We start from the raw sequence: 114,842 nt of genomic DNA, 5'->3' as shown, positions 1-114,842 counted from the left end.
GGTCGGAATAACCCTGCTCCAGAGCCTCCTTCCAGGCTCGTGCGAAGTCCGGGTCACGCCCCTTGAGCGCATAGGCGGTGCATCGGTGCATAGAGGCCGCCTGCGCTGCTGCACTGACATTGGATGTCTCGGCGAGCACCGCAAGAAACTGGCGGCGGCGCTGGATCGTCCAGCGCGGGCGCCGGGGACGCGACATGCGCGGTCGCGGCGCACCGATCGGGCGTTGCGTCATGAACATCATCCTGTTGAGAGAGGTCTTCGCAACGCGTCGTATGACGAGGGGGCCGGTTCCATCAAGGCGGCCCGTCCAAGCGATTCGAATTGCGATGATGCCTTCTTCTAACCAGAGAGCGTCACGATGTCAACAGTAAATAACCTAAATGGTTATTTTCACTTCCGCCGATATCGGAAGTACCAGACCTCATGTCCTTGCCTGCGGGCTTTGGCCTCATAGCGGGTTTCCGGCCAGCCGCCCGGACGGTTGAGGAAATCGCGCGGGCTGTCGCACAGCCAGTCGAAGTCCTCGCGGTCCCGCATCACCATCAGCGCCCAGCGCAGGTAGATCGGATGATCGGTCCCGAACCGGAATTCGCCGCCCGGTTTCAGCTTGGCGGCGATCATGTCGACCGGCCCCTTGTTCATCATCCGCCGCTTGGCATGGCGCGCCTTTGGCCATGGGTCCGGGTGGAGCAGATATACAAAGCTGAGCGCCCCATCGGGGATGCGCGCCAGCGCTTCGAGGGCATTGCCCATATGCAGCCGGACATTGCCCAGATGCTGGTCCCGCACATGCCCCAAGGCGCCGACCACGCCATTAAGGAAAGGCTCGCAGCCGATGAAGCCATGGTCCGGCAGCATATCGGCGCGGTAGGCCAGATGCTCGCCGCTGCCGAAACCGATCTCGAAATGCAGCGGTCGCTCGCCAAAGGCGGTCGGGCCGAACAAGCGCTCGGCGGTGATCTCGCCCTCTTCGGGCACGCTGATCGCCGGCAGCAGCTCGTCGACAAGGGCCTGCTGCCCCTGCCGCAGCTTATGGCCGGATTGGCGGCCATAGAGACGGTTGAGCGTGGTGGGATCGCCTGATTTATGCGCTGTCATGCGCGTGCGCCTAGATCATTTTGTCGCTGGAGGAAACGGGGGACGGCGCGCGCGGTGCCTGCTTTCATCCGCCCGCGCAGCACCTACGAAAAGCGGCGCGAAGCAAGCCTCGCGCCGTTCCCTATCTCTTAAAACGCAAAGAAGCGGAGCGCTCAGCCCAGCGCGGCCTTGAGGTCCTCGACCAGATCGGTCTTTTCCCAGGGGAAGAAGTCGCCTTCCGCCTTGCGGCCGAAATGGCCGTAAGCTGCGGTCTTGCGATAGATCGGCTTGTTAAGCCCCAGATGCGTGCGGATGCCGCGCGGAGTCAGGCCGCCCAGCTTCTCGATTTTGCCGATCGCCGCCTCGATCTTGTCGTCGCCCACCGTGCCGGTGCCGTGCGTATCGACATAGAGCGAGAGCGGCTTGGACACGCCGATGGCATAAGCCAGCTGGATCGTGCACTTGCTGGCCAGGCCCGCCGCCACGATGTTCTTGGCCAGATAACGCGTGATGTACGCCGCCGAACGGTCAACCTTCGTCGGGTCCTTGCCGGAGAACGCGCCGCCGCCATGCGGAGCCGCGCCACCATAGGTGTCCACGATGATCTTGCGGCCGGTCAGACCTGCGTCGCCGTCCGGCCCGCCGATCTCGAAGCTGCCGGTCGGGTTGATGTGATACTCGGTCTCGTCGCTCAGCAGCGCGGCGGGCAACACGTCGGCGACCACCTTCTTCACATAGGCCTTGAGCTCGGCTTCCTTTTCGCCGGCATCATAGCCCTTGGCATGCTGGGTGGAGACGACGATGGCAGTGCAGGCGACCGGCTTGCCATTCTCGAAGCGCAGCGTGACCTGACTCTTGGTGTCCGGCTCCAGGAAAGGCGCCGCACCCGAGTGGCGGTCGGCGGCCATGCGCTCGAGGATCTTGTGGCTGTAATCCAGCGTCGCCGGCATCAGGTCGGGCGTCTCGTTGCAGGCATAGCCGAACATAATGCCTTGGTCGCCAGCGCCTTCATCCTTGTTGCCGCTCGCGTCCACGCCCTGCGCGATGTGCTCGCTCTGGCCGTGGAGATTATTCTCGAAGCGCAGCGTCTCCCAGTGGAAGCCCTCCTGCTCATAGCCGATATCCTTGACCGTCTGGCGGACCGTGCGCTCGATTTCCTCCAGCGCGCCCGGCGCCCACTGGCCGTTCTCATACACGCCCTTGCAGCGGATTTCGCCGGCCAGCACCACCAGCTGCGTCGTCGTCAGCGTCTCGCAGGCGATACGCGCTTCGGGGTCTTTGGAAAGGAACAGGTCGACGATCGAATCGCTGATCTGGTCGGAAACCTTGTCCGGGTGCCCCTCGGAAACGGATTCAGACGTGAAGAGATAGCTGGAACGCATGGGAGATCGTGACCTTTCTTCTAGCGGCTCTCGTGGCGGAAGTTCGGGGCCGCAGTTCATATAAAGAAATGTTTATGTTGCGCGCTCCTTAGCGAGTGCGCCGTGCGATAGCAACGCCGCTGACGAGCAGCAGCACGGCCAGGCCGACCGGCAGCAGGTTGCCCAGCCGCGCAAACAAGGTGGGCGGAAGCGGCGCCGGCAGGGGGGCCTCGAATGCACCCGCCTGCTGGAAGGGTATGGACCGCACGACACGCCCGGCTGGGTCGACCAGCGCCGAAATGCCGGTGGGGGTCGAGCGGATCACGGACAGCCCCTCCTCGATGGCCCGCAGCCGCGCCTGCGCCAGATGCTGCGGCGGGCCCCAGCTACCGAACCACGCATCATTGGACGGGTTGAACAGGAAATCGGGACGATTGGCCCGGTCGACCACCTGCCCGGAGAAGATGATCTCGTAGCAGATCTGCACCGCCATCCGCAGCTTGCCGCGCGCCTGCCCGCCATCCGGCGTCGCAGGCAGATCGAGCGTGCGCGGCCCCGGCCCGGGCCAGAAGTCGACGCTGCCCGGCACGAGCCGTGAGAGACCGATCGTCTCCAGCACCGGGCGCATGGGAAGATATTCGCCATAAGGAACGAGGTGCGCCTTGTCGTAGCGGCCCTTAAGGTCTCCGCGCGCGTCCAGCACCCACAGGCTGTTATTGGCGCCCTCCAGAACCTGCGTATCCACCACGCCGCCCTGCTCGTGGAAATGATATTTGTCGCCGCCGAGCATCAGCAGATCGTCCATCCCCAGCAGCGAGGCGATCCGCCCGCGCCAGCGTGGTTCCATATCCAGCACCGCTGGTACGGCTGCCTCCGGCCAGAAGATCAACGCAGGCTTGCCGGACCGCAGCATGGTCAGCTCCGCCAGACGGCGGAAGTTCAGGATTTCAAGATTGGCGTCGTACTTCTCGTTCTGATTGATATTGGGCTGCACCACATGGATGTTGGCAAGGGCGCCAGACTGGTCCTTTGCACCGATATAGCTCGCCCGCAGCTGCCCCAGCCCAGCCACCAGCGCGAGACCGACGATCATGATACCTGCCGGCCGCCATTGCCGGTGCGCCAGCCACCACAAGGCGGCCGCTGCCAGCATGGCGACCAGACCAAGACCATAAGTGCCGATGGCGATGGCAGTCTGCTCCACGCCCGTGCCCAGCCAGATCACCCCGAGCGGGTTCCAGGCAAAGCCGGTGAACAAACTCGCGCGCAGATATTCAGTCAGCAACCAGGCCGTGGCGAGAAATAGGGCGAAGACCTGCGGCCGGCCCCGCCCGAGCGTCCAGCCGATCATGGCGGCCATCGCCGGATAAACCGCCAGATACACCGAGAGCAGGCCCACCGCTGGATAGCCCAGCCAGGCCGGCATCGAATCCTGAAAGGTGAAGGCATGGGCAATCCAGTTGAGCCCGAGCATGAAATGCCCGAGGCCGAACAGATAGCCGATCCGTCCTGCGCTCTTGCGGTCCGGCGCCGCCCAGATCAGTTGCATCACCAGCGCGAGCATGATGAGCGTCACCGGCCACAGCCCGAGCGGCGCGAAGCCAGTGGCGGAGAGCAGCCCGGCAAGCAGGGCCGTCACCCCCGGCCTGCGCGCAACGAAGGCCGCAGCGATCCGGTAAGGCGCGGGGGAGATTGTCACGCCATCACACCAGATACTTGACCAGCACGAACCCGCCGACGCCCAACGCGCCGACAATCGCCGTGATCAGCCCGAAGTGCCGGTCGATAAAGGCCTTCATCGGCTCTCCGAACTTCCACAGCAAACCTGCGACCAGGAAGAAGCGCGCAGCCCGCGAAATGATGCTCGCGATCACCAGCACATAAAGGGGCATCCCGGTAGCGCCCGCCGCAATGGTGATCACCTTGAAGGGCAACGGCGTGAAGCCGGCCAGCAGCACGATCAACCAGCCTTGCTCGTTGAAGCGTTGTGCGAAATGCTCGAATTCCGCCGTCATGCCGTAGAAATCGAGAATCGCCCGCCCGATCGTATCGAACAGGAACATGCCGATGACATAACCGAGCAATGCGCCCAGCACGGACGCCACGGTGCAGATCAACGCGTATTGAAAGGCCTTGTGGGGCTTGGAAAGGCACATCGGCCCCAGCAGCACGTCCGGCGGAATCGGGAAGAAACTGCTTTCCATGAAGCTGATGCCGAACAGCCAGCGCGGCGCGGTGCGATGCCCGGCCTTCTCGAGAGTCCATTCATAGATGCGACGCAGCATTGGCGCTCCCCGGCGGTGTCAGGCTGCCTGCGCCTGCCCGCCCCCGCTGCGTTCGTCAAGCACTGCCCACCGCAAGGCAGGCGGCGAACATCAGCAAACCGGCGAAGCGGTTGGAGCGAAACTTGATGAGCGGGTCCTTGCCATCCTCGCGCAAGGTTCCGACCTGCCACCCGAACTGTACCGCCAGAGGCATCAAGGCCATGAGGGAGAGCCAGCTCGGCACCACCTGCCAGAGCGCGCCGCCCCACAGGAGCAGCGACAGGACAAAGCAAAGTCCCACGCCCGCCCGCACATGCCGACCCATCGCCAGGGCGCTGGAGCGGATGCCCACCAGCGCGTCATCCTCCTTGTCCTGCAGGGCATAAATGGTGTCATAGGCGATCACCCAGAAGAAGGCGCCGCCATAGAGCAGCAGCCCCGCAGCGTTCATGCCCCCGCTGATCTCCACCCAGCCCACCAGGGCGGCCCAGGTGAACACCAGCCCCAGCCAAGCCTGCGGCCACCAGGTAATGCGCTTCATGAACGGATAGGCCGCGACCAGCGCAAGGCTCGCCAGCGCCACGACCTGCGCCTGCCAGCGCAATTGCAGCAGCACGATCAACCCGATGAAGCACAGGATGAGCAACCACGCCCAAGCCGCCTTCAGCGACACAGCGCCGCTGGCGATGGGCCGGTTGGCGGTCCGCGCCACCTTCGCGTCGAGGTCGCGGTCTACGATATCATTGTAGACGCACCCCGCCCCCCGCATCGCGATGCTGCCGAGCAGGAACCAGAGCAGCATCGTCCAGCGCTCCGGCACCCCGCCGGCGAGCGCAATCGCCCAAGCGCCGGGCCAAAATAGGAGCCACCAGCCGATCGGCCGATCGAACCGCGCCAGCATCGCGTAGGGCCGTGCCGCAGCGGGGAGCAGGCGTAAGAGACCCTGTACTTCGGTATCCGGCACATATTGCGGCTCGCTGCGCTCCATCGCCTTGCTAGTCCCTGTTGCCTTGATGGTCGCCCCACCCCTGCGCCAGGAGCGACCATCCGATCAACCCCTCGTCGAGCCGGACCTCCTCTTCCGCCACCTCCTGACGGCCTCTGCCCGTGTGCCTTGAGCGGCCACCGTTCGTGTCGAGCGAAGTCGAGACACGCCCCTCGACCTTACGCCATGCTGTCGAGTGTCTCGACTTCGCTCGACAAGAACGGAATTGAGGCGTTGCCGATTCAACGGACGATGCACTAGGGCAATGCCCATGCCCGCCACCCCTGCCTGGCCGCCCAAGTCCACGCCGCGCCTGTTCGTCGAAACAGAGCTTGGCGATCACATCGCCGTGCCGGTCGAGGGCAACAGCGCTCATTATCTGATTTCGGTGATGCGCATCCGCGAGGGCGACACCGTCCTTCTCTTCGATGGCCACTCGGGCGAATGGAGCGCCACGGCCGAGCAGGTCCGCAAGCGCGATCTCGTCCTGCGCTGCGCGGCGCAGACGCGGTCGCCGGAGAGCGTGCCGGACTTCTGGCTCTGTGTCGCCCCGATCAAGAAGGGCCGGATCGATCTGGTCGCCGAAAAGGCCTGCGAACTGGGCGTCGCGCGTCTCGTCCCGGTACGCACCGAGCGCAGCATCGTCGACAAGGTCAACGGCGAGCGGTTGCACGCCCATCTCGTTGAGGCCGCAGAGCAATGCGGCCGCACCGCCTTGCCGCACCTGGCCGACCTCACCACCCTCCCCGCCCTGCTCGCCGACTGGGCGGCTGACCGCGCCCTGTTCTTCGCCGACGAGACGGGCGGCGAGCCGATGACGACGAGCTTTGCGGCAAACACCGGCCCGGCCGCCCTGCTCATCGGGCCGGAAGGCGGCTTTACCGAGAAGGAGCGCGCTCTCATCCGCGCGCATGCGGCCGCCCGCCCCATCTCCCTTGGCCCGCGAATCCTCCGCGCCGAGACAGCCGCCATCGCCGGCACGGCCTGCTGGATGGCGCTCAACGGCGACTGGACAAGTTTCGAATCGAAATGAATTTGCGCGGGCGCGGCAAACCTCTTATGGGCGCGCCGATGCAGGGCGAGGACCGGATCAGGCAATGAGTACACGCAAGGAAACGGCGGGCGAAGATCCGATCATCGAGTCTCGCAGCCAGCTCATCAGCCTGTTCCAGGATGGCGAAAAGCCTGCGGATCGCTGGAAAATCGGCACCGAGCACGAGAAGTTCGTCTACCGCCTCGCAGACCACCGCGCCCCCTCTTATGATGAGCCCGGCGGCATTCGCGATCTGCTCGATGGCCTGCGCAAGTTCGGTTGGGAACCGGTCGAGGAAGGCGGCAAGGTCATTGCGCTGTCAGGCAGCGATGGCACGATCAGCCTTGAGCCTGCCGGCCAGCTCGAACTCTCCGGCGCCCCGCTCGACAATCTCCACCAGACCTGCGCCGAAACCGGGCGGCATCTGGAACAGGTCAAGGCCGTCGGCGACAAGCTCGGCCTCGGCTTCCTCGGCCTTGGCATGTGGCCGGACAAGACGCGCGCTGAACTGCCGATCATGCCCAAGGGCCGCTATGGCATCATGCTGCAGCACATGCCGCGCGTCGGCAGCATGGGTTTGGACATGATGCTGCGCACCTGCACGATTCAGGTCAATCTGGATTATTCCAGCGAAGCGCGCATGGTGAAGATGTTTCGCACCAGCCTCGCGCTCCAGCCACTGGCGACGGCCCTGTTCGCCAATTCGCCGTTCACGGAGGGCAAGCCCAACGGCTACCTCTCCTATCGCAGCCACATCTGGTCGGACACCGATCCGCACCGCACCGGCATGCTGCCCTTCGTGTTTGAGGATGGCTTCGGTTACGAGCGCTACGCCGACTACGCACTCGACGTGCCGATGTACTTTGTGTTCCGCGACGGCAAATATATCGACGCCGCCGGCCAGAGCTTCCGCGACTTCCTCGATGGCAAGCTGCCCGCCCTCCCCGGCGAGCGCCCGACCATTGGCGACTGGGAGGATCACCTCTCCACCGCCTTCCCGGAAGTGCGCATGAAGAGCTTCCTCGAAATGCGCGGCGCCGATGGCGGCCCGTGGAACCGCATCTGCGCCCTGCCCGCCCTGTGGGTCGGCCTGCTTTATGACGATGGCGCGCTCGACGCGGCCTGGGATCTGGTGAAGGACTGGACGATGGAGGAGCGCGAAACCCTCCGCACCGAAGTCCCCCGCCTCGCCCTTGGCGCGCCCGTCCCCGGCGGCCGCACCCTGCAGGACATCGCCGCCGACGTCCTCGCCATCGCCCGCGCCGGCCTCACCGCCCGCGCCCGCCTCAACAGCATCGGCGAAAATGAAGGCGGTTACCTCTCCGCGCTGGACGAAGTCGTCGCCACCGGCCGCACCCACGCCGAACGCCTGCTGGATCGCTATAACGGCGCATGGGCGGGCGATATCTCGAAGGTGTATGGCGAAGAGAGTTTTTGAGGGCGAACCGCCTAAACGCGAAGTTTGTGCCCCTACCTCGTCATTCCCGCGAACGCGGGAATCCAGATGCGGCGTGGGATCTGAGCGGTAGCGATCAACTGGATTCCCGCGTGCGCGGGAATGACGAAATCAAAACCGAACCCTCACCCCTCCCGCGGCATCCTGTTCCACGCATCCAGCGCCGCAATCTTGTAGGCCTCCGCCAGCGTCGGATAGTTGAAGGTATTCTCGATAAAATAATCGATCGTGCCTTTGAGGTTCAGCACCGCCTGGCCGATGTGGATCAGCTCCGTTGCGCCCTCGCCGATGATGTGCACGCCAAGCAGCCGCCGCGTCTTGAGCGAGAAGATCATCTTCATCAGCCCTGAGTCCAGCCCCATGATGTGCCCGCGCGAGGTTTCGCGAAAGCGCGCGATCCCGCATTCATAGGGAATCTTCTTAGCCTTCACGTCCTGCTCGCTCATGCCGACCGTGGAAATCTCCGGCACCGCATAGATCCCATAGGGGAAATAGGCTGGCGCCGGCGGCATCGGCAGATCAAAGGCATGGCACGCCGCGATCCGCCCCTGCTCCATCGACGTCGAGGCAAGGCTGGGAAAGCCGATCACGTCGCCCGCCGCGTAAATGTGCGGCACCTCGGTCTGGAAGGTCTTGGGATCCACCTTCAGCCGGCCGCGATTGTCCACCGCCAGTCCGCAATGCTCCAGCCCGAGCGTATGCGTCGCGCCCACCCGGCCGGCCGCGAACAGCATCATCTCGGAGCGGATCGCGCGCCCGTCCTCCAGCGTCGTGACGACGGCTCCGCTCGCATCCTTCGCCACATTGGTGACCTTGGCGCCCAGCCGGATGGTCATGCCCCGGTCGCGCAGCTGATGGATGAATTCCTCGATGATCTCGCGATCAATGAAGTCCAAAAATGTCTCGCGCGGCTCGATAAGCGTCACCGCTACATCCAGCGCAGAGAAGATCGTCGCATATTCGATGCCGATGACGCCCGCGCCGATGACCACCAGCGAGCGCGGCACGCGCGGCGCCTCGATCAGCACGTCACTGTCCAGCACGATATCGTCGTCGAAGGGTATATTATCCGGCCGGAACGGCGCAGTGCCGACCGCAATCAGGATGCGCTCACCACGCACCCGCAATTCGCTTTCGTCCGGCGCGGTGACCAGTAAGGTGTGCGGATCGGTAAAACGAGCAAACCCCTCCAGCGTGCGCACGCCATTGCGCTGGAACTGGTGCTCCAGCACGTCCACCTCATGCTCCAGCGTTTTGTCGATCCGATGATCGAGATCGCTGCCGCCAATGTCCTTCTTCACCCGGTAGGAGCGGCCGTAGAAGCCGCGCTCGCGCCAGCCGGTCAGATTGAGCACGGTCTCCCGCAGGGTCTTGGAGGGAATGGTGCCGGTGTGCACGGACACGCCGCCGACACGCTTGCGCCCTTCCACCACCAGCACCGATTTACCGAGCTTTGCGGCCTGCACCGCTGCCCGGCGCCCGGCCGGCCCACTGCCGATCACGACGAGATCATAAACATCCATAATGGCGCCCCCCGCTGCCTGACAGGCTGCCTGCCTGTCCAACCGCCTTCCAAGGGACATCCTCTCGAAGCGATGATGGTGGTGCATTTCCGGCGCCTTTGCAATGTTCTCTCCAAGGCGGCAGGGCCTAGCCTCAAATGGCTTAGATTTGATTTACCATCACTCCGTCTCCGGCGTCTCCTCGTGAGCACCGTGGCCGCGCAGTGCAATCCACGTCGTCCTGACCTCCGGGGACTTACTTCTCCGCCCCATGCCCCCTATACTGAAGACCGGCCTTGAACCGGCGGTGTTATATCGCAATATTACACCCCAAGGAGACCCAGATGGCGACCAGCGCGACGACGACCCAGGACAAGCTTGATCTCACCCCACCCGAGGTGGTGCCCAATGTGACGGCTGAACGCGCTGCCGGCCTCGTGCCGCTGGAAGACGAGAAGAAGAGCAAGCTCGAAGAAAAGGTCGAAGCCTTTGTCGAGGAACTGGCCGCGCTCGACGCCAATTCCCCCGAGTTCGGCGCCAAGGTCGATCAGATCACCAATATGGGCCGCAAGGAGATTGCGGAAGCTGCCGGCCACTCCAACCGCTTCCTCGATCGCCCGGTGCGCGCCATGGACGCGGACAGCAATGTCGGCACCGACCTTGCCGAGTTGCGCCGTGTCATCGAGGATCTCGATCCCGGCAAGCGCGGCAATCTGCTCGCGCCGCGCAAGCTCTTCGGCATCATCCCGTTCGGCAACAAGATGCGCAACTATTTCGACAGCTACAAGTCGAGCCAGACGCACATCAACTCGATCCTTGGCAGCCTCGCCAGCGGCAAGGACACGCTGATCAAGGACAATGCCGCCATCGATGTCGAGCGGCAGAACATGTGGGCGACCATGGGGCGGCTGGAGCAGATGATCCACATCGCCAAGGCTATGGACGCGCGGCTCGAACAAAAAGCCTTCGAGCTGGAGGCGACTGATCCGGCCAAGAGCAAGGCCATTAAGGAGAGCGCGCTGTTCTACGTGCGCCAGCGCACCCAGGACCTGCTGACGCAAATGGCAGTCACCGTGCAAGGCTATCTGGCCCTGGATCTGGTCAAGAAGAACAATGTCGAGCTGGTGAAGGGGGTGGACCGTGCGAGCACGACCACCGTCTCTGCCTTGCGCACGGCGGTCACCGTAGCGCAGGCGCTGGCCGGGCAGAAGCTGGTCCTCGATCAGATCACCGCGCTTAACACGACCACGGCCAACCTCATCGATTCGACGGGCGAACTGCTCAAGACCCAGTCGGCGCAAATCCATGAGCAGGCGGCCAGCAGCACGATTCCGCTGGAGACGCTGCAGCGCGCCTTCCAGAACATCTACGACACCATGGACAATATCGACACCTTCAAGCTGAAAGCGCTGGAGAATATGAAGACGACGGTGAACACGCTGAGCACCGAGGTCGAGAAGTCGAAAGGCTATATCGCGCGCGCCGAGGGTCAGGCCCGCGCGCAGGCAGCGGTGACCAGCGGCCAGTCTCCGCTGACGGCAATCGAGTAACAGGGCCGCCATGCCCAGCGAAGTCGACGAGATCGTCCAGCGCGCCAATGAGCTGATTGCGCGGACCAGCGAGCGCTACCGCCATACCGGTCGCAAGATCGCCCGGATGCAGCGCGACTGGACGCGGCGGCTCAAGCGCATGATCCTCGCGGTCGCTGCCGTGCTGGTTGGCGCAGCGATTGCCGGGTTCGTGCTGGGCGGCATCGGCACCACCGGCGTTCTGCTGGTCATGGGGCTGCTCATCGCCTGCCTCGCTTTCGCGTTCATCTCCACCGAGCCCCGCGTCATGGAGCCGGAACGGCTCGCGCAGGCGGACCTCAAGACGCTTCCGCAAAAGACCGAGATCTGGCTCGACAATCAGCGTCGCGCGCTGCCGGCGCCCGCCATTCCCATCGTCAACGCCATCGGCAACCGCTTGGAAACGCTGGCACCGCAGCTCGCCAAGCTCGACCCCCGCGAGCCCGCCGCCGTCGAGGTCCGCCGCCTGCTCAGCGACCATCTGCCGGAGCTGGTTACCGGCTATCAGTCGATTCCCGAACCGCTCCGTCATGTCCCTCGCAACGGCCGCGTGCCGGATGCACAGCTGGTTGAGGGCCTCTCCGTCATCGAGCAGGAAATCGCGCACATGACGGCCCAGCTTGCCGACGGCGACCTGGACAAGCTCGCGGTTCATAACCGCTATCTTGAGCTCAAATATCAGGAAGCCCGCCAGCTCGGCGAATAACGCCGGTCGCTCCGCGCCACGCCCGCTATGAGGCGGTTTTTGCGACAGAAAAAGCCTGATCAGGCTTGAACAGCTGTCTCGGCTCGCTACATTGGATGTGCGGGCCGGGCCCCTCTGGCGAGCAACGACGTTCCCCCTGCGTCAGCTCGTGATGTCGGACCGCATCGGGTGACACCGGTGCGACGTCTGGCACCCCCATGCAGACAAGATCATCGCCCGGTTGTCACCCGAGTTTTGGAAACCTTCCAACGGAGTGGCATATGTCCAAGCATATCTTCAGTCTCCTCGATCGGCACCAGAAGCTTGATGAAGCCCTGCGCTTTGAACAGCGGCAGCGCGCGCCGGATTTCGGAAAGCTGCAGCGACTCAAGCGCCTCAAGCTGGCGGTCAAGGACCGGCTGGCCTTGATGGCGCGCCGGCGCCACCTCGTGCCGAGCGACTGATCTCCCTCGATTGTCGCGAAATGCAGTCGCGGCGCCCGGCGTTTATGCGCGTCGGGCGTCCTTTTTTTGAGCCAGCGGCACGCGCTGGCTCTGGCCGAGCCACAGCTTCACGGTCAACTCACCGCCCGCCAGCGTATCCACCTGCTCCAGCGCCACGCCCGCTGCGGCAAACCACGCCCTGATCTGCTCGTCGGAAAAGCCCAGCCGGCTATGGGCATCGCGCGTTCGCAATTCCTCCCGCTCATGCGGCGCGAAATCGACGATCAGCAGCCGCCCGCCGGGTCGCAAGGTGCGCGCGATCTCGGCAATGACCCGCTCGGGCGCCTGCGCATAATGCAGCACCTGATGTAAAATCGCCGTGTCGGCCGATCCATCCTCGATGGGCAAGGCACTGAAATCGCCGGCCAGAAAATGCACCCGGTCGGCGATGTCGCGCGGCAGCTTCCCGCGCGCCAGCCGCAGCATTTCGGCACTGCGATCGATCGCCAGCACCTGCTCGGACTGCGCGGCGAACAGCGTCGCGATCCGCCCCGTCCCCGTTCCCACATCAAGCAAGCGGCCAAGCTTGTGCGTCTTGAGCATCGCCAGCATGGCCGCTTCCACATCGGCCTCCGGCACATAGAGCGAGCGCTGGGCGTCCCATTCCTCGGCATGGCTGGCGAAATAATCCTCGGCGGCGCGCGCCCGCTCCGCCCGAACGGCCGTAAGGCGGGCCTGGTCCGCCTCGATCCACAGCCGCTCGCTTGCCGAGGGTGCCGCCGCGTCAAGCAGGGCCAGCAATGCCGGCGTCTCCTGTCCCCCGCACAGACGCAGGAACACCCAACTGCCTTCCTTCCGGCGTTCCGCCAGCCCGGCCTCCACCAATATGCGGACATGCCGGGAGACGCGGGGCTGGCTCTGCCCGACGACGAGCGCGACTTCGCCCACCGCCAGTTCCATCTCACGCAGAAGATGCACGATCCGCAGCCTCGTGGGATCGGCAAGAGCGCGGAAAAGATCGAGTTGTCCCAGCATCGCCCGGCTGTCTGCGGCATCCGTGGAGGCAGTTCAAGCCATAGCTTTCACCGCTGGTTAATGGGCATCATTACCAAGGGATTGCGCTGGCGCTCACAAATCGATACGAATCGCTTCGCAGGCAAAGGGGGGGGACCCCTTCCACAGCTTCTGCTCGGTTTGAATTCATCAAGGGGTTTGCCCATGACCAAGACTATTGCCATCTCGCTTGTTCTGGCTGCTTCGCTCGGCCTCGCCGCGTGCTCCAAGTCCGAGACCAACGAAGCCGTCAACAACACCGTGAACATGTCGAACGACGTGGAAAACGCTGCCGACAACACCATGAACGCCGCGGGCAACGCGATGGACAACATGGCGAACGGTGCCAGCAACGTCGCCAACAACGCGATGTAATCCACGGCTTTGCCGTAAGAATTCGAAAAGGGCTGCCGGCGATCCGGCGGCCCTTTTTTATTGCGCGCTCGCCTTAGCGGAACACCCATTGGCGGTTGAGCGTGAAGACCAGCACCGGCGTGATCACGCCCATCAAGGGAATCGGTGACCAGAGCGGCAGCATCAGCCGTTCCACGCACAGCCAGACCCAGAAGGCGTTGAGCGCCAGACTGAGCAGCGAAACGATCCCAAAGCGCACCGCCTGCGCCACCGGACGATCGCGGCTGCCATGTCCCCGAAACGTAAATCGGCCATGCAGCACATAGCCCGTAACTACCGCCACCAGATAGCCGCAGACATTCGCGAGTTGCGGGTGGACGCCCAGCAGTTGCGCCAGAACCCAGTAGACGCCAGCCTGCAGCGCCGTGACGAAGCCGCCGGTCAGCGCATAGCGCACGAGTTGTCCACCGATCATCAGTTCCACGCCTCTACGGTCGACCGGCGTTTCGATTCGCCCATGTGTGATTTGCCCCGTTGCGCTTTTGATGCACATGGCTAAGCCCTAGGCCGTGAACTCGGCAGCGGCAATGGTCGCGGTTCCCCATTGGGTGAGACCGCAGGCGTATCGGGACGACGAGGCCGCCCTGCCTGTTCCTGCACATATGGCTATCGGGCGCTGAACCATGCGGATTGACAGTTCTGCCACTCAAAGCGGGTGGACATCGCGCGCGAGCCGGCTGTGGCGCGCCATAGATGGGTTCGCGCAGCGTGAATGGCGCTGGCTGATCGTCATCGCTTGGCTGATCATCGCGGCCTATTTCCTGAATCGCTCCGCAGATGCCATTCGCTTCCTCTCCCTTGGCGATACCGACGATAATATGCGGTATCTGCAGGTCAGGGACTGGCTCGCCGGGCAAAGTTGGTGGGATTTGCGGCAGCACCGCATGGCCCCGCCCGATGGCGCCAATATCCACTGGAGCCGGCTGGTCGATCTGCCCATCGCCGCCCTCATCCTCTTCTTCAGCCTGTTCACCGATCGCGCGCGCGCCGAGGAACTGGCGGTTGGCGTCGAGCCACTGCTCCCATTGCTGCTCCTGATGCTCGCCCTCGCCTTCATCGCCCGGCGCTTGTCGGATCGTGGCCAGGGCCAAGGCTGGTTCATCGCGATGCTGCTGCCGCTGGGCGCGGGCATGGGCCTCTCCATGTTCATGCCGCTGCGCATCGATCATCATGGCTGGCAGTTGGCGCTGACCGCGACCGCGCTGGCTGGCCTTGTCGATCGCAAGTGGACGCGCGGCGGTGTCGTCACCGGCGTCGCCAGCGCCCTCTCCGTGGTCATCGGCATGGAAATGCTGGTGTATCTCGTCGGGGCCGGCGCGCTCATTGCCTTGCGGTGGATTTTCAAGGAAGGCGCTGCCCGCCGCGTCCGCCCCTATGCGCTTGGCCTCGGCGGCACGACGGCGCTCGGCTACGCGCTGTTCGCCAGCAACGCCAATCGCGCGCCGGTATGCGATGCCATCTCACCGGTCTGGGCCAGCGTACTCGTGCTGACGGCGGGCGTGCTTTACGGCCTCACTCTCCTGCCGCTCCGCGGCTGGTTGCAGCGCCTGGGGGCCGCGGCCCTTGGGGGAGCGGCCGTTCTCGCTTTTGCATGGCTGAGCTGGCCCAATTGCGTGACGGACCTCTACGGCATCTCGCCTGAGCTCCAGAAAAGCTGGCTAGTCTACATCCGCGAGGCCAAGCCGATCTATGTGCAAGCACAATCGAGCTGGGTGCCGATGATCAGCCTGCCGATCACCGGTCTGCTCTGTGGCCTGATCGGTTGCTGGGCCGCCCGCCGCGATTCGGAGCGGATGTGGGCCTGGGCCACGGTCACGCTGATGATCGCCTTCGCCATCGCGCTCACCTTCTGGCAGATCCGCGCTGGCCCTGCCGCTCAGCTTCTGGCCATCCCCCCGGTCGCCTGGGCCGGCTGGGCGATCATCGTGACCCTGATCACCGGCTCATGGGCGCGGCGACTGCTCGCCGTGCCGGCCGCGCTCGTCCTCGTCTGGGCGAGCAGCGTCTATTTCCTCTATCCCATCGTTTCGAAGGCCTTTGCCCAAACGCCCAAGCCCGAAAACCGGACAAACGCTGCACCCTCGACGCGCAACCAAGCGTCCCCCTCGGCGAAGAACGCCTCAGCCAACAGCGCCAACGCGGCACCGGCGTCCAACCTGTCCGCGATCTCAAAGCCCGTGGCAAAGCCGCTCACCGGCGCGCATCGACCGGAAGTGCGCTGCCGCACCCAGCCTGCGCTGCAACCGCTCGACCAGATCGCGCCGGCGACGATCTTCACCCTCGTCGATCTGGGGCCGCGCCTCATCGCCATCACGCATCACACGGTCATTGCCGGTCCCTATCACCGCAATCAGGAAGCCATTCTCGACGTGCACCATGCCTTCGATGGGTCGCCCGAGACATTCCGCAAGATCGCGCAGAAGCGCGGCGCGACCTATCTGCTCTACTGTCCCGGCTTCCCGGAAGGGACAATTTACCAGCGCCGCAGCCCCAAGGGCTTCTATGCGCGGCTGGCGCGTGGCGAGACATTCCCCTTTCTGACGCCTGTCACCGTCAAGGCGCAGAGCGAGCTGCCCTACCGGCTTTACCGGATCACGCCGCTGGAGGCGCAGGCGTCTTCCCCACCCGCGTCACCGGCGCGCGGCGAAAAAGTCCCGCAAAAGGCGCGCTGAGCTATCCTCGCCGATGCCGGGAAAAATCTCCGGGCGGTGATGGCATTGCGGCTGCGCAAAAACCCGCGCGCCATGTTCGACGCCCCCGCCCTTGGGATCGGCCGCGCCATAATAAAGCCGGGCGATCCGGGCATGGGCAATGGCGCCTGCGCACATTGGGCAGGGTTCGAGCGTCACCCACAGGTCGCAATCGCCCAGCCGGTCCTGCCCGAGATGTGCGCAGGCAGCGCGGATCGCGACGATCTCGGCATGCGCCGTGGGATCGCGATCGCGCCGGTTGCGATTCTCGCCCTGCGCGATCACCGCGCCATTCCGCGTCACCACAGCGCCGATTGGCACTTCCCCGGCTTCCGCAGCGCGGCGCGCGCAGCCCAGCGCCAGACGCATCGGCTCGGGCAGGGGAAAAGCGCTCGACATGATCGCAGCTAGTGGCTCATCCGCCCTTCCCTGTCGAGGCCAGTCCTGCTAGGCCGCGCGCAAGGACAGGGTCGTTTTGCGGGAAACCGCCTTGACGATTCGTCCCCCGCCTTGTATCGGCGCCGCTTTCCGAACGACCAAGTATCAGGATCGATTGACATGTCGCGCATCTGCGAACTGACCGGCCGGGGCCGCCAAGTGGGCCACAATGTGTCCCACGCCAATAACAAGACCAAGCGCGTGTTTCTGCCCAACCTGCAGAATGTGACGCTCATCTCCGACACGCTGGAGCGTGGCGTGAAGCTGCGGGTTTCGACCCACGGCCTGCGCTCGGTCGAGCATAACGGTGGTCTGGACAACTGGCTGCTCAAGACCTCTGACGAAAAGCTCTCGCTGCGCGTGCGTCGCCTGAAGCGTGAGATCGTCAAGAAGGTAGCCGTCAAGGCTGCCTGAACGCGCTGGCCGATTCATTCGGCCAGACACAGAGATTGAAAGGGGCGGCCTCAGCGGGCCGCCTTTTTCTGTGCCTGTAATTCACGGTTGCAGCCCGTCCCCGATCCAGTCGGCCGGCAAGGCGAAGCGCAGCAGCAAGGTGCGCTGCAGGGCAAAGCGGTTATTGTCGGAAACGACCCACAGGATCGGCTGACCCGCCTCCCAGCCCAGCGCCAGCCCCTCGAAATTATCCGCTAACCCGGGCGGCTCCAGCCGGGCCACGACCGTGCCGGAAAGCTCGGCGCCATCCTTGAACACCGGCAATCGCACAAGGCTCAACCGGGCCGTAAAGCCATGTGCCAGCGTCAGCCGCCGATTGAGGACCAGCAGCCGGTCTCCGCCCAGCCACAGCGCATCCGTCGGCCGGTAACCGGCGGGCGCGTGATAGCGAAGCTGCAGCGGCGGTGGTGTCTCCCGCGCGACCGGATCGCCCTGCCACAGCAGCGCTTCGAACGCACCGGAGCGGTCCTGCGCCATTTCGGCAATGGCGAGAAACCGCCCATCGCCAAACCGCACCAGCGATTCGATGCTGCCCGTCGATGGCCAATGTCTGATTTCCGCTGGGGCCACGCAGGCTTCGGCACGGCGGAACTGGGGTGCATAGCGGCAGATTCGCTGAAGATGTTCGAACCCCACCCAGGAGCGCCCCGACACCGGGTCATGCGCGAGGCTCTCCGAATCCATCTTCCACCGCGGCCAGTCCTGCTCGACGGCCCAGCGCGGCAGGGACTGGACCTTGCCAACGCCCGGCCGCCCCGGCCGCATGATCTCGAACAGCTCCCCCGAATCGCTCAGCCCGGTCAGATTGCCGTCAGCGCGCACCATCAGCGCGGAAATGCCGCCGAAGACCTCACGCGGGCTGGTCAGGGACCAGGCGCCCGTCAGGCGGAGCGGCCCGGAGGCCGTGGCGTCGGCTGCGGCCGACCTTAGCGCCAGTGGCTCGGCCTTGATGAGCAGCGACCCGCTCTCAAGACCCGGAGAAAGCGCCGGGTGGCGGCCATTCATCAACAGAATGAAGAGGGTGAGAATGAGCAGGATGCGCCGCATGGCCTTGCTCCTAGCGCCCCATCGGGCAGCGCGCCAGCCAAGCGACGTCAGGTCGGCAAAGCTGAACCTTGGCTAAAATGTCCATTCAGCTTTGGCTCAACGGATGGGGTCTAAACAGAGATCATGACGGACAAGGCGTGGCCACCGTGCCGCAAGATGCCCGCCAAAGGATTTCAAGGAGCAAGACCATGACTGCACGCAAGTTCCTCAGCATCACGGCGGCCGCCACCATGGTCGCAACGTCCTTCGGCGTCACGGCTCCGGCCATGGCCCGTGACCATTATCGCGACTATCGCGGCGATTATGGCCGTGACTATCGCTACAACGACCGCGACTATCGTGATTACCGCGATGCCCGTTATTCTGACCGCCGCAACTATCGCTACGATAACCGCTGCCGGGACAATGGCACGGGCGGCACGATCATCGGCGCCCTTGCCGGTGGCCTGCTCGGCCATGAGGTCGCCGGTCGCCGTGGCGACAAGACCGCAGGCGTGATCATCGGCGGCGCCGTCGGCGCGATTGCCGGCCGCGCGATCGACAAGGCCGACAGCCGCTGCTGAGCAGCCTGACAGCCACGCTTCTGCCTCCCAGGCAAATGGAAAGGCCGGCCCCGCGAGGGACCGGCCTTTCTTTTCAGTCGCGTCACCTGAGCGGTGGCGCTCTTAGTGCACGAAGCGCGCGACCACGTCGCGATAGGAGCGGCTCACCTTCACCTGGCTGCCGGATTCAAGGATCAGGAAGCACTCGCCGTTGGTATGCGGCTTGACCTGACGAACCTGCGACAGGTTGACGATGGTCGAGCGATGAATCCGCTGGAAATTGCGCGGATCGAGGCGCTTTTCGAGGTCCTTCATCGTCTCCCGAAGGATTAGCGAGTTATCCGCCGTGTAGATGCACATATAATCGCCGGCCGCGTCGATCCGCTCAATGGTATCGACATCGATGCGGAAGATCTGCCCGCGATCCTTGATGTTGATGAGCTTCTCATAGCGGCTCGATGAGGGCGCCTCATTGTCCGCAGGCATTTCGGACACCGCGTCCGGAGCCACCTCGGCTAGCACCTCGCGCAGGCGGCCGGCTTCCTCAACCTGCTTCTTCTCATGCAGGCGGGTGCGGGCACGGTCGAGCGCATCGGCAAGGCGCTGCTCTTCCACCGGCTTCATCAAATAATCGATCGCCTTGGCCTCGAAGGCTCGCAGCGCGTGATCGGAATAAGCCGTCACGAAAATGAAGAGCGGTGGCTCAACCTCCATCACCCCCTGGACCACGGAGAAGCCGTCAAAGCCGGGCATTTGGATATCGAGAAAGACGAGATCGGGCTTGTGTGTCTTGATCGCGCGGATCGCTTCGCGACCGTTGGTGCACGTCTCCACGATCTCAACGTCGGGATGAGCCTCCAGGCGGAGCTTCAGCCCCTGAATGGCGAGGCTTTCATCGTCGACGAGAATGGTGCGTATGGTCATGCGGCTACCCTTGATGGTTCGGCGGTAATGAACGGCATCTCGATGATGACGCTGTAGCCCCCCTCGGGTGGTGAACGCGTTTCCATATTCTGGCGTTCCCCGAACGCCTGAACCAATCGGTCACGAATGTTGGCAAGGCCCACACCCGTACCCTTCGTCATGCGCTGATCGCTCCCGTTCAAGCCGGGACCGGTGTCCGAAACGACGATCCGCACGTTTTCGCCGACAGGCTGCGCTGTGACCACGATATCCGCGCCCTCCTCCTGGGGGGTTACGGCATATTTAATGGCGTTCTCGACCAAAGGTTGCAGCAGCAGCGAAGGAAGTCGCGCGGAGGCGACCGCCGGATGAATGTCGAAAATCGGGCGCAGGCGATCCTCGAAGCGCATTTTCTCGATTTCCAGATACAGCTTGAGCGTCTCCACCTCCTGCTCAAGCGTCACCTGCGCCGTCGGCTCGTTGATGAGCGTGTAGCGCAGGAAGGCCGACAGGCGGGAGAGCATCGCATTGGCCCGCTCGGTCTGCTTGAGCAGCACGAGCGTGGAAATGCTGTTGAGCGTGTTGAACAGGAAATGCGGATTGAGCTGGTAGCGCAGCATGGCAAGCTGGGCGCTGCTCGCCTGGCTCTCCAGCAACTGCAACTGGTCGGCCTGCTCTTCCACGGTGATGTAGAAATTGATCGCGTAATAAAGCGCCGACCACGCCCCCAGCAGCGTGAAATTGAGGTAAAAGGCTCCCAGGAACAGCTTGAGGCTGGAGCCGTCGCCCGACTGGTTGAGCGTCGTGAACACCCAGGCATCGATAAAGGCCGATGTCCCGCCCGCGACGATCGCGATGACGATGGAGGCCGTCCAGGTGACGATCGGGGTCTGCCTGAGCAGGAAGCGGTAGCCCACCGCCATCAGCAGCGTCAGCGAATATCCGGTGATCGTCGAGATCAGCACCGGCACGAGGAAAGACATCGGCTGGCCATTGGCGATGCCAGAAACGGCGCGCAGCAGGAACGCGCCGGTCCATCCGACCGCCTGCAAGGTCCAGAACGCCTTGTTCTTATCCTCAAAAAACGGCCGACGGCGGATGACGAGCACCGAGGTCATCGGCGGGCTCAACGCGCGGCGCCCATCGCGCGCAGGGGCGCGGCTGTGCAGTCCGGCTCCTCGTCGGCCGCGGCCGGCGCCTCGATCCAGCACAGATCCTGATAGTCGAGCAGCCGGCCATCGGCTGCCTGCAAGCGCACCTCGCGGACCGGCTGCCGGTCGCGGCTGTCCGCCAGAATACGCCGTGCGGGCTGCACTGGCTCCCAGCGCTCTCCCCACTGGCGCAGCGCAATCATCACCGGCATCAAGGCTTTGCCTTTCTCGGTAAGGCCGTAAGCGACACGGCGCTTGTCATTGGCGACCGGCTCACGGGTGAGGATGCCCCTCGTAACCAGCTTACCCAACCGATTGGACAAGATGTTGCGGGCGATGCCGAGCGCACATTGGAAATCCTCGAAATAAACGATGCCGCTGAAGCAGGCGCGCAGGATCATGAACGACCACCGCTCGCCCATCGTTTCGAGCGCGGCCGGCAGGGCGCAGCCCTCAAATGCATCAAGACCCTTGCGTTCAGCCATGGCCAGCGACGCTAGCGCATTCGGCGCGCCGCGCCAAATGGCGAGTGCGCTCGACTGTGCCTTCGTCGCACGGATCGGGCGGAGCGTGGCGTTGAGGGGACAACTTCCCGCCTGCGGACCGCTGCAGCGCGAGTTTTTTGTTGCGCTGCACGGGGTCCGCCCACCATGTTGCGCGACGATGTTGCGTCAATATGAACTGGTCGAGAGGGTCAAAGGCTATGACCCGGATGCCGATGAGGCCCTGATCAACCGCGCCTATGTGTTTTCGGTCGCCAAGCATGGCACGCAAAAACGCGCCAGTGGCGATCCCTATTTCAGTCATCCGATTGAAGTGGCAGGCATTCTGACCGATCTGTTCCTGGACGATAAGACCATCGTCACCGCCCTGCTGCACGATACGATCGAGGATACGCTCACCACCACGGCGGAGATTGAGCGCCTGTTCGGGCAGGACGTCGCCCGGCTGGTCGATGGCGTGACCAAGCTCAGCAAGATCGAGGCGCAGAGCGAGAGCCAGCGGGCCGCCGAGAATCTACGCAAGTTTCTGCTCGCCATGTCGGACGATATTCGCGTGCTGCTCGTCAAGCTGGCCGACCGGCTGCACAATATGCGCACGCTGCACTTCATCAAGAACGAGGAAAAGCGCCGCCGCATCGCCCGCGAGACGATGGATATCTACGCGCCGCTCGCCGAGCGCATTGGCATGTACGAGTTCATGCGCGAGATGCAGCTCCTTGCCTTTCAGCAGCTTGAGCCCGATGCTTATGATAGCGTCACCAAGCGCCTTGCCCTGCTCAAGGAAGGCGGCGAGAGCAAGGTTGCCCGCATCTCCACGCAGCTGCAAAATATGCTCACCTCAGCGGGCATGCACGTCACGGTCTCCGGCCGGGAAAAGCATCCCTACTCGATCTGGCGAAAGACGCAGGAGCGCCACATCAGTTTCGAGCAGCTGACGGACATCATGGCGTTCCGGGTCGTCACCGACAGCACGGACGATTGCTATCGCGCCCTGGGCCTCATCCACCAGCGCTTCAAGATGGTGCCCGGGCGGTTCAAGGATTACATCTCGACGCCCAAGCGCAACGGCTATCAGTCGCTGCATACCACCGTGATCCACGAGGAGAATGCCCGCATCGAGGTACAGATTCGCTCGGAGCGGATGCATCAGGATAGCGAGTTCGGCCTTGCCGCCCACTGGGCCTACAAGCAGTCCGGCGCGCGACCTGACGGGCAAGCCGGCTGGCTGCGTGATCTCGTGGAAATCCTCGAGCAGAGCCATGATGCCGAGGAGTTGCTCGAGCACACCCGCATGGCGATGTATCAGGATCGGATCTTCGCCTTCACCCCCAAGGGAGAGCTGCAACAGCTCCCCAAGGGATCGACGCCGGTCGATTTTGCCTATGCCGTCCACACCACGCTCGGCAACCAGACCGTCGGCGCGAAGATCAATGGGCGCGTCATGCCGCTGCGCACGCAGCTTGAGAATGGCGACCAGGTCGAGATCCTCAAATCCGATGCGCAGGAGCCGCAGCCCGGCTGGCTCAGCTTCGCAATCACCGGCAAGGCGCGCGCAGCGATCCGCCGGTTCATCCGCCAGAAGCAGCGCACCGAGACGATCGCACTGGGCGAGAAGCTCTACGAGGAAATCGTGCTGCGCCTGCCGGTGGAGATTGGCGACAAGGCGGAGAAAGCGGCGATCAAGCGGCTCAAGCTGGAAGACAAGGCCGCGCTGATGATCGCCATCGCCACCAACCGCATCTCGGACGAGGAGGTGATGAACGCCCTGGTGCCCGGCAGTGCGGAGGACGCACCCGGCGCGGCCCGGCGGCGCAAGAAGCAGGCGCAGGCCGTTTCGATCATCGGCCTGACGCCCGGCATCGCCTTCACCCTATCAGAATGCTGTCATCCCGTTCCGGGCGACCGCATCGTCGGCCTGCGGCGGCCGGGCGAACCGATCGAGGTGCATACCATCGATTGCCTCGTGCTGGAGACCGGTCAGGATGCCGACTGGGTGGACCTCAGCTGGGACAGCGAAGCCAAGGGCGGCACGGCGCGCCTTTCGGTCATCCTGAAGAACCAGCCCGGCGCTCTGGCGACGGTTGCCAACATCTTCGCGGTCAACAAGGCCAATATCCTCAACCTGCAACTGGTGAACCGCGAAGGCCCGTTCCACACCGATCTCATCGATCTTGAGGTGGAAGATGCGAGCCACGTCGCCCGAATTCTCTCGGCGTTGCGGGCCGTGGACGCCGTGGTGCAGGCGGATCGGATCTAGCGGCGGCGGGCGGCAGCGCCTTGCAAACGATCATCCCGCTTTTCCACGCGCGTTAATCCTTGCTGCAAAACAGTGCCAATGTCGGACAGCGCCCGGAAGGGCCAGGAAACTATCCTTAACGACCTCGCCCCTTTTTGCCGCGGGCTCTACATGCTCGGTCATCAGGAAGCCTCCGTTGGAACGAAGGCAGGCCTGCCAAAGGAAACGAGCCGAGAACGCTCAGTCGGGAAGTTCGATACATGCGTAAGATCCTCATCGCATCGCTGGTGACCTGTGCTGCTTTTGCCGTTCAGCCGGCTCAGGCTGCGCTTGTCAGCTCTGCCGCAAGCTGCTCCGCATCGGACATTGGCCTCACCGCGAGTTCGAGCTTCAGCTGCGTCGGCTTCTACAATGGTAATCTGGCCAGTCAGGCCACCACGGGAGATCAGACGTCCGCACTGGCCCTGCTCGGTCTGACGCTCCCCAACGCCTTTTCCAGCGCCGTGGAGAAGGTCTCCGGTTCGCCCTGGATCTCGACCACCACCCTCAACTTCGACACGATGATGTACGGCACGACCTATATCGGCGTGCACTTCGGCAACATTCCCAATCCGTCGGGCAAGGGTCAGCCGCTCGCCAACAACATCACCGCATTCTACAAGTTCGATGCGGGCACCGACGGCATCGACCTGCTCAATCTCCAGTTCGCCAGCGGCTCGAACGCGACCATCTACAAGACGGGCGCAGCGCCGGTCCCGGCTCCCGTGCCGGAGCCCGCCACCTGGGCACTGATGGTCGCCGGTCTCGGCCTGGCAGGCATGCTGATGCGCCGCCGCGCCGCGAAGGTTCAGTTCGCCTGATCAACCTGACCGCCAGAATTGCATAAGGACAGGGCGTCGGGTTTCCGGCGCCCTTTCTTTTACCTCAAGGCGCAGGGCGTCCGCAGCGCACCAGACCACTCCCGACCTGGCGCACGGTACAGGCAGGGCGCCCCTCCACCACCGCGCTGCCGGTTCCCACCAGCATCACTTTGGCGGTTCGCTCGGCAAAGGTTTCGGCCGTCGCGGCGCCATCCACCGCGAGGTCAAGGTCCACGACCCGCAGGTCGCTCGCATCGAGCGTGCCGCTGCCGGAGAGACCGATCTGCACCTTGCGCGCTCGCCCGGACAGGAGCGTGCTGCCCGCACCGCCCTGCACGAGCTTGAGATCGTCGATCTCGATCCCCCTCACCTCGATGCGACCGCTGCCCACGAGGTTTACATCGGCAGCTGCCTTGTTGAGGCCCTTCACGCGCAGCAAACCGGAGCCCACAAGTTGCACGCGGCGCAAGCTCGGCACTGTGAGAGCGAGCCGCGCCGTGCCCCGGTCGCTCCGCGCCCCTGAAGCGCCGGCCACGGGCGCGCGGAGGCGCACCGTCAGCGTGCGCGCGGACACCGTCAGTTGCAGGGCATCCAGCGTGGCACGATCTCCCTCGCCCCGCGCGGACGCCCCGCGCCCGGTTTCAAGGGAGACTTCCAATGGTCCCTCGACACGGATGCTATCAAAGTCGGTCACGATATAGGTGCGGTTCGCTGCATGGGCCGCTGACAGTCCGCCAGCGGCAGCCCCGAGCATCAACAGCCGGATCGTCCGGCGCGCGGCACCTGATGTCATGACGGTCATCCCCCGAAGCTGTTCATGAGCGCGAGCATAGCAGATGTGCCGCCCCAAGTCGCCAACACGAGGCCCCATCCTGACGAGGTGGCTATGGACGATGCCCCTGCCGTGGACGCGCCCCAACAAAAAACGGCGCCCACAAGGGGCGCCGTCTCTTGGTCTCTAAGGAAGAAGCCTCGATTACTCGACGCGTTCCTTGGCATATTTCGGGGCAGCCTCGTTGAGGATCTGGAGGATCTTCTTGAGAGCCGTCGCCTCGTCCACCTCTTCCATCGCCGCGAGTTCACGCGCCAGACGGCTCGAGGCGGCTTCGAAGATCTGACGCTCGGAATAGCTCTGCTCGGGCTGATCATCCGCCCGGAACAGGTCGCGCGTCACTTCCGCGATCGACACCAGATCACCGGAATTGATCTTCGCTTCATATTCCTGTGCGCGGCGCGACCACATCGTCCGCTTCACCTTCGGCTTGCCCTTGAGGGTTTCGAGTGCCTCGCCCAGTGTCTTGTCCGAGGAGAGCTTGCGCATCCCCACGCTTTCGGCCTTGTTCGTCGGGACGCGGAGGGTCATCCGCTCCTTCTCGAAACGCAGCACATAAAGCTCGAGGTCGATCCCGGCGATCTTCTGGCTTTGCAGCTCGATCACCCGGCCGACGCCGTGCTTCGGATAGACAACATAGTCGCCGACATCAAAAGACAGCGCTTTTGCAGCCATTCTTGCGAACCTTTCTTCTATCTGTTTGTATTCTTGGCTGAGTTACGCGGCACGTTGAGAATGCAGATTTGCGAGAATGCAGATGTGCAGGTGCCAGCCACAGGCCATGCGCGAATACTCCTGAGTGACGAGGGGTGTCACTTCCCGACGGGTTTAACAGATTCGCAACAAAATTACCAGCCTAACCGGAGGTAATCTGATATTTTGCGGCATATCGCACGCCGACACACTATGGATGGCGTGTCGCGCTGGTCTGGAGAGTTCATCTGGCCCAACCGTAGCGGGCTCGCTCCGAACCCGCCCTTAGTCCTTCGCGAGCCAATAGGTCGGCATCGCGAGGGACCACATCCGCCCGCAATTGCAGGCGAATACAGTCAGTTGTGCGTAAGGCTCAGCCGCCTTCGCCCGGCTCGGGCGAGAAATATTTGTCGAACTTGCCGTCCTCACCCTTATGCTCTTCGGCATCCGCGGGGGGTTCGCGCTTGGTCGTGATATTCGGCCACTCGGCGGAATATTTGGTGTTCACCTCAAGCCACTGCTCAAGACCGCTCTCGGTATCGGGCAGGATCGCCTCAGCCGGGCATTCCGGCTCGCACACGCCGCAGTCGATGCACTCGTTGGGATTGATGACGAGCATGTTCTCGCCTTCGTAGAAGCAATCCACCGGGCATACTTCCACGCAGTCCATATATTTGCAGCGAATGCACGCGTCGGTCACGACATAGGTCATGGCTGGCTTTCCTAGCTTGGTTTTCGCTGATCGCGATATGCGCGCACCGCCACAGGGTCAACAGGCAAGGGCAAGGATTGCGCGTAGCTTAACTTTATCGGGGCATCACCGTCGTATCCGGGTCGGCACCGGGCGTAATCGCGCTGTAGCAAAGCTGGGCCTCTGGGGCCGGTCCGCGCCGCTCCGGCAGATGTTCCACGCGGATCACGCGAATGACATTGCCCTGCGGCAAGGTGAGCAGGTCACCCACACGCACCGGCGCATGCGCCCGCTCGATCCGGCGGCCATTGATGCGCACGATGCCCCGCTCCGCGAGCACCTGCGCGCTAGAACGACTGGGGGACAGGCGCACGAACCAGAGGAATTTGTCGAGGCGCAAACTCGGTCCATGACCGGTCGATGCGCCCTCATCCCGCTGCCTTGCCAGAAAGTCAGTCCTCTCGGCCGAACAGGGCGCCAAGGCCGGCCAAGGCCTTGCCCGTGGCCACGATCGGCCGCTCCCGACCACCGCCGTCACGGTCCGGTCGGGGACCACGATCCGGCCGTGGGCCGCGATCAGGACGATTGTCGCGATCCGGGCGCTTGTCCCGTTCACGCCGCAGGCCACCCTCAGCCGCCTTGCCGCGCCGATCCGGGCGGTTGCGCGGGCCATCGCCGGCCGCTTGGGACTGGCCATCCTGGTCCTGCCGCCCCTGCTGGGCCGGACGACGATTGCCGCCGCGATTGCGCGGACCCTCGAATTTCGGACGCGGCTTGGGCCGGCCACGGAACTGCCAGTTGGGCGCGCCTTCCGCCGCATCGGGCACCGGGCGGAAACCCGCCTGCCGCATCAGCTCCAGGAAGCTCGCTTCATTGAGGCCAATGGAGACGATCGTTGGATCATCAGCGCCATAGGGCTTGCCGGCCGCAATCGCCTCATGCGCCCCGCGTGCAAGCCGTTCGGCCATATCGATGCGCAGCCAGGCCTCGCCCAGCTTGCGGAACCCGGCAATACGCGCGCCAATCTCGTCGATCGGCACGACAGGCTTGGCGACCTTGGCAGGTGCGGGCGCCTCAGCAACTGCCGGCGTTTCGGACGCGGGAGCCTCAACGGTCACCGTAGCCTCCGCGGTCACTTCGACTTCGGCCTCAACCGGTGCTGCGACGTCGCTGGCTTCCACCGGCTCGCTCGGCGCACTCGCCTTGCGTTCTTCGCCGCCACCGCTCTGCAGCAGCACCGCGCCCGGCGCGGGCAGCGCCACCAGCGGTTTGCCGGCCTTGAGCGAGAGCAGCACCATGCGCCATTGCGCCGCCGCCGGCTTCATCAGGCCGGGATGATACAAATCCATGACGCCGATCACGACCCCGGCCTTGCGCAAATGGGTGCGGTCTTCCTTGGCGACCTGCCCGAGCGCTTCATCCAGCGTGTTGCGCGGCACGATGCCGCCCGCGTCCGCCAGTTGCGCGAGCACCGCGCGCACGGTCGCGGGCAGTTCGGCCTCCGTGGAGCCGGCCTCCATCTTCAGCAGCGCCGGAAAGTGGCGCTCGAATTGATTCTTGAGCCAGAGCGCCAGCCGATCGCGCACGCCCTGCTGAATTTCCGGCACAAGGCTGGAGAGCCCCGCATCCAGCGTCATTTCAGGCGCGAGCAGACGCTGCCCTGCCTTCAATGTCGCGACCGGGTGCCCGTTCCAGATGATCTGCGCATCACCGCCGGGAGGGCTGGCGAGAGTGAACGCTTTATCGTCCACCGCCAGCAATGCCTGAGCCATCTCGTTCAAATGCGCACCCAGTCTCCGTTCGGCAGCGGCCAGCAGCAGCCGCTTCTCATTCGCTCTCGCCAGCGGATCGACGATGAAGCGGAAGCCCCGCATCGTGCCGATCCTGTGACCATCGACTGTTACATTGCCTGCGCCGTCGACGTCCACTGACAAAAACGCCTTGGCATCACCGCCCCGCCGAAGCAAGGCGGAGGCGCGCCGATCAACGAAACGCTGCCGTAACGCGCCGTGCAATGCGTCGGAAAGCCGCTCTTCCAGCACCCGTGCGCGTGCGGCCATCTCGACCGGTTGCGCCAGCCAATCGTCCCGCTGCGCGACATAGGCCCAGATTCGCACGGCGCCGATCCGCCCCGCCAGCGCGTCGACATCGCCCTGCACATTGTCCAGCCGGGCAAGTTGCGCCGCGAACCAATCCTGCGGGATATGGCCGTTGCCTTGGCTCAGCCACGTCCACAGGCGGTGGATGGTCCGCGCATGATGCTCGATGCCGAGCTTCTGGAAATCTGGCACGGAGCATGCAGCCCAGAGCCGTGCGACCTGCCCCCGGCCCCGCACCCGTGCGCGCACGTCTGGCAGGTCGGCGAGATATTGCAGCACCGCCAGGTCGATCGCTTCGGGCGCCGCGCGCAAGCCCGCGCGCTCCGGACGATCCAGCAGCGCCTCGATCAGCGTGTCGATGTCATCCATCGGCAGGTCCGCTTCCCGCCAAAAAATCTGCTCGATGGGGTCGAAGCGATGCTCCTCGATCCGCTCCACCTCCTCGGCGGAAAAAGCCGGCTCGCCATCCGCCGCGCCGACATCGCCGAATGTCCCGTCCCGCTGGTGACGCCCGGCGCGCCCGGCAATCTGCGCCATTTCAGACACGGTCAGGCGGCGTGTCCGCCGCCCGTCGAACTTGCGGAGCGACGCGAAGGCGACGTGATCGACGTTAAGATTGAGCCCCATGCCGATGGCATCGGTGGCGACCAGATAATCGACCTCTCCGGCCTCGAACATCGCGACCTGCGCATTGCGCGTCGCAGGGCTGAGCGCCCCCATCACGATCGCCGCGCCCCCGCGATGCCGGCGCAGCATTTCAGCGACGCGGTACACCTCCTCGACGGAGAAAGCGACGACGGCGCAGCGGCGCGGCAGGCGGGAGAGTTTTTGCGGCCCGCTGTAGCGCAGGGTGGAGAAGCGCGGCCGCGTCACGATTTCCGCCTTGGGCAGCAGCGTGCGCACCAAGGGCGCCATGCTCGCAGAGCCGAGCAGCATCGTCTCCTCGCGCCCACGAGCGTTCAGCATCCGGTCGGTGAAGATGTGGCCGCGCTCAGGGTCAGCGGCGAGCTGGATCTCATCCACCGCCACGAACGCGAAATCGGAGAAGGCGCCGAAGCCGCCGCGAACCGGCATCGCCTCGGCAGTCGCCAGCACATAACGGGCGCCGGGCGGCGCGATTCGCTCCTCGCCGGTCAGCAGCGCGACTTGGTCGGCGCCCTTGATTCGCACCACGCGCTCGTAAACCTCACGCGCAAGCAAACGGAGCGGAAACCCCATGAGCCCGCTCGAATGGCCGCACATCCGCTCAATCGCCAGATGGGTCTTGCCCGTGTTGGTCGGTCCCAGGACCGCCTTGAGAGCTGCAGGCTCGTAGCTCGACATGATTGGCTGACACATGGAGCGCGGCGTGCCTCACGGCAAGGCTCAATCCAGACGGCGCATGAATTAGGGATGGTTCCGCAATCAGCCGACGATTGCGCACAACTCGCCGCAAGCTATGGGCCGATATTGTGTCTTTATTTGACTTTAACCCCCTGCCTTTACAAACAAAGCACGACGTTTGGCAGTCGCGACAGCGTGGCAGAAGCCGTCAGGGGCGCATCAATTCGTGTTTCAGAAGATCGAGCTTAGCCCCACGCAGGGCGCCGGCACCGGTACGCTTTGGCTCAACAGCCCGGCGAAGGTGCTCGCACCGCTCCGTTCTGGCGACTGGCGCGAGCGGGTTCAGGACTGGGCGCATCGCGTCGATCTCGCGCCCGATCTTGGCCAGAACATCGGCAGCCGGACCTGGTGGCGCGGCTTCATTACGTGCTTTTCGCTGTGCGGCATCATGGTCATGTCCGCGCCCGGCGTCCTGACCGTCCCCGGCGCACAACCCGCTCCGCTGTCGACCGAGCAGCTGGACCAGTATCGCTCGCAGATGATCAGCGCCTCGGCGCTCGGGGGCGATACAGGCAAGCGCATGGGGCCGACCGATCTGGTCGCGCCGCTGCGCGAGACGCCCGAGCGCCCGCAGATCGAACTGGATGCCGCCGTCGGCACTGGCGACAGCTTCGCCCACACCCTCTCCCGCGCCGGCATCAGCAGCAATGACGCCAGCGCGGCGATGGCGCTGATCCGGCAGGCCGTCGATCCTGCTACGATCGCGCCCGGCACCCGCGTGCGCATCGTGCTCGGCCGGCGCGCCAATCGCAATGTCGCACGCCCGCTGGATCATCTGTCCCTCCGCGCGAAGCTCGAGCTGGCGCTGGAGATCACCCGGCAGGATGGCGCGCTGACGCTGCGCCGCATTCCCATCATCGTGGACAACACGCCGCTGCGCATTCGCGGCCAGGTGGGTGACAGCCTCTACCGCTCCGCCCGCGCAGCCGGCGCCGATCCGTCGACGATCCAGGCCTATCTCAAGGTGCTGTCGGCGCAGGTCAATGTCGGCAACGGCCTGCGGGCTGGCGATACGTTCGATATCATCGTCGCCCATCGCCGCGCCGCGACCGGTGAAAGCGAGACCGGAGAGCTGCTGTTCGCAGGGCTGCAGCGGCAGCGCGGCAAGGACATCAACCTGCTGCGCTGGACGCAGGCCGGCCGCGCGCAGTGGTTCGAGGCATCCGGCGTGGGTGAGCGGCGCGGCGTTCTCGCCCGTCCGGTAAGCGGACGGCAGAGTTCCGGCTATGGGATGCGCAGACATCCGATCCTCGGCTATAGCCGGATGCACGCCGGCCTCGACTTCGCCGCCAGCACCGGCACACCCATTTATGCGGTGAGCGACGGCCGGGTGACCTATTCCGGCTGGCACGGCGGCCACGGCAAGTACGTCAAGATCGAGCATGGTGGCAGTCTTGGGTCTGGCTACGGCCATATGAGTCGCATCGCCGTCGCCGCCGGCCAGCGCGTCAAGCGCGGGCAGGTCATCGGCTATGTCGGCTCGACGGGCCTCTCCACCGGGCCGCACCTGCACTACGAAATCTACCGCAATGGCCGCACGATCAATCCCGCGAGCGTGAAGTTCACTGAGACGGCCCAACTGGCGGGCGCCGAACTGCGCGCCTTCAAGGGCCGCCTTGCCGAACTCAAGCGCCTGCGCGCCGGCCTTCCTGAGCCTGCGAAGACGGAGCCGACGGAAATGGCAGCAAGCAATGCCTCAAGCGCTGCTGCGTCCGCTCAGTCGGCAGGCGGCGGGTCCAGCCGCACGCGATAAGAGCGTCCGCTCGGTCGGGAGCGACGCCGGTTCCCCTCGGATGCCACGCCTTCCGCGCGCCTGATGCGCCCCGCCCTGCTGCCGCGTCAAAATTTGCACGAAGCGAACGCCGAACGATATTTCGCTTGCGCAGCATTTTTCCACTCGTTACGTTATATCATATGAAAAGCAATTTCCGTCCGCGCCTCGCGCATACCGCCGCCCTCTCCGCCCTTCTCTCCAGCGCCGCGCTGTTCGCAGCCCCTGCTCTGGCGCAGCGCCAGCCGCCGCCGGATACCGGCGAAGCGCATGGCCATGACGATCGGCCGGAAAACATCGTCGTCACCGCGATCATCCCGCGCTCGCATATCGATGTGCTTGGTGGCACATCCGTCCTCACCGGCGAGGAACTGGCCCGCGACATCCGCCCGAGCCTGGGCGAAACGCTGGCCCGGCAGCCGGGCGTTTCTTCCACGTCCTTCGGCCCCGGCGCCTCCCGCCCGATCCTGCGCGGCTTCTCCGGCGACCGCATCCGCCTGCTCACCGATGGGATCGGCAGCTTCGACGCGTCCGCCACCTCGGTGGACCATGCCGTCGCAATCAATCCGCTGCTCGCCGACCGGATCGAGGTGCTGCACGGCCCTGCGGCATTGCTCTATGGCTCTTCCGCGGTCGGCGGCGTCGTCAATGTCATCGACACGCGCATTCCCACGCATCTGCCCGAAGGCGGCTTCGATCTGGCCGCCACCGGTACCTTCGGCAGCGCCGCCCGCGAGAAATCGCTCGCCGGCAAGACCGACATTGCACTAGGCGGCGGCTTCGTCTTTCATGCCGATGGCAGCTGGATCGAAACCGGCGATCTGCGCAGCGGCGGCTATGTGTTGGGCGCCGAGCCCCGCGCCGAAGCGCTGGAAAGCGACGAAGCCGACATTCGCGACCTTGCCGGGCTGCGCGGGCGCATCCCCAATTCGGCCATCGAAGGCTGGAGCTACACCGGCGGCCTCAACTACATCGATTCCGGCGGGTCCCTCGGCTTCTCGGTCGGCCGCTCGCAATTCACCTATGGCCTGCCGATCCGCTACGTGACGCACGAGGATCATGAGGACGAAGGCGCGATCGAGGGCGAAGAAGGCGAGCACGAGCACGGCGCCGAGGAAGTCAAAATCCAGATGAAGCAGACCCGTGCCGATCTGCGCGCGCAAGTAAATGTGGGTGGCGGATTGCTCGACCAGATCCGCTTGCGCGCCGGCTGGGCCGATTACGAACATGCCGAAATGTCGCTCGACGGGCAGGACATTCACACCCGCTTCTTCACGCAAGGCCTCGAAACTCGGCTCGATCTCGTGCAGGCGCGGCGTGGCGGATGGGAAGGTGCGATCGGTGGCCAGATGCTGCTGCGCAAGAGCCACATCGAAGGCGAGGAGAAGTTTCTGCCGGCGATCGACAGCGAGACCTGGGGCCTGTTCACCCTGCAGGCGCTCGATCTTGGCAAGGTGCGGCTGGAGGCCGGCGCGCGCTTCGAGCACAACCGCATCGAGGCGGCGCAGGACAGCGACCTTGGCTCGCCGGACTATCGCCGCAACTTCGACACGGTGTCGGGATCGCTCGGCGCCAGCTATGCCATCGCGACTGACTGGCGGGTCGGCGTCAACCTCTCCCGGGTCGAGCGGGCGCCCACGGCGGATGAACTCTTCGCGCGCGGCAACCATGCCGGCACGCAGGCTTTTGAGCTTGGCAATCCGAACTTCGGCACCGAGCGCGGCTGGGGCGTCGAGGGCACCCTGCACGGGCGGGGCCAGGACTTCCACCTCACCGTCTCGGGCTTCTACAACAAGTTCGACCGGTTCATTTACGATTCCATCGTCGATGACAGCGCCTGTCTGGCGGCCAGCGGCGCGACCTCGCTCGAATTCCCCTGCTTTGCCTATCTGCAATCCGGCGCGGAATATTATGGCGCGGAGATCCAGGCGGATTGGACGGCAGCGACATTCGGTCGCACCGAGCTGCGTCTGGATGGTCTGGCCGATTTCACGCGCGCAACGCTCGACAGCGGCGAGCCGGTCCCGCGCATCCCGCCGATGCGGCTGCTTGGCGGTGCCACGCTCGATGCCGGCGAATGGTCTGTGCGCGGCGAGATTGAGCATGCCTTCAAGCAGGATCGGGTAAGCGCGCGCGAGACTGTCACGCCGGCCTACACCTTCGTCAACGCCGGGCTGACCTGGAAGCCCGCCATCGCGAACCAGCAGGTTTCCTTCTCCCTGCAAGCCAATAACATCTTCGATGTCGAGGCGCGGCGCCACGCCAGCCTGCTCAAGGATTACGCCCCGCTCGCCGGGCGCGACATACGCCTCACGGTTTCCCTCGCCCTGTGAGTGCGGGGCGGGGCGCCCCTCTCCGCGCCCCGCCCTTTTTTCTCAGGCACTTGACAGCTCAGCCGCATCCGGTGTCTGGTCGCCCGCGCAATAGCCGGGGGACCATTGCCAATGAACGACCAGACCGACCGTGCATTCGGTTTTGAAGGAAGCTGGCGGGAATACGCCCCGATTGCCTTCACCAATCTGCTGCTGACCATCGTGACTCTTGGTGTCTATCGCTTCTGGGCGACGACGCGGACGCGCCGTTATCTGTGGAGCCGCACCCGTTTCATCGACGAGCGGCTGGAATGGACCGGCACCGGCGTTGAACTGCTCATCGGCTTCCTCATCGTGCTGGTGCTTTTCGGCATTCCTTTCCTGTTTCTCAACTTCGGCATGCAGGCGATGGTGTTGCGTGGACAGGCACCGCTCGCCGGCGCGCTGGGCCTCGCGTCGTTCGTGGTGATCTTCTATCTCGCCGGCGTCGCGCGCATGCGGATGCTGCGCTATCGCCTCAGCCGCACCTGGTGGCACGGCATTCGCGGCGGCAGCAATGACAAAGGTTGGGCCTATGGCTGGTCCTACGTCTGGCGCAACATCGTCGCGTGGATGGTGATCGGCCTGCTCATTCCCTGGTCGATGACCTCGCTGTGGAACGACCGCTGGAACGCGATGAGCTTTGGCCCCCATCCCTTCCGCGCGGCGGCAATGCCTGGCCAGATCTTCCGCCGATTCCTGCTGTTCTACCTGCTGCCGTTCATCATCTTTGCCGTCATGGCCGTACTCATCTTTGCAGGTGGCGGCGCTGCGATGCGTGGCGGTTTCGATCCCGAGACGCAGGCCCAACCCGGCCTCGCCTTCGTGCTCGCGATGATCCTGATGGTGCTGCTGATCTATACGATCATCGGCTTTTTTGCGCTGGCCTATTACGCCAAATTCTTCCGCGTGGCCGTGAGCAGCCTGTCACTTTCGACACTCGATTTCCACTTCTCGGCCCGCACCAAGGACTGGTTCAAGCTCATCCTCGGCGACATCGCGCTGGTGGTGCTGACGCTCGGCGTCGGCCTCGTCTTCCTCTCCTATCGGCACTGGAAGTTCTTCATCGTCCATCTCGATGCCAGCGGCGAGATCAGCCTCTCCTCTCTCACCCAGTCGAGCACGAATGCGCCGGGTCAGGGCGAGGGCCTTGCCGATGCGTTCGACATCGGCGCCATCTAGCTCCATAGCGCGCGCATGACCCAGGCCGGCCCGGACGAGACCATCTGGCATTATGATGGCACCAGCGCAACGCGCCATCATCCGGTTCTGGAATGGACAGCGGAGACGTTCACGCTCCGCTGGGGTCTGAACAAAAGCGGCCCGCACCGCTGGGGCGATCTGGTGCCGGTCGATGGCAGCGGCGGGCGCTCCATTTATGGCCTACGCGGGCAGCATGGCTGGCGGCTCGGCTTCACCGGCGCGCCACCGCAGGACTTCGCGATCTACCTGCCCCTCCCCGCACGTTATGGCCGCTGGATCGACCGGGTCGGTCTGTGGCGGGCGCTGGCGCTCTTCGCCGTGATCGCGGCGGGCGTCGTCTACGCCGTCCTCCGCGCGCCCGACTGGATCGCGCCGCATGTTCCGCTCAGCTGGGAGCAACGGCTCGGCGATGCCATGATCGGCGATTTCGGCGGTCGCCTGTGCCAGACGCCCCAAAGCCGCGCCGCGCTCGACAAGCTCCAGCGCAAGCTCGGCGAGGATGTGCCCATTCGCCGCATCGGCATTGCCAATGTGAAGATGGTCAATGCGGTCGCCCTGCCCGGCGGCCACATCCTGCTGTTCGACCAACTCATTCAGGATGCCCAGTCGCCCGATGAAGTGGCTGGCATCCTCGCCCATGAGATCGGCCATGTCCGCAACCGCGACACGATGACAGCGCTGATCCGCCAGTTTGGCCTCAGCATCGTGCTGGGCGGGTTCGGCGGTGACCTCGGCAACACCGCCAACGGCCTGCTGTCCCTGAGTTATGGTCGCGATGCCGAGCGGGCGGCGGACAGCTACTCCATCCGCGCCTTGCAGAAGGCCGACATATCGCCCCTGCCCACCGCCGCTTTCTTCAAGCGCCTCGGGGGAGGCGACGGCGAGGAGCAGATCGAGCGCGCCGCCAATCTCATGGCGTCGCACCCCATCTCTACCGAACGGCGCAAGGCGTTCGAGGCCTCGGCGCGCAAGGGCCACCGCTATGAGGCCGCACTGACCCCGGCAGAATGGCGCGCCATCGTGAATGCCTGCAAGGATGACAAGGACGTCGCACCTGCCAGCCGCTTCCCTTTCTGATAAGGGCAGGGTCATGACTGACGACACCACCAGCGCACCGCCCGCCTTCCTGCCTATCGCCGCGGGCCTGCGCCTCGCCTACCGCCACCGGCCCGGCACAGGGCCGACGATCGTCTTCCTCCCCGGCTACATGTCGGACATGATGGGCAGCAAGGCGCTTGCGCTGGATGACTGGGCCGCCGCCCAAGGCCGCGCCATGCTCCGTCTGGATTATGCCGGCTGCGGCGAAAGTGCAGGCCGGTTCGAGGACGGCACGCTCGCCAGCTGGCGCGACGATGCCCGCGTCGTGATCGATCATTGCGTCCCCGCCGGGCCGATCATCCTCGTCGGCTCATCCATGGGCGGCTGGCTGGCCCTGCTGCTCGCCCGCGATTTGGGCGCGCGCGTTACCGGCCTCGTCGGCATCGCCGCCGCGCCGGATTTTACCGATTGGGGCTTTGATGCCGCGCAAAAAGCAACCCTGCAGCGCGAGGGCAAGTTAGTCGAGCCCACCCCTTATGGCGATCAGCCCTATGTCACCACACGCGCCTTCTGGGAGTCGGGTGAGGCGCTGGGGCTGCTCGATGGAGAGATCGCGATCGATGGCCCGGTGCGGCTGCTGCAGGGCCAGGCCGATACCGACGTCCCGTGGGAGATCGCTGTGCGGATCGCCCAGCAGGTTCGTTCAGCCGATGTGCAGACGCTGCTCGTCAAGGATGGCGATCATCGCCTCTCGCGCCCGCAGGACATTGCCCTGCTGATCGCGACTGTCGCGCGCCTCGTGGAGTCCTGACCCTGCCTATGCTCGTTGCCGCCGCGCTTTCCCTCGCCCAACTCGCTCAGGCGAGCGTGCCCCAGCATGATCCCGAAATCGAGGCCCTGCTGCGGCGACGAGACGAGATGCGCCGCGCCGAGGCCGAGCAGCGAGAGCAGCGCCCCTGGATCGAGCAGGTGCCCACGGAACGCGCCGGTAATGACAGCACGGAACTGGCCGCCGTCGTCCCGCCCGCCATTGCGCCCCGCCTCGCCACCTGTCTGGAGCGCGCCAACGCAAACCCCTCCGAGGGCATTGCCGCTGCGGACGCCTGGGCAAAGGCCGATGGCGGCGCTTATGCCGCGCAGTGCCGGGGCTATGCGCTCGGGCAGGCCGGGCGCTGGAGCGACGCGGCAAAGGCTTTCGAGGATGGCGCGGCCTTCAAGGGCCTCGACGCGGTAACGCAGGCGCGATTATGGTCGCAGGCCGGCAATGCCGCGCTGATCGCGGGCGAAACGCCGCGCGCGCTGCGGGCGCTGGACGCGGCGCTCTTGCGCCCCCTGCCCAAGACGCTCGCGACCGGAGAAATCTATCTGGATCGCGCACGCGCCCGCGTGGGTGCCAACGATCTGCCCGGCGCCCGTACCGACCTCGATCAGGCGATCGTGCTGGGCGCCGCCGATCCGCTCGCATGGCTCCTCTCGGCCACGCTGGCCCGGCGCATGGACGACCTGCCCTTGGCTCGCCTGCATATCGAGGAAGCCGCCAGCCGCGCCCGCAACGATGCCGCCATTGCGCTGGAACAGGGCATCATTCTGGCGCTCTCAGGCAATGACGCCGGCGCCCGCGCTGCCTTCAGCCGCAGCAAGGAACTGGCTGCGCGCGATAGCGATATTGCCCGACAGGCCACCGATTATCTCGCCCAGCTGAACGGCGATCCGGCCCCCGCCGCTGCTACGACAGGGGCCGAAACCGGGCGATGAAGCGTGCGTGCGGCCGACCTCAATCGAGGTAGAAGTCCACCGTCGTCACGACCCGGACCTTCTTGAACGGCGTGTCGGCCGCGCCATAACCGCCGGACGTCTCGCCATCACGCGGCTCAATCGAGAAATAGCCCTGCGTCGCGCTCTTGATGCCGCCCACGCCGGTGCCGCTATCCTTGGCGAACTGTTCGGCAGAGGAGCGCGCATCCCTGGTCGCGGCGGCGACCATCTGGGGCTTGATATCGTTGAGCTTGGTGAAGCTGTAGCTCATCGCCGATCCTTCCTGCAGCGTCACGCCGCGCCGCACGAGATCGAACTGATTGGCTACCGCCTTTTGCGCCCGCTCGATGTCGGTCGTGCGCAACTGCATCCGCTGGGTGATCGTGATGTTAGGCACGCCATTGTTGATGAACTGATTGACCCCGGCACCGGTCGCGGTCAGCGCATTGTCCGGGAAGCCGAGGCTCTTGAAGTAGCCCCGCAGTTCGGCCGTATTGCCCTCGATATCGGCCCGCACGCTGGCAAGGTCGGTGCCGGTCGCGGCATAGGCGATGGTCCAGGTCGCAAGATCGGCGGTCACATTGCGCTCGGCAAGGCCCCGCACCGTCACGGATCGGTCAGCTGTGTGGGCACGCCGCAGGCCATCCCCAAGCAGGTAGCCACCGGTGATCATGCCGCCCGCAAGCACCACAGCACCTGCCAAAGCGACCCTATTCATGTCCTGCAGCCAAACCATTGTGCGCATTCCTCTCTTTTCCCGCGACCGCGAGACGCCTATTTGAGAGGTGACCAATCTCACTCTTGTGCTGAACCGTTGCTGACGCGGGACCAAAGGAAAGAGCTGCACCATGCCGAAATATCTCCACACCATGATCCGCGTGACGGACATCGACGCAACCTTGCGTTTCTTCGAGTTGCTCGGCCTCAAGGAAGTCCGTCGCTTCGATAATGACAAGGGCCGCTTCACGCTCGTCTTCGTCGCCGCACCGGGCGATGAGGATGCGCAGGTGGAACTGACCTACAACTGGCCGCCGGAAGACGGCAGCGCCGGCGAAAGCTATGGTGGCGGGCGCAATTTCGGCCACTTGGCTTACCGGGTCGAGAATATCTACGAGACCTGCCAGCGCCTCATGGACAATGGCGTGACCATCAACCGTCCGCCCCGGGACGGCCATATGGCATTCGTGCGCACGCCCGATGGCATTTCCATCGAGCTGCTGCAGGATGGCCATCTCGAGCCGGCCGAACCTTGGGCGTCGATGCCGAACACGGGTGAATGGTGAGCGCGCTCGAAATCCTTCGCGTTCCGGTTCTGTCGGACAATTATGTCTGGCTGGTTCATGACAAGCCGAGCGGGGAGACGCTGGTCGTCGACCCCTCAGTGGCCGAGCCGGTGCTGGCCGCTGCGCAGGCGCGCAGCTGGTCCATCACCCAGATCTGGAACACGCACTGGCATGGCGATCATATCGGCGGGAATGCGGGCATCGTGGCGGCGACCGGCGCCACCGTCACGGCGCCCGCCGCCGAACTCGCGAAAATCCCCAATGTCGATCTCCCGGCCCGCGAAGGCGACCGGGTACGGCTGGGCGATCACGAAGCGGTGGTGATGGAGGTGCCCGCACACACCGCCGGCCACATCGCCTATCACTTTGCCGACGACGCCATGATCTTCGTGGGGGATACGATGTTCGCCATGGGCTGCGGCCGGCTCTTCGAGGGCACGCCTGCGCAGATGTACGCCAATATGCGACGCTTCGAGGCCCTGCCCGACGACACCCAGGTCTATTGCGCGCACGAATATACGCTCTCCAACGGCAAGTTCGCCCTTCAGGCAGAACCGCAGAATGCGGCCATCGCGGATCGCCTCGCGCAGGTCGAAGCTGCCCGTGCGCGCCACGAGGCCACCGTTCCCACAACGATCGCGCTGGAACGCGCCACCAACCCCTTCATGCGCGCCCAAAGCGTGGAGGAACTGGCCGGCCGGCGCGCGGCCAAGGACAGGGGCTAGGCAATAGAGGCCACGCCGCTCCTTCCCTGCTTCCGCAACCAAGGGCCCGCACATTCGTATCCGTCATATAAGATGCGAGACAGCCGGAAATCTGCTAGTTTCGCGAGACAGACGGACGCGAGAGGAGCGGAGATGATGAACAGATTGTGTCTCTCATTGGCGGTCCTGCCGCTGGCCGCCTGCGCGACTGCGGGCCCTACTCCCGAACCAAGGCTCAGCGAACGCGAAACGCAGGAGCTGGAGCGCCTGCTGGAGGGCAAGACGGCGGGCGAGCCCGTCTCCTGCGTCACCTCGTTCGACAGCAGCCGCCTGCGGTCCATCGGCGATAACACGCTGGTCTATGTGGTCAGCAAGGATCAGCTCTATCTCAACCGCCTGCAGGGGAGCTGCACCGGCATCTCGCGCGGCGACACGCTGGTGATGAACCGCATGAGTTCATCGCAGTATTGCCGGGGCGACATCGCCCGCGTGGTGAACCTGCCCTCGGGCGCGATGACCGGCAGCTGTGCGCTGGGCGATTTCATTCCCTACCGCACGCCCGGCAAGTAACACGCCGGGCAGCCGTCACGCCTTGTAAAGCGCGTCCAGCCGCGCCTGATAGCGTGCGCGGATCACGTGGCGGCGGATTGATTGCTTGGGCGTCAGCATCTCGTTGTCGATCGTGAACGGCTCGTCCGCCAACGCAAAGCGCCGCACCTTCTCGATCACGGACAGATCGATATTGACGCGATCGACCGCGGCCCTGATCGCCCCGTGCAGCACCGGGTCCTCACGCAGCGCTGCAAGATCGGCTTGCTTGCCCTGCGCTTGTGCCCATGTCTTGAGCCAGTCCGGATCGGGCACAATCAGCGCCACGATGTGCGGGCGCCGGTCGCCATGCACCATCACCTGCCCGATTTCCGGCTGCAGGGTCAGCATGCCCTCCAGCTTTGCCGGTGCGACATTGTCGCCCTTGTCATTGACGATCAGGTCCTTCTTGCGGTCCGTGATCATCAACCGCCCGGCCTCATCGAACCGCCCGATATCGCCGGTGTGCAGCCAGCCATCCTGGATCGCCCGCGCGGTTTCCGCCGGGTTGTTCCAATAGCCCTTCATCACCAGCTCGCCGCGCACGAGGATTTCGCCATCCTCGGCAATGCGCACCTCGACATGCTTGAGCGGCGGCCCCACCGTGTCCATCCGCAGCCCTACCGAGGGGCGATTGCAGCTCACCACCGGTCCTGACTCCGTCTGGCCATAGCCTTGCAGCAAGGTGAGGCCGAACGACTGGAAAAAGGTGCCCACCTCCGGATTGAGCGGCGCACCGCCGGAAACGAGCGCCTTCATCCTGCCGCCGAACCGGGCCTGGATTTTAGGATTGATCGTCCGGTTGAGCACGGCCTCGAGTGGCTTGTCCCACAGGGGCAGCGTGCCGCTCCTTTCCGCCCGCTTGGCGCCCAGCCGCAGCGTCTGCTCCAGCAGCAGCGCGGGCACCTTGCCCTGCTTCTCCACCGCCTTTGTGACGCGGGTTTTCAGCAGCTCGAACAAGCGCGGCACGACCACCATGATGGTCGGTCGGGTTTCGGCAATATTGCTGGCCAGCTTTTCCAGGCTCTCGGCATAATAGATCTGCCCGCCCAACCCGATCGGCAGGAACTGCCCGCCCGAATGCTCATAGGCATGGCTGATCGGCAGGAACGAGAGGAACACCTCGTCGTCCCAGCCGAAATCACCGGCAATGATGTCGACACAGCCCTCCACATTGCAAAGGATCGCACCGTGATGCTGGATCACCCCGCGCGGCGCCCCGCCGGTTCCGCTGGTGTAGATCAGGCAGGCGATATCATCGCGCGTGGCCGTCTGCTCGGCGGCGCAGGCGACAGGATCGGCCGGATGCTCGGCGATGAGCGTCGCCCAGTCGCAGATCTGCACAGCCGAGTTCTGCATCGACTTGATCGGCTCGATGCTGATCGCGAATTCGATCCGCGAGCGCATAACGGCGGGCAGCAGGGCAGCGCCGATTTTCGCGGTCGAGAAGATCACCGCCCGCGCGCCGCTATTGCCGATGATGTGCTCATGATCGCGCGTGGTGTTGGTGGTGTAGGTGGGCACGGTGATGGCGCCCGCCGCCATGATCGCCAAATCGGCAATGCAGAATTCCGGTCGGTTCTCACAGACCAGCATCACCCGGTCGCCCGGCGCGACGCCCAGCGCCTTGAGCGCCTTTGCCATTGAAGCAACCCGGCGGGCGGTCTCCATCCAGCTGATCGGCTGCCATTGCTCGCCCTGCTTGGCCCACAGGAACGGCCGCTCGCCGCGCTCCATGGCGCGCGTGAAAAACATGGCGGTCAGGCTTGGAAAATATTCGAGGGCCTGCAAGCAACGCTCTCCTTGAACCGGCTGCTCCGACAGCGAGCGCCTTTACATCCCATATAGCGCGCCGTTGCGCGAGGGCCACCCTGCCCGCGCGCCCGATCGTGCATGGGCGGCAGCGCCGGCAAGATACGCACATCATCCCCTTGCTTCGGGATCGTGCGCGCCCCACTGTGCCGCGACTGCAGCGCAGCGTCATCGATTACAACCAAGCGGGCTTGCCATATGTTCCATTTCCGTGCCGCCATCGGCTTCCTTTCCGCGCTAGCCCTGACGGCCTGTGCGACGACTGCGCCGCCCCGCTCGAGCACAGCGCCGCGTCCTGCTTCGCCGGTAGCCCAGAATTTCGTCGTGGCGTCCAACCCGCTGGCAGCGGAAGCCGGCATGAAGATCCTGCGCCAGGGCGGCAGCGCTGTCGATGCGGCCATTGCCGTGCAGGCGATGCTCTCGCTTGTCGAACCCCAGAGCTCGGGCATGGGCGGCGGCGCATTCATGACCTTCTTCGATGGCGGCACAGGCAAGGTGGTCGTCTATGACGGCCGGGAAACCGCGCCCGCCGGTGCCACGCCGGACATGTTCCTCGGTGCCGATGGCAAGCCCATCCCCTTCCGCGACGCGCTGGTGAGCGGCCGGGCAACCGGCGTGCCGGGTGCGGTGCGGATGCTGGCCCTGGCTCATGACGAGCATGGCAGCCTGCCTTGGAAATCTCTCTTCGGCGATGCGGAGCGGACGGCACGCACCGGCTTCACCATCACGCCGCGCCTGGCCAAGTTCCTGGAAGGGAATTTTCCCCAGATGCAGGTGGCCGATGCGCGGCGTTATTTTTCTGCCCCGGACGGATCGATCAAGAAGGCCGGCGATCAGCTCGCCAATCCCGCTTATGCCGAATTTCTGCAACGGCTCGCTGCGCAAGGGCCATCCGCGCTCTATGCCGGCGATACCGCGCAACGGATCGTGACGCGCGTTGCCGCCGGGCCGCTAAGCAGCAGCATGACACTGGCTGATCTGGCGGCCTACCGTCCGATCAAGCGTGAGGCCGTGTGCCATCCGTACCGGGTCTATGTCGTCTGCGTACCGCCGCCGCCATCCAGCGGCGTCGCCTTCCTGCAATTGCTCTCCCTGTTGGAACGCACCGACATCGACAAGCGCGGGCCAGCCGACCCGCAGGCATGGTTCCTGTTCGCCGAGGCAAGCCGGCTGATGTACGCCGATCGCGACCGTTATGTCGGCGATCCGGCGTTCACTGCCGTTCCCGTCGCCGGGCTCCTCGATAGCGCCTATGTCGACAGCCGGGCAAAGCTGATCGGCGCTACCGCGGGACCGCCACCCTCGGCCGGCGTGCCGCCCGGCGCGCAGATCGCCGGCATCGACGACACCCATGAGCCTGGCGGCACCTCCCATTTCATCGTGGGCGACGCGCGCGGCAATGTCGTGTCGATCACGACGACCGTCGAATCCATCTTCGGCACAGGCCGCATGGTCGATGGCTTCTTTCTCAATAATCAGCTGACCGATTTTTCCTTCACGCCGCAGGATGCGGACGGAAGGCCGGCAGCCAACGCCGTCGCACCCGGCAAGCGCCCGCGCTCCTCGATGATCCCGCTGGTGATGGTTGATCGCGCGGGCCACTTCGCAGGCGCCATCGGTTCAGCTGGCGGCAACGCCATTCTCGCTTATGTCGGCAAGTCGCTGGTCGCTGCAGTGGATTGGGGTCTCCCCATGCAGGAAGCCCTCGCCCTCCCCAACCTCATCGCGCGCGGCTCTGCCTTTCAGGGTGAAGTGAGCAAGTTCTCGCCGGAGACGCTGGCAGGCCTGAAGGCCCGCGGCATCGACCTGCGACCCGGACAAGGCGAAGACAGCGGTGTTCACGCCGTCATCATCCGCAATGGCGTGGTTGACGGCGGCTATGACCCACGCAGAGAGGGCCGCGTTCTCGTTGAGGCCGCGATCCCGCAAGTTGACCGGTAAAGTTAATCCGTCAGACAAAAGAACGGGCCGCGCTCAGCGCGACCCGTCCCATCCAATCTATCCTGATCAGCGTGTGATGTAGGACTGGCGGAACAGCTCTACGGCTCTTTCCTTATTCGCCTCACTCAAAGGCTGACCCACATAATCCCGCTGGCCCCAGCTCCCCCATTGGCTGCCGCCTCCATAATCCGCGAACATCACCATGAGGTCTCCGACCTCGTCACGCCATTTGGTGAGATAGGTCGTGTAGAGCTTGGTCATGCGCGCGTCCCGTTGCAGGGCGATCATTTTGTCCAGCGGCGCCGATCCCAGCACGTGCTGGCCCGCCTCATAAGTGATCGTTCGCAAACCGAATTTGGTAGCAACGTCCTTGACCTTCTTGGATTCGGCGATGCGGTCGTTCACATCATTGGCCAGACCGGCAAAGGCAGCATCGACACCTGCCGAGGTATCAAGCGCATTCGCAGACAGGTTCGCTGCAAAATAAGGCGCGATGGCAACAGCATCCACCTTCTTTGCAGTGTCGCCGAAACTTAGAACAAAGTCCGCATTCCAGGCGCCCGTCTGAACTGCCGCAACACGAACGATCCGTTGCATCTGGCCGGCAAAAACGGAGGACCAGATGTCCATCACTTGTCCAGTCTTCTGCGAATAACGAGACAGCATCGCCATATGGTCGTTCGAGGAGAGACCGGCCGCCTTACCTTCTTTCAAAGCCTGCGTCGTCACGGGATAAACGTAATTCCAGACCTCGTTGGATACCTCAACATAGGCTTTGAGAGACGGGTCCAACCGTGTGCGCACGAGTTCCGCGAACTTGCGCACATACTCGTCGTCGGCATTCCAGGGAACGCAGAACCAAGGATCGGCCTTTAATTCATTGGCCAACTGGATCATATATTCCAGCGCCACGCCGTCCGGACCGGCAACGATTTCGTCGCCCTGCTTTGCTCGGGTCTCCCAACGCACGGGAAGATTGCCCTCGACGCCCCCGTAGGACCATTTCATGAACCGCAGGACGCCGTAGCGCTTCACCTCGGCAAGATAAGTCGGGTCGAACGTCGCATTCGGATCGGCGTCGACTTCACGACAGTCTGCGTTCCGAACAGGATCCGACGGGCTTGTACTTGCGATACGAAGCCAGGCTGAAGCTCCGCCCTGAGGCACGAATGTGAATGTCAAAGTTTTTCCCGATACTCGGGAATTCTTTGCAGGCGTACCGCCGACACCGACGCTTCCCGTACCCTGCCACCGACAGATGATATCGACACTCTCACCCCACAGGCTGCGCGTAGGCAGAGCCATTTGGCGAATGCCCGATTCACCCGGTCGCAGATCGATGAGCCGTTTGTTGGCGTCCAGACGGTCCTCGGGCATGTCAGACCATCCGCCCTGCGCATTGCTGAGACGCCAACCGCTTAGAAGGTTCAGGAAAGACCTGTTTCCCATCCATGTGGTGGGAGCGGTCAGGTTCAATCCGAGCTTCATGGCCGGCACGCCAGTCGCTGCCGACCCGCTTCCAACAGTGGTCGCGGAACCCGGTGTGGAAATCGTCGTCGTGGAAGAGCCCGACGGCTTGGTACCCGAGGACGTCGACGGGAGTGACGCAAGGGTCAGAACCGAGAGAACATCGGCCCATTTCACCAGATTGAGGCCTTTCAGCTTGATTGACGCCGTATAGAGAAGAAACGCGCTGGCCGTGCTAGCAGCCACTGCCGCCGTGCCCATCATCACTGTCGAACTCAGTGCCATCGCACCGATCAACCTGAGTTTCGTCTTACGCACCCGGTTCATACGCTTCAATTTCCTGCCAACCCCGTAGGGATTCATTGCGTCCCGAAGCGAACCTAGGAGAGAGCCAAAAAGCTTCGATTGCCAAGTGTGGTTAATTTCGCCTTAGGCAATCAGACGCATGCGAATGGACACCACCGCACGCACCCGATTTCTGACGTTCTAGAACTCCCCAAATCGCTTATGAAACTGCCGCGACAAACACTGGCGTACAACCCCGAAAGCTGCCGCCGGTGGCGAAAATGCGACTGAATTCACTTGCGCTACCGGAGTGGCCCGTAGGAGAACACGTAGACCAGAAAACCCGTGGATAGGGCCAAAACGACCAATAGGAATGCCGCAGCTCCTAAGCAACTCAGCCACGAGATCGACCGCCGTCCATCTTCTGGAGGGTTGTTCATCTGCTATCTCCATCCAGTTTGGGCTGATTCACTTTAATCTTCGAATTCATCACGGCACACAACGCTCCAGCGATCAGCCACGTCACGGGTCCTAGAGAAGAGTTAGGGATCAAATCCAGTAGGTTGAACATATGTACAGCAGCGAGTGTAAGTGTAGCTGTGGGTGTCTTGAACCGGCGAAACCGCAAAATCCGCCAGAATGGGTAGGTGAGCAAACCGAAAAAGAAGAAATAGCCGACCCAGCCCAGCATGCCGATCACAATGATCCAAGTGCCATCTGTGACAGAAATATCCACCGTCCCACCCCAGTGCGTGACCACAATCACGCGGTTCCGGCCGAAAGTCCCCCAGCCAAAGAGCGGCTTTTGCTGCGCCCTAGTGAGCAGAATCTCTTCATTGCGTAAACGGAAGTCGAGAGACTCTGCGCGATCGGGGCTGACCGAGCGAATCGTTTGCACGACGTCCTGCAAGGGAATAAGGCCGCTGCCGCGCAGGGCGGGATAAGTCACGACCATCAGGGCCAGTCCGGCCATGATCGTGAGGTATAGGCGGGGGCGCAGGAACAGCAGTAACGGCGCCAGGAGCAGAACGAGCAGCATCGCACCGAGTGACTTGTTCAGAACGAGGACGACGGCAAGGAAGACCACGATCAAGCTCATCGGCAGGCCGAAGAGGGCGACTCGCATCTTCCCCAGTCCGATCGCCGCGAGAAGTGCCATCGCCAGGAAAGCTGAAACCAGCAAACCGTGCCCAAGGAACACCATCGAGCGAAAGCCACCGAACCGCATCTGTTGCAGGAAATATTCGGCGTCTTCGATGCCATAGACCCATCGCTGCAAAAACGGACTGAGCCTGACTTCGAGCATGATGGGGATAGAATAGGCCAGCGCGCCGATCACCAGCGCAAGCAGGATCTGCCGATGGCCACGCTCATTACCGAGCAGACCGGCGCCGAGCACGAAGGGCGCCAGCGTGATCACGTGGCCGACCGACATGGACAGGCCTTCTCTGAAACCGAGTGCCGGGAAGGCCATGCTCCCGATCATGTAAAAATCGCGGTTGGTCAGAGCCGTGGCAAAGGGCGTGAGAACAAAGCCCAACATCAGCAGGTTCAGCGCCTTGCTGCGCGGCCACTTGAACTCACCCCGCCGCGAGGTGGCTAGCGCGAGCACGAAAGCTGCGAGGCTTGGGATGGTGGACTTGTCGAAGGCCGGGATGCCCGGAAGGTCGAACGCAACCCCGCGCGGCAGCAGCAGATAGCCCGCGAGCAACGTCCAGATCGTTGCCCGTCCGGCCGACATGGTCATGTAAAGGACCAGAGCCACCAACGGCCAGAGGATGAGAACGCCCTGTGCGATCAACGCCTGCATCGCTTCACCCCCTCCGCGCGATGCAGTTGAGCCCACTCATCAGCGCGCCGCCCATGGCAGCCCGCTCGAACGACCCTTCAGCCTGGCGGACAGCCTCAGTAGGCATGCTTGTCCCAGATCAGGCGCACGACAGTCTCGAGGATGATCCGCAGATCAAGCAAGGGCGACCAGTTCTCGATATAATAGATGTCATATTCGACACGTTTCTTGGCTCTCTCGATCGTATCGATCTCCCCGCGCAAGCCCCTAACCTGCGCGAGGCCGGTGATCCCGGGCTTCACGCGATGCCGCGCAGCATATCCCCGAACCGCGTCGTGATAATAGGCATCGCCGACGCGCATCGCCAAGGCGTGGGGCCGCGGCCCCACGAGAGACATCTCACCCCTGAGCACATTCCATAACTGCGGCAGCTCGTCGATGCTGGTGCGACGAATGATGCGCCCCACCCGGGTGATCCGCGGATCGCCCTTGCGCGTCCGTTCGCCGCCGCTGACATCCTGACGATCGGTATACATCGACCGGAACTTGAGAACCTCGATTTCCAGATTGTTGAAGCCGAGGCGCTTCTGGCGGAACAGGATCGGCCCCTTGCTCTCCAGCCGGATGGCGAGCGCGGTGAGGATGAGCAGCGGCGCCAGAACGATCACGCCGATGAGCGCAAGAAGGCGATCCTGGATCTCCTTCAGAACACCGTCGAAGTCTCGCATCGGCAGTTGCCACACGCTGAGCACCGGCAGGGAGCCGATATAATTGACGCTGTACCGATCCCGCAGCACCAGGAACTCGCGCGGCATGATGCAAATGTCGATCGCGCCGGCACTGAGCTGCTCGATGATCTGGTTGAGGCGCTCCTGTCGCACCAGCGGTAGCGCCACGATCACCTGGTCCAGCATCCCCTGCTGCGCGAGGCCCAGCATCTCGTCAAACCCGCCGAGATACGGAAACCGCCCGATCATACCCGTCTCGACCCGAGAGCGCCGGTCGTCCGCAAAACCAACGATGTTGATATGGGGCAGCCGCTCGATCTCCAGCAGTTCCAGCAGCCGGCTCGTCACCTCCCGGTCCGCGCCATAGATCGCCACGCGCTGTCCGATAATCTTGTGCTTCATCGCCACGCGAACGAGCTGCCGGAACAGCAGGCGCGAAAACACCAGAAAGATAAGGCAGACCAGCGAGAATACGAGCGCGAAGCGGAGCGACAGATCGCCGCCTTTGCCAAACTGGACGAGGATGAATCCGGTCAGCGTCAAAGCCACGAGGAAGTCGAGGAATGTGCTGCCGCCAAGATCATCGCCCTGCCCCCGGAAGCCGGAATAGGCGTCCCGGGAAATCCGGATCAGGAAAAAGTTGATCGCCATGACGACCACGACGGTCGAATGCAGGCGCGCGTCCAGATAGTAGCCTAGGAAACTGCGGTAAAAGGCGACCGTGATCAGATAGGACAGCAAGAAGCACAGGCTATCATTGATGATACCGCCCGAGCGCAGCACGTTGGAGGTGAAGCGGACATATTTGTTACGCGCAGGACGCTGAAAGCTGATCATGGTTCGCCGAATTACAAAACGGTGTCAAAAGCGACCAAACAGGCCGCGATCGGCCGGTTTGCCTGGGGGATCATCCACGAGATAGGCTGTCCGGGCATTGTCCAATCCATTCTGAGCCACGCTCGCGCAGGTCCCATCTTGTATGGCCGCGCATTGCGCCACGAGCAGGCTCCACGCCTTTTCCGACGACGGCAAAGCCCGGGCAAAATTGCGCGCGACCGACATACTCCGCGCCCTATCCCCCGAGTCATGAAGATATTGCATATAAGATTGCACCAGAGGAAAATTCTGGGGAATCTGCTTCAAGCCCTCTTCGTAGATCTGGCGGGCACGCCAGTTCTCGCCGCGTGCCCGATAAAGCTGCGCCACGGCCTGATAGGCGTCGGGATTGCGCGGATCGTTCGCCAGCGCCAGCTGCGCCGCTTCCAGCGCAGCGCGTGCGTCGCCTCTTTTCGCGGCATAGTGCGCGCGCAACAGCAGCGCGTCGACATTCTCGGGATCCTGCTTGAGCAGCGATTCGACCTGCCCCTCGACTCCCTGATCCTTACCGGTTTCCATGAGCAGCCGCAGCTTGAGCGGTGCGATCAACTCCTTGGCGCGCCCATCCGGCACGGAATTCAAAAGCAGATTGGCCGTCTCGCGATTTCCGCGCGCGAGCAGATAGCGCGAAACCGTCAGGACGGCGAGCGGGTCACGCCAATCCGTCGGCCCGCGCGCGACGTCGGGCGATAGCGGCGTGGGGTCGAACTCCCACCAGATGCGGGTGAGAACCTCATAATCGGACGGCTCTCGCAAACCCTCGCGGAGCAGCGCCAGGCTGGCCTCGCGGGCCTGCGGCAGCCGGCCCATCTTGTAGAGCAGGTTGATGCGGTCCAGCTTCATGGCCGTCCCGGCATTCCCGGTGGCGACCAGCCGGCCCAGCGCCTCAGCCATCGGCTCGGGCTTGCCCAGATAGCGGTACAGATTGACCTTATTGGTCAACAGCGCCGAGGAATCGCCGGAGACACGCAACGCGTTGTCGATCAGGGCGATGGCCTCTTCCGCCTGCCCGCGCCGCGCCAGCACTCGCGCCTTCACGATAACACCGGCTTCGTCCGTCGCCGAGCGCGCCAGAATCCGGTCCGCATAGGACATCGCATCGTCCAGCTGCTCGCGGGCCAGGGCGATCATGCCTTTCGTCTGCAGCGCGGGCATGGCATCGGGTTCCAGTGTCAACAATCGGTCCGCTGCCGCTTCGGCATCCGCAATCTGCCCCAGCTGAACACCGAGATTCGCCACATAAGCCAGGGCCAGGCGGTTGGTGGCATCGAACTCCAGCGCTCTTTGGAACGCCCGATAGGCCCCCGCAGGATCGCCCGACTGCAAGGCAATCATGCCTGCCAATTGCTGGAAATTGGGCCCATCTTCCCGCAGACGGATCGCCTCGCCAATCGCCCGCTGGGCACCGGCGAGGTCGCCCGCCTGCAGCAGTGCTTCGGCCGCCTGTGCCCGCTCGGCGGCCTGCTCGCTCGGGCTCTTGCAGCCGCCCAAGGCCGCGAGGATAAGCAAAGCTGCCAAAGCGTTCGACGATGGGCCTCTGCCCGAGGCCTTCGACATTCTACCGCCGAACCGGGCGGCGCTGCCATGAGCGAAAGTCAGCCTGCCAAACCCAGTCATATCGCCCTGTCGTGAATATCGCCCAACCCGCGTCGCGTTACAGGGCTTAACCCCAGCAAGCAACGAAAGTAACCATTGCCCCCACATCATTAACCCAGCTTTTACGTAGTGACGGCATAGGGTTTTGGTATATGAAGCCTGCATTCCCGGCCAAGTAGAAGGATCCTCAACCGTGCGGTTTCCCGTAATTTCATGGTCCATGGCGGGCCTTCTTACCGCCGTCGCAACGCTGCCAGCGATGGCGCAGCAGAACGCCGCTGCGGCAGGCGGTGCATCCAATCAGGTCGCCCGGCCCTATACAATTAACCCCGGCGACCAGATCGAGGTTTATGTGTGGGGCGAGGAGCGTCTGCAGCGCTCGATCCGCGTGCTGCCGGATGGCAGCTTCTCCTTCCCGCTGGTCGGCCGCATCGTCGCGCAGGGCATGCTGCCCGAGCAGGTCCAGACTGCGATCTCGAACGGACTCGCCAGCCAATATCGCGGCGAGCCCCCGCAGGTGACCGTCTCGGTCGAAACGCCCTCGGGCTTCACCTTCTCGGTGGTGGGCCGGGTCCGCGGCCCCAGCTCGTTCACCCCGGGTCGCTATGTGAACCTAGTCGAGGCCATCGCCATGGCCGGTGGACCGGACGAGTTCGCCAATCTCGATAACGTCACCATCATCCGCAAGAACGGCAATGAGCTGTCCGCGCTGCGCTTCCGGCTCGGCGGCGCGATGAAGGGCAATCTTTCCGAAGAGGCCGCCCGCGCCATTCCCCAGATCCAGACCGGCGACACGGTGATCGTTCCATGAATAAGACGAAGCTGATCGGCTCGGCAGCCATCGCCGCCCTCATGCTCGGCAGCGCCGCGCAGGCTGACACCCGCATTGGCGCAGATCTCGGCGTCACCGGCGGTGTCGCCAGCAATCCCTATGGCACGGTGGGCGGCGATAGCGCCGCTGCCACGCTGGCCGGCAGCTTCGCTCCCACCGTCACGATCAATTCGCCGACGGGCACGACCCAGTTGCGCGGATCAGTGACGCATACGGAATATTCGCGGCTCTACGACGGCACCACCGATTACGGCCTTTCCGGCAACATCAGCCGCCAGATCAGCCCGTTGACCTCGCTGACTGCAGGTCTTTCCTACTCCAGCTATGTGCGCAACGGCCTGTACCCGGTCTACGATCCGATCGTGGGCGGGCCGGTCGATCCTGGCGCCCCGATCATCGTCGATCCGAGCGGCAGCGTGAACTATCGCCAGCGGTCCGACGTGTTCTCCGGCCAGCTTGGCTTCGGCTTCACCCTCTCGCCCCGCGACACGCTCAACGTGTCGGCAAACGGCACGCGCGTGCGGTTCCCGGACAATATGGGCCTTTCCAAGGAATATGACACGTACGGCGGCGGCCTGACCTATATGCGCGCAATCGGCGCAAACACCTCTGTGGGCGTGGGCTTCAATGCAGCTCGCAGCGATTATCTCGATCCCGCCTTCGGCAAGACGACCCAATATACGCCGACCGCACAGCTCAACACGCGGCTGGCGCCCCGGCTGAGCCTGAAACTCGCGGCGGGCTTGACCTTCAGCGAGACGCAATTCCCCGCCGTGTCGATCAACAACACGTCCTTCTACGCCTCGGCCGATCTGTGCCGTGAAGGGGATCGCACGAGTTTCTGCCTCACGGGCTCGCACGGGGTTTCCCCTTCGTCGATCGCCGGCTCCTCGCGAGTCACGGCCATCGGCGCGCTGTATAATTACAAGATCGATCAGCGTAGCAGCTTCAACGCCAGCGCCTCTTATTCCCGGTCGAGCAGCCTTGTGGGAACCGGCGGCAATGATAGCGATTATGCGCGGGCGAGCGTCGGTTACGAGCGTTTGCTGCGTCCTCGGCTGTCTGCTGTCATTTCGGTAACCTATAGTGACACATATAGCTCGCTCGTCTCACGCAACGCAAACATCCACGGACTCGTTGGATTGCGGTACAGGCTCGGTCAGAACTGATGAACAACGTCCACGCCAATTACGACACGGCTGAGGAGTCCGGCGGGGCGTCGTTCCTGCCGCATATCCCGACCATTCTGATGCAGCGCAAATGGCTGGTCATCGTGCCGGCCCTCCTGCTGCTCCTGGCCGGCATCGCTACGGCGTTCCTTCTGCCGGTGCAGTACCAGTCCAAGGCGGTTCTGCTGGTCGAGGCCTCGCTTCTTCCCGAGGATGTGGCTGGCGATCCCCGCAGCGCCGACGGCACGAGCGTCGTCGACCAGCGCATGGCGCGCATTCGCCAGCAGGTCCTCAGTCGTCCGCAGCTGGTGGAACTCATCCAGAGGAACGGGCTGTACCAGACTGAGTTGCGGACCCAGTCGCTCTCCGAAGTCATCACCACGATGCGCGAAGCGATTGCTATCGAGCCGGTCACAGCGGACATTCAGGCCGCCAATGGCGGGCGCCGCAGCACCATCGCCTTCTCGATGAGCTTCAACTATTCCGACCCGGTGAAGGCGCAGGCCGTCGCGCAGGCGCTGACCGACCAGGTGCTGCAGCTGGACGCCAGCACCTCGGCCGCGCAGTCGGTGAACACCATTCAGTTCCTCACCGACCAGCAAGCCGATCTGCAAACGCAGATCGCCGCGCTGGACAAGCAGATCGCCGACATCCAGCTGAAGAACGGCCTGACGCTGGCCAGCAGCACCATGGCGACGACCGGCGGCGGCACCATCGGCATAGACAGCCGCATCGCCGCGCTCCAGTCCGCTAATGCGCAATTGCAGGCGCAGCGTGAACTCACGCAGAGCGCGGCCGACCGCGATCCAGTGATCGCCGAAGCGGAAGCCGCTGTGGCCACCGCCCGGGCGCGTTACACCGAGCAGCATCCGGACGTGGTTCTGGCCAAGCAGCGGCTCGCCGAGGCGCGGGAGCTGGCGAAATCCAATCAGTCGCGCATTCCTACTTCCGCTATTTCCGCGCAGATCGCCGCCAATAATCGCGAGATTTCCCGCCTTGAAACGGCGCGTGCCGCCGAAGAAGGCCGCAGCGCCTCCATTCTGAGCGCCCAGATCCGCGCGCCGGTGGTGCAGCAGGAACTGGCGCAGCTGCAGCAGCGCATGACGGGCCTCAACGAGCAATATCAGAAGGTCTCCAACCAGCTGATGAACGCCAAGGCGGGCAAGCGTGCCGAGGACGAGCAGCAGGGCGAGCGTCTTTCCGTGATCGACCCGCCGGTGGTGCCGGACGATCCCTATTCGCCCAATCGCCCGAAGATCATCCTGCTCGGCGCCTTCGCAGGCCTGGGTCTCGGCTTTGGCCTGATCTTCCTGATCGAAATGCTCACGCGGCCGATCCGTGGCGCTGACGCCGTCCTGCAAGCGACCGGTGCGTTGCCGCTGGTGGTCATTCCCACGATCATGTCGCGGGCCGAGCAGCAGCAGCGCGGTTTGAAGCGCCTGTGGCCCTTTGGCGGGCGCAAGGGCCGCACGAAGCCCGATGACGATGATGACGACGACTGATCCGCGCGCACTGTATCCAAGGAGTTTGAGCATTGTCTGATCAGCTTGCGCCATCGGCCCTGCAGGGCGCGCCTTTCCGCATTCCCGCGCCCAATGAGACGGCGCTGTTTACACCCGACCCGAAGCTTCTCGAAGCCCAACATGTCGTGGCGTTCAGCAACCGGCACCTCGCCTCCCGTCCGTTCAGCCTGCTGCGTTCGCAGGTGGTCAAGCGGATGGCAGCCGGCGGCCACCGGATCATTGGGGTCACTTCCCCGGCGCCCGGTGCCGGCAAGTCGTTCCTGACCGCCAATCTCGCCGCCACGCTCAGCCGCCTGCCCGGCAAGCAGGTCCTGGTGTTCGACCTCGACATTCGCCGGGCCTCGCTCGCGCAGAATTTCGGTCTGGTCGGCGAAGTCGGCCTGGAGCGCTTCCTCGCCGGTGAAACGGACGATCTGCGCAAGATCGGCCGCCATGTCGAAGGCACCAACCTGACGCTCTATCCCTGCTATTCGAACGATCTCGACAGTATGCCGCTGCTCGCCGGCGACCGCTTCGACCGGTTCGTCAAAGCCCTGCGCACGCTGGATGACGATACGATCATCCTCTTCGACATGCCACCCGTCTTCGCCAATGACGACGCCATGGTGATCGCCGGCCATGTCGATGCCTATCTGATGGTGATCGAACAGGGCCGGACCAACCAGAAGCAGGTCACCGATTCGATCCGCCTGCTCGACCCCGCCGAATGCCTCGGTTCCGTCCTCAACCGCTACGATGGCGGCGTGACCGACCCCTATGGCTATTCCTACGGCGGTTACGGCAAATATACGGATTACTTCAGCAAGGAAGACTGAACGGCGAGGCAGGTTCACGCATCCCGCGCTGCCTGACTGGTCGCACTGGAAGGACTGTCCTCGCTAAAGGGGCTAGAGTGCCCCCAGTTCCCCACCGTCACCCCGGGCTTGACCCGGGGTCCAGCTTCCTAATGCTCAATTACATTCCGGCGCTCGAATGCACGGTTTGGTTGAAACTCCCTCCCCCGCAAGAAGCCTAGCGGGGCCCGGGTCAAGCCCGGGGTGACGAGGGTGGCGGGCCGGCTCGTCGGACGTCAGACCGATGTCATGAGTTCGATCAAAAGCCGCGACGGCGCTGCATTCCAAACCCTCTCCCCCTGAGGGAGAGGGATGCGCAGACTTGGCAGCGTGCTGCCTGGTCGAAGTGGGAGAGGGGTCAGCGACCCGAAGGATCGCGCGGACCAGAGATCCGCCTCCACCATCACTGGCCAGCGGCGGCCTTCTCAAGCAACGGCCGCCACCACTGCTCATTCTTCAGATACCAGTCCAGCGTCTGCGCGAAGCCTTCACTGAAGGTGCGGCGTGGCGCGTAGCCCAGTTCCGAGCGCGCCTTGGTTTCGTCGATCGCGTAGCGCCGGTCGTGCCCGGCGCGATCGGTGACGAAGGTCTTCAGCGTGTCCGATGCCTGCCCCCGCGCGGCGGGCGCATCGGGGAAGCGCTGGGCAAGTTGCGGATCGGCGGCGAAGGCGCGATCGACCGTCGCGCAAATCTCCTCGATAACGGTGAGATTGGGCAATTCCTGGCCGCCGCCGATATTGTAAGTCTCGCCCGGTCGCCCGACCTGCAGAACCTTCTCGATGCCGTGGCAATGGTCCTCGACATGCAGCCAGTCGCGCACATTCATGCCGTCGCCGTAGATCGGAAGATTACGACCATAGAGGCAGTTGAGCAGGAACAGCGGGATCAGTTTCTCGGGAAACTGATAAGGGCCATAATTGTTCGAGCAATTGCTCGTCGTGACCTCAAGGCCATAAGTGTGGTGATACGCGCGCACCAGATGATCCGAACCCGCCTTGCTGGCCGAATAGGGCGAGTTGGGCGCATAAGCGGTGGTCTCGCTGAACGCCGGATCGTTCGGCCCGAGCGAGCCATACACCTCGTCGGTCGAGACATGATGGAAGCGGTGCGGACGGCCCGTGCCGGTATCAAGCCACAGCTTGCGCGCAGCCTTGAGCAGGCTGTGCGTGCCGATGACATTGGTTGTCACGAAGGCGTCCGGCCCTGTGATCGAGCGATCGACATGGCTCTCGGCAGCGAAGTGGACGATGGTGTCGATCTGCTTGCGGGCCAGCAGATCCTCGACCAGCGGCGTATCGCAGATATCGCCCACCACCAGTTCGACATCGCTCAGGCCATCGAGATTGGCTGGATTGCCCGCATAAGTGAGCGCATCCAGAACCGTGACAACGTCGCTGGCATGATGGGCGCGCCAATAATGCACGAAGTTCGCGCCGATGAAGCCGGCACCGCCGGTGACGAGCAGATTAGCCATTCGCCTTGATCACTCCGAGCATGTCACGAAGATGGGCGCGCCAGTGCGGCGCGGGTGCGCCGATGTGCGCAACGGTGCTGCTCTTGTCCAGAACCGAATAAGAGGGTCTTCGCGCCGGCGTGGGATAGTCGCTGGTGCTGATCGGCAAGACCGGCACCGTCCGGCTCAGCAGGCCAAGCGCGACGGCCTCCTCCTGAATCGCCACGGCAAAATCATACCAGCTCGCCGCCCCGCTGTCGGTCCAGTGATGGAGGCCGCTCGCGCCGGCAGCATGCAGGCGCCAAAGAGCAACGGCCAGTCCGGCAGCATAAGTTGGCGTGCCGATCTGGTCGGCGACCACGCGAACCTCGTCCCGCTCCGCCATCAGGCGCAGCATCGTCCGCACGAAATTATGACCGGTGTCGCCATAGACCCAGGCCGTCCGCACGATGAGGGCTTGCGGAGACGCCGCAAGCACGGCCTCCTCCCCCGCCCGTTTGCTCGCGCCATAGACACCCAGCGGTGCAACGGGGCTGTCCGGCCGATAGGGCGTGCCAGACGTGCCGTCGAACACGAAATCGGTCGAGACATGCACAAGGGTCCCGCCGTTTGACGCTGCCGCACGGGCCAGATGCCCCGGCCCGTCGGCATTGATGCGCCATGCCAGGTCACGGTCGCTCTCTGCCTTGTCCACGGCGGTATAGGCGGCCGCATTGAGGATGAGCGCGGGTTGTACCTCGGCGACGCAGGCAGAAACGGCCGCCGCGTCCCCGATATCGAGCGCGGCCCGATCCAGCGCGACGATATCCGCATCCTTAGGCGCGCATCGCTGCAGCGCCTGGCCGAGCTGACCGCCGGCCCCTGTGATGATGACCTTCACGGAAAGGTCACCGCATCCGCCAGCGGCTTGCCGGCCATGTCCTTGACCGAAAGCTGCGGCACGATGTCCCCCAATGGCCAGTCGATGCCGAGCGCCGGATCGTTCCAGAGCAGACTGTGCTCATGGCTGGGATCGTAAAAGCCGCGGCATTTGTAGAGAAAGTCCGTGCCATCCTCCAGGCAGAGGAACCCGTGCGCCATGCCTTCGGGCACCCAGAGCATCCGCTTGTTGGCCGCGCTCAGTTCGACGCCCACCGATTTGCCGAAGGTGGGCGAGGACCGGCGCATATCCACAGCGACATCGAAGACCGCGCCCGCCGTGACCCGCACCAGCTTCCCTTGCGGGCCAGGCTGCTGATAGTGCAGCCCGCGCAGGACCCCGCGCGAGGAGCGGCTGTGATTGTCCTGCACGAAGTCGATCTCGAGCCCGGCATCCTTGAACGCCCGCGCGTTCCAGCTTTCCAGAAAGAAGCCGCGCTCGTCGCCGAAAACCTTCGGCTCGATGATGAAGACGCCATCAATGGCCGTTTCAATGAGGTTCATCAGGCTTTGCCGTCCAGCAGCTTGAGGAGATACTCGCCATAGCCGGACTTGCGCAGCGGCTCGGCGATCTCAAGCAGTTGCGCATCATCGATAAAGCCCATGCGCCAGCACAGTTCTTCCGGGCAGCAGATTTTAAGGCCCTGACGCTCCTCGGTAATCCGCACATAATTAGCCGCGTCGATCAGCGAGCCATGCGTGCCGGTGTCGAGCCAGGCATAGCCGCGCCCCATCAGCTCGACATTCAGCTCGCCGGCTTCCAGATAGACGCGATTAAGATCGGTGATCTCCAGCTCGCCCCGGGCTGAAGGCGCCAGCCCGGCCGCGCGCTCCACCGCCTTCCCGTCGTAGAAATAAAGACCGGTCACGGCATAATTGGATTTGGGCTGCGCGGGCTTTTCCTCGATCGTCTGCGCCTTCCCGTCGGCATCGAAGGAGACGACGCCATAGGCTGTGGGGTCGCTGACATTATAGCCGAACACCGTCGCGCCCTGATCGCGCGCATTGGCGGCCTGCAATAGCTCGGTGAGCCCGTGGCCATAGAAGATGTTGTCGCCGAGGATCAGCGCGGAGGGGTCCGTGCCGATGAAATCCGCACCGATATGATAAGCCTGCGCCAGACCACGGGGCTCCGGCTGCACGGCATAATGCAGGTCGAGACCCAGTGCGCTCCCGTCGCCCAGCAAGGCCTGGAATGCCGCCTGATCATGCGGCGTGGTGATGATCATGATCTCCCGGATGCCCGCCATGATCAGCACCGAGAGCGGATAATAGATCATCGGCTTGTCGTAGACCGGCATGAGCTGCTTGGAGACGGCCTTGGTCAGCGGATAAAGCCTCGTCCCCGATCCGCCTGCCAGAATGATTCCCTTACGCAATAGCAACACTCCATGCCTGTGCCCGGACGGGCGCTCCGAGGTAACGCATCACTTCTACAATGCAAGGCGACCATTTTCGGCCGGTCCCGAGCCTGAACCATTTTGGCATGGGGGGATTATGCAGCCATAGGACGAAAAGATCGTGAATCGCTTTGCGTTTTCATTTCAGAAAAATTAGCGGTTTCGAACCGATCGATCCTGCGATCAAAATTGTGCCGCCTGACGGGAGAAGACTGCATGGAAACAGTTTATGACTGGCTCTCTCTGGCGATATTTGCTGGCATCATCGTGCTGTTCCTCCAGCGTTCCTCGATGGAAAATCCACCAGACCGGATGATCGACTATCTGCCGCCGGCGCTTGGCTGCGCCATTGCCAACCAGGCCGGCAATTATGCGATCGAGCATGACAGCATGGTCATGCATGCCGCCGGGATTTTGCTGCTCGTCGGCGTGGTGGCCTATGTTTGGCTGGTGTTGAAGCCCAGTTTTAAATAGGCCTTGCGCCTGTTGGCGGCGTCGGGCTGCCGGCGCATCCACCGTGATTACGGCAAAAAGGGCGTGTTCCTGTGAGAATTACAATGATCGGCTCGGGGTATGTGGGCCTCGTCTCTGGCGCGTGCTTCGCGGATTTCGGCCATGACGTCATCTGTTTCGACAAGGACGAGGCGAAGATCACCGCCCTCCACGAAGGCCGCATTCCCATCTTCGAGCCCGGCCTCGATCATCTCGTCGCCAGCAATGTCGCGGCCGGCCGGCTGTCCTTTACGACGCAAGCGGCAGACGCCCTCGCCGACCCCGACGCGATCTTCATCGCCGTTGGCACACCCTCGCGGCGCGGCGACGGCCATGCGGACCTGAGCTATGTGTACGGCGCGGCCGCGGAAATCGCGCCGTTCCTCAAGCGCTTCACCGTGGTGGTCGACAAGTCCACCGTGCCTGTCGGCACCGGCGACGAGGTCGAGCGGATCATCCGGGAGACCAACCCCGACGCCGATTTTGCCGTAATCTCCAACCCGGAGTTCCTGCGCGAAGGCGCGGCAATCGATGACTTCAAGCGCCCCGACCGCGTCGTGATCGGCGGCGATGATCGCCGCGCCCTGGACGTGATGCGGCAGATCTATCGCCCCCTCGTCATCGGCCGCTCGCCGGTGATCGAGATGAGCCGGCGCGGTGCCGAGCTGACCAAATATGCCGGCAACGCCTTTCTTGCGACCAAGATCACCTTCATCAACGAGATCGCCGACCTGTGCGAGAAGGTGGGCGCGGACGTGCATGAGGTCGCGCGGGGCATTGGCCTGGACAATCGGATCGGCGCCAAGTTCCTGCACCCCGGCCCCGGCTTTGGCGGCTCCTGCTTCCCCAAGGACACCCTCGCCCTGTTGAAGACCGCGCAGGATTATGAAGCGCCGCAGCGGATCGTCGAAACGGTCGTCGCCGTGAACGATTCGCGCAAGCGCGCCATGGGGCGCAAGGTCATTCAAGCGATGGGCGGGGAAGTGCGTGGCAAGACGATCGCCGTGCTCGGTCTCACCTTCAAGCAGAATACGGACGACATGCGCGATTCGCCCGCCATCGCGATCATCGAGACGCTGCAGGACGCGGGCGCCGAGATCCACGCCCATGATCCCGAGGGCATGGAGCAGGCCAAGCTGGTGCTGCGCGACGTCACCTATTTCGGCAATGCCTATGACACGATGGCCGGCGCCGATGCGCTGGTGTTCATCACTGAGTGGGACGCCTTCCGCGCGCTCGATCTCGCACGCATCAAGTCGCTGCTGAAGACACCGGTGATGATCGATCTGCGCAACCTGTACCCGCGCGATCTGGTCGAGGACGCCGGCTTCTCCTACACGGCCGTCGGTCGGTAATTCGGCGGAACCGAGTTTCGCACCGACCGTTCTGACCTCGGCCTGGATGGATGCCACCACAAAGCGGGGCTCTTCATCCGGCCTTTGGGGCGGCCAATCGAACAATATGCGGTATCTTTACCTTAATGCTCGATAGGCACGTCCACGACTGACAGAGCAATCAGGGGGTTCATTTGACGATACGCAAAGCTGTCTTCCCGGTCGCCGGGCTCGGCACCCGCTTCCTGCCCGCCACCAAGGCGGTGCCGAAGGAAATGCTTCCCGTCGTCGATCGCCCGCTGATCCAATATGCCGTCGATGAAGCGCTGGAAGCCGGCATCGAGACGATGATATTCGTCACCGGGCGCGGCAAGGGCGCCATCGAGGACCATTTCGATATCGCCTTCGAGCTGGAGCGGACGCAGGCCGACCGCGGCAAGAGCGTCGCGGCGCTGGAAGGCACGCGCCTGACGCCCGGCAATGCGATCTTCGTCCGGCAGCAGGAACCCCGTGGCCTTGGCCATGCGATCTGGTGCGCGCGCGACATCATCGGCGATGAACCCTTTGCCATCATCCTGCCGGACGAGCTTCTTGTCGGCCGTCAGAAGGGATGTCTGGCCCAAATGATCGAGCAATATGAGAAAGTCGGCGGCAATCTGGTCTGCGCATTGGAAGTCCCGATGGACGAGACGCCCAGCTATGGCGTGATTGATCCGGGCGCCCGCGACGGCGTGCTGACCGAGGTCCGGGGCCTGGTCGAGAAGCCGGCGCTGGGCACGGCGCCCTCCAACCTGATGCTGCCCGGCCGCTATATTCTGCAAGCCGAGGTCATGGCCCTGCTGGCGACGCAAGAGGCTGGGGCGGGCGGCGAAGTGCAGCTCACCGATTCCATGGCGAAGCTGATCGGCCAGCAGCCCTTCCACGGCGTGACCTTCGATGGCGAGCGCTTCGACTGCGGCTCGAAGCTCGGCTTTGCCCAGGCCAATTTCGCGCTCGCCTGCCGCGACGATGCCATGGGCGGCGATCTCAAGAGCTGGGCTCGCGATTTCCTCGCCTGAGAGGCGCCGACTCCGACGCCACGACCCTGGGCTTGCGCAGCAGCGCCAGACGCAAGCGCCATCTCCAATATCCATCGGCACATAAAAAAGGGCGGATCCTGCGATCCGCCCTTTTTCTTATCTCGTCGGGTCTATCGACCCGGGCAGGAACCCTCAGTGCTTCTTGTTCGCCCAGATGTTCTGGTACGACATGTAAGCCAGCACCGTCGCGAACAGCAGGAAGATCACCACGGCGATGCCGGTGCTCTTGCGCGCTTCCATCTTCGGCTCGGCCGTCCACATCAGGAAGGCAGCGACGTCCGTGGCCATCTGGTCGACGGTCGGCTTGGGCTGACCCTCGCCATAGGTCACCTGACCCTCGGCCGTCAGCGGCGGCGCCATCGCGAGATTGAGGTTCGCGAAGTACGGGTTGTAGTGCAGCCCTTCCGGCGTCTTCGCGTCGGGGAACTTGCGCAGCAGTTCGGCCGGCTGCTCACGATAACCGGTCAGCAGCGCATGAACATAGTTCGCACCGTCATGACGGGCCTTGGCGATCAGCGAAAGATCCGGCGGAATGGCGTTGTTGTTGGCGGCAGCGGCAGCCACGCTGTTCGGGTAGACCAGCGGGAACTTGTCCGCCGGCACGCCCGGACGCGTGCTGGGTTCACCCGTGCTGGGGTCGATCGACGGCACCTGACGGGCTGCGGCGATCGCCTTGATCTCGGCTTCATTATAGCCAAGGTCGGCGAGGCTGCGGAACGCCACCTGATGGATCGAGTGACAGGCCGAGCAGACTTCCGTGTAGACCTGGAAGCCGCGCTGCAACTGCGCGCGATCGAATTTGCCGAACGGCCCTTCAAAGCTGAAGCCAGCCTTTTCGGGGTGGAGGTGGAACTCCTTCTCAGCCGTGGGCTGCGGCGGCTCGCTCACATAAGCGACCCCACCCCAGATGAAGCTGAGCAGCAGCATGCCGGAGAAAAACAGGCCGACAAGGAAGGCCAGGACACGAACCATTGACGGACCCCTTAATTAAGCTGCGCCGGTGGGCTGGGTATCGCTGCCCATGCCCGGAGGTGCAGACTGTTCTCCCTCGAACTTGCCCTTGGCCAGCACCGCTTCGGTAATCGAACCGGGGAGCGGCAGCGGCCGCTCGATGGACGCAATGATCGGCAAGATGATCAGGAAGTGCGCGAAATAATAAGCCGAAGCGATCTGGCTGATCATGACATAGGGCTCTTCCGCCGGTGCGCCGCCGCAATAGCCGAGCACGAGCACGTCCAGAATGAGCAGCCACCAGAACTTCTTGAACAGCGGGCGGTAGTTGCCCGAGCGGACCGGCGAGGTGTCGATCCACGGCAGGAAGAACAGCAGCAGAATGGACGAGAACATCGCCATCACGCCGAGGAGCTTCGCGGGAACCAGCACGATACCGGTGAACGGGATCACCAGATCCATCGTGAAGGCGCGCAGAATGGCGTAGAACGGCCAGAAGTACCATTCAGGCACGATGTGCGCCGGCGTCGAAAGCGGGTTGGCCTGGATATAGTTATCCGGGTGGCCCATCGAATTCGGCGCGAAGAACAGGACCAGTGCGAAGAGGATGAGGAACACGCCGAGGCCGAAACCGTCCTTCGCCGTATAATAGGGATGGAACGGCACCGTATCCTGCGGCCCCTTCACTTCCACGCCGGTCGGGTTGGACGAGCCGGGAATGTGCAGCGCCCAGATGTGCAGGATGATGACACCCGCAATCACGAACGGCAGCAGATAGTGGAGCGAGAAGAATCGGTTTAGCGCGGCATTGCCAGGCGCGAAGCCGCCGAGCAGCCAGGTCTGGATCGGCTCACCCACCACCGGAATGGCGGCGAAGAGGCCGGTGATCACCTGCGCGCCCCAGAAGCTCATCTGACCCCAGGGGAGCACATAGCCCATGAACGCCGTCGCCATCATCAGCAGGAAGATGACCACACCGAGCAGCCACACCATTTCGCGCGGCGCCTTGTACGATCCGTAATAGAGGCCGCGGAAAATGTGGAGATAGACGACGATGAAGAAGAAGCTCGCGCCGTTGGCGTGCGCATAACGCAGCAGCCAGCCCGAGTTCACATCGCGCATGATGTGCTCGACGCTATCGAACGCCACGCCGGCATTCGCCGCATAGTGCATGGCGAGGATGATGCCGGTGATCAGCTGGATCGTCAGCGCGACGCCCGCGAGGACACCGAAGTTCCAGAAATAGTTGAGGTTGCGCGGCACTTCGTAGCCGCCGCCGACGGCGTTGTAGACGAAGCGCGGGAGCGGCAAGCGCTCATCCACCCACTTCATCACGGGATGCTTCGGCGTGTAATGCTCAGCCCAGGGAAAGCTCATTATCTTTATCCTCAGCCTACGAGAATGGCGGTGTCGGAGGTGTACTTATACTGCGGAACCACGAGGTTCTTCGGCGCAGGCCCCTTGCGGATGCGCGCGGCAGTATCATAGCTCGAACCGTGGCACGGGCAGAAATAACCGCCGAACTCGCCCCGGTTCTCACCCTCGCCGGCACCGAGCGGCACGCAACCCAGATGGGTGCACACGCCCATGGTGATCAGCCACTGCTTCTTGCCGTCGACCGTGCGCTCTTCCAGCGTCTGGGGATCGCGCAGGGTGGAGACGTTGACGGCGTCCGCCTCGGCAATTTCCTTGTCCGTCAGATGCCGCACGAACAGCGGCTGCGAGCGGAACACCGTCTTGATCGCCTGGCCGGCCTGGATCGCCGACAGATCGACTTCCGTCGTCGCCTGCGCCAGCACGTCCGCACTCGGACTCATCTGGGTAATCAGCGGATACAGAACGGCGAGACCGCCAACACCAGCGAAACTCACGGCTGCGATGTTGATGAAGTCGCGACGACGCACGCCTTCGCCATCGTCCATGACAGCTTCCGTCCCTTGCACTTCAGTGGCCATGCTTTGTCATTGCCTCCCTTTGTCCACGATCGCCCGAGAGCGTCGTGCACGCCGAAATCTCGATTCGGGCGCCAGTCGATCGCGCGGTCGAACCGAAAGGCTTCCTTATTGGCCGGAAGTCCGCTCGTCCGCCGAATGATACGACACACCGCACGCCAGGATGGTCCCGGCGCGTTCGGGCGCCTGATAGCGCCCTTGATTGCGATTTGCCAACCTTCAATTTCGTGGCCCGCCCGCCTTTTTCCAGCCGGGCGCAAGAGGGGTGGGATTGCGCAAGGGCCGTGGCTAGGAGGTAAGGATGCGCATCGCCCTCTATCAGCCCGATATCGCCGGCAACGTCGGCACCATCCTGCGACTGGCCGCCTGCTGGCAAATCCCCGTCGACATCATTCTCCCCTGCGGCTTTCCGGTGTCCGACGCGCAGCTGCGCCGGGCGTCCATGGATTATGGCGCGCAGGCCGATGTGATGCGGCATGTGGACTTTGAGAGCTTCATCGCCGAGCGACTGAAGGACGGCGCGCGTCTGGTGGCGCTGACCAGCGTTGGCAGCGTGCCCCTGCCTCAGGCCAGCTTCCAGCGCGACGACATCCTCTTGCTCGGCCGCGAGAGCGCGGGCCTGCCCGAAGATATCCACACGCGGGCGGCCCTGCGCGTGCGGATTCCCATGGCGCCCGGCTTTCGCTCCTTGAACGTCGCGGTAGCAACTGGCATCGCGCTTGGCGAAGCTCTCAGACAGACCGGACTTTTACCCGCATGACTTCCACCGCACCCAACAGCCTCGACGATCAACAGCTGGCCGCCCGCGCCTGGTTCGAAAGCCTGCGGGACCGGATCTGCGCCGCGTTCGAAGCCATCGAGCGGGAAGCGGGCAGCGATGCGGCGTTCGATTATCTGTCCTGGTGGCGCGAGGGTGACGGCCAGCCCTCCGGCCCCATTGAACAGGGCGGTGGCGGCGGCGGCGTGCGCGGGGTGATGAAGGGCAAGGTGTTCGAGAAGGTCGGGGTGAACGTCTCGACGGTCGGCGGCGCCTTCTCGCCCGAATTCGCCCGCACGATCCACGGCGCAGGCGAGGAGCAGCCCGGCTTTTTTGCCACCGGTATCAGCCTCGTGGCGCATATGGCCAATCCGCATGTGCCGGCCGTACACATGAACACGCGCATGCTGGTGACGACCAAGCGCTGGTTCGGCGGCGGCGCGGACCTCAATCCGCCCATCGTCTATGAGGAAGACACGGCGGACTTCCATGACACGCTGCGCCGCGCCTGCGATGCGCATGACGAGAGCTACTATCCGCGCTTCAGCAAATGGGCGGAAGAGTATTTCTACATTCCCCACCGCCAGGTTCACCGCGGCGTGGGTGGGATTTTCTACGACCATCTCGAAGGGCCGTTCGAGGAGAGCTTCGCCTTTACCCAAGCGGTGGGCGAGGCGTTTCTGGAGGCCTTTCCGCGAATCGTGCGTCGCCGCATGGGATTGCCATGGACAGCGGAGCAGGAAGCGCAGTTGCTCGAATGGCGCGGCCGCTATGTCGAGTTCAACCTCGTGCATGATCGCGGCACGCTGTTCGGCCTCAAGACCGGCGGCAATATCGACGCAATCCTGATGAGCCTGCCGCCGCGCGTCACCTGGAGCTGAACGGCGCTCCGGCTGCCGGCGCACCCGCCGTCGCCCGGTAGAGCGCGGCGCAGATCAGCACGACGAGCACCGTACGGGCGGTTTCCACCAGCGCCGAGACCATCGCGATCAGCAGGTCGGCGATGTCGGCCGGCAGCAGCAGTTCGGCGACCACCCCCACAACGGAGGTGAGCACAACCCCCAGCATGATCATCATGATGAAAATAAGGCCGAGCACGCCGAAGACCCGCCAGCCATTTCCCCGAGTCAGCGCGGCACTGCGCTGGAGGATAGTGAGCGGGTTGCGCTGCGACTCCGCCGCGGAGACCGGCGCAATCAAGGCCAGCCGGCCAATCAGATAGCAGCCGGGCAGAATGAAGAGCATGAAGCCGCCCATGGCGCCCAGTCCCTGCAGCAGATTCGCAAGGAAGAAACCGGGCAGGACCGGAAGAGCCATGACCAGAGCCTCCCGCACCGTCGGTCGCTCGCCACGCAGCAGCAGCGCGTGCATCGCCAGCACGGCGAAGGACGAGATGGCAGCGAAGGCCAGCAGTACCGGCCAGTTCAGCTCGGCATATTGGGTCAGCCGCGCCAGCATCATGTCGTTGGTGGCGTTCTCGGCGAGCGGCTCGGGCTGCTTGACGAGCTGCTCGGCCACCAGAGCGGGCAGGAACATGAACATGCCGGCCACGGCGCCCAGAATGTCACGGTTTGCCGCGCCCATCTGCTTGGCGTCGTCCCATATCGCTGCCAGATCGATCCTGCTCAACCGCTTGTGCTCCCGTTTGCGCGCTCGATAGGCAATATCTCCCCCGCGCGCCATAGGCGAGCCATGCCTTGCCAAATTTGGTCGCAGATCGCATCTCGGGCGAGATGACCGCACCTGCCCTCCCCGAACAGGATTTCCTGGCCAGCCCTGAGTGGCGGATCGAGCCGGGATTGCTCGATTATGAAAGCGCGCTGGCCGATATGGATGCGCGCGTCGCGGCGATTGCCGCCGGCGAGGCGCGCGAGCGCATCTGGCTTGTCGAGCATCCTCCGCTCTACACTGCGGGCACCAGCGCGCTCTCGACCGATCTTCTGGCACCAGTTTTTCCCGTCCATGTCACCGGACGTGGCGGGCAATATACCTATCACGGCCCCGGCCAGCGCGTCGTCTACCTCAATCTCGATCTGGGCCGACGCGGACGCGATGTGCGGCGCTTCGTCCGCGCGCTGGAGCAGTGGATGGTCGCCGCGCTGGCCGATCTCGGTGTCGAGGCGTGGACCGTGGATGGCCGCGTCGGCGTCTGGACGCAGGGGCCGCACGGGGCGGAGGCCAAGATCGGTGCCATTGGCGTGCGGGTGCGCAAATGGGTGACGTTGCACGGCCTCTCCATGAATGTCGCGCCGGACCTGGGCCATTATGGCGGCATCGTGCCCTGCGGCATCAGCGATCTGGGTGTCACCAGCCTCGCCGATCTGGGACGCCCGGCCGACATGCACCGCCTCGATGCCATTCTCCAATCGCATCTGCCAGCCATGCTGGCAGCGCTCGAGTCCGACGGCGGGTGAACGGCCGCAGCCATGGGGTGGTCGGGTTCCACGGCCCCTTGAGCCCTGCGGCATCCCTCTTTAAGACCGGCTCTTCGTGCTGCCGAGGGGGCCTCGACCGATCGGGAAATCGGCCACGACCAAGAAGACCAGAAAGGATGCCGCTGATGCGCAAGACCCACGTTCCCCTTCTTCTGCTTGCGGCCATGGGCGGTCTCGCGCTCGCGGGCTGCGACGGCGCGCAGGATGCGCCGGGCAACACGGTCGAAATGCGCGACATGAATGTGCTGGAAGGCACGGTGAACGATTCCATGACCGACCTCGATGCCGTGAAGGCCGATGGCCTTGGCGCGGTCGGCAATGCCGGCAGCGTCAGCCGCAAGCAGACGAGCGAGCCCGCCGCCAATGCCAGTTCCGAAGACACCGAGACGGTCGCCTCGGAATAACTCTACTTCAGCCCGAGCAGCTTGTGGGTCTGGAGGGACAGGCGCCAGCGGCTGTCTGACAGGACCAGCGCGATGGCGGCCTCCCGGTTTGCGGCATTCGCCTCCGGGGTGCCGCTGTCCATCGGCTGCACGAGAAACTGGCCGAAGTCCCAATCCAGCAGCTCGGCCGGGTCGATTCCAGGCTGTGGCCAGACCAGCTTGAGCTCATCGCCCCGACGCTGCGTCACGCTACTGCCGGCCTTGGGGCTGATGCAGAGCCAGTCGACGCCCGGCGTCGCCGCCAGCGTGCCGTTGCTCTCCACCGCGATTTCAAAGCCGGCGGCATGGAGCGCGTCGATCAGCGCGGGATCAAGCTGCAGCATCGGCTCGCCACCGGTGATGACCACGAACCGCTGGCCGGCCTCATCACCCCAGAGATCGGCCACGACCTGCGCGAGCGTCGACGCCTCGCCGAAGCGACCGCCATTCTCCCCGTCCGTCCCCACGAAATCCGTGTCGCAAAACTGGCAGATCGCGCTCGCCCGATCCTGCTCCCGCCCGGACCAGAGGTTGCAGCCGGCCAAGCGCAGGAACACCGCCCGGCGACCGGCCTGCATCCCTTCCCCCTGCAAGGTGAGGAACATCTCCTTGACGGCGTAGCTCATCGGCGCGGCTCAGGGATGCGTCGCGTAACGCGTCGGATCGGGCAGGCCGGCTTCCTGATACCCCTTCGCGCGCAAACGGCAGCTATCGCACAGGCCGCAATGCAGGCCTTCGGGCGTCGGATCGTAGCAGGACCAGCTCATGCCGGCATCCAGCCCCAACCGCGCCGCCTCGGCGGCAATCTGCGCCTTGCTCATATATTGGAGCGGGGTTGCGATCTGCACCGGCGCGCCTTCCACGCCCTGCTTGGTGGCCAGCGATGCCATATGCTGAAACGCGGCGATGAACTCCGGGCGGCAGTCCGGATAGCCCGAATAATCCAGCGCGTTCACCCCGATGTAGATGCGCTCTGCCCCCACCACCTCGGCCAGTCCAAGCGTGAGCGAGAGGAAGATCGTGTTGCGCGCCGGCACATAGGTGATCGGAATGCCCTCGCCCACGCCCTCCTTGGGCACGTCGATGTCAGCGGTCAGCGCCGATCCACCGAACAGCGAGAGGTCGAGCGGCAGCACGACATGGCGCTCCACCTCCAGCGCGGCCGCCACCCGCTTGGCGGCCTCCAGCTCGACGCGGTGGCGCTGCTGATAATCGATGGTGAGCGCCGCCAGACGAAACCCCGCCTCGCGCGCCAGTCCGCCGGCGACCATCGAGTCGAGTCCGCCGGAAAGAAGGACAACCGCCACGGGGGCGTGCGATGCAGACGATATCGGTGACATGATGCCTCGCGCTAGCGCAAATCCCCTGCCCCTGTCACGGGATGAGATGAATTCGGGTTTCGCGAGCGGGCGCTCGGGCGGGAGAACGCCGTTGCGGCAGTGCTAGCCCCTCCTCTTTAGAGAAGGGGTTGGGGTGGTGCTGCAACTTCGAAGTTACTCACTGGCTAAGCGATGCTGGCGCATCGCCACCACCCCCCGGCCCCTCCTCTGAGCAGGGGAGATATGTCTTCAGCTTCAGCGCCTCGCAGCACCGGGGCGGCAGGCCCCCACCCGTCGGGCTTCCATCTCATGCGCGAAAGGCAGTCCATCGGACACGCCCTGCGACGAAATCTGCACGAGCCGCGAGGTCTCGATCCGCAGGTCGGTGCGACCACGGCCCCCCTCGCCACAGTCATAGGACGCTGCAACCGCACGCGGCGACTGGCGAATCAGGTAACGCTCGCACTGCCGATAGGGGTGCTTGGGCTGAAGCAGCTGGCTGCCATCGCTGATGCAAATCCGGCGCGCGGCCTGATTGCTGCCCCGCTCCAGCAGCTCCCACTCGCCCGATTCGACCGAGTCCAGCCCGCCGGCCTGCGGCGCCTGCGCCATGGACATGGGCGCCAGCAAGCTGCCCAGCGCGAGCCCGATCGCCAGCGTCGCTGCCTTGAATGCCATGTCGCTTCAGCCACTTCTTCGTTTGCAGGCGGCAACGGCCGACGAGGCCGGATACCGCAATATTTCAACGATGGAAATGCACGGCTTGTCGCAGATTGTCAAATCTGCCGGCGGGCGTGCGCCTCAGTGCGGGGCCTGCAACTCGGCCAAGGTGATATCGAAAATCCGCGAACAGAAAGCGCAGTCGACCGCGATCACCCCGCGCTCGTCGGCCATGGAGGTGCGCTCGGCGGGGTCGAACCGGCCCAGCACGCCGCGAATCCGCTCCGGGTCGCACCGGCAGCCCTTGCGCAAATCAGCGCTGGAGAGCGCGCGAATCTCGTCTTCCTCATGGAACAGGCGCCAGGCGATATCCTCCAGCCCCAGCGCCGGATCGGTCAGTTCTTCCTCGGACAGGGTGTTGCCGAGGATCATGACATGCTCCCAATCGGGATGATCGTGTCGCACATGCAGCCGCTCCCGCCCCACCTCGCCTTCGGGCAGATGCTGCAGGAGCATGCCGCCGCCGATGCAGCCCTCCTCCGCATCGTGCCGAACCGCGATTTTCACGATGCTCGGGATTTGTTCGGACTGGGCGAAATAATGCTCCGCCGCCGCGCCGAGGCCGGTGCCCTCGAGCGGGACGATGCCCTGATAGCGCTCGCCCGTGACCGCCTGATCGAAGGTGATCGCCAGATAGCCCTTGCCGAACAGACCGAAGAGCGTGGGATTTTCGCCGAGCTCGGCGAGGCGCTGCTCATCGAACTGCGCATAACCGCGCACCGCGCCGCCCATATAATCGGCGACCAGCAGCGACACCGCCCCCTGCTCGGTCTGCGCCTGCAGGGTGAGCTGGCCCTCATCATCCTTGAGCATAGCGCCGAGCAAAGCGGCCAACACAAGGGCCTCTGCCACCAGCTTCTCGATGACGGGCGGATAGCGATGGGCGGCGAGCACCGCATTGAGCGCAGGGCCAAGGCGCACGAGCCGGCCCCGGACATTGCGGGCAGGCAGGGCGAAACCGAGGACGCGGTCCTCTGTGCGGGCAGGATCGAATTCTGACATGGCGCCTAGATAGGCACTCCCCTCACGAAAGTCTAAGGGGGCGAGAGTCTAAGGCGCCGCCTGCGAGGAAGCGGGCGAATGAGGCCGCGCCTCCAGCCGGGCCCGCAACCAGCGCCGCAATGGTGTCTCGAACAGGCGGAAGGAGAGCACCGCGATGATGACCACGCTGGTCATAAACATCAGAAAGAAGGCCGGCTCGCGCGCCAGCTGATGGTCAGTCGCCAGACCCGGCACAGCGAGCAGCAGCACCAGCTGGACGGGAAAGTGCCACAGATAAATGCCGTAGCTGGCATCTCCCAGCCAGCGCGTCCGCTGCAACAGGGTCGCCCGCAGGCAGGGCTCCAGCAGGGCGGCCAGCAGCACGATCGCCATGCTGAACAGCGGAACAGAGAGATAGCGCCGGATGTCGAGACTGTCGTCCCAGCTCGTCCATCCCCCTGCCCCCAGCAGCAGAACGACCAGCACGGAGAGCCAGATGGTGCGATTGGCGTGAACAGCAAACAGCGCCGCGCCGCCGAAGAAACCTGCCGCGCACATGAGGAGGATGTAGCCCTCGAACATGAAACAACCGGCGATGGCCGCTGCGGCCAGCAGGGCGGGTCCAAGCACGCCCGCGCGAAACAGCACAGGCAGGCTCAGCCAGAACAGCGCGTAAACAAGAATCTCGATGGACACCGACCAGATCGGCGCGTTGAAACTGTAGACCACCGTCGGCCACCAGTTGGAGGCAAGACCAAGATGCAGCAGAAAATTGCCCAGCGTATTGTGCTGGTAAACGAGGAATGCGCCGAATTTCGCCTGCGCGATTCCCTGCAAGCCCGCCACGATCAGCAGCGTCAGCACGTGAAGCGGATAGAGGCGCGCGAGCCGGTTCACGACAAAGTCGCGCGTGCTGCTTTTCCGGCCATGATAGACATGGGCGAAGACGAAGCCGGATATCACCCAGAAGAGCTGCACGGCATATTTGCCATGCTCATAGAGCCAGCTGGCCTGCTCGAAAAAAGGCTGCTGCGGGCGGAAGCCGGCCATCGCCCGCTCGGCGCCCGGCGGGTAGAAGAAATGCTGATAGTGCCAGAAGATGATGACCAGCGCGGCCACGCCCCGCATCGCATCGATCAGCAGAAAATGCCCCGACGTCCGCTCGGGCGGCGTGAACAGCGTGGCTATCCGCCGTGCCCCGGCGCCGATCATGTGCGGGTTGTGCTGGAGCGCGCGTTGGGCGCCCCGGCATATCCTGTGTGACTCCGGCACGGCGCCGGATGTCCTATGCCTCGTTTAAGACCGATCAACATTCAGATGATGGCGAGTCGAAAAAGGTGGTTTTTCGCGACCCGGAGCGCAGCGTACTTCAGGTACGTGAGCACCGGAAGCACGAAAAACCGCCATTTGCAGGCCGCCAGCGCTGAATCGCGGCTGGTCCTAGCCAATCAGGCCTGCCGCCCAGAGCAGCACCGACTTCTGGGCATGGAGCCGGTTCTCGGCCTCATCCCAGATTAGCGACTGCGGACCATCGATCACCTCTTCCAGCACCTCTTCCCCGCGATGGGCGGGCAGGCAGTGCAGGAACTTGGCATCGGGCTTGGCACGGGCCATCAGTGCGGGCGTCACCTGATAGGGCATCATCGCGCGCAGCTTGGCGTCGCCGCCGGCCTGACCCATGGAAATCCATGTGTCGGTCACAACGACATCCGCGCCGCTGGCCGCCTCCACCGCATCGCGCGTGAGCGTGATCGTAGCCCCCCCAGCCCGCGCCGCTTCGGCAAAGCGCGGATCGGGATCGAACCCTTCCGGCACGCCGATGCGCACGTCGAACTTGAACAGCCCGGCCGCCTCGATGATCGAGTGCAGCACATTATTGCCATCGCCCAGCCAGGCCCACTGGCTACCCGGCAAGGCAAGGCCATGCTCGATGACCGTCAGCAGATCGGCCATGATCTGGCAGGGATGCGAGAGGTCGGTCAGGCCGTTGATCACCGGAACGGTCGCATGATGCGCCATTTCCTCGATCTTAGCGTGATCGTCGGTGCGAATCATGATCAGATCGACCATGCGGCTGAGCACGCGGGCGGTATCCGCCACCGTCTCGCCACGACCGAGCTGGGTCGTGCCGCTGTCCAGGATCAGCGACGAACCGCCGAGTTGGCGGATCGCCATATCGAAGCTGACACGCGTACGCGTCGAGTTCTTCTCGAAGATCATGGCGAGCGTGTGGCCCGCCAGCGGCGCGTCCTTGTCGACAGCGCCCTTGGGCATGCCCGCGCGCGCTGCCTTGCGGTCCATCGCATCGTTGAGAATGGCCGCGAGCGCGTCGCCGCCTGCATCCGTGAGATTGCGGAAATGCCGGATCATGATGCGTTCGCCTCTGCCTTGATGCTGGCGGCGCCTGCCGAAAGCTTGGCGATCGCTTCGTCGATATGACTCTGCTCGATCACCAGCGGCGGCAGGATGCGCACGACATTCTCGCCGGCCGAGACGGTCAGCAGGCCGTGATTGTCGCGCAGATGCGCCACGAAGTTGCGCGCCTCCACCTGCGGCTTCAGCTTCACGCCGAGCATGAGGCCGAGGCCACGCACTTCCTCGAAGACATCGTCATGATTGGGGATGAGCTGCTCCAGCGCGCCGCGGAGCCGCTCGCCGGTTGCCGCGACCTGCTCCAGGAAGCCCGGCTCCAGCAGCACGTCGAGCACCGCCATGCCCGCCGCCATCGCCAGCGGATTGCCGCCATAGGTACTGCCATGGGTGCCGAACACCATGCCCTTAGCGGCTTCTTCCGTCGCAAGGCAGGCGCCGAGCGGGAAGCCGCCGCCAATACCCTTGGCCACGGCCATCACGTCGGGCTTCACGCCATAATGCTCATGCGCGAAGAACTTGCCGGTGCGGCCATAGCCACACTGCACTTCATCGAGCACCAGCAGCAGCCCGTGCTTGTCCGCCGCCTCGCGCAGGCCCTTGATGAAGTCGGGCTTGCCGGCGGTCAGACCGCCCTCGCCCTGCACCGTCTCCACGAGGAAGCCGGCGGTCTCATCGTCGATCTTGGAGAGCGCCGTCTCCAGATCGTTGAACGCGACATAATCGAAGCCCGGCAGAAGCGGCTCGAACCCGTCGCGCATCTTGGGCTGGTCGGTGGCGCTGATCGTGCCCAAAGTCCGCCCGTGAAAGGCGTTCTTGAACGTGATCAGCTTGTGCCGCTGCGGGTTGCCATTGGCGAAGTGATAGCGCCGCGCGGTCTTGATCGCGCATTCCACCGCTTCCGCGCCGCTGTTCGTGAAGAACACCGTATCGGCAAAGCTGTTCTCGACAATGCGCTGCGCAAACGCCTCGCCCTGCGGCGAGCCGTAGAGGTTGGAGACGTGCATGAGCGTCGCGGCCTGTTCGGCAATCGCTTTCACGAGGTGCGGATGGCCATGGCCCAGCGCGTTGACCGCGATGCCGCTCGCAAAATCCAGATAACGCTCGCCGCGCTCGCCGATCAGATAGCAGCCCTCGCCTCGCACCGGACGCACATCGCACCGGGGATAAACGGGCATGAGCGGGGTGATAGACATAAGACTACTCTTCCTTCCTCGCACGGCTTTTCAAACAGAAAAAGGCGGCCCGTGCGAGGCCGCCATCGTCAGGGGGTGGCTATAGCTGTGTGCGCACTGGTTGGCAAGAAAAGCGCCTAGCGGACCTTCACCACCGCCGGGACACCGACCGCGAGGGCACCGGGGGGCACATCCGTCATCACCACCGCGTTCGCGCCAATGGCGGCGCCATCGCCAATCGTCACGCATCCCATGATCACCGCGCCGGCGCCGATGTTCACATTCCGCCCGATAATCGGGGCTTCATCCAGCCGCTGCAGGGACCGCAAGCCCAGCGTGCAGTTCTGCCGAATGATTGAGCCATCGCCAATGATGCTGGCCCCATGCACCACGATACCGCCCTGATGCTCGACGATCACGCCCCGGCCGATCGTCGCGGTGTAGGGAATCTCGATGCCATAGACATTGCGGCAATGCCGGTAGCCCCAGCGATAGATCATGCTGAGCGGCGCCCGCAGCAGCTTGGAGCGCACCGTCATGCGCCAGTTGCCGAACCGGTGCCAGAATAAGGTGCGGAAACCCGGCCGGGTCCATTCGCGCCCATGCGCCGCATAATCCTCGCGCACGAGCTGACACATGTCTTTGAAGCTCATGGCCGCGCACTCCCTTCTGCGCCCTTATATTCGATGAGGCGGGCCGGCCCTCCCCCCCGCGCGCGCAGATGATAGCGCGCCAAGCCGCCGAATTGCGCGAACTTGCCGAGCATCATCCACAGACCATAGCCCATGGCGAAGCGCAGCGGCGACCCCGCCGCGCGCTTGCGGGCCGCGATCCGCACGACCTGCGCGGGATACATCAGCACCATCACAAGCGCAGCCCAGATCAGCGGCGCCAGGCCCGACGCCAGCCCGAGCAGGATCGCGCCCAGGATGAGGAGCGGGATCATATTGCCCCACAGCAGGATGCTGTTGCGCTGGCGGCGCCAGCTCGGAAATGCCGCATCGCCATGGCGCGCGACATGCTCTGCAAAGGCATAGCCGGCCCGGCGCGCACGCAGCCATTGTTGGCGCGCATGATGAATGTCGGCATCATGCAGTGTCATTTCCGCGTCGATCCGCCGGACCTGCCAGCCCATCCGGCCCAGACGCAGGCAAAGGTCGGGCTCTTCGCCGGCAATCAGGCTGCCGTCATAGCCATCGGCTTGCGACAGAGGCGCCACGCGGAACAGCACATCGCCACCACAGGCCTCGACCTGCCCGATGGGGACATTCCATTCATCGTCGCACAGCGCATTGTAGAAGCTGGCAGCGGGGAAGCGCTCGCGACGCCGCCCGAAGACCGCGCACAGGCTCGGCTCGGCATCCAGCGCCTGTTCGGCCCGACCGATCCAGTCCGGCGCAAGTTCGCAATCGCCATCGACGAATTGAACGAAATCGAGCGTGGGATGATCCGCCAGCAGGCGGCGCCAGCCGGCATTGCGCGCACGCGCCGCAGTAAAAGGCGTCGCGACATCCAGCTCTACCACGCCGATGCCGAGGCTCTGAGCGAAGGCGATGCTGCCATCCGTCGAACCCGAATCGACATAGATTACCGGACAATCAGCCGGCGCGCTTCTAAGGCAGCGTTTCAACCGCTCGCCCTCGTTCCGCCCGATCGCCACGATGCCCGTGCGCGGCGCCACGACGCTCATGGCGCGGTCCAGCCCGGCGCACGGCCTGCTGGCTCATCCCACCGGGGGATGGAGGCGCGCCCATCCGCCCGCTTGGGCCAGAAGCCATGCCGCAAGGTCATCGACACCTCCTGCGGAACGGCGTCGGCCCTCGGTCCACGCAGGGGGCGCAAGGCGAGCGCCAGCGCCCGCCCGGCAAGCCACGCAAGGTTGGCACTGAACAGCCGCGCAACGCCGCCGGTGCGCACAAAATAACGCCGCCGCGCCTCGAAACGATAAGCCGGATAGGGCCGCACCGCGACCTGCGCCCCGCTCGCGACGCCCGTGGCGGCCCCGGCAATATGGATCACGCGGCTGCCCGGCACGAACCACATCTCCCAGCCCGCGCGGCCCATGCGGTGCATCAGCTCGACTTCCTCAAAATAGAGGAAGAAGCCATCGTCGAACAATCCGGTCTCTCGAAGGGCCGCACTACGAAACAGGACGCTGGCGCCGGTGAGCCAATCCGCCATGATGGGCGCCTCGCCCTCAACAAGCGTCGGCGCGATGCCGAGCATCGTCCCGAGCTTGGCCATGCCGCACCCTCGGACGAACTCCCGGCCCGGCGTCGGAAAGCGAAAGGCGGACCCGGCCAGTGCGCCGTCCGGCTCCAGCAGGCGACTGCAGACAGCGCCAGCGCGCGGACGGGCGCGCATGGCCTCCAGCAAGGCCGCGATTGCGCCGGGCTGGACCAGCGTGTCGGGATTCAGCACATGAATGAAGGCTGGCGGCGCCGGGCGCTGGAGCAATCGCAACATCGCCTGATTATTGGCCCAGCCAAAGCCGCCATTGCGCTCCAGCGGCAGCACCGTCACCCAGTCCTGCCACTCACGAAGAGCGAAATGCTCGGTGAGTTTCTCTGCCGACCCGTCAGCCGAGCCACCGTCAACCACGATGACCTCGAACGGCCCGGCCTGCGCTCGTTCCGGAACCAGCGAGTCCACGCAGCGGATGACATAATCCGCCGTCCGGTAATTGACGATGACGATCGCGAGATCGGAAGGAGAAGTGGCAGGCATGTCGGTTCCGATAAGGCATCATGAGCCGGCGCGGTCGACGCCGCCCCGCCCCGCTCTTAGCGGCATTTCCTAAACGAAAGCTATGGTCAGCGCGCGGCGCTGTAGCGGGCGCCGCCCTGGTGCAGCGTGCCGACCGCACGGGATACCGCCTGCATCAGCTCCCAGCGCTGCGGAATGCCCACCGTGGTCTCGCCGATCATCACCGCAATCGCATAGCTCGAGCCATCCGGCGCGGTCATGATGCCGACATCATTATAGCCGGTCGAACGCGGCGCCAGATCCTGCCCGGTGCCGGTCTTGTGGAGATAGGTCCAGCCGGCCGGAACACCGGCCTTGATCCGCTGCGGACCGGTCTTCGCGCGCTCCATCGTCGCCAGCAGGATTTGCGTCGAAGATGGCGAGAGCATCTCGCCCTTCTGGAGCCGCGCCAGCGCCCCCACAATGGCCAGCGGCGCCGCGCCATCGGGCGGATCGGCCAGATAGCTGTCGAGCGCGCGCTCGCGCACGGAGCGCGGCAGGTTGGACCGCGCCGCGTAGAAGTTCCGCCCGGCGGACATGTTCTGCGACCAGGTCAGCCCGGCCGTCTGGCTCTGCAACAGCCGCTCGCCGGGGCCGAACCTGATGCTGTCCGTTCCGATGAACCGCCGCGCCAGATAGCTGCGCACGGCGTCCGGCCCGCCAACGGTGCGCAGCACCGAATCGTTCGCGGTATTGTCACTCTGCGTCATCGCCCGCTCGAACAGGCTGCGCAGCGAGGTGGTATAACCCTGCTCGCTATTCACCAGCGCCGCGATGGGCTGATGGAAGAGCGTCAGGTCGGACGGACGGATGGTGACATCCCGGTCCAGCGTCAGCTTGCCGCGGTCCACGGCATCGAGCATGGTCATCGCCACCCACAGCTTGGAGACGCTCTGCTGCGGGAACAGCAGATCGCCATTGTGCGAGACGGTCCACCCCGCATCCACGCTCTGCACCGCGATGCCGACCTTGCCATTGAACTGGCGCCCGAGCGCCTGAATGCTGGCAACCAGCGCGGGCGGCGCCGCTGTGACCGGCACGCGCGGCGTGGGAACGGCATTGCGATTGGGCAGCCAAGGCGCGCTCACCGTGCCGCCGCGCTGCACCCGCTGAACGGCGGCCTGCTGCGGGACCGGCTGCACCACTTCGCGCGGCGGCGCGTAGCGGACGGCGGGCTGCGCCGGCGCCGCGATCCGCGCGCTTGGATGTGTCGATGACGGAATGGCGGTGCACGAACTCGCCAATGCAAGCACCGCGAGCGCCGCCGACAATGGCCCCAGACCCTGCCTCACGCGCTGAAATCTTCCTTGCCGAACATAGGGATATACTGACTGAGCCCTGCGCATAATTCCAGAACGAAGCGATCAGTTGCGGTGTACCGAATCCCTTTTGCGACAAAGTGAGGATGTAGCGGGAACAAGCGCTGCCCTAATTATTGCAAATCGCAACGGTTTGATCTCTGTCAAAGCGCGCACTGCCGACGTCGCCCATAAACATCGTGACGCGACGATCCGCAGTCGAAGCGTTGAAGGCAGCTCTGCTGTTTTCCCTCCTAGTCAGAACCTCAGGGCGCGACGGCCTGGCCATCGCGCCCTTTTTTTGCTCATTCTGATGTCAGGGCGCCAGCACCGTATCGACAGCCTCCGGCAGCATATCGGGATGATCGAGCGTGTAATGCAGGCCCCTGCTCTCCTTGCGCTTGAGCGCGCTGCGGATGATCAGTCGGGCGACTTCAAGCAGGTTGCGCAGCTCGATGAGGTCGGACGTCACGCGGAAATTGCCGTAATAGTCATCGACTTCGCGCGCGAGCAGGTCGGCGCGGTGCTGCGCCCGCTCCAGCCGCTTGGTCGAGCGGACGATGCCGACATAATCCCACATGAACCGGCGGATCTCCTTCCAGTTGTGGGTCACGACGACTTCCTCGTCGCTGTCCGTCACGCGGCTTTCGTCCCACGCCCGGATCGGCGGCGGCGCGGGGAGATCGGCCCATGTCGCCCGGATGTGATTGGCAGCCGCCTCGCCGAACACGAAGCATTCGAGCAGCGAGTTGGAAGCCAGGCGATTGGCGCCATGCAGGCCGCTTTCCGTCACCTCACCCGCTGCATAGAGGCCCGGCAGATCAGTGCGCCCATCGAGGTCGATCACCACGCCGCCGCAGGTGTAATGCTGGGCCGGCACCACCGGGATCGGCTCCTTGGTGATGTCGATGCCCAGGCTCAGCAGCCGCGCATAGATGGTCGGGAAATGCTCCTTGATGAACTCGGGCGGCTGGTGGCTGATGTCGAGATGGACATAATCCAGCCCAAGCCGCTTGATTTCATGGTCGATAGCACGAGCCACGACATCGCGCGGCGCAAGTTCGCCACGCGGGTCGAACCGGTCCATGAACCGCTCGCCGCCGCCGGGCACGCCCGCGGGCAGTTTGAGCTTGCCGCCCTCGCCCCGCATCGCCTCGGTAATCAGGAAGTTCTTGACCTCCAGATTGTAGAGGCAGGTGGGATGGAACTGCATCATTTCCATATTGGAGACGCGGCAGCCGGCCCGCCAGGCCATGGCGATCCCGTCCCCGGTCGCGCCACGTGGCGCGGTGGAAAACAGATAGGTGCGGCCTGCCCCGCCCGTCGCGAGGATCGTCGCCCGACCCACAAAGGCTTCCACGCGCCCGGCCTTGCTGTCGAGCGCATAGACACCCCACACCCGGCCATCGCCGGAATAGCGCTCGCCATGACGGGAGGTGATCAGGTCGATCGCGACCATATTCTCCATCAGGGTGATGTTCGGATTGGCGCGTGCGGCGGCCATCAGCGCGACCTGCACCGCATGACCGGTCGCATCATCGACATGCACGATGCGGCGGTGCGAATGCCCGCCCTCGCGCGTGAGGTGCCAGCGCTCGCCAAAGGCCTCGCCCGCATTGAATGGCACGCCCAGCGCCGCCAGCCGCTCGATCGCGGCAGGCGCTTCCGATACGACGAACTCCACCGTCGCCCGGTCGTTCAACCCCGCGCCAGCGACCATGGTATCCTCGACATGCGCCGCAAAGCTGTCCCCGCCATCGAGCACCGCAGCAATGCCGCCCTGCGCCCAGTTGGTCGAACCGGAATCGAGCGCGCCCTTGGCGAGCACCAGCACCTTGTGCGTCTGCGCCAGGTTAATGGCGGCGGTCAGGCCGGCCGCGCCCGATCCGATGATGATGATGTCATGCGTGGAAATGGTCATGCACAAAGTCCCGAGCGGCCGCGTGGTGGAATGGCGCGCAATGCCGTGTCCTAGCCTGCGCGCGGCGCTTTGCAATGCGGCAGCTCGTAATAGACTGATCGAGAACGATCTTTCCGATTATTCGGCGGAAACTCAAGGGAAGATAGTTAACGAAGAGGAAATATATCGCGAAATGGAGTACAAAGCCTCGTGTGACGCCTTGTGCGTTTGCGTGTGGGAGAAAAGATCATGAAATCACTTTATTTTCTTGGGACGGCCGTCGCGCTCGCCCTGACTGGCCCCGCCATGGCGGCCAATCTCGTCACCAATGGTGGCTTCGAGTCGGGCAGCTTCAGCGGCTGGTCGTTGAGCAATGTCGGCGGCGGCACGGCTCCGGTCGTGATCGCTTATGGTCAGGGCTCGGGTTACCCGACCGGTGCCTATGGCGAATCCATTCCCGCCCCGGCTGGCGGCGGCACCTATGGCGCCTATTTCTCGTCCGACACGGCCAACCCTGACTCGCTCTCGCAGAGCGTGAACGTGGTTGCCGGCGTGAGCTACTATCTGTCGTTCGATTACTTTGTGCCGCTGAATGGCTATGGCAATCCGTTCGACGCCTCGCTCCAGTTCCTGATCGACGATGTACCGGCGGGGCTGACTCTCACGGCGGGCAGCGTGAGCGGCACCACGCCGCAGACCTGGTACACCTTCACGACGCAGTTCACCGCGACGAACAGCGGCCCGGCCAATCTGAAGTTCAATTTCTTCGGTGACGGCAGCACGGCAGCCGACTTCGTGGTCGACAATGTGTCGATGGCTGCGGTTCCCGAGCCGGCGACCTGGGCTCTCATGATCGGTGGCTTCGCGCTCGCCGGCATGCAGCTGCGTCGTCGTCGGGTTTCGACCAGCTTCGCCTGAGCCTCGCTCAGTCTGAACACATGAAAGGCCGCCGGTGCAAATCGACGGCCTTCATTTTGCGCATCATGCCTGACGCGTGAGAGATTTCTTCAACCGTCCGCGCGGGTGAGAGTCAGGAAGACGTCTTCAAGGTCGGGGTCGTGCGTGGAGACGTCCACGATGCTGTAGCCCTGCGCCTGCACGACATTGAGCACATCGCCCGCCGTGGCCTTGTCCTTGAGATAGGTGATCTTGAGGCTCCGCGCGTCGGACCGCTCGACCCGCTCGAACCGGTCATGCGCGGGCAGCGTGCCGAGATCGCGGTCGACGGTGACTTCCACCACCTTTTCCCGCGCCATGCCGACCAATTCGCGCGTCGGCTTGTCCGCGATCAGCCGGCCGTGATTGATGATCGCGATGCGATCGCACAGCTCCTCGGCTTCCTCCAGATAGTGCGTCGTGAGCACGATGGTCACGCCCTGCGCGTTGAGCGAGCGGACATAGGACCAGAGCTGCTGGCGAAGCTCGATGTCCACGCCTGCCGTCGGCTCGTCCAGCACGAGGATCGGCGGGGCATGGACCATCGCCTTGGCGACCATCAGCCGCCGCTTCATGCCGCCCGACAGCGTGCGCGAATAAGCCGATGCCTTGTCCTCGAGATGCACCGCGCGCAGCAGGTCCATCGAGCGCCGCTCCGCCTTGGGCACGCCATAATAGCCGGCCTGGTTTTCCAGCGTTTCCAGCGGCGTGAAGAAAGGATCGAACAGGATTTCCTGATTGACGATGCCGATCGAGAGCCGCGCGTTGCGCGCATCCTTGTCGATGTCGAACCCCCAGATCCGCGCCGTGCCGCTGGTCTTGTTGACCAGCCCGGCGAGGATGTTGATCATCGTCGACTTGCCAGCGCCATTGGGGCCCAGCAGTCCGTAGATGCTGCCGCGCGGCACGGTGAGGTTCACGCCGTCCAGCGCGCGCTTGCCGCCCTTGTAGGTCTTGCAGAGATCCTGAATTTCGAGAGCGGCTTGCGTCATGGTTCGCGCCCTAGACCAAATCGCGGATCAAGGGAACGCTCAGCGCTCGGCCGCCAGCGCGCAATAGCGCGCCGCGTTGAGGAAATCAGCGCGACGACGTGCGAGCCGCGCGCTCTCTTCAGCATCCTCGCCCCATTGCTCGGCCTGCCAGGCCTCGTCCAGGCTCGCCGCCGCGAACAGATCCTCCGCCGACAGCCTGCCTTCCATCAGCGCCAGCGAACCCACCAGCGTGCCGCTGATCTGCACGAGCGTGGCGAAGCCAGCCAGCAGCCACGGATCGAGCGCCTCGACGGCGGCGCGCAGGCCCGCCAATGTCAGCGCCGGCTGATCCACCGGGATGATGCCCTGCGTGACCACGAAGGCGATGCCAAAGCGCTCGCTCGCCCAATCCAGCAAGGGCTGCCATTGGGCTTCCTGCCGCGCGATCAGCGTCTGCGGTCCATCGGCGCGGTAGCAGAGCAGATCGCTTTCGGCATAAGCGGCCACCTGCCCGCGAAAGTCGCCCAGCGCCGGCAGCACACGGTCGATCGTCGCATTGGCAAAGCCGGTCATCGGCATGGTGGCGGGGTCGATCTTCTCGCCTTGCCCGTTCCATTCCTCGGCAATCGCCTGCGCCAGCGCCGCACCGGGCACGACCAGCAGTGCGCGCGCGGGCGTGCGCACCGCGCGCCCGTCCAGCCCGATGGACCAGCCGTCCTCGCTCGCAATCACCTGCGCGGAAGTCCAGAAGCGTTTCATGTCGGGCCTAGCCCTTGTCCTTCGGCGTCGCGAACACGCGCGCTAGCATCCGGGGCACGATGAGAAACTGGATGAAGCCGACGGTGGAGACGATCACGCCCATCCACTTCGCCTTGTCGCCCTGCACCCAATCGAACCGCTCCAGCGAGATTGCCATGCCGAACAGCAGGATGAACGCGCCGGACAGCCGGAACAGGCCGATCGCGTAAAAGCGCTGCTTGGCTGCCGCCGCTCGGCGGGTCTGCGCTGCGGCGTCGGACGGGTTCGGACCGGCGCTCTTGGGTGTCGTCTCTGTCATGAAAGGCCGATATGGCGCGCCAGCTCGGCACTGTCCATGGCCACGGATGCGGCTCCGGCCTCGATCAGCTCTTCGGCGCGATGATAGCCCCAGGCGACGCCCAGCGCCTGGACCCCGGCCGCCCGCGCCATCAGCATATCGAAGCTGGTATCGCCGATCATGACAGCGCTGGCCCGCTCGACGCCCGCCTCGGCAAGCGCCGCGCCGATCATCGCGGGGTCCGGCTTGGAGGGATTGCGATCCGCCGTCTGCAGCGAGATGAAGCGCTTGGCCATGCCATGATGCTCGAGCAGCAGCCGCAAGCCCCGCTCCGATTTGCCGGTGGCGATGGCGAGCAGCCAGCCTTGCGCTTCGAGCCGATCCAGCAGATCGGCGATGCCCGGGTACAGCGGCTCGCGCAGCCCGCCAGAGGCGCGCAGATGCTGAAAGCGCAGCTTATAATGGTCGCAAATTTCGTCGCGCAGCGCCTCGGAGCCATCGGGCACCAGCCGGGCAATCGCATAAGGCAAGGAGAGGCCCACGACCGAGAGGCACTGCTGGCGGTCGGGCGGCACCAGCGACACCGCGCGAAACGCGCCATCCATGGCCTCGACGATGCTGTGCTGGCTATCGACCAGCGTTCCATCGCAATCGAAAATGGCAAGACGCAGGCTCATGACAGGCGAGGCATCCGGATCAGGCGGGTGTGGCTGGACGGGCAGACCGTCCAGCCGCCCGTGCCAGACGCGCCCGAGGCACGCAAGGCCAGCGATTGCTGCCCTTGCGGGCACCGCGCACGCTCAACACAGCCGGTCAGTCCGCCTGACGCGGGTCCCTCTCGCCCAGCTCGGGGTAGAAAAGCGCCCGATTATGGCGGGATTCGTTAAACACCGCGCGCTTGGAAAACAGCCATTTGCCGTCTTCCTTCACATAATCCTCGATGACATGGCCGAAATAGAGCACCTGCACGTCCGTCTGCGGCGTGTTGTTGGTCAGCGCGAACCAATAGACGCGGCCAGACGCGGTCTTGCCGTCCGGGTTCACCGTAATGTCGTGGTTGAGCACATAATGGCGCGTGCGCGGCTGCGAACCGGCGTCCGCCGGAATCGTCGCCTTCTTCGCGATCTGGGCGCGCCACTCCTCGATCGCCTTGCGGATCGCTTCGCGGCCATGTTCCACCCCGCCAATCCAGTCCAGCACGCCATCACTGGCGAAGCTCTCGGCATAGGTCTCGGCATCCCGCGCGTCGGACGCGATCATGAGCCGGTTCGACAGGTTGACGATCTCGGCGCGCGCGACCGCATAGTCCTCCGCCGAAAGGCTCTGCGCCTGGGCATTACCGGTCATGACCAGCCCCATCGCTACGGCCGTCAAAGCCAGGCACCGCAGTCTCGTCATGGCCATATCTCTCTCCTCCTGTTTTTGCAGCCTCAAGGGCCTCGCTCTCATCACGCATCGATGCCTCCTGCTTTTGGAAATGGCGCCAGTTCGTCCGGCCGAACCCAGATGCCGTGAACCTGCGGACCTGCGCGGAACGGCAGGATCACGCGGGCGATGTCGCCCTCCTCCAGCCGCTGCGCATCGGCAATGATCAGCTCGGAGCGCATCTCCGCATAATTGGAAGCCGTGCCGATTAGATAGCCGTCGCCCTCCGGCGCATCGGCACTGCGCGGAATGAAGGTGCATTCCTGCAGGCTGTGCGTATCGCCGGGGAAATAGCGATCGACCTTGTTCGTATGGAGATCGAACCGGGCATAGCTGTTCGTCACGCGCCCGCGCAGATTGCCTGCCCGCGCCTCGTCGAACGGCCGGGTCGGGTCGGTAAATCCCGTGAAGCAATAGCGGTTTTCCTGCGTCAGATAGCGCGGATCGATCCGCCCCAGATCGCCGATGGGCAGCGGGAACAGAATCTCCTCCTCCCAGCTATCCTTCTTGGAATTCAGGTCGAAGGTCAGGCGGCGCACATAGGCCTTGGCCCGCGTCGGGTCCCAGGGCGAGCCATCGACATTAGGGAAGAAGGGGAAGAAATTGGAATCGTAGAAGGGGGCGTAGAGCACCACCTTGTTGCCGATGGTCTGCGCGTTGAACGTGTGCATCATGCACCGTTCCGGGCCTTTGAACCAGCGGATGTCCTTGCCGTTGCCATCGCGCGGCATGATGCCGATGTAGCTGTCCTTGCTGCGGTCCCACCCCCAGTGAACCTTGCCTTCGCGCAAGCGCTCCATGCTGGTGACATAGCCGCCGAACGGGAAGAGGATGTGCTTCTCGGTCAAGGCAATGTCATGCATCACCGAGACATAGGGCACCTCGAACCGGGTCTCGCGCGTCACCCGGCCCGCCTTGTCCATCGCGTAGACGAACACGTCCCTGGAGGCCGGCCCCGTCGCCTCATAGCCATAAGCGATCATCTCGCCGGTGAACGGGTCGATCTTGGGATGCGCCGTGAAGGTCTGGCTCTTGTACTTGCCGTCGAAATCCCACGCGCCGATCGTGTCCAGCGTCACCGGATCGATCTGCTGGGGCAGCGAATCCTCCTTGAGCGTGAACAGCTTGCCGCCATGCACCAGCGGGGTGGTGTTGGACACGGTGCCGTCGATACCCTGCACGCTGGGATCGTCGGTAAAGCGATTGCGATAATAACCAAAGAGTTGCCGGCCCGCCTTGAGATTGGCCTGGAAGCGCGGCGTGCGGACGAACTTTCCCTTGTAAGAGACGCGCCCATCCTTGAACCGGAAGGTGCTGACATAACCGTCGGTATGCAGCATCGCATCGTCCGGCTTGCTCGGCGGATAATACCATTCACCGCCCAAGCGCACGAAGGTGCCGACCAGATCGGCGGGCAGTGTGCCCTGCACTTCGCATTCGAGAATCTCGGCATCGTAGCGCTGCGGGGAAAAGAAGCCGCGCTTGGCCGGATCAGAAGAAAAATCGACCACTTGAACCTCCGGTCAAGGGCCGCCGTGCATGCCGGCAGACCCGTTCAGACATAACAATTCACTCTGCGCAGCATCTCGTCGGACAGCGGCTCCAGGCCCTCGCCGCTGCGGCACCCGTGCGGCGGGTGCCAGGGCGCGGCACGGCCGGTGCGGTCCAGCCACGGTTCGTTAGAATGGAAGGACAGCACGGCATCCATGCGGGTGGGTCCGCTCGCGCGCGCCAGCACGGCGGAGCCGCCCGCGCCGATCAGCAAGGCGCCCACGCACGCCCCGCGCAACATCTGGCGGCGGCTGGCCAGAAGCCCCAGTTCATGCGCCAACCGGGGACGATGCTCCCGATTGTCCGACTCCACCGACACGTGCTGCTCTCCTGCAATTGCACATGATCGTTAGAAGGGCCGGCCCCGCGGGGCTTTACTGGCGACGCATCGTGCTTTGCATTGCCGGGAACAAGCCGCCGGTGGGCAAACCGCCTTGCGCCACGTCCGGCAGCGGGCGGTCAGCCGAACCGGCGCAAGAGCTCGCAAAGCTGGGCGATCCGCTCCGGCCCGATCCGCGAATCGAAATGCGCTTCATAGGCATCGTGGCAACGCCGCAGCTCGGCCAGAAAATCCGTGCCCGCCGCTGTCATCCGCAGCAGGCGCACGCGACGATCCGCTTCGCACACCTCCCGCGCCACGAAGCCGCGCTTGACCAGATCGTCGAGAAGGCGCGTCATATTGTTGGAGGTGATGCCCATGATCTCAGAGAGGTCGCCGGGCGCGCAACCGGGATTGCTGTGGATCAGCAGGAGGACGGAATAAGCGCTCGGCGTCATGTCCGTGCCGGCGAAGAAGCGGTTGAACGTCGTCGAGGCATCGCGCCAGGCCGCATGGAGCAAAAAGCCGAAGGTGTGCTCCAGCCCGGCCAACTGGAAGCCCCTTTCTTTCAGCTGCTCTGTTCGTTCCACCGCCGCCTCGCTCATGTCCGCTCCAGCCTTGGCGCGGGCGATGCGCCCTGTCGACCCTCATGCGCGCGCGCCGGCCATCTTCGGCAGCCCAGTTCACCGGCAGACGAACAAGAGTTCCCTGTCCGCAAATTGCGAGCGGACCGGACTTCCTAGAATGAGGCGAACCAGAGGAGCCTGCCATGCCCGCTCACCCCGGCGTCAGCAGACGAACGGCATTGAAAGCCGTCTTTGCTGCGACGACCGCTCCCGCCATCATTCTGCCAAGGGCTTTTGCGATGACATCATCCGAACCGATTGCCGACACGCAATATGGGCGCCTGCGCGGCCGCCTCGAAGGCGATGTGATGGCGTTTCGCGGCATTCGCTATGCGCGGGCCGAGCGCTTCCGCCCGCCCGTCGCGCCGGAGGCCTGGACAGGCATTACCGATGCGCTCGCATTCGGGGCCAGCGCGCCGCAATCCAACCCCAATCCGCCGCCCGGCCCGCCTTATGTCATCCTTGCGCAACTGCCGCGCCCGGCCAATGCGCCGCCCCCACCCCCGCCGCTCCCGGAATCGGAGGACTGCCTGTTCCTGAACATCTGGACCAGCGGGTTGCGCGATGGCCGCAAGCGCCCGGTGCTGGTCTCGCTGCATGGCGGCTTCTTCTATGGCGGCTCAGGCTCGGCGGTGGACGGCAGCAAGCTCGCTGCGGGCGGCGATGTCGTATTCGTCAGTCTCAACCATCGCCTCAATGCCTTTGGCTACACCCACCTCGCCGGCCTGACGGAGAGCGACGAATTCGCGCATGCCGGCAATGCAGGGATGCAGGACATTATCGCCGCGCTCGGCTGGATCCGAGACAATATCGAGAATTTCGGCGGCGACCCGGCGCGCATCATGGTGTTCGGCACCTCCGGCGGCGGAATGAAGACCAGCTTCCTGATGAGCAGCCCCGCCGCACAGGGCCTCATCCACCGTGCCGGCGTGCAGAGCGGCCCGGCGCTGCGCTTCATGGAGCGGGACGGTGCGGCGGCCGCGACGGACCGGCTCCTGCACCGGCTGAACATCCCGCGCGACAACTGGCAGAGCCTGCTCACCCTGCCCGTGCAGACCCTGCTTGCAGGCTATCATGCGGTGGCGGACGATTTGAAGCCGCGCAACTTCACGCATCTGCCCTGTTTCGCGCCGGTGCTCGATCCGCTGTTGCTCCCGCAACACCCCTTCTCGCCCCGCGCGGCGCCGCTCACCAACGCCATCCCGATGCTCATCGGCTGCAACGCGCAGGAAATGAGCTTCTTCTGGGGCAATGATCCCGGCGCCTTCACGCTGGACGAGGCCGGCCTCGAGGCCCGCTCCCAGGCGTTTCTCGGCGACCGCACCGGCAGAGTCCTCAGCCGCTACCGGCAGGCCTATCCCGAGGCCACGCCGAGCCGGCTCTTCCTCCAGTTGTTCAGCGACTATTCCATCCAGGCACCGATCATCGCGCAGGCCGAGCGCAAGGAAGGCGCGCCGGCCTTCATGTACCGGCTCGATTATCAGAGCCCCGCGCTCGGCGGGAAGCTGGGCGCCCTTCACACCATGGAAACGCCGTTCATTCTGAATACGCCGCAGTCCGCCCGAGCCCTGCTGGGTGAAGGCGACGCCCCGCTCACGCTCGCGGCGACGATGAGCAGCGCCTGGGTCGCTTTCGCCACCAATGGCGATCCCAACGATCGGGCGAGCGGATTGCCGCACTGGCCCGCCTATCAGCGGAGCACCCGCGCGACGATGCTGTTCGATCAGTCCTGCCGCGTGGAGCCCGACGCAGGCCAGCTCGCGCGCGAGATCATGGGCGATCTGGTGGAAGGCTAGGCGCGCGGGGACCGCAAGGACATTCCCTCCGTTCGTCCTGAGTAGCCGCTGAGCTTGTCGAAGCGGCGTATCGAAGGGTCGGCCCTTCGATACGATGCTTCGATACGCCTCTTCGGTCCGCGCCTACTTCCCGTTGTCCGGCCCCCAGGGCGAGGTCGCATTATAGGGCGCCGTGATGAACGTGGCTTCCACCCCGGTAATCATGCCGCCCTGGATCTTGAACATTTCCAGCAGCGCCCAGCTATGCGGCTCACGGAAGATGGATCGACGCGGCGTGCCGTCGGTCAGGGTGTAATCGGCCAGAACGCCCTTGTGATCGATGAAGCCGCGGAACAAGGAAATGCCCCGCTCCTCATCGACGAGGATCGGCACCCGCCTGACCTTATTGTTGAAGGCATAGCGACCCAGTCGGAAATCCTTCTCGATGTCGCCGAAGATCATGCCGTTTTCGTAGCGGATCGCATCGGGCGCAAAGCGCGTGTTGCGGATTTCGCCGATGTTATTCTCCAGCGTCTGGAAATAGCCATCGCCCAGGCTCAGCAATTCCTCACGGCTGTTGCGGCGCGCCTGAGGCACCGGCGTTGCACGGTCGGCGGGGCGCACAAAATCCTTGGGCTCCGCAAACGGCGTCGGCGGCGAGCTCAGGTTGCGCTTGGTCGAGAGCATATGCTCGACCTCGGTAATCTTCCGGTTCTCGATCTTCAGCCGGACGGCGAGATAGCCGGGAATTTCGCTCTGGTTGATGGCCATGAACGCCGCGGCCTGCCCGGTCTGCGGGTCGGAGAGCGTCAGCGCCGTGCCGACTTCCTCCGTCACAGTATCCCAACTCGCATCGGGAAACGCCATCTCGATATTGTTTTCCGTGAAGCGCACATGATCGGCAAAGGGCGCAGCCGAGACATCATGGGCGAGATAGGCCGCCCGATATTGCCCCATAATCTCTTCCAGGCAGGCTTTGTCGCAGCCAGCCTCGGCCTGCACCGCGCCACTCGACATCGCCATCATCATCAATGCTCCCACACGCGCCAGAACCAACCGCATCACACCCTCCACTCGATCGGCTGTCAGCCTAGCATCGTCACGTCCCCGCGCTTGTCGGGGCGGACCTGCGCGTTTTGTCCGTGCGTGAACCGGCATCCAGCATCTGCGCGCGGTACGCCTTGGGGGCGGTGCCGAATTTTTCCCGGAAGGCGCGGCTGAAATGCGCGGAACTGCTAAAGCCGTTCTCGAAGGCGATCTGCGTCAGCGTCGTCTGCGCCGCCTTGGGCGACGCCAGCGCGGCGCGGCAGCTTTCAAGCCGCGTTCCCCAGATATACTCGCTGATCGTCTCATCGCCATTGAAGACCTTGTGCACATAGCGCTTCGAGCACTTCATCGCCTGGGCGATCATATCCACGGACAAAGCGGGATTGCCGACGTTCCGCCGCACAAACGCACGGATGCGGTCCTGGGTGAGTTCGCGCATCGGCGCCACGTCGCTGCCCAGCCGCTGCTCGTGCAGCAGCATGCGCATGAAATCGACCATCGTCTCGCCAAGATCGGCATCGAGCCGGTCGTCCGTCTCGGCGGTGGTGGTAATCGCGCTATGCAGGCAGGCCTGCAGCATCCGTGCGATACCGCCCCCGACCTGCAGCGCACCGGGCAGTCGGGCAATTGCGTCCTGCTCATGGCGCGCCAGCCGGCCGAGCGGTAGTTGCAGCGCCAGCTTGCGCGAGGCTTCCAGATGCGTCGCCACATAGGGATATCGCCCGTCGCTCACAGACCATTGCCCGGCCCGCACGATATGTTCGCCATGGCGGGTCGAGACGATTGTCGAGCCGCGGTGCTGAAACCAGATGCGGACATGCGGATCGCCTTCACCTGCGGCAATCAGGCGCCGCGTCCACGCCGCGCGATGCGGGGATGTGTCGAGCCGAAACACTTTGGTATCGCCGAGCGCCCGCCGGACGACGACGCCCTGAAAAACGTGGTCCTCGATCCGGTCGGCTTCTACCCCGCCGATAGCCGCAGCGCCGGCATTCCAGAACCCCAGCCGGTCGCGGTCTGGGATGTCCTCAGTCGAGACTCTGCGCGCTGCGCCCACTGCCCTCTCCCGTCCTCATGTCCGGGCCGCTCGCATCCTTCTTAGGACCGGCCGCCCGCATTATCTCTTTGCGAGAGATTGTTTCGTGAGACCGCTTCCAAGTCAAGCCGCTTACAGTGCAGCCACTGTTGCTTCCGTGCATCATGAAACAAGTCCGGGTGCACCATTGGAGAAGGCAAATGCCTTTGCCTGCCGTAATTTGGCGGCGGTCTGCCTGATCAGGGCCCTCGACCGGTCGGAAGAAAGAAACGGCCAGTCCCGATTTTGCGCTTCGCATCCTTAGATATCCCAATTATAGTAGGACAAAATAAATTACACACAGGGGAGATGTCATGAGAAAGTTCCGTTTTGCGCTCTTGTCGTCCGCGATCGCGCTGATCTCGTCGACCAATGCTTTTGCTCAGGATGCTGCGCCGCAGGCGGGCAATACGCAGGCCGCGAGCGACGGCGACATCATCGTTACCGCACAGTTTCGCGAGCAAAATCTGCAGGATACGCCTATCGCCATCACCGCGGTGAATGCGGCGATGCTGGAGGCACGCAGCCAGACCGATATCAGCCAGGTCGCCAACCAGGCCCCCTCTGTGACACTGAAGCCACAGGGCGCTGCCTTTGGCCCATCGCTCGGCGCCAATATCCGCGGTGTCGGACAATTCGATTTCAACCCGGCGGTCGAACCGGGCGTCGGTTTCTATGTGGACGACGTCTATTACGCCACGCTGACCGGCTCGATCCTCGATCTGCTCGACCTCGATCGGGTGGAAGTGCTGCGCGGCCCGCAGGGCACGCTGGCCGGCCGTAACTCCATCGGCGGCGCGGTGAAGCTCTATTCGCAGAAGCCGGAAGGCACGAACACCGGCTATGTCGCCGCAGCCTATGGCAGCCGCAACCGCATCGATCTGCGCGGCAGTGCCGACTTCAATCTGGCACAGGGCGTTGACATGCGCATTGCCGGCGTCGCCAAGAAGCAGGAAGGCTATGTCGATCGGCTCGACTTTGGCTGTATGTATCCCGCTGGCGGCACGGCGACCTTCACGCCGGCCTTCGCCACCGCAGCCAATCCCACCCGCGCTCCGCAGCTGATCAATCCCGTCGGCGGTGTGCCCGCGCGCACCAATCGTCCGGACTGCGTGCTCGCCAAGGAAGGAGAGGTCAACTACATCGCAGCGCGCGCGCAACTGCGCCTGCGCCCCAGCGACACGATCGATATCAATATTATCGGCGACTACACCGACGACGATCGCGTCGCGGCCGGCTCGGTGCTGCTGCTGCGCACTTATCCGGATGGCACGGTGGCCTCGCCGCGCTACCCGCTGCCGCTGACCCCGGCGCCCGGCTCCTCACCGGCGCAGAACTATGCGACCGCCTCCGCACAGCGGGACATCAACCCGTTCCCGATCGGCAATACCGCCAATGCCAACCAGTTGGCCTATGACAACCGCTTCATCTGCGGCAATTACTGCAACTTCGCGACCTATGACATGCCCGCGGACACCGCGATCGGTCAGAACGGCCAGCCGATCCTCGTCGGGGGTCAGCCGCTCACCTATCGCGCCGCCTCTGGCGACGGACGCGTGCGTTTCAAGGGTTGGGGTCTCTCCGGACAGATCGACTGGGAAATCTCGCCAAATTTCCAGCTTAACTCGATCACCGCCTATCGCGAGTACACGTCCAACTTCTCCAACGACAACGACGTGTCGCCGATGGCCCACAGCCTCGGCTATGGCCCGCTGACTTTCCGCTTCTTCAGCCAGGAACTGCGCCTGAACGGAAAGGTCAACGACCAGATCAACTTCACCCTGGGCGGCTATTACAGCGATCAGAAGTCGGTCTACACATCCTTCCAGGACCTGCGCTCCTCTGGCCTGCAGTTCCAGCAGAGCGATCCGGTAGATGCAGACAGCAAGGCTGTGTTTGCTCACCTATCGTGGAACCCGGTCGAACAGCTGACCCTGACAGGCGGCATTCGCTATACCGAGGAGTCCAAGACCTACACCTATGTCCGCCAGCGGCCTTATCTGGATGCGACCTCGCTTGCGGCGAACGGCGTGTTGCCGCTGAACGGCACCGTGGGCAAGTATAGCGGAAATCGCGTCGACTATCGCGCCAACGTGCAATATGCCTTTACGCCGGACATCATGGCCTATGCCCAGTTTTCCACCGGGTTCAAAGGGGGCGGCGTGAATCCCCGTCCGTTCTTCGTCCAGCAGGCCCTCTCCTTCGGGCCGGAAACGCTGAGCGCGTACGAGCTTGGGTTCAAGACCGATCTTTTCGATCGCATGGTACGCTTCAACGTCGCGGCCTTCCTCAGCAAGTATAAGGGAATCCAGCTTACCCTCAGCAATTGCACGGCGATCACCGGGGCTGGCTTCGGTGCGCCTTGCGCGCTTCCCGTCAACGCCGGCGATGCCGACATCAAGGGTCTGGAAGCGGAGATCACCATCCGCCCGGTCGAGGGCATGACGCTTGATGGATCGCTGAGCTACATCGACTTCGACTACAAGAAGTTCGGGACCTACACGTCCGGCACCTCCACGGTGGCCGTCGGTGGACCCACCAACCTCAATGGCCCGCAGTTTGGCGATTATGCGCCTTACACGCCCAAGTGGAAGTGGAGCATCGGCGCGCAGTATCGCATCGATCTGGGTAATTCCGGTTCGCTGACGCCGCGCATCGACGCCTCGTACCAGAGCAAGGTCTATACGGTCTCGGCCAACCGCTCGAGTAACCGCATCGACGCCTATGGCGTGGCAAACGCCCGTCTGACCTGGCGGAATGCGGATGAGGATCTCGATGTCTCGCTCGAAGTGACCAACCTGCTCGACGAATATTATCTGCTGACCATCTATGACCAGACGGTCGGTGGCCAGGGTTACTCCAATGGCCAGCCCGGTCGTCCGCGCGAATGGGCTGTGAGCGTGAAGAAGAAGTTCTGATCTCTCTCACGACGATTTGAACGGAGGCCGCGGCCAGCTCATGCTGGTCGCGGCCTTCTTCATTCCTGAGCGCTGTGTCACCCGGCCCAAGATTCCAGAACAAAAACTGTGGCTTCCGGGCAACGCTGCCGGAGAGTTCCGAGCAACCCTTCAATCTCCAGCGCCAGACTGGTAGGACCGGCCCATCGACGCGCCACGAGCCGTCGACCATGGGAACCATATAGGGACCAGTGCTATGTTCGCGGAGGCCGACGCTCTCCTGCTGGCGCGTATCCAGTTCGCTTTCACGGTGAGCTTTCACTTCATCTTTCCGGCCTTCTCGATCGGCCTGGCCAGCTATCTTGCCGTTCTCGAAGGGCTGTGGCTCAAGACGGGCAAGTCGGTCTACATCGACCTGTTCCGCTACTGGCTGAAGATCTTCGCCATCGTCTTTGCGATGGGCGTCGTCTCGGGCATCGTCATGTCCTACCAGTTCGGCACCAACTGGTCGGTCTTCTCGGATGTCGCCGGGCCGGTCATCGGGCCGCTGATGGCCTATGAAGTCCTCACCGCCTTCTTTCTGGAGGCAGGCTTCCTCGGCGTCATGCTGTTCGGCATGAACCGCGTCGGCAAGAAGCTGCATTTCTTCGCCACGTTGATGGTCGCCATCGGCACCTTCGTCTCGGCCTTCTGGATTCTGTCGGTCAACAGCTGGATGCAGACGCCGCAGGGCCACATCATGGGCGCGAACGGCCAGTTCCTCCCCGGTGACAGCTGGCTGCCGATCATCTTCAATCCCAGCTTCCCCTACCGCCTCGTCCACACCGTGACCGCTGCCTATCTCACTACGGCACTGGTCGTCGGCGCGGTCGGCGCCTGGCATCTGCTGCGCGATCGCGCCAATGCCCATGCGCGCAAGATGTTCTCCATGGCCATGTGGATGATCGCGCTGGTCGCGCCCATCCAGATTTTCGTCGGCGACATGCACGGGCTGAACAGCTGGGAGCATCAGCGGCCCAAGGTGCTCGCCATGGAGGGCCATTATGAGAGCTATCCGGATGGCGCGCCGTTCATCCTCTTCGGCGTGCCGAACGCCAAGGAAGAGCGGGTCGATTATGCCGTGAAACTTCCGGGCATGACCTCCCTCATCCTGGAACACGACATCCACGCCCCGATCGACGGCCTCAAGACCATTCCCGTTGATGAGCGTCCGCCGGTCGGCGTCGTCTTCTGGTCCTTCCGCATCATGGTGGGGCTGGGCATGCTGATGCTCGCGCTGGGCATGACCAGCCTGTTGGCCCGGTGGCGCAAGGGCCTGTACGACTGGTCGCTGCTCCACCGCTTCGCGCTGGTCATGGGGCCGGCGGGCTTCGTCGCCGTCATCGCCGGCTGGGTGACGACCGAAGTCGGCCGCCAGCCTTATGTGATCTATGGCCTGCTCCGCACTGCCGATGCGGCCTCGCCGCTCGCCGCGCCGGCCGTCGCCGCCTCGCTGCTGGCCTTCGTGGTCATTTACTTCGCGGTGTTCGGCGCAGGCACCTGGTATATCCTGCGGCTCATGAACATGCCGCCGCACCCGGGCGAGACAGGCGTGGAGGAGACCGAACGCGGTCCGATCCGGACCGCCGGCATCACACCCGGTCCTGCACAAGGGGACCCCAGGTCGACGTCGCCAGTTCAGCCGACAGTTGAGGGGAGGGCCGACTCATGATCGATCTCACGGTCATCTGGGCGTTCATCATCGCCTTCGCCGTTTTTGCTTATGTGGTGATGGACGGGTTCGATCTGGGGATCGGCATCCTGTTCCCCACCATCACGGTCGGCCATGGGCGCAATCGCGCGATGAACTCTGTGGCGCCGGTGTGGGATGGCAACGAGACCTGGCTGGTGCTCGGCGGCGGCGGCCTGATGGCTGCCTTCCCGCTGGCTTATGCGATCATTCTGCCGGCCACCTACCCGCTGGTCATCGCCATGCTGCTGGGGCTCGTCTTTCGCGGCGTCGCCTTCGAGTTCCGCTGGCGCGATCCGGGCCACCGCGCATTGTGGGACATGTGCTTCTTCGGCGGCTCGGTGGTCGCCGCGCTCGCACAGGGCATGATCCTCGGCGCGCTGCTGCAGGGCATCGACGTCACCGGGCGCTCCTATGATGGCAGCTGGTGGGACTGGCTGACGCCCTATACCCTGCTCACCGGCGCCGGCGTGGTCGCCGGCTATGCCCTGCTAGGCGCCTGCTGGATGATCTGGAAGCTGGAGGGCGAGGTGCAGGAGCATGCCTATCGGCTCGCCTTCAAGGCGGCGATCGCCACGTTGCTGCTCATGGGTGCAGTGAGCGCCTATAATCTGCTGCTGCTGTCCGATTATCGCGCCCGCTGGCTGGAAATGCCGAACATCCTGTTCGCCAGCCAGGTGCCGCTCCTCACCGCCATCGTCGCCGGCGCGCTGTTCTACGCGCTCAAGACGCGGCGCGAACTGATGCCGTTCCTGCTGGCGCTGGCCCTGTTCTTCCTCGGCATGGCCGGTCTTGGCGTCACCATCTGGCCCTATGTCGTGCCGGATCAGATCACCATCTGGGATGCGGCCGCACCTGAGAAGAGCCAGATCTTCATGCTGGTCGGCGTCGCGATCACCCTCCCCCTCATCCTCGCTTATACCGGCTGGTCCTATTGGGTCTTCCGGGGCAAGGTTGGCCATGAGGGCTATCATTGACCCGCGCACCTGAAGAGGCACCGCTGTGGCAGCGCCTCGGCTGGATGGCGGGCATCTGGCTGGCGAGCGTGTGCGTGCTCGGCGTCGTGGCCTGGGTCCTGCGCCTCTGGATCGCCTGACACGCCGCCACGCCTAACCATCCGGCATGATAATAATCAGCCGGCGCGCCGGGGGCCAATCCGCCTCTCGCTCATTGTGCTCCTGCAACAGGAGCACGCCATGACCGCCAACCCCTTTTCAATGTGGTTCGATTTCGCGCAGACCTGCATTCGGGCGACCGAAACGATGGTGAGCACGCACAATGTCCTGCTCGCCCGCACACCCATCATCATGGCGGCATGGCAGTCCCCCTTCACCGCCGATGGCCGCGAGCTCAGCCTGATGGTGACGGAAAAGACCGACGCCTTCGGCAAGGCGGCCCGGGCGCAGGATCGCGGCGCCCGCCGCTTGCGCCAGACCGGCGCGGCCAACGCCTGCGACATGCAGCGCCTCGCCTCGGGCCAGCCCTTTTGGCCTCACGACTGGATGTGGCTGATGGAGCGCAATGTCGCGACGACCGTCGCCATGATGGCCCTGCCGGGCAAGATGCTCGCGCCTTATCACAGCGCCGTAACGGCCAACGACCGGCGTTTGCGCTAAGCGCTTATCGAGGCAGAGATCGTCGGGGGCAACCTGAGCCCCCTCCTCTTCAGAGGAGGGGTTGGGGTGGTGCAGCGACAGTGCCATCTTTCGGCCGGGCGATGCTCACGCATCGCCACCACCCCCGCCCCCTCCTCTAAAGAGGAGGGGGAGCCGGGCGGCAATCCCTAAACCAGATCCTCAACCATATAATCGATCGGCCGAAAGCTCCCGCCATTGCTGGCATATGCCGAGCAGGCCGTCAGGCCGATGATCAGATCCATCTCCGCCTTGAGGACAATCCGGTCGCCCGCCGAGCTGAGCGGCGGCAGAACGCTGATCTTGCCGTCCGCCCCCACCGGCACATTCATGAAGCAATTGAACGCAACCGGGATCATATCGGCCGTGATGCCATAAGGCGCCAACGCCGCTGCCAGATTGCCGAAACAACCCGGAACCACCGGCTTGTCCGGATAAAAATGCAGGAAGGTATCGGTGCTGCAGGGCGTCAAAAGAAAATCATGGCAGCCGACCGTATCCTGCTCGATCGTCAGCAGCACATTGGACCGGTTCGACCACAGGCGGTTGCCCGTCGTCAGCCGAATGGTCTCCTCATAATCGAGCGTGCGTCCATTGCTGAGCACCTCGCCAATGTCGGCGCGATTATAGGCCAGCAGGTCCGCCACCTGGCACCCTTCCGGATCGATCACGGTCAGATACTGGCCGGCAAGCAATTCGAACGCCACGCCCGAACGGGGCGGAATACGCTCTGCCATTACGCGACCTCGCGGGGGTCATGGAACGGGCATTTCCAGTCCTCGCCGACATGCCGCCCGCTATACTGCGCGGCCTCGCTGCTCGTGCCGTGGCGTGCAAGCATCGGATTGGCCTCACCGGAAAGATCGACATCGCGGGCGATGATCGTCTCGCGGATCTTTTCGTAGCGCCCTTCCTGACGCAATTGCTCGAACTGATCGTGCAGGTTGAACACGATCACTGGCCGCTCGAAACGCCGCGCGGGGCGGCTCGCTGCCGGATGCAGACCCACTGCGAAAAAGGCTTCCCCGCCAAAGCTCAGCGAGAAATGGGGATCGTCCGGATCGCGGCTCACCCGCTCATCATAGGGCAGGCCGAGCCACGCATCCTTGTCGGCCAGCGATTGCAGGCGGTCCCACATCGCCTGCTCATAGGCCTTCTCATCCAGCGGTGCCGCATGCGCGAAAATGATCGCGAGGCTGCGGAACAGCCCCGGATCGCTCGCATAGGATTGCGCCCAGGCCATCAACTCGCCGTGCAGGCGCAAATCGTCCCAGCCGCTGTCGATGGACCAGCCCACCAGAATGTTGAGCGTCCCGCGCGAGAGAGCCGATTTGGCCCCCACGCACGGGAAACTCCGGTCCATAATAAACGCCTCGAAAGAGGCGCGCAGCCGCGCTTCTTCCTCCTGTGAAATCAGCATCCGTCCTATATCCGCTATCTACTCAGTCTAATTCAGAAATCCTGCCCGGGGCATTCGTTCCAAATCGAGGCGGGTTCCCCGCACTAACAAAAAGCAAATCGCACGGATCGAGGGCTGGATTACTGCGCAGGAACGGGGAAGCCCCGCTTGCGCAGCAGCGCATTCACATCCGGGTCGCGACCACGGAAGGCGCGGTAAGCTTCGGCCCGGTCGGTCTCGTTGCCGGTCGAGAGCAGCGCCTTGTTGAAGCGCGCGGCCAGCGCCGGGTCCCAGACATTGCCGGTCTCCTCGAAGGCAGCCCAGGTGTCCGCATCCATCGTCTCAGACCACAAATAGCTGTAATAGCCCGCCGAATAGGCATCGGACGAGAACAGGTGATTGAACTGCGGCAGGCGGTGCCGCATGATCATCTCCTTGGGCATCCCGATTTCCGCCAGCGTCTCGCGCTCGAACGCGTCGATATCGGTCGGCGCGTCGGGGCGATTGTGCAGCTTCATGTCGACGATGGCCGAGGAGAGATATTCGACCGTGGCAAAGCCCTGGTTGAAGGTATCGCTGGCCTTGATCTTGTCGACCAGAGCCTTGGGGATCGGCGCGCCGGTCTGGAAATGGCGCGCATAGGCCTCGAGAATATAGGGTGTCAGCACCCAATTCTCATGAACCTGGCTCGGATATTCCACGAAGTCGCGCGGCGTCGTGCCGAGCCCCGGCCAGGTGATGTCATAGCTCAGATAATGCAGCGCGTGGCCGAACTCGTGGAACAGCGTGGTCGCATCGTCGAGGCTGATCGTCGTCGGCGCCCCGGCGCTGCCCTTGGCGAAATTGTTATTGTTGGAGGCCAGCACATACTCATTGCCGTTCAGATGATCCTGCCCCTTGTAGGTGGTCATCCACGCCCCTGACCGCTTGCCGCTGCGTGCCCAGGTATCGAGGTAGAACAGCCCGACGACCTTGCCGCCGCGCGTCACCTCGAAGGTGCGCACATCGGGATGGAAGACCGGCACGGCGCCGCTATTCTCGGTGAAGGTGAAGCCGTAGAGCCGGTTCGCCATGTCGAACATGGCGGAAACCATCTTGTCGAGCTGGAAATAGGGCTTCACCTCGTTCTGATCGAGGTCGTACTTCGCCTTGCGGACCTTCTCGGCGTAGAAGCGATAGTCCCATGGCTCGATGGTGATCTTCGGCCCCTTGCCGGCCTTTGCCTCCGCATCGGCGATAGCCTGCATGTCCGCCACTTCCTCGCGCACGCGGGCGACAGCCGCCGGCCACACCTTCATCATCAGCGCCATCGCCTTGTCCGGCGTCTGCGCCATGGTGTCGCGCATGCGGTATTCGGCGTGGGTCTTGAACCCGAGCAGCTTCGCCCGCTGGGCACGCAGCGCCACGATCCGCGCGATGGTCGCATTGGTGTCATTGGCATCGCCATTGTCGCCACGGTTGGCGAACGCCTCGAACACGCTCTTGCGCAGGTCGCGCCGCGTCGAGCTTTCGAGGAAAGGCTGCACATAGGAGCGGGTGTTGACCAGCAACCAGCCATCCACGCCCTTGTCCTGCGCCGCAGACTTCATCGTCGTCACGAAGTCGGCCGGCAGGCCTGCCAGATCGGCTTCGCTGGTAAAGGTGATGAACTTCTCCTCATCGGCCAGCACCTTGTTCTGGAAGCTGCTGAACTCCTGCGCGAGCGCGGTCTCGATGCCGATCAGTTCCTTCTTCTGCGCGGCATCCAGCATGGCGCCGTTGGCGACCAGATCCTCATAAGTGCGGGTCAGCAGCCGCATCTGCTTGGCATCGAGACCCAGCGTGTCGCGCTTGTCATAGAGCGCCTTCACCCGCGCGAAATAGCGCGGATCGAGCGTCAGTTCGTTGAAGAAGGCGCTGAGCTTCGGGCTCCACTCACCCTGAATGCGGCGGATGTCGTCATTGGAGAGATTGGAGACATACACGCCCCAGATCGGCATGACCCGGTCGGACAGCGTCTCCTTCTGCAACGCGGTGATCGTATTGTCGAACGTCGGGGCGGCCTTATTGGCCAGCACACCCTCAAACTGCGCCTTCACCGAGGCCATGACCGCCTCAAAAGCGGCAGGGAATGCCGCCGGGTCTACCTTGTCCCAGGCGGGCACGCCGCCATAGGGGCCGGTCCATGGCGCGGTGATGGTCTCCGCCTTCTGGGCGGCGAGCGGCGTGGACAGCGCGAGCGCGACGGCGCTCAACGGGGCAAGAACATGCTTTGAAGGCATTTGTCGGAAAACCTCAATCCTTGGGGAAACGCAGTGTCGCGTCACATGAGGCCAAACTTATCGGCTACCCGCTTGGTTTCAACCCCTTGCAGGCGACGCTAAAGTTCCCTCGACAAGCCTGCGCACCCGCCGGCACGACCCGGACGCTACGGCGCAGCGTGATCGCCTTGCGCGCAGACCGCACGCACGCCGGATCAGAAAATCGTCGTCAAGCCGATGTCGAAGCGCGTACGGCGGTAGGCGTAGAGCGCGATATTGCTCTCGTTGATCATATGCGAGACGCCCACGCGCGGCGCGAACCGGCCAAGCGTCACCTTGCGATTGAGCGCGCTCACGCCAAGGCTGTAACTCGTGTCGCGCCGCGCCGTGCCGAACGCGGCAAACACGCCATCGAAGCGGCTGTAGGAAAAGCCGGGCTGCAGCGAGAGCGAGAAGCCCATCGGCAATTCGCGCGCGTAGATCGCGCCCGCCGTGTACGAGGTCTGGGCAAAGGCACGGTTGGCCGCGTCGTGGCGATTGATGCCGACGCGCAAATTGCCGAGGCTCTGTTTGTCCAGCGAGCGCGTGACGCCCAGCGACAGGCCGAGCAGCGCCCCATTCAGATGCGTGGCGCCCTTATGGCGCAGGTCGCTCGCGCTGGCTTGCAGGCTGATCGCCGTGCGGGTGCCCGGATAGTAAGCGACATCCGCCTGACCGCCGAGCATCCGGCTATAGGGCTGCCCGCCATACCAGCGGCGGGAGGCCGTGCCGGCGGCGGCCAGCGCGAACCGGCCCAGCGTCACGCGCGGGCCGAGATAGGCGCTCAGCACCATGTCGTCGAACTGCTGCCCCTGATAATCGCGCCGCGAGAGGGATGCGCCAAATCGCTGCCGAACCCGCGCGGACAGACGTGGCGCCCACTCCGCGCCGATCTGCCCATAGACCCCCACCCCGCTCGACCGGCGGGCGGCATCCGACAGGTCAAACGGCAGGCCGTAGAGCTCGATCGTCTCCGCCGCTGTCGCCGCATTGATGTTGGTATCCGGCGCGAGCGCGAAGGAGGCGCTGAACGACCAGGATCGCATTTCACGAATGGACTTGAGGTAGCGATCGACATTGGCGGAGACGATCGCGGGCAGATTGGCCGCGCCGGCCAGACGGAACTGCCGCTCGGCATTGGCATAATCCCGGGCGACATAATAAGCGCGCGCCAGTTCAAGCCGCACGCGCACCGCTTGCGGCTGATCGGCGAGCAAATGTCGGAACTGCCGGATCGCCTCGCGCGCCCGCCCCGCTTCCATCAGCGCCATGCCGAGGCGAAACCGCAGCTCGGGATTGGCCGGATCACGCGCGAGCCGTTCGGCATAGGCCTCTGCCGACACCGACCCGGCCGCCGCTGGCGCTGCCGCTTCCGGCGCGCTGCTGGCCGCCGCATCGGGATGCGCGGCGATGGCCGTTGGTGTCCCGGCCATCGCCATCGCCCCCACCTGGGACATCAGCATGAATGCTCCCACTGCAGACATGTGCTGCCGTCCCATTCGATCCGCTGCCCCCACCACGCCCTCGGCGCCCCACGCGCGGGCAGCGGATCGCCCCTCGGGTTACTGCTTGATTCCGGCGATCGTGCCGAGCGCCGTGTTCGTGCCGTCGGAGAGCGACCAGATCGCGCCGATCTCATCGGCTGCCGGCCCGTAGAAGCTGCCGCCGATCGTGCCGACCGCGCCGCTCTGCAAGGATGCCGCACCGCTCGGTGCGCTGGTCACCGCTGTGGTGCCCGAGAAGTCATTGCCGGAGAGCGAAGCGGTGAACGAGGCGTCGTTCCATGCCGCCTGCTGCCAGCTGCCATTCTTTTCATAGCCAACCTGCATGTTGGACGTGGTGCCGGTCAGGCTGTTGGCGGCAAAGTTCACGCTGATCGCGGCATTGCCTTCCAGCTCGCCGACATTGCGGGCACTGCCATCGACAAAGCTGACATAGCCCTCCACCTCGCCGGCATAGGTGGCGGTGCCGCTTGTCGGCATGCCGGCGCTCGGCGTTTCGTACCCGCCGATCAGCGGCGCATAAGTTCCAAGCTGGCCGTTCTGTCCAAAGACCGCCCATTCGCCGAAGCGCAGATAGCTCAGATCGCCATTATCCAGCTCGCCATCGAGCACGACCTCCAGCTTGCGACCGTTGGAGAGGTTGGCCGAGTAGCAATCGTCGCAATCCTCGACGAGGGCCACATTGGTGATCCCGGCCGCGGGGACATTGACGGTGAACTTCAAGCCCGATGAGTCCCGGCTGATCGTGACGCCATTGGCGTTGGCAGTCGCCGCGGCGGTGGGATTCCCCTGTGCGTCGAAATTCACCGCAAGCTGGCTGAGCGGAAAGCTGATCGTTCCCGACGTCTGGGTATCGAACGAGGCGCCATTGGTGGCCTGCACGGCCGGCGTCGCGTTGGTGCCCGGCCCTGCAACGATGTTGGCGATCGGCCCCGCAGCGGGCGTGGGAGTCGGCGTGGGCGTCGGGGTCGGGGTCGGCGTGGGTGTCGGTGATGGCGTGGGTGTCGGCGCAGGCGTGGGCGTGGGGGCAGGCGTGGGCGTCGGGGTCGAGTTCACGCCTTCGTCTCCGCAGGCAGACAGGGTGAGTGACAGCGCCGCTGCCGAAACGAGCAGCAAGGCCCTGGAATAAGTCCGTGAAATTATCATGATGCACCCCCTGGCAAAGACATGGACCGGCGGAGGCATAGTCCGTCCGCCGCTACAATCCGCGCCTGCCAGAAGGTCGGGAGCCCGGCATCTCCCAAACGGGATATGCGCGCGCGCATCCGCAAGAAAGGGGCGCCCGGCCCGTGCCGAACGCCCCTCTCAAATCTTCAACCGATAAGCTGCGCTCAGGCCGCCTTCGCCTGCTCCTCCGCCGGCGCGAGGCGGATCAGATAATCGAAGGCAGAAAGTGCGGCGGTCGAGCCCTGCCCCATCGCGATCACGATCTGCTTGTAGGGCACGGTGGTGCAATCGCCCGCCGCGAAAATGCCCTGCTGCGAGGTGTGCGCCCGCGCATCGATCTCGATCTCACCGCGATTGCTCAGCGCCACCGCATCGGTGAGGAATTCGGTGTTGGGCACCAGACCGATCTGGACGAAAATGCCTTCCAGTTCGACCAGATGCGATTCATCGCTGTTGCGGTCGCGATAGGTCAGGCCCACCACCTTTTCGCCATCGCCATGCACCTGCGTTGTCAGGGCGGAGGTCACCACCGTCACATTCGGCAGGCTGTGCAGCTTGCGCTGGAGCACGGCATCGGCGCGCAACTGGCTGTCGAACTCGACCAGCGTGACATGCTTGACGATGCCGGCGAGGTCGATCGCGGCCTCGACACCGCTGTTGCCGCCGCCGATCACCGCCACGCGCTTGCCCTTGAACAGCGGGCCATCGCAGTGCGGGCAATAGGCCACGCCCTTGTTGCGATACTCATCCTCGCCGGGCACGTTCATCGTGCGCCAGCGGGCACCGGTGGCGAGGATCACCGCCTTGGCCTTGAGGGTCGCGCCGCTCTCCAGCTGCACTTCGGCGAGGCCGCCCGGCGCCTTGGCCGGCACCAGCTTGCTGGCTTTCTGGAGGTTCATGATGTCGACATCATAATCCTTCACATGCTGCTCCAGCGCGGCAGCCAGCTTCGGCCCCTCGGTGTGCGGCACGGAGATGAAGTTCTCGATGCCCATGGTATCCAGCACCTGCCCGCCGAACCGCTCGGCAACCACGCCCGTGCGGATGCCCTTGCGCGCGGCATAGATGGCCGCGGCGGCACCGGCCGGCCCGCCACCGACCACGAGCACGTCGAACGGCTCCTTGGCGGCGATCTTCTCGGCCGCGCGGGCCACGGCACCCGTATCCAGCTTGGCGAGGATTTGCTCGATATCCATGCGTCCGGAGGCGAACGGCTCGCCATTCAGATAGACGCTGGGAACCGCCATCACCTTGCGCTCATCGACTTCCGCCTTGAACAGCGCGCCATCAATGGAGACGTTGCGGATGCGCGGGTTGAGCACGCTCATCAGGTTGAGCGCCTGCACCACGTCCGGGCAGTTCTGGCAGGAGAGCGAGAAATAGGTCTCGAACTGATAGTCGCCCTCCAGCGCCCTGACCTGCTCGATGACGTCATCGCTCACCTTGGGCGGGTGCCCGCCGACCTGCAGCAGGGCCAGCACCAGCGAGGTGAACTCGTGCCCGAGCGGAATGCCGGCGAAACGCACGCCGATATCCGTGCCGACCCGGCGAATGAGGAAGCTGGGCTTGCGCGCATCGCCTTCATCGGCCGCAATGGTCACAAGATCGCTCAACCCGGCAATGTCTTCCAGGAGGCCCCGCAGCTCCGACGCCTTGGCGCTGTCGTCCAGCGACGGCACCAGCTCGATCGGCTGCTTGATGTTGGCCATATAGGCCTGCAACTGGCTCTTGATGGCGGCGTCGAGCATGAGAGGGCTCCTTTCGAGATAGAGCCCCTCCCCTTCATGGGAGGGGTTGGTCGAGATAGAGCCCCTCCCCTTCAGGGGAGGGGTTGGGGTGGGGCTGGAGGCCGCGACTTGTCGCTGCGCGAGCGATGCTGCGCATCGCCCCCACCCCTTGCCCCTCCCCTGAAGGGGAGGGGTTGTTAGGATTAGATCTTGCCGACGAGGTCGAGCGAAGGTGCGAGGGTCTTCTCGCCTTCTTCCCACTTGGCGGGGCAGACTTCGCCGGGGTGGCTCGCCCAATATTGCAGCGCCTTGATCTTGCGGAGCAGTTCGGCAGCGTTGCGGCCGACGCCTTCCGGCGTGATCTCGACCAGCTGGATCGTGCCTTCGGGGTCCACGACGAAGGTGCCACGGTCAGCAAGGCCGACGCCTTCGCGCAGGATCTCGAAATTGTTCGAGATGCTGTGGTTCTGGTCGCCCAGCATGTAGTAGCTGATCTTGCCGATGGCCGGCGACGTGTCGTGCCAGGCCTTGTGGCAGAAGTGCGTGTCGGTGGAGACCGAATAGACTTCCACGCCCATGCCCTGGAGCGTCGGGTAGATGTCTGCCAGATCCTCAAGCTCGGTCGGGCAAACGAAGGTGAAGTCAGCCGGGTAGAAGAAGAAGACGGCCCACTTGCCCTTCACGTCCGCCTCAGTCACGTCGACGAACTTGCCTTCCTTGAAGGCCGTGGCGGAAAACGGCTTGATCGGGGTGTTTACGAGACTCATGTCTGCTCCTCTTGGTGAATTGACGCCTTGCACATAGGCATCATTGTTGTTCAGGCAAAATTGATTAATCTCAACGCAAAGATCGATTTTGTCGATCTCTGCGCTGTCAATTGCGCGCCTGTCACACAGTTAGGGAGAAAACATGTCGGCTAAAGGAAAGGCGCGACCATCCAACGCACATCGCGCCCTGCCGGTCTCGAACCGGGCAGGGCGTCATGTGGCCAGAGCGGTGCCGCGCTCGCCTTTCGCGAAATCAATCCTTGGCGAGATGCTCGGCAAAGAAGGGCAGGACGAAAGCCCGGAAGCGCTCGCGCACGCGATTGCCATGGTCGCCCTCATAGACGGTATAGCTATGCGCAACCCCCATCCGGTCAAGCAGCTTGGCCATATCGCCATTATCCTTGATGAGGGTGTCCGTGTCCCCCACGTCAATCGCGATGGCCTTGAGGCTCTTGAGCGCCGGCAGATATTGCGGGGCCATGGCAAGCGGCGCATTGGCCGCCCATTGCGCGATGATCTGAGGCTGGACGACGCCCTTTTGCGTGCCAAGGTCGAGATAGAAGGGCGCCTTGTCCGGCGCGGGCGACCAGGCCGAGGCCGCCGCGAAATCGGCCCGCACGCCAAAGTCGCCCTTGAGCGCTTCATCCATGCTCATCGCTTCGAGGCGCTGGCTGCGCTCTGCATCCACCGGGCGGGCGGAGAGGCAGCAGGCGCTCATCGCGTAGATGCTCGAAAACACGCCGGGATATTTCATGGCAATGCGTAGCGTCCCGTAGCCGCCCATTGAGTGGCCGCTCAGGCCGCGCGACTCTTGCTTGGCGAGCGTGCGATAGTGCTTGTCGACATAGGCAACGAGATCCTGCGCAATGAAACGCTCGAAATTGCCAGTGGTCGGGGAGCTCGAGTACATCGAGCCGCCATGGCGCGAGTTGGAATCCGGCACGACCAGAATCGCCTGGCGGTTCTTGGCCTCGGCGGCGTTCAGCGCGTCGGCAAAGCCGATATATTTGTCATAGCCCTCGGCCGATCCCATGAAGCCGTGCAGGAAATAGACAACCGGATAGCGCTTGGCGCTCGTCGCATAATCCTCCGGAAGGAAGACGATCACGTCGCGGTCGGCGCTGTTTCCTTCCAGATTGCCCTCCACCGCCTGCGAGTGGACCTTGATATGCTCTACCTTCACCTCGGCGCGGCTGGCCGTCAGTGGGAGAAGCATCAGGGACGCCGCCATCAGGCAGCGGGCAAACAGGGATTTGGGCGGCATCACTCTCTCCTCAACGCGCGACCCGCCCTTGCGGGCAGATCGTTAGACCATAGCGTTAGCAGGAGTTGCACGACCGCCGCCGACCGCGCAACTGCCTATGCTGCTGCGCGGTCGAGTTTGATCAGCGTGCCTTGGCTTTCTCTTCGGCAAGCAGCGCCTTTGCCTGCTGGTTGAGATAAGCGCGGATGGCCTCGGCTTCCTCGGGCTTGAGATAGGCCGCGAAGCTCGCCATGCCATTCTGCGCCAGCGCGCCGCCGATCACGACCTGCTGCCACAGATCCTTGTCGGCAATCAGCGGTGAGCGCCGCAGGTTCGGGTTGACCGGACCGCCATGGCAGATCTGGCAGAACTGGAAGAAGCCCTTCTGGCCGGTCGCGATCTGCGCCGCCGTGAAGGTCTCGTTGCTCGGCGTCGGCTCGGGCTGCGGGATCGGCGTGTAGGGCGGCAGCTTGCCACTGCCCTTGATCTTGAACGCCAGCACGAGGCCATTGGGCATCTTGTTCTTCATGAACGGCGTGCCGCTCGCCATGCCCATCGAGCCGCCATAGCCGGCCATGACGGCAATATATTGCTCGCCATTGACGCGATAGGTGATCGGCCCGGCCAGCACGCCGCGATGGGTCTGGAAGGACCACAGCTTCTTGCCATTGTCCGCGCTGAACGCCTCAAAGTCGCCATGCGGCGTGCCCTGGAAGACGAGGTTGCCGGCGGTCGCCAGCGTGCCGCCATTCCACGGCCAGTCGCGCTCGACTTCCCAGCGCGGCTTCTGCGTCACCGGGTCATAAGCGACCAGCTTACCCTTCACCATGGATTCGAGGGCCTTGCGGCGCCCTTCCACGGTATCGGGCAGACCCGGCATCGCCGGCGGATCGAGGAAGGACACTGCCGTATTCCAGCGCCCCTCATGGATCACGAACGGATCGGCATCGCCATAGACGAGCGGATGCTCCATGGCCGGAATGTAGACCAGCCCGGTCTTGGGCGAATAGCTCATCGGCATCCAGGCATGGGCGCCGATGCCCGAGGGGATGACCAGCGCCGGCCCATTGTCATAGCGCACGCCGGGCTTCTCGATCGGCCGGCCGGTCTTGAGGTCGATGCCCTCAGCCCAGTTCTGCCGCGCATAGGGCTTGGCGGAGATCAGCTTGCCGTTCGTCCGGTCGATCACATAGAAAAACGCGTTCTTCGGCGCCTGCATCAGCACCTTGCGGTCGCGCCCGTCGATCTTCAGGTCCGCGAGCATGATCTGCTGGGTCGCGGTGTAATCCCAGGTTTCGCCGGGATTGATCTGATAGTGCCACTTATAGGCGCCGGTATCCGGGTCGAGCGCGAGAATGGAGGAGAGGAACAGATTGTCCCCCTTGCCGGCGCTGCGCCATTTGTGGTTCCAGGGCGAGCCATTGCCGACGCCGATGAGAAGCTGGTTCAGCTCCTGATCGTAGACCACGCTGTCCCACACGGTGCCGCCGCCGCCGAGCTTCCAGTAATTCTCGCCATACCAGGTCGGCCGGGCCAGCTTCTCCAGGATCGCGTCGGAGGCAGCGCCATCCGGTCCGTCCTTCGGATTGCCGGGCACCGTATAGAAGCGCCAGACGAGCTTGCCGGTATTGGTATCGTAGGCCGAGACATAGCCGCGCACGCCCAGTTCCGCGCCGCTATTGCCGATGATCACCTTGTCGCGCACCACGCGCGGGGCCATGGTGATGGTGTAGGGCTTCTTCTGGTCGACCGTGATGGTCTCCCAGACCTTCTGGCCGGTCTTGGCGTCGATGGCGATCAGCCGGCCGTCGATGGTGCCGACGAAGACGCGGCCCTTCCACACGGCGACGCCGCGATTGACGACGTCGCAACAGGCGTGCGCGGCCTTGGAGCCTTCATTCTCCGGGTCGAACTGCCAGAGCTGCTTGCCGGTCGCGGCATCGATGGCGACGACCTTGGACCAGGCGGTGGACGTGTACATCACGCCATCGACCACGATGGGCGTGCCCTCCTGCCCGCGCGCGGTATCGAGTTCCAGCGCCCAGGCGAGACTCAGCTCGCCGATATTGCCGTCATTAATCTGGGTGAGCCGCGAATAGCGCTGCTCATCATAGGTGCGGCCATAGGTCAGCCAGTTGTCGTCATCCTTGCCAGCCGCCTCAAGCCGCGCCTGATCGATGGCGGCGGGGCCGAGCGACGTTTCGCTCCCCTCGACGCCGCTGCACGCCGCCAGAAGCATCGTCAGCACCGCAATCGGCACAGGCCGGATCGACCGCAACACCATAATCCACTCTCCTCTTCGCCCGACCCGCTCCGGCCCCGGCTTTGTCCTGAAACAAAGATAAGAGGGGAATGCCCGGCAGGCAGTCCCCTCTTTCCCCCTTTTAGTCCGTCATCCTCAGAATTTGAACGACGCGCCGAGGTAGAAGCGGCGGCCATTCATATCATAGAAGTAGGCGTTGAACGGGCTGGCACCCACGCCATTTCCAAGCGCTGCGCCCGTGTTGTATTCGAGCAGCGGCGGCGCCTTGTCGAACAGATTGTCCACACCCCAGCGCAGCGTCGCGTCCCGCGTCACGGCGAACGAACCGTTCAGGTTGAACAGATCGTAAGCGGGCGCCCCGACAAAAGTGGTGGCGTTGTTGGAGGTGTAGGTGATCGACTTCGCGGCAGGCAGGTGCTGCCACTGTACCCCAACCGTGACAGGCCCGACCGCATAGCTGAACGAGTTCAGCATCTTCCAACGGAAGGAACCGGGATTGAGGCCGTTTTCGGCAATCGCCGCGCTGCCTGCCGGGCCCAGCGTGCCTGCATATTCAACCAATTGTCCGGCCGCACCAGCCGATGCCGGCAACGGCGCCGATTTCAGCGAGAGCAGATAGTTGAATACGGAGTTGATGCTGAACGTGCCTGGCCCCACCGGAACCGACCAGTCGAGTTGGACGTCGATGCCCGAGGTGCGGAAACGTCCGTTGTTCAGGTAGGTGACCTGCACATTGCCCAACGCACCATCGCCGGCCACGCGCCCGATAGCCTGGCAGGCTGCCGTCGCCGCAGCGGCTGTCGGATTGTTGGCGATCGCCGGATTGAAGACCGGATCGAAGCATTGGCGCTGCGCAGTGTCGAGGGTGAGCGGACCAATCGCGTCGTCGACCTTGATGTTATAGTAATCGACCGTCAGCCGCAGACGACGCAGCAACTCGCTGGTCGCAGTGGACCGCAGCACGGCGCCGAGAGTCCAGGTCTTGGCCTTTTCCGGCTGCACAGACGGGTTGCCGACGAGGGTCGGGAACGCAAAGGCCGGGCCCTGGGCATTGTAGAAAGCCGGGTCCGAGTAGAAAGTGTTAGCCGTCCCCGCAATCGTCTGATCCATCAGGATTCGGCAGACTGCCTGCACATTCGCTGCATTCGAATTCTTCGCAGTATTGGCCGACCATGCTAGGCCGTTATTGAGGCGGCAGACATCGCCGCCACCGGCAGCCGTGAAGGTCTGCTGCGGTGCCAGGAACAATTCGGCGACGTTCGGGGCGCGAACGGCCTTGTTGAAGCCACCACGAATCGTGAGGAAGTCGGTGACTTCCCAATCGGCCATCGCCTTCCACGTGAAGGCATTGCCCGTCGTGTTGTAGTGCGAGTTACGCGCACCCACGGTCACGTCCAGCTTGCGGATCAGTGGCAGATCGGAAAGCACCGGGACGAGCAACTCGCCGTAGAACTCGTCCACGCGGATGAGCCCCTGCGAGTTGCCGCTCGGGTAGATGCCGATCGCCTGATCCTGGAAGGACGTGCCCTGGGAGGTCAGCGTGTCATTCTGGAACTCATAGCGATTCTGACGATGGCTCGCGCCGACCGCCGCACGAACCTGACCGGCTGGCAGGTTGAACAGCCCGCCCTGAGCATTCGCTTCAAACACGCTCTGTTGCATGACCGCGCGGTTCTTGAGATCGGCCCGGATCGCGTCGATACAATCTTGCGAAACCTGCGCATTGGGATCGAACGGATTGAAGCCGCTCGTGCAGGTGGCTGAAGCCGCGCCGAAGCCGCCAAAGGCTGCGTTGCCCTGCGACTTGAAACCGGCGCCCCAGTTCGGTGACTGGATGACAGCGCGGAAGCGGGCGAGCGAGGCCGTCCCCGTGATCAGGGCGTTGGTTTCGGATTCACCTTGGGACGCATAGGCCTCCCAGGTCCAGTCCGTACCGGGGACCTTGCCTTCCAGGCCAGCCACCAGATTGTAGGTAAAGACGTCAGTACGCGCTTCACGATTGGCGTAGTTCAGATAGTAGGTGAGCTGCCACGGCGCCGTGGGGTTCCCGCGAGAAGCCAGCACCTGTGCCAACTCCGTTGGGATTGCTCGCCCATCCACCGGGATCAGCGCGGACCACCCATTCACCGAAGGCGAAGGCTGCTGGACCGTGTGAGTCTGAACGCGCGTGAACGTGCCTTGGGCGAAGGCGCCGATCCAGTCGTTGATTTCGTAATTGCCGCGTGCGTAGAGGTTATAGCGGTTGAGCGGCAGAACCAGCAGTTCGTCCTGGAAGTTCTGGCCGAGCGAGCCATCTCCCTGACGCTTCCATTTGAGACCCGTCAGATCGCCTTTGAAGCGCGACGCGCCGCCAGTGGGGCTTTGGAAGAAGCCGGTGAAGGCCGTGCCGTCGTCATTGAAATAAAGCCGGCTTCCGGCCGCCACATTCGGGACTGTTTGTCCTTGAGTGTTGACGGTGGTTCCGAACCAACTGTTGAGCAGTGCCTGATTGGGGTTGTTGCCGCCAATCGGCTGATAACCCGAAAAGTCCGGGAAGAACTCAGTGCCGGTGAACCGGGGGTCCTGCCAGGCGTTACGGAACCACGGTCGGTCGCGGCGCAGGGCGCTCTCGCGATCGTTCATGGACAGGCCAATGGTGATGTTGCCGCGCCCATCGTCGAAGTTCGCGCCCATGATCCCGCTGATCGAGAATTCACGGCCGTCGCCCCGCTGGGAGATGCCCATCTGGGTATCGAACTGAAGACCCTGGAAGTTCTTCTTGAGGATGAAGTTGACGACGCCGCCAACGGCGTCGGCACCATAGGTCGCCGAAGCACCGCCGGTGATGATCTCGACCCGCTCAATAGCCGCTGCTGGAATCGTATTGATGTCCACCACGCCCAAAGCGTTGGCCGGCGTGGCACGACGGCCATCGACCAGGACGAGGTTGCGGTTGGTGCCCAAGTTACGGAGAGAAACGGTTGCCGCACCCGGCGTGCTGGTTGCCGTCGGCTGAATATCGCTGGCAATTGCCGGCGTCTGCACAGGCGTAAACGCGGGAAGTTTGTTCAGGTTGGTCTCAAGCGCGGCGGTCGAGCTGTTCTGGAGCAGTTCCTGCCCCGCTGTGACGATCGGGCTGCTGGCTTCATAGTCGCGTCGAACGATGCGCGAGCCGGTGACCACGATGGATTGCTCGTCAGCGCCATCGGTCTGCTGCGCGATCGCGCCCGATGGCATGGACAGAACCGTCAGTGCCGTCGTGCACGCCAATGCCGCGCGCACGCAAAACGAGTCCATTTTTACAGACATAGTTTCCTCTCCCTTTTCTCAGCCGCCTCCCGACGACTGCACTCCCGCCCACTTTCCGGAGCCCGATTCTGGATCGTCAGGTCGCTGACACAGCCTTGTCGGCACACTCTCGTAGTAAGCTAACTAATAGGCTAGGCGACGATCCGGGACAAACTCAAGCGGATAATATCATCGATAACGCAATCGATGGGAGTGTTGCCAATTAGGCACAATTCTCAGAATTCCTATTTCTGCTTTAAAACCAGTGCTTTGCAGATATTTCCAGTCCAAAAATCGCCGATAAACAAGGAGATGATGCCGGCCAATAAGTGGATGAAGTCAATTTTCGCAAAAACGCTTTCGACAATGCTGCCGGATTTCATGCAAATTCCGGACTGCGATCCGACGTAGCCTCCGTCGCGCGCCGCACGCGTTCGCCAAGGCTTGTGGCGTCGGCCAGCAGAGCTTAGATTGTGAGCATGGCCACCGCTGACCATCATATTCACAACCATGCCGAGCCGACGGGCATCAAGCTCTCGGCTGCGGCCCGCGCCACGCTCGAAGCCAAGGGCGAGCAGTGGACGGACATGCGCAGCGACA

At 64.0% G+C, this 114,842-nt stretch carries 105 protein-coding genes (2 of these 105 only partly in view); 40 read left to right on the top strand and 65 right to left on the bottom strand.

Annotated elements, in window-relative coordinates; genetic code table 11:
• From M2335_RS05435 to ubiA, 6 genes are all read right to left on the bottom strand, one after another.
• Nucleotides 1-232: the start of a hypothetical protein gene (locus M2335_RS05435; protein WP_264594029.1), read on the bottom strand. It extends 308 nt beyond the left edge of the window; the window shows 232 of its 540 coding nt (coding positions 1-232); it begins with the start codon at nt 230-232; the stop codon falls past the left edge of the window.
• Between the two features lie 158 nt (nt 233-390).
• Complete coding sequence (trmB, locus tag M2335_RS05430) at nt 391-1,098, bottom strand: tRNA (guanine(46)-N(7))-methyltransferase TrmB (protein ID WP_264594028.1); 708 nt, start codon at nt 1,096-1,098, stop codon at nt 391-393.
• Between the two features lie 152 nt (nt 1,099-1,250).
• Nucleotides 1,251-2,459 (bottom strand): methionine adenosyltransferase, encoded by a 1,209-nt coding sequence (gene metK, locus M2335_RS05425; RefSeq protein ID WP_181560377.1) that lies wholly within the window; start codon nt 2,457-2,459, stop codon nt 1,251-1,253.
• Nucleotides 2,460-2,547: 88 nt separating this feature from the next.
• Complete coding sequence (gene lnt / locus M2335_RS05420) at nt 2,548-4,137, bottom strand: apolipoprotein N-acyltransferase (RefSeq protein ID WP_264594027.1); 1,590 nt, start codon at nt 4,135-4,137, stop codon at nt 2,548-2,550.
• Nucleotides 4,138-4,141: 4 nt separating this feature from the next.
• A complete protein-coding gene (locus M2335_RS05415) occupies nt 4,142-4,723 on the bottom strand; it encodes a YqaA family protein (protein WP_264594026.1) in 582 nt (193 codons plus the stop codon).
• A gap of 55 nt (nt 4,724-4,778) precedes the next feature.
• Nucleotides 4,779-5,690 (bottom strand): 4-hydroxybenzoate octaprenyltransferase, encoded by a 912-nt coding sequence (gene ubiA, locus M2335_RS05410; protein ID WP_264594025.1) that lies wholly within the window; start codon nt 5,688-5,690, stop codon nt 4,779-4,781.
• A 268-nt stretch (nt 5,691-5,958) separates the two neighbouring features.
• Between ubiA and M2335_RS05405 the strand changes: the two genes are divergently transcribed.
• Together M2335_RS05405 and M2335_RS05400 are read left to right on the top strand one after the other, a co-directional pair.
• Entirely contained in the window at nt 5,959-6,720 is a 762-nt protein-coding gene (locus M2335_RS05405) for a 16S rRNA (uracil(1498)-N(3))-methyltransferase (RefSeq protein ID WP_264594024.1), read from the top strand.
• 64 nt (nt 6,721-6,784) lie between these two features.
• Complete coding sequence (locus M2335_RS05400; RefSeq protein ID WP_264594023.1) at nt 6,785-8,158, top strand: glutamate--cysteine ligase; 1,374 nt, start codon at nt 6,785-6,787, stop codon at nt 8,156-8,158.
• A 143-nt stretch (nt 8,159-8,301) separates the two neighbouring features.
• Here the strand turns inward: M2335_RS05400 and sthA are convergent, their stop codons facing one another.
• Complete coding sequence (gene sthA / locus M2335_RS05395) at nt 8,302-9,699, bottom strand: Si-specific NAD(P)(+) transhydrogenase (protein ID WP_264571076.1); 1,398 nt, start codon at nt 9,697-9,699, stop codon at nt 8,302-8,304.
• A 323-nt stretch (nt 9,700-10,022) separates the two neighbouring features.
• Between sthA and M2335_RS05390 the strand changes: the two genes are divergently transcribed.
• The 3 genes from M2335_RS05390 to M2335_RS05380 all read left to right on the top strand — a co-directional run bounded on the left by M2335_RS05390 (nt 10,023) and on the right by M2335_RS05380 (nt 12,395).
• Nucleotides 10,023-11,228, top strand: coding sequence for a toxic anion resistance protein (locus M2335_RS05390; RefSeq protein WP_264594022.1), 1,206 nt, complete (start codon nt 10,023-10,025; stop codon nt 11,226-11,228).
• A 10-nt stretch (nt 11,229-11,238) separates the two neighbouring features.
• Nucleotides 11,239-11,952, top strand: a complete 714-nt coding sequence (locus M2335_RS05385; protein ID WP_181560384.1) for a hypothetical protein — start codon at nt 11,239-11,241, stop codon at nt 11,950-11,952.
• A 260-nt stretch (nt 11,953-12,212) separates the two neighbouring features.
• Nucleotides 12,213-12,395 carry a DUF465 domain-containing protein gene (locus M2335_RS05380; RefSeq protein WP_181560385.1) on the top strand — a complete coding sequence of 61 codons (183 nt, stop codon included), beginning with the start codon at nt 12,213-12,215 and terminating at the stop codon, nt 12,393-12,395.
• A 42-nt stretch (nt 12,396-12,437) separates the two neighbouring features.
• Here M2335_RS05380 and M2335_RS05375 read toward each other — a convergent pair whose 3' ends face one another.
• Entirely contained in the window at nt 12,438-13,409 is a 972-nt protein-coding gene (locus M2335_RS05375) for an ArsR/SmtB family transcription factor (RefSeq protein WP_264579574.1), read from the bottom strand.
• A 183-nt stretch (nt 13,410-13,592) separates the two neighbouring features.
• Between M2335_RS05375 and M2335_RS05370 the strand changes: the two genes are divergently transcribed.
• Complete coding sequence (locus tag M2335_RS05370; RefSeq protein ID WP_181560387.1) at nt 13,593-13,802, top strand: circumsporozoite protein; 210 nt, start codon at nt 13,593-13,595, stop codon at nt 13,800-13,802.
• Nucleotides 13,803-13,875: 73 nt separating this feature from the next.
• On the opposite strand, the gene M2335_RS05365 is transcribed toward M2335_RS05370, so the two are convergent.
• Entirely contained in the window at nt 13,876-14,256 is a 381-nt protein-coding gene (locus tag M2335_RS05365; RefSeq protein WP_264594021.1) for a GtrA family protein, read from the bottom strand.
• Between the two features lie 208 nt (nt 14,257-14,464).
• Between M2335_RS05365 and M2335_RS05360 the strand changes: the two genes are divergently transcribed.
• Complete coding sequence (locus tag M2335_RS05360) at nt 14,465-16,513, top strand: hypothetical protein (protein ID WP_264594020.1); 2,049 nt, start codon at nt 14,465-14,467, stop codon at nt 16,511-16,513.
• Here the strand turns inward: M2335_RS05360 and M2335_RS05355 are convergent.
• On the bottom strand, nt 16,472-16,930 hold the full coding sequence (locus M2335_RS05355; protein ID WP_264594019.1) for a nucleoside deaminase: 459 nt from the start codon (nt 16,928-16,930) through the stop codon (nt 16,472-16,474). The genes M2335_RS05360 and M2335_RS05355 overlap by 42 nt on opposite strands.
• Before the next feature lie 159 nt (nt 16,931-17,089).
• Here M2335_RS05355 and rpmB point away from each other — a divergent pair, with 159 nt between their 5' ends.
• Nucleotides 17,090-17,383, top strand: a complete 294-nt coding sequence (gene rpmB / locus M2335_RS05350) for a 50S ribosomal protein L28 (RefSeq protein ID WP_181560391.1) — start codon at nt 17,090-17,092, stop codon at nt 17,381-17,383.
• Nucleotides 17,384-17,464: 81 nt separating this feature from the next.
• Here rpmB and M2335_RS05345 read toward each other — a convergent pair whose 3' ends face one another.
• A complete protein-coding gene (locus tag M2335_RS05345; RefSeq protein WP_264594018.1) occupies nt 17,465-18,469 on the bottom strand; it encodes an esterase-like activity of phytase family protein in 1,005 nt (334 codons plus the stop codon).
• Nucleotides 18,470-18,657: 188 nt separating this feature from the next.
• Here M2335_RS05345 and M2335_RS05340 point away from each other — a divergent pair, with 188 nt between their 5' ends.
• Nucleotides 18,658-19,032: a glycine zipper 2TM domain-containing protein gene (locus M2335_RS05340; protein WP_181560393.1), complete on the top strand. Its 375-nt coding sequence runs from the start codon at nt 18,658-18,660 to the stop codon at nt 19,030-19,032.
• Nucleotides 19,033-19,134: 102 nt separating this feature from the next.
• On the opposite strand, the gene M2335_RS05335 is transcribed toward M2335_RS05340, so the two are convergent.
• Genes M2335_RS05335 through M2335_RS05325 form a run of 3 tightly spaced genes read right to left on the bottom strand, consistent with a single transcriptional unit; the run spans nt 19,135 to nt 21,550 of the window.
• Nucleotides 19,135-19,935, bottom strand: a complete 801-nt coding sequence (locus M2335_RS05335) for a LytR/AlgR family response regulator transcription factor (RefSeq protein ID WP_181560394.1) — start codon at nt 19,933-19,935, stop codon at nt 19,135-19,137.
• Complete coding sequence (locus tag M2335_RS05330) at nt 19,932-21,032, bottom strand: sensor histidine kinase (protein ID WP_181560395.1); 1,101 nt, start codon at nt 21,030-21,032, stop codon at nt 19,932-19,934. The genes M2335_RS05335 and M2335_RS05330 overlap by 4 nt, the downstream gene beginning before the upstream one ends.
• An 8-nt stretch (nt 21,033-21,040) precedes the next feature.
• On the bottom strand, nt 21,041-21,550 hold the full coding sequence (locus M2335_RS05325; RefSeq protein ID WP_264573411.1) for a winged helix-turn-helix transcriptional regulator: 510 nt from the start codon (nt 21,548-21,550) through the stop codon (nt 21,041-21,043).
• 178 nt (nt 21,551-21,728) lie between these two features.
• Between M2335_RS05325 and M2335_RS05320 the strand changes: the two genes are divergently transcribed.
• The gene (locus tag M2335_RS05320) at nt 21,729-23,825 is read left to right on the top strand and encodes a RelA/SpoT family protein (protein ID WP_181560397.1); all 2,097 of its coding nucleotides are present in this window, start codon (nt 21,729-21,731) and stop codon (nt 23,823-23,825) included.
• Nucleotides 23,826-24,064: 239 nt separating this feature from the next.
• Nucleotides 24,065-24,664, top strand: coding sequence for a PEPxxWA-CTERM sorting domain-containing protein (locus M2335_RS05315; protein WP_264573413.1), 600 nt, complete (start codon nt 24,065-24,067; stop codon nt 24,662-24,664).
• Nucleotides 24,665-24,728: 64 nt separating this feature from the next.
• On the opposite strand, the gene M2335_RS05310 is transcribed toward M2335_RS05315, so the two are convergent.
• From M2335_RS05310 to M2335_RS05290, 5 genes are all read right to left on the bottom strand, one after another.
• The gene (locus M2335_RS05310) at nt 24,729-25,457 is read right to left on the bottom strand and encodes a DUF2807 domain-containing protein (protein ID WP_264594017.1); all 729 of its coding nucleotides are present in this window, start codon (nt 25,455-25,457) and stop codon (nt 24,729-24,731) included.
• A 183-nt stretch (nt 25,458-25,640) separates the two neighbouring features.
• The gene (locus tag M2335_RS05305; protein WP_181560400.1) at nt 25,641-26,171 is read right to left on the bottom strand and encodes a CarD family transcriptional regulator; all 531 of its coding nucleotides are present in this window, start codon (nt 26,169-26,171) and stop codon (nt 25,641-25,643) included.
• A gap of 391 nt (nt 26,172-26,562) precedes the next feature.
• On the bottom strand, nt 26,563-26,901 hold the full coding sequence (gene fdxA / locus M2335_RS05300; protein WP_181560401.1) for a ferredoxin FdxA: 339 nt from the start codon (nt 26,899-26,901) through the stop codon (nt 26,563-26,565).
• A gap of 94 nt (nt 26,902-26,995) precedes the next feature.
• Complete coding sequence (locus M2335_RS05295; RefSeq protein ID WP_264594016.1) at nt 26,996-27,280, bottom strand: RNA-binding S4 domain-containing protein; 285 nt, start codon at nt 27,278-27,280, stop codon at nt 26,996-26,998.
• Between the two features lie 52 nt (nt 27,281-27,332).
• The gene (locus M2335_RS05290) at nt 27,333-30,302 is read right to left on the bottom strand and encodes a helicase-related protein (RefSeq protein ID WP_264594015.1); all 2,970 of its coding nucleotides are present in this window, start codon (nt 30,300-30,302) and stop codon (nt 27,333-27,335) included.
• A 226-nt stretch (nt 30,303-30,528) separates the two neighbouring features.
• Between M2335_RS05290 and M2335_RS05285 the strand changes: the two genes are divergently transcribed.
• From M2335_RS05285 to M2335_RS05260, 6 genes are all read left to right on the top strand, one after another.
• Entirely contained in the window at nt 30,529-32,115 is a 1,587-nt protein-coding gene (locus tag M2335_RS05285) for a M23 family metallopeptidase (protein WP_264594014.1), read from the top strand.
• A gap of 161 nt (nt 32,116-32,276) precedes the next feature.
• The gene (locus M2335_RS05280; protein WP_264594013.1) at nt 32,277-34,466 is read left to right on the top strand and encodes a TonB-dependent receptor; all 2,190 of its coding nucleotides are present in this window, start codon (nt 32,277-32,279) and stop codon (nt 34,464-34,466) included.
• A 111-nt stretch (nt 34,467-34,577) separates the two neighbouring features.
• Nucleotides 34,578-35,666 carry a YjgN family protein gene (locus M2335_RS05275; RefSeq protein WP_264594012.1) on the top strand — a complete coding sequence of 363 codons (1,089 nt, stop codon included), beginning with the start codon at nt 34,578-34,580 and terminating at the stop codon, nt 35,664-35,666.
• Nucleotides 35,667-35,681: 15 nt separating this feature from the next.
• On the top strand, nt 35,682-36,764 hold the full coding sequence (locus M2335_RS05270; RefSeq protein ID WP_264594011.1) for a M48 family metallopeptidase: 1,083 nt from the start codon (nt 35,682-35,684) through the stop codon (nt 36,762-36,764).
• 13 nt (nt 36,765-36,777) lie between these two features.
• Nucleotides 36,778-37,536 (top strand): alpha/beta fold hydrolase, encoded by a 759-nt coding sequence (locus M2335_RS05265; protein ID WP_264594010.1) that lies wholly within the window; start codon nt 36,778-36,780, stop codon nt 37,534-37,536.
• 8 nt (nt 37,537-37,544) lie between these two features.
• The gene (locus M2335_RS05260) at nt 37,545-38,480 is read left to right on the top strand and encodes a hypothetical protein (protein WP_264594009.1); all 936 of its coding nucleotides are present in this window, start codon (nt 37,545-37,547) and stop codon (nt 38,478-38,480) included.
• A gap of 19 nt (nt 38,481-38,499) precedes the next feature.
• On the opposite strand, the gene M2335_RS05255 is transcribed toward M2335_RS05260, so the two are convergent.
• Nucleotides 38,500-39,216, bottom strand: a complete 717-nt coding sequence (locus tag M2335_RS05255) for an SIMPL domain-containing protein (protein WP_264595361.1) — start codon at nt 39,214-39,216, stop codon at nt 38,500-38,502.
• A gap of 112 nt (nt 39,217-39,328) precedes the next feature.
• Here M2335_RS05255 and M2335_RS05250 point away from each other — a divergent pair, with 112 nt between their 5' ends.
• The 3 genes from M2335_RS05250 to M2335_RS05240 all read left to right on the top strand — a co-directional run bounded on the left by M2335_RS05250 (nt 39,329) and on the right by M2335_RS05240 (nt 41,037).
• On the top strand, nt 39,329-39,763 hold the full coding sequence (locus M2335_RS05250) for a VOC family protein (RefSeq protein ID WP_264575161.1): 435 nt from the start codon (nt 39,329-39,331) through the stop codon (nt 39,761-39,763).
• Nucleotides 39,757-40,488: a hydroxyacylglutathione hydrolase gene (gene gloB, locus M2335_RS05245; protein WP_264594008.1), complete on the top strand. Its 732-nt coding sequence runs from the start codon at nt 39,757-39,759 to the stop codon at nt 40,486-40,488. The genes M2335_RS05250 and gloB overlap by 7 nt, the downstream gene beginning before the upstream one ends.
• Before the next feature lie 135 nt (nt 40,489-40,623).
• Nucleotides 40,624-41,037 carry a DUF6491 family protein gene (locus M2335_RS05240; protein WP_264594007.1) on the top strand — a complete coding sequence of 138 codons (414 nt, stop codon included), beginning with the start codon at nt 40,624-40,626 and terminating at the stop codon, nt 41,035-41,037.
• A gap of 15 nt (nt 41,038-41,052) precedes the next feature.
• Here the strand turns inward: M2335_RS05240 and M2335_RS05235 are convergent, their stop codons facing one another.
• Nucleotides 41,053-42,846: an AMP-dependent synthetase/ligase gene (locus M2335_RS05235; protein WP_264594006.1), complete on the bottom strand. Its 1,794-nt coding sequence runs from the start codon at nt 42,844-42,846 to the stop codon at nt 41,053-41,055.
• 219 nt (nt 42,847-43,065) lie between these two features.
• Here M2335_RS05235 and ggt point away from each other — a divergent pair, with 219 nt between their 5' ends.
• Nucleotides 43,066-44,808, top strand: a complete 1,743-nt coding sequence (gene ggt / locus M2335_RS05230) for a gamma-glutamyltransferase (protein ID WP_264594005.1) — start codon at nt 43,066-43,068, stop codon at nt 44,806-44,808.
• A gap of 66 nt (nt 44,809-44,874) precedes the next feature.
• On the opposite strand, the gene M2335_RS05225 is transcribed toward ggt, so the two are convergent.
• From M2335_RS05225 to M2335_RS05210, 4 genes are all read right to left on the bottom strand, one after another.
• A complete protein-coding gene (locus M2335_RS05225) occupies nt 44,875-46,602 on the bottom strand; it encodes a hypothetical protein (RefSeq protein ID WP_264594004.1) in 1,728 nt (575 codons plus the stop codon).
• Nucleotides 46,603-46,996: 394 nt separating this feature from the next.
• Nucleotides 46,997-48,370, bottom strand: a complete 1,374-nt coding sequence (locus M2335_RS05220; RefSeq protein ID WP_264571102.1) for a hypothetical protein — start codon at nt 48,368-48,370, stop codon at nt 46,997-46,999.
• A gap of 95 nt (nt 48,371-48,465) precedes the next feature.
• On the bottom strand, nt 48,466-49,914 hold the full coding sequence (locus M2335_RS05215) for an undecaprenyl-phosphate glucose phosphotransferase (protein WP_181560414.1): 1,449 nt from the start codon (nt 49,912-49,914) through the stop codon (nt 48,466-48,468).
• Nucleotides 49,915-49,938: 24 nt separating this feature from the next.
• The gene (locus M2335_RS05210; RefSeq protein WP_264594003.1) at nt 49,939-51,771 is read right to left on the bottom strand and encodes a tetratricopeptide repeat protein; all 1,833 of its coding nucleotides are present in this window, start codon (nt 51,769-51,771) and stop codon (nt 49,939-49,941) included.
• Between M2335_RS05210 and M2335_RS05205 the strand changes: the two genes are divergently transcribed.
• The 4 genes from M2335_RS05205 to M2335_RS05190 are packed head-to-tail and all read left to right on the top strand — an operon-like array spanning nt 51,770 to nt 55,888.
• The gene (locus M2335_RS05205; RefSeq protein ID WP_264594002.1) at nt 51,770-52,360 is read left to right on the top strand and encodes a polysaccharide biosynthesis/export family protein; all 591 of its coding nucleotides are present in this window, start codon (nt 51,770-51,772) and stop codon (nt 52,358-52,360) included. The two genes, M2335_RS05210 and M2335_RS05205, sit on opposite strands and share 2 nt — an antisense overlap.
• On the top strand, nt 52,357-53,550 hold the full coding sequence (locus M2335_RS05200) for a hypothetical protein (protein ID WP_264575154.1): 1,194 nt from the start codon (nt 52,357-52,359) through the stop codon (nt 53,548-53,550). Before M2335_RS05205 ends, M2335_RS05200 begins: the two co-directional genes overlap by 4 nt.
• Nucleotides 53,550-55,052, top strand: coding sequence for a GumC family protein (locus M2335_RS05195; RefSeq protein ID WP_181560417.1), 1,503 nt, complete (start codon nt 53,550-53,552; stop codon nt 55,050-55,052). The genes M2335_RS05200 and M2335_RS05195 overlap by 1 nt, the downstream gene beginning before the upstream one ends.
• A gap of 32 nt (nt 55,053-55,084) precedes the next feature.
• Nucleotides 55,085-55,888 (top strand): CpsD/CapB family tyrosine-protein kinase, encoded by an 804-nt coding sequence (locus tag M2335_RS05190; RefSeq protein ID WP_264571107.1) that lies wholly within the window; start codon nt 55,085-55,087, stop codon nt 55,886-55,888.
• Between the two features lie 421 nt (nt 55,889-56,309).
• Here the strand turns inward: M2335_RS05190 and rfbB are convergent, their stop codons facing one another.
• From rfbB to rfbA, 4 genes are read right to left on the bottom strand one after another with little or no spacing between them, the layout of a single operon-like run.
• On the bottom strand, nt 56,310-57,380 hold the full coding sequence (rfbB, locus tag M2335_RS05185) for a dTDP-glucose 4,6-dehydratase (protein ID WP_264594001.1): 1,071 nt from the start codon (nt 57,378-57,380) through the stop codon (nt 56,310-56,312).
• The gene (rfbD, locus tag M2335_RS05180; protein WP_264594000.1) at nt 57,373-58,239 is read right to left on the bottom strand and encodes a dTDP-4-dehydrorhamnose reductase; all 867 of its coding nucleotides are present in this window, start codon (nt 58,237-58,239) and stop codon (nt 57,373-57,375) included. Before rfbD ends, rfbB begins: the two co-directional genes overlap by 8 nt.
• Complete coding sequence (gene rfbC / locus M2335_RS05175) at nt 58,236-58,781, bottom strand: dTDP-4-dehydrorhamnose 3,5-epimerase (protein WP_264593999.1); 546 nt, start codon at nt 58,779-58,781, stop codon at nt 58,236-58,238. The genes rfbD and rfbC overlap by 4 nt, the downstream gene beginning before the upstream one ends.
• On the bottom strand, nt 58,781-59,656 hold the full coding sequence (rfbA, locus tag M2335_RS05170) for a glucose-1-phosphate thymidylyltransferase RfbA (protein WP_264593998.1): 876 nt from the start codon (nt 59,654-59,656) through the stop codon (nt 58,781-58,783). The genes rfbC and rfbA overlap by 1 nt, the downstream gene beginning before the upstream one ends.
• A gap of 237 nt (nt 59,657-59,893) precedes the next feature.
• On the opposite strand from rfbA, the gene M2335_RS05165 reads away from it, so the two are divergent.
• From M2335_RS05165 to M2335_RS05155, 3 genes are all read left to right on the top strand, one after another.
• Nucleotides 59,894-60,151: an XrtV sorting system accessory protein gene (locus M2335_RS05165; RefSeq protein ID WP_181560423.1), complete on the top strand. Its 258-nt coding sequence runs from the start codon at nt 59,894-59,896 to the stop codon at nt 60,149-60,151.
• 71 nt (nt 60,152-60,222) lie between these two features.
• A complete protein-coding gene (locus M2335_RS05160) occupies nt 60,223-61,524 on the top strand; it encodes a UDP-glucose dehydrogenase family protein (protein WP_264593997.1) in 1,302 nt (433 codons plus the stop codon).
• 173 nt (nt 61,525-61,697) lie between these two features.
• A complete protein-coding gene (locus M2335_RS05155) occupies nt 61,698-62,561 on the top strand; it encodes a UTP--glucose-1-phosphate uridylyltransferase (RefSeq protein ID WP_264593996.1) in 864 nt (287 codons plus the stop codon).
• Between the two features lie 153 nt (nt 62,562-62,714).
• On the opposite strand, the gene M2335_RS05150 is transcribed toward M2335_RS05155, so the two are convergent.
• From M2335_RS05150 to petA, 3 genes are read right to left on the bottom strand one after another with little or no spacing between them, the layout of a single operon-like run.
• Complete coding sequence (locus M2335_RS05150; RefSeq protein ID WP_181560426.1) at nt 62,715-63,554, bottom strand: cytochrome c1; 840 nt, start codon at nt 63,552-63,554, stop codon at nt 62,715-62,717.
• A gap of 15 nt (nt 63,555-63,569) precedes the next feature.
• Nucleotides 63,570-64,910, bottom strand: coding sequence for a cytochrome b (locus M2335_RS05145; protein ID WP_181560427.1), 1,341 nt, complete (start codon nt 64,908-64,910; stop codon nt 63,570-63,572).
• Between the two features lie 11 nt (nt 64,911-64,921).
• Nucleotides 64,922-65,488 carry a ubiquinol-cytochrome c reductase iron-sulfur subunit gene (gene petA / locus M2335_RS05140; protein WP_181560428.1) on the bottom strand — a complete coding sequence of 189 codons (567 nt, stop codon included), beginning with the start codon at nt 65,486-65,488 and terminating at the stop codon, nt 64,922-64,924.
• A 298-nt stretch (nt 65,489-65,786) separates the two neighbouring features.
• Here petA and M2335_RS05135 point away from each other — a divergent pair, with 298 nt between their 5' ends.
• Nucleotides 65,787-66,245 carry a tRNA (cytidine(34)-2'-O)-methyltransferase gene (locus M2335_RS05135; RefSeq protein ID WP_264593995.1) on the top strand — a complete coding sequence of 153 codons (459 nt, stop codon included), beginning with the start codon at nt 65,787-65,789 and terminating at the stop codon, nt 66,243-66,245.
• Nucleotides 66,242-67,123 (top strand): oxygen-dependent coproporphyrinogen oxidase, encoded by an 882-nt coding sequence (gene hemF / locus M2335_RS05130; protein WP_264593994.1) that lies wholly within the window; start codon nt 66,242-66,244, stop codon nt 67,121-67,123. Before M2335_RS05135 ends, hemF begins: the two co-directional genes overlap by 4 nt.
• On the opposite strand, the gene M2335_RS05125 is transcribed toward hemF, so the two are convergent.
• Entirely contained in the window at nt 67,110-67,871 is a 762-nt protein-coding gene (locus tag M2335_RS05125) for a hypothetical protein (protein ID WP_264593993.1), read from the bottom strand. The genes hemF and M2335_RS05125 overlap by 14 nt on opposite strands.
• Before the next feature lie 104 nt (nt 67,872-67,975).
• Here M2335_RS05125 and lipB point away from each other — a divergent pair, with 104 nt between their 5' ends.
• Both lipB and M2335_RS05115 read left to right on the top strand, forming a co-directional pair.
• Nucleotides 67,976-68,656 carry a lipoyl(octanoyl) transferase LipB gene (gene lipB / locus M2335_RS05120; protein ID WP_264595360.1) on the top strand — a complete coding sequence of 227 codons (681 nt, stop codon included), beginning with the start codon at nt 67,976-67,978 and terminating at the stop codon, nt 68,654-68,656.
• A 146-nt stretch (nt 68,657-68,802) separates the two neighbouring features.
• Nucleotides 68,803-69,081, top strand: coding sequence for a hypothetical protein (locus M2335_RS05115; RefSeq protein ID WP_181560433.1), 279 nt, complete (start codon nt 68,803-68,805; stop codon nt 69,079-69,081).
• 2 nt (nt 69,082-69,083) lie between these two features.
• Here the strand turns inward: M2335_RS05115 and queE are convergent, their stop codons facing one another.
• From queE to nadB, 12 genes are all read right to left on the bottom strand, one after another.
• Nucleotides 69,084-69,725 (bottom strand): 7-carboxy-7-deazaguanine synthase, encoded by a 642-nt coding sequence (queE, locus tag M2335_RS05110; protein ID WP_264593992.1) that lies wholly within the window; start codon nt 69,723-69,725, stop codon nt 69,084-69,086.
• Between the two features lie 9 nt (nt 69,726-69,734).
• A complete protein-coding gene (gene queC, locus M2335_RS05105) occupies nt 69,735-70,439 on the bottom strand; it encodes a 7-cyano-7-deazaguanine synthase QueC (RefSeq protein ID WP_264585613.1) in 705 nt (234 codons plus the stop codon).
• Nucleotides 70,440-70,673: 234 nt separating this feature from the next.
• On the bottom strand, nt 70,674-71,096 hold the full coding sequence (locus tag M2335_RS05100) for a DUF3617 domain-containing protein (RefSeq protein WP_264593991.1): 423 nt from the start codon (nt 71,094-71,096) through the stop codon (nt 70,674-70,676).
• A gap of 123 nt (nt 71,097-71,219) precedes the next feature.
• Nucleotides 71,220-72,140, bottom strand: coding sequence for an Hsp33 family molecular chaperone HslO (locus M2335_RS05095; protein WP_264593990.1), 921 nt, complete (start codon nt 72,138-72,140; stop codon nt 71,220-71,222).
• A 48-nt stretch (nt 72,141-72,188) separates the two neighbouring features.
• Entirely contained in the window at nt 72,189-73,331 is a 1,143-nt protein-coding gene (locus tag M2335_RS05090) for an acyltransferase family protein (protein WP_264593989.1), read from the bottom strand.
• 228 nt (nt 73,332-73,559) lie between these two features.
• Nucleotides 73,560-74,489 carry an ornithine carbamoyltransferase gene (argF, locus tag M2335_RS05085; RefSeq protein WP_264585616.1) on the bottom strand — a complete coding sequence of 310 codons (930 nt, stop codon included), beginning with the start codon at nt 74,487-74,489 and terminating at the stop codon, nt 73,560-73,562.
• Nucleotides 74,486-75,685, bottom strand: a complete 1,200-nt coding sequence (locus tag M2335_RS05080; protein ID WP_264593988.1) for an aspartate aminotransferase family protein — start codon at nt 75,683-75,685, stop codon at nt 74,486-74,488. Before M2335_RS05080 ends, argF begins: the two co-directional genes overlap by 4 nt.
• A 116-nt stretch (nt 75,686-75,801) precedes the next feature.
• On the bottom strand, nt 75,802-76,317 hold the full coding sequence (locus M2335_RS05075) for a serine O-acetyltransferase (protein ID WP_264593987.1): 516 nt from the start codon (nt 76,315-76,317) through the stop codon (nt 75,802-75,804).
• The gene (locus tag M2335_RS05070; RefSeq protein WP_264593986.1) at nt 76,314-77,354 is read right to left on the bottom strand and encodes a glycosyltransferase family 2 protein; all 1,041 of its coding nucleotides are present in this window, start codon (nt 77,352-77,354) and stop codon (nt 76,314-76,316) included. The genes M2335_RS05075 and M2335_RS05070 overlap by 4 nt, the downstream gene beginning before the upstream one ends.
• Nucleotides 77,351-78,391, bottom strand: a complete 1,041-nt coding sequence (locus M2335_RS05065; protein WP_264593985.1) for a glycosyltransferase family 2 protein — start codon at nt 78,389-78,391, stop codon at nt 77,351-77,353. The genes M2335_RS05070 and M2335_RS05065 overlap by 4 nt, the downstream gene beginning before the upstream one ends.
• An 86-nt stretch (nt 78,392-78,477) precedes the next feature.
• Nucleotides 78,478-79,701, bottom strand: coding sequence for a class A beta-lactamase-related serine hydrolase (locus tag M2335_RS05060; RefSeq protein ID WP_264593984.1), 1,224 nt, complete (start codon nt 79,699-79,701; stop codon nt 78,478-78,480).
• Nucleotides 79,702-80,023: 322 nt separating this feature from the next.
• Nucleotides 80,024-81,628, bottom strand: coding sequence for an L-aspartate oxidase (gene nadB, locus M2335_RS05055; protein WP_264593983.1), 1,605 nt, complete (start codon nt 81,626-81,628; stop codon nt 80,024-80,026).
• A gap of 228 nt (nt 81,629-81,856) precedes the next feature.
• On the opposite strand from nadB, the gene M2335_RS05050 reads away from it, so the two are divergent.
• Nucleotides 81,857-82,525 (top strand): PEPxxWA-CTERM sorting domain-containing protein, encoded by a 669-nt coding sequence (locus M2335_RS05050; protein ID WP_264575133.1) that lies wholly within the window; start codon nt 81,857-81,859, stop codon nt 82,523-82,525.
• A gap of 89 nt (nt 82,526-82,614) precedes the next feature.
• On the opposite strand, the gene M2335_RS05045 is transcribed toward M2335_RS05050, so the two are convergent.
• From M2335_RS05045 to M2335_RS05010, 8 genes are all read right to left on the bottom strand, one after another.
• Nucleotides 82,615-83,535 carry an ABC transporter ATP-binding protein gene (locus M2335_RS05045; protein ID WP_264573451.1) on the bottom strand — a complete coding sequence of 307 codons (921 nt, stop codon included), beginning with the start codon at nt 83,533-83,535 and terminating at the stop codon, nt 82,615-82,617.
• Nucleotides 83,536-83,574: 39 nt separating this feature from the next.
• Entirely contained in the window at nt 83,575-84,273 is a 699-nt protein-coding gene (locus M2335_RS05040; RefSeq protein WP_264593982.1) for an ATP12 family chaperone protein, read from the bottom strand.
• Nucleotides 84,274-84,280: 7 nt separating this feature from the next.
• A complete protein-coding gene (locus M2335_RS05035) occupies nt 84,281-84,571 on the bottom strand; it encodes a purine permease (protein ID WP_264593981.1) in 291 nt (96 codons plus the stop codon).
• Nucleotides 84,568-85,227 carry an HAD-IA family hydrolase gene (locus tag M2335_RS05030; RefSeq protein WP_264593980.1) on the bottom strand — a complete coding sequence of 220 codons (660 nt, stop codon included), beginning with the start codon at nt 85,225-85,227 and terminating at the stop codon, nt 84,568-84,570. The genes M2335_RS05035 and M2335_RS05030 overlap by 4 nt, the downstream gene beginning before the upstream one ends.
• A gap of 136 nt (nt 85,228-85,363) precedes the next feature.
• The gene (locus tag M2335_RS05025) at nt 85,364-85,954 is read right to left on the bottom strand and encodes a nuclear transport factor 2 family protein (RefSeq protein WP_264593979.1); all 591 of its coding nucleotides are present in this window, start codon (nt 85,952-85,954) and stop codon (nt 85,364-85,366) included.
• A 44-nt stretch (nt 85,955-85,998) separates the two neighbouring features.
• Nucleotides 85,999-87,486 (bottom strand): carotenoid oxygenase family protein, encoded by a 1,488-nt coding sequence (locus tag M2335_RS05020; protein ID WP_264593978.1) that lies wholly within the window; start codon nt 87,484-87,486, stop codon nt 85,999-86,001.
• 44 nt (nt 87,487-87,530) lie between these two features.
• Nucleotides 87,531-87,845, bottom strand: a complete 315-nt coding sequence (locus M2335_RS05015; RefSeq protein ID WP_264593977.1) for a hypothetical protein — start codon at nt 87,843-87,845, stop codon at nt 87,531-87,533.
• 140 nt (nt 87,846-87,985) lie between these two features.
• The gene (locus M2335_RS05010; protein WP_264587731.1) at nt 87,986-88,450 is read right to left on the bottom strand and encodes a MarR family winged helix-turn-helix transcriptional regulator; all 465 of its coding nucleotides are present in this window, start codon (nt 88,448-88,450) and stop codon (nt 87,986-87,988) included.
• Nucleotides 88,451-88,710: 260 nt separating this feature from the next.
• Between M2335_RS05010 and M2335_RS05005 the strand changes: the two genes are divergently transcribed.
• The gene (locus M2335_RS05005; RefSeq protein WP_264587732.1) at nt 88,711-90,267 is read left to right on the top strand and encodes a carboxylesterase/lipase family protein; all 1,557 of its coding nucleotides are present in this window, start codon (nt 88,711-88,713) and stop codon (nt 90,265-90,267) included.
• A gap of 123 nt (nt 90,268-90,390) precedes the next feature.
• On the opposite strand, the gene M2335_RS05000 is transcribed toward M2335_RS05005, so the two are convergent.
• Together M2335_RS05000 and M2335_RS04995 are read right to left on the bottom strand one after the other, a co-directional pair.
• Complete coding sequence (locus tag M2335_RS05000) at nt 90,391-91,308, bottom strand: hypothetical protein (RefSeq protein ID WP_264587733.1); 918 nt, start codon at nt 91,306-91,308, stop codon at nt 90,391-90,393.
• A gap of 37 nt (nt 91,309-91,345) precedes the next feature.
• Nucleotides 91,346-92,350, bottom strand: coding sequence for a helix-turn-helix domain-containing protein (locus tag M2335_RS04995; RefSeq protein ID WP_264587734.1), 1,005 nt, complete (start codon nt 92,348-92,350; stop codon nt 91,346-91,348).
• A gap of 332 nt (nt 92,351-92,682) precedes the next feature.
• Between M2335_RS04995 and M2335_RS04990 the strand changes: the two genes are divergently transcribed.
• From M2335_RS04990 to M2335_RS04970, 5 genes are all read left to right on the top strand, one after another.
• Complete coding sequence (locus M2335_RS04990; RefSeq protein WP_181560454.1) at nt 92,683-95,286, top strand: TonB-dependent receptor; 2,604 nt, start codon at nt 92,683-92,685, stop codon at nt 95,284-95,286.
• Between the two features lie 235 nt (nt 95,287-95,521).
• On the top strand, nt 95,522-96,976 hold the full coding sequence (locus M2335_RS04985) for a cytochrome ubiquinol oxidase subunit I (protein WP_264593976.1): 1,455 nt from the start codon (nt 95,522-95,524) through the stop codon (nt 96,974-96,976).
• Nucleotides 96,973-97,971, top strand: coding sequence for a cytochrome d ubiquinol oxidase subunit II (gene cydB / locus M2335_RS04980; protein WP_181560456.1), 999 nt, complete (start codon nt 96,973-96,975; stop codon nt 97,969-97,971). The genes M2335_RS04985 and cydB overlap by 4 nt, the downstream gene beginning before the upstream one ends.
• The gene (locus tag M2335_RS04975) at nt 97,968-98,090 is read left to right on the top strand and encodes a DUF2474 domain-containing protein (protein ID WP_264587737.1); all 123 of its coding nucleotides are present in this window, start codon (nt 97,968-97,970) and stop codon (nt 98,088-98,090) included. The genes cydB and M2335_RS04975 overlap by 4 nt, the downstream gene beginning before the upstream one ends.
• Nucleotides 98,091-98,190: 100 nt before the next feature.
• Complete coding sequence (locus M2335_RS04970) at nt 98,191-98,610, top strand: hypothetical protein (RefSeq protein WP_264593975.1); 420 nt, start codon at nt 98,191-98,193, stop codon at nt 98,608-98,610.
• A 167-nt stretch (nt 98,611-98,777) separates the two neighbouring features.
• Here M2335_RS04970 and M2335_RS04965 read toward each other — a convergent pair whose 3' ends face one another.
• From M2335_RS04965 to M2335_RS04920, 10 genes are all read right to left on the bottom strand, one after another.
• Nucleotides 98,778-99,365, bottom strand: coding sequence for an urea carboxylase-associated family protein (locus tag M2335_RS04965; protein WP_264593974.1), 588 nt, complete (start codon nt 99,363-99,365; stop codon nt 98,778-98,780).
• On the bottom strand, nt 99,365-100,048 hold the full coding sequence (gene gntA, locus M2335_RS04960; RefSeq protein ID WP_264593973.1) for a guanitoxin biosynthesis heme-dependent pre-guanitoxin N-hydroxylase GntA: 684 nt from the start codon (nt 100,046-100,048) through the stop codon (nt 99,365-99,367). Before gntA ends, M2335_RS04965 begins: the two co-directional genes overlap by 1 nt.
• Nucleotides 100,049-100,167: 119 nt before the next feature.
• Nucleotides 100,168-102,261, bottom strand: coding sequence for a M3 family metallopeptidase (locus M2335_RS04955; protein WP_264593972.1), 2,094 nt, complete (start codon nt 102,259-102,261; stop codon nt 100,168-100,170).
• A gap of 221 nt (nt 102,262-102,482) precedes the next feature.
• Entirely contained in the window at nt 102,483-103,769 is a 1,287-nt protein-coding gene (locus tag M2335_RS04950) for a surface lipoprotein assembly modifier (protein WP_264593971.1), read from the bottom strand.
• Between the two features lie 99 nt (nt 103,770-103,868).
• Nucleotides 103,869-104,954, bottom strand: coding sequence for a transferrin-binding protein-like solute binding protein (locus M2335_RS04945; RefSeq protein ID WP_264593970.1), 1,086 nt, complete (start codon nt 104,952-104,954; stop codon nt 103,869-103,871).
• A 185-nt stretch (nt 104,955-105,139) separates the two neighbouring features.
• Nucleotides 105,140-106,723, bottom strand: coding sequence for an alkyl hydroperoxide reductase subunit F (gene ahpF, locus M2335_RS04940; RefSeq protein WP_264593969.1), 1,584 nt, complete (start codon nt 106,721-106,723; stop codon nt 105,140-105,142).
• Nucleotides 106,724-106,905: 182 nt separating this feature from the next.
• On the bottom strand, nt 106,906-107,469 hold the full coding sequence (gene ahpC, locus M2335_RS04935; protein WP_181560465.1) for an alkyl hydroperoxide reductase subunit C: 564 nt from the start codon (nt 107,467-107,469) through the stop codon (nt 106,906-106,908).
• 253 nt (nt 107,470-107,722) lie between these two features.
• The gene (locus tag M2335_RS04930; protein ID WP_264593968.1) at nt 107,723-108,733 is read right to left on the bottom strand and encodes an alpha/beta hydrolase; all 1,011 of its coding nucleotides are present in this window, start codon (nt 108,731-108,733) and stop codon (nt 107,723-107,725) included.
• Nucleotides 108,734-108,854: 121 nt separating this feature from the next.
• Nucleotides 108,855-110,996 carry a PQQ-dependent dehydrogenase, methanol/ethanol family gene (locus tag M2335_RS04925; protein WP_264573474.1) on the bottom strand — a complete coding sequence of 714 codons (2,142 nt, stop codon included), beginning with the start codon at nt 110,994-110,996 and terminating at the stop codon, nt 108,855-108,857.
• A gap of 114 nt (nt 110,997-111,110) precedes the next feature.
• Nucleotides 111,111-114,251, bottom strand: a complete 3,141-nt coding sequence (locus M2335_RS04920) for a TonB-dependent receptor domain-containing protein (protein ID WP_319801189.1) — start codon at nt 114,249-114,251, stop codon at nt 111,111-111,113.
• 470 nt (nt 114,252-114,721) lie between these two features.
• Between M2335_RS04920 and M2335_RS04910 the strand changes: the two genes are divergently transcribed.
• A protein-coding gene (locus M2335_RS04910) for a Fur family transcriptional regulator (protein ID WP_264571155.1) crosses the window boundary here: on the top strand, nt 114,722-114,842 show its 5' end (the start). 353 nt of this gene lie beyond the right edge of the window; the window shows 121 of its 474 coding nt (coding positions 1-121); it begins with the start codon at nt 114,722-114,724; the stop codon falls past the right edge of the window.

The organism is Sphingobium sp. B12D2B, assembly GCF_025961775.1.
Taxonomy (GTDB): domain Bacteria; phylum Pseudomonadota; class Alphaproteobacteria; order Sphingomonadales; family Sphingomonadaceae; genus Sphingobium.
This window is presented reverse-complemented; position numbering and strand designations above follow the sequence as displayed.

Bases quoted from the DNA above. Each gene is read 5' to 3' on its own strand.
- trmB (WP_264594028.1), bottom strand. From the start codon at position 1,098: ATGACAGCGCATAAATCAGGCGATCCCACCACGCTCAACCGTCTCTAT.
- metK (WP_181560377.1), bottom strand. From the start codon at position 2,459: ATGCGTTCCAGCTATCTCTTCACGTCTGAATCCGTTTCCGAGGGGCAC.
- M2335_RS05415 (WP_264594026.1), bottom strand. From the start codon at position 4,723: ATGCTGCGTCGCATCTATGAATGGACTCTCGAGAAGGCCGGGCATCGC.
- ubiA (WP_264594025.1), bottom strand. From the start codon at position 5,690: ATGGAGCGCAGCGAGCCGCAATATGTGCCGGATACCGAAGTACAGGGT.
- M2335_RS05405 (WP_264594024.1), top strand. From the start codon at position 5,959: ATGCCCGCCACCCCTGCCTGGCCGCCCAAGTCCACGCCGCGCCTGTTC.
- M2335_RS05400 (WP_264594023.1), top strand. From the start codon at position 6,785: ATGAGTACACGCAAGGAAACGGCGGGCGAAGATCCGATCATCGAGTCT.
- sthA (WP_264571076.1), bottom strand. From the start codon at position 9,699: ATGGATGTTTATGATCTCGTCGTGATCGGCAGTGGGCCGGCCGGGCGC.
- M2335_RS05390 (WP_264594022.1), top strand. From the start codon at position 10,023: ATGGCGACCAGCGCGACGACGACCCAGGACAAGCTTGATCTCACCCCA.
- M2335_RS05385 (WP_181560384.1), top strand. From the start codon at position 11,239: ATGCCCAGCGAAGTCGACGAGATCGTCCAGCGCGCCAATGAGCTGATT.
- M2335_RS05380 (WP_181560385.1), top strand. From the start codon at position 12,213: ATGTCCAAGCATATCTTCAGTCTCCTCGATCGGCACCAGAAGCTTGAT.
- M2335_RS05375 (WP_264579574.1), bottom strand. From the start codon at position 13,409: ATGCTGGGACAACTCGATCTTTTCCGCGCTCTTGCCGATCCCACGAGG.
- M2335_RS05370 (WP_181560387.1), top strand. From the start codon at position 13,593: ATGACCAAGACTATTGCCATCTCGCTTGTTCTGGCTGCTTCGCTCGGC.
- M2335_RS05365 (WP_264594021.1), bottom strand. From the start codon at position 14,256: ATGATCGGTGGACAACTCGTGCGCTATGCGCTGACCGGCGGCTTCGTC.
- M2335_RS05360 (WP_264594020.1), top strand. From the start codon at position 14,465: ATGCGGATTGACAGTTCTGCCACTCAAAGCGGGTGGACATCGCGCGCG.
- M2335_RS05355 (WP_264594019.1), bottom strand. From the start codon at position 16,930: ATGTCGAGCGCTTTTCCCCTGCCCGAGCCGATGCGTCTGGCGCTGGGC.
- rpmB (WP_181560391.1), top strand. From the start codon at position 17,090: ATGTCGCGCATCTGCGAACTGACCGGCCGGGGCCGCCAAGTGGGCCAC.
- M2335_RS05345 (WP_264594018.1), bottom strand. From the start codon at position 18,469: ATGCGGCGCATCCTGCTCATTCTCACCCTCTTCATTCTGTTGATGAAT.
- M2335_RS05340 (WP_181560393.1), top strand. From the start codon at position 18,658: ATGACTGCACGCAAGTTCCTCAGCATCACGGCGGCCGCCACCATGGTC.
- M2335_RS05335 (WP_181560394.1), bottom strand. From the start codon at position 19,935: ATGACCATACGCACCATTCTCGTCGACGATGAAAGCCTCGCCATTCAG.
- M2335_RS05330 (WP_181560395.1), bottom strand. From the start codon at position 21,032: ATGACCTCGGTGCTCGTCATCCGCCGTCGGCCGTTTTTTGAGGATAAG.
- M2335_RS05325 (WP_264573411.1), bottom strand. From the start codon at position 21,550: ATGGCTGAACGCAAGGGTCTTGATGCATTTGAGGGCTGCGCCCTGCCG.
- M2335_RS05320 (WP_181560397.1), top strand. From the start codon at position 21,729: ATGTTGCGTCAATATGAACTGGTCGAGAGGGTCAAAGGCTATGACCCG.
- M2335_RS05315 (WP_264573413.1), top strand. From the start codon at position 24,065: ATGCGTAAGATCCTCATCGCATCGCTGGTGACCTGTGCTGCTTTTGCC.
- M2335_RS05310 (WP_264594017.1), bottom strand. From the start codon at position 25,457: ATGACATCAGGTGCCGCGCGCCGGACGATCCGGCTGTTGATGCTCGGG.
- M2335_RS05305 (WP_181560400.1), bottom strand. From the start codon at position 26,171: ATGGCTGCAAAAGCGCTGTCTTTTGATGTCGGCGACTATGTTGTCTAT.
- fdxA (WP_181560401.1), bottom strand. From the start codon at position 26,901: ATGACCTATGTCGTGACCGACGCGTGCATTCGCTGCAAATATATGGAC.
- M2335_RS05290 (WP_264594015.1), bottom strand. From the start codon at position 30,302: ATGTCGAGCTACGAGCCTGCAGCTCTCAAGGCGGTCCTGGGACCGACC.
- M2335_RS05280 (WP_264594013.1), top strand. From the start codon at position 32,277: ATGAAAAGCAATTTCCGTCCGCGCCTCGCGCATACCGCCGCCCTCTCC.
- M2335_RS05275 (WP_264594012.1), top strand. From the start codon at position 34,578: ATGAACGACCAGACCGACCGTGCATTCGGTTTTGAAGGAAGCTGGCGG.
- M2335_RS05270 (WP_264594011.1), top strand. From the start codon at position 35,682: ATGACCCAGGCCGGCCCGGACGAGACCATCTGGCATTATGATGGCACC.
- M2335_RS05265 (WP_264594010.1), top strand. From the start codon at position 36,778: ATGACTGACGACACCACCAGCGCACCGCCCGCCTTCCTGCCTATCGCC.
- M2335_RS05260 (WP_264594009.1), top strand. From the start codon at position 37,545: ATGCTCGTTGCCGCCGCGCTTTCCCTCGCCCAACTCGCTCAGGCGAGC.
- M2335_RS05255 (WP_264595361.1), bottom strand. From the start codon at position 39,216: ATGGTTTGGCTGCAGGACATGAATAGGGTCGCTTTGGCAGGTGCTGTG.
- M2335_RS05250 (WP_264575161.1), top strand. From the start codon at position 39,329: ATGCCGAAATATCTCCACACCATGATCCGCGTGACGGACATCGACGCA.
- gloB (WP_264594008.1), top strand. From the start codon at position 39,757: ATGGTGAGCGCGCTCGAAATCCTTCGCGTTCCGGTTCTGTCGGACAAT.
- M2335_RS05240 (WP_264594007.1), top strand. From the start codon at position 40,624: ATGAACAGATTGTGTCTCTCATTGGCGGTCCTGCCGCTGGCCGCCTGC.
- ggt (WP_264594005.1), top strand. From the start codon at position 43,066: ATGTTCCATTTCCGTGCCGCCATCGGCTTCCTTTCCGCGCTAGCCCTG.
- M2335_RS05225 (WP_264594004.1), bottom strand. From the start codon at position 46,602: ATGAACCGGGTGCGTAAGACGAAACTCAGGTTGATCGGTGCGATGGCA.
- M2335_RS05220 (WP_264571102.1), bottom strand. From the start codon at position 48,370: ATGCAGGCGTTGATCGCACAGGGCGTTCTCATCCTCTGGCCGTTGGTG.
- M2335_RS05215 (WP_181560414.1), bottom strand. From the start codon at position 49,914: ATGATCAGCTTTCAGCGTCCTGCGCGTAACAAATATGTCCGCTTCACC.
- M2335_RS05205 (WP_264594002.1), top strand. From the start codon at position 51,770: ATGGCGGGCCTTCTTACCGCCGTCGCAACGCTGCCAGCGATGGCGCAG.
- M2335_RS05210 (WP_264594003.1), bottom strand. From the start codon at position 51,771: ATGGACCATGAAATTACGGGAAACCGCACGGTTGAGGATCCTTCTACT.
- M2335_RS05200 (WP_264575154.1), top strand. From the start codon at position 52,357: ATGAATAAGACGAAGCTGATCGGCTCGGCAGCCATCGCCGCCCTCATG.
- M2335_RS05195 (WP_181560417.1), top strand. From the start codon at position 53,550: ATGAACAACGTCCACGCCAATTACGACACGGCTGAGGAGTCCGGCGGG.
- rfbB (WP_264594001.1), bottom strand. From the start codon at position 57,380: ATGGCTAATCTGCTCGTCACCGGCGGTGCCGGCTTCATCGGCGCGAAC.
- rfbC (WP_264593999.1), bottom strand. From the start codon at position 58,781: ATGAACCTCATTGAAACGGCCATTGATGGCGTCTTCATCATCGAGCCG.
- M2335_RS05165 (WP_181560423.1), top strand. From the start codon at position 59,894: ATGGAAACAGTTTATGACTGGCTCTCTCTGGCGATATTTGCTGGCATC.
- M2335_RS05150 (WP_181560426.1), bottom strand. From the start codon at position 63,554: ATGGTTCGTGTCCTGGCCTTCCTTGTCGGCCTGTTTTTCTCCGGCATG.
- M2335_RS05145 (WP_181560427.1), bottom strand. From the start codon at position 64,910: ATGAGCTTTCCCTGGGCTGAGCATTACACGCCGAAGCATCCCGTGATG.
- petA (WP_181560428.1), bottom strand. From the start codon at position 65,488: ATGGCCACTGAAGTGCAAGGGACGGAAGCTGTCATGGACGATGGCGAA.
- M2335_RS05135 (WP_264593995.1), top strand. From the start codon at position 65,787: ATGCGCATCGCCCTCTATCAGCCCGATATCGCCGGCAACGTCGGCACC.
- hemF (WP_264593994.1), top strand. From the start codon at position 66,242: ATGACTTCCACCGCACCCAACAGCCTCGACGATCAACAGCTGGCCGCC.
- lipB (WP_264595360.1), top strand. From the start codon at position 67,976: ATGACCGCACCTGCCCTCCCCGAACAGGATTTCCTGGCCAGCCCTGAG.
- M2335_RS05115 (WP_181560433.1), top strand. From the start codon at position 68,803: ATGCGCAAGACCCACGTTCCCCTTCTTCTGCTTGCGGCCATGGGCGGT.
- queE (WP_264593992.1), bottom strand. From the start codon at position 69,725: ATGAGCTACGCCGTCAAGGAGATGTTCCTCACCTTGCAGGGGGAAGGG.
- queC (WP_264585613.1), bottom strand. From the start codon at position 70,439: ATGTCACCGATATCGTCTGCATCGCACGCCCCCGTGGCGGTTGTCCTT.
- M2335_RS05100 (WP_264593991.1), bottom strand. From the start codon at position 71,096: ATGGCATTCAAGGCAGCGACGCTGGCGATCGGGCTCGCGCTGGGCAGC.
- M2335_RS05095 (WP_264593990.1), bottom strand. From the start codon at position 72,140: ATGTCAGAATTCGATCCTGCCCGCACAGAGGACCGCGTCCTCGGTTTC.
- M2335_RS05090 (WP_264593989.1), bottom strand. From the start codon at position 73,331: ATGATCGGCGCCGGGGCACGGCGGATAGCCACGCTGTTCACGCCGCCC.
- argF (WP_264585616.1), bottom strand. From the start codon at position 74,489: ATGATCCGGCATTTCCGCAATCTCACGGATGCAGGCGGCGACGCGCTC.
- M2335_RS05080 (WP_264593988.1), bottom strand. From the start codon at position 75,685: ATGTCTATCACCCCGCTCATGCCCGTTTATCCCCGGTGCGATGTGCGT.
- M2335_RS05075 (WP_264593987.1), bottom strand. From the start codon at position 76,317: ATGAGCTTCAAAGACATGTGTCAGCTCGTGCGCGAGGATTATGCGGCG.
- M2335_RS05070 (WP_264593986.1), bottom strand. From the start codon at position 77,354: ATGAGCGTCGTGGCGCCGCGCACGGGCATCGTGGCGATCGGGCGGAAC.
- M2335_RS05065 (WP_264593985.1), bottom strand. From the start codon at position 78,391: ATGCCTGCCACTTCTCCTTCCGATCTCGCGATCGTCATCGTCAATTAC.
- nadB (WP_264593983.1), bottom strand. From the start codon at position 81,628: ATGACCATTTCCACGCATGACATCATCATCATCGGATCGGGCGCGGCC.
- M2335_RS05050 (WP_264575133.1), top strand. From the start codon at position 81,857: ATGAAATCACTTTATTTTCTTGGGACGGCCGTCGCGCTCGCCCTGACT.
- M2335_RS05045 (WP_264573451.1), bottom strand. From the start codon at position 83,535: ATGACGCAAGCCGCTCTCGAAATTCAGGATCTCTGCAAGACCTACAAG.
- M2335_RS05040 (WP_264593982.1), bottom strand. From the start codon at position 84,273: ATGAAACGCTTCTGGACTTCCGCGCAGGTGATTGCGAGCGAGGACGGC.
- M2335_RS05035 (WP_264593981.1), bottom strand. From the start codon at position 84,571: ATGACAGAGACGACACCCAAGAGCGCCGGTCCGAACCCGTCCGACGCC.
- M2335_RS05030 (WP_264593980.1), bottom strand. From the start codon at position 85,227: ATGAGCCTGCGTCTTGCCATTTTCGATTGCGATGGAACGCTGGTCGAT.
- M2335_RS05025 (WP_264593979.1), bottom strand. From the start codon at position 85,954: ATGGCCATGACGAGACTGCGGTGCCTGGCTTTGACGGCCGTAGCGATG.
- M2335_RS05010 (WP_264587731.1), bottom strand. From the start codon at position 88,450: ATGAGCGAGGCGGCGGTGGAACGAACAGAGCAGCTGAAAGAAAGGGGC.
- M2335_RS05005 (WP_264587732.1), top strand. From the start codon at position 88,711: ATGACATCATCCGAACCGATTGCCGACACGCAATATGGGCGCCTGCGC.
- M2335_RS05000 (WP_264587733.1), bottom strand. From the start codon at position 91,308: ATGCGGTTGGTTCTGGCGCGTGTGGGAGCATTGATGATGATGGCGATG.
- M2335_RS04990 (WP_181560454.1), top strand. From the start codon at position 92,683: ATGAGAAAGTTCCGTTTTGCGCTCTTGTCGTCCGCGATCGCGCTGATC.
- M2335_RS04985 (WP_264593976.1), top strand. From the start codon at position 95,522: ATGTTCGCGGAGGCCGACGCTCTCCTGCTGGCGCGTATCCAGTTCGCT.
- cydB (WP_181560456.1), top strand. From the start codon at position 96,973: ATGATCGATCTCACGGTCATCTGGGCGTTCATCATCGCCTTCGCCGTT.
- M2335_RS04970 (WP_264593975.1), top strand. From the start codon at position 98,191: ATGACCGCCAACCCCTTTTCAATGTGGTTCGATTTCGCGCAGACCTGC.
- M2335_RS04965 (WP_264593974.1), bottom strand. From the start codon at position 99,365: ATGGCAGAGCGTATTCCGCCCCGTTCGGGCGTGGCGTTCGAATTGCTT.
- gntA (WP_264593973.1), bottom strand. From the start codon at position 100,048: ATGCTGATTTCACAGGAGGAAGAAGCGCGGCTGCGCGCCTCTTTCGAG.
- M2335_RS04950 (WP_264593971.1), bottom strand. From the start codon at position 103,769: ATGCTGATGTCCCAGGTGGGGGCGATGGCGATGGCCGGGACACCAACG.
- M2335_RS04945 (WP_264593970.1), bottom strand. From the start codon at position 104,954: ATGATAATTTCACGGACTTATTCCAGGGCCTTGCTGCTCGTTTCGGCA.
- ahpF (WP_264593969.1), bottom strand. From the start codon at position 106,723: ATGCTCGACGCCGCCATCAAGAGCCAGTTGCAGGCCTATATGGCCAAC.
- ahpC (WP_181560465.1), bottom strand. From the start codon at position 107,469: ATGAGTCTCGTAAACACCCCGATCAAGCCGTTTTCCGCCACGGCCTTC.
- M2335_RS04930 (WP_264593968.1), bottom strand. From the start codon at position 108,733: ATGCCGCCCAAATCCCTGTTTGCCCGCTGCCTGATGGCGGCGTCCCTG.
- M2335_RS04925 (WP_264573474.1), bottom strand. From the start codon at position 110,996: ATGGTGTTGCGGTCGATCCGGCCTGTGCCGATTGCGGTGCTGACGATG.
- M2335_RS04920 (WP_319801189.1), bottom strand. From the start codon at position 114,251: ATGGACTCGTTTTGCGTGCGCGCGGCATTGGCGTGCACGACGGCACTG.